Origin of the sequence: Allomuricauda sp. MMSF_3307 (genome assembly GCF_030733585.1) — a bacterium.
Classification (GTDB): Bacteria; Bacteroidota; Bacteroidia; order Flavobacteriales; family Flavobacteriaceae; genus Flagellimonas.
Genome location: NZ_JASHIQ010000001.1, coordinates 1 through 115,343, shown reverse-complemented (window position 1 = coordinate 115,343; position 115,343 = coordinate 1). Strand labels below are relative to the sequence as shown.

Sequence of the window (115,343 nt, the reverse complement as noted above, 5' to 3'; positions counted from 1 at the left end):
GCGGGGTAAAAGAATGGAAAGTTGGAGGGAAGATTGTTAGCGCTTATTAACCTTTACTTATTTCCCGAATGGGATTTACGTTTACAAATTCGGCGGGAAACTGGGCTAGGCCGCGTTTTGGATAAACTCCTTGGGTGTGATCTTGGTTCGCTTTTTAAATGCCTTATAAAACGATACCCGATTGTTAAATCCACATTGGTAGGCGATATCGGAAATGGATTCGGAGGACTTTTTGAAATTGTTGCAAAGCTTGTTTTTGGCCTCTTCAATCCGGTAGGTATTGATGAAGTCGTAAAAACTCATATTAAAGTTTTCGTTGATTACTTGGGAGGCATGGTGTCTGGAAATATTGAGCATATTGGCGATATCGTCGAGGCGAAGTTCGTGGTTCAAATAAAGTTTTTGGGTGTCCATCAAATCCTCCAGTTTTTCCTTTAGTTCTTGTGAAAAGGCTTCGGACAATCCCGTTTTTTCATATTTGTCCTGTTTGGTGTGGGCAATTGTACGCTGACTTTTCGTTTTCAATAGGTGACGATATTTCAACAATAGGCAAGTGGCAATCACATAAAACGGAAGTGGCACTGCAAATAAGAGAAAGGAATCTTCAAAGTTGGTCCAACTGTAAAAGATTAAAAAGAGCGTGTACCCAAATAAAAATAGAAACAGCGAAATGAAACTTTTGGTAAAAAGGTCCACCTTGTTTTTCTGAAAGAAATGTGTGTAATCCCAGAGTGACATAAGCAATCATTTTTGTCTTCGGGATTCAAATTGCAAAAAAGTAAAGTTTTATCGGGGTACCAATTGACGGATGCCCCTTTTGATCTGACGGATGGCCCTTCCCAGTCAACGGATGCATTTTTGGAGCATCAAAAAATCATCCGAGAATAGGGGATAACGGTGGAGTATCCTTTGCCCTTAAAATAGGCAATGGTTTTTTCATCTCCCGTAGCCAAAACAAAATCACCGCCCCAAGCTCCTAAACTTTTGATCATACCAAAATAGTCTGGAAAAAGTCGTTGCTTTACAGGTTGTTCCTGTAACACATCGGAAAGAAGGTTTTCATGTTTTTCCATCAAGGATTCAAAGCCCGCTAGGGTTGGGACTTCAATCATTCTATGGGTTATGGATGAAATTTCTTGGATGAGTTTGTTCCTATCAAACTGTCGGTTTTTGTAATTGGCGATGGCTTCTTTGCTGCTTTGTTTTTGGTTAAGGTGCACAAAATACAAGGAGTCCTTAAAAATGGGGTCAAAATCAATGGTTTCGACCTTTGGTTCACCATCCAAACGTTGGTAGGTGATGGGAGAATTGTGTTGAGCACAGGCGATATCGTAACCGCTTCCGCCAAAAGCATTCCATAACAATTGATAGGCATCCACTCGGGCCCATTGTGCCAAATTGTTGATCAAAGTGGATGAGCTGCCCAATCCCCAAGATCGTGGAAAGGTCAGACGGGTTGTTACCTCGAATCCATCGCTATCGGTAAGCAATAAAGGGTTTTGCGCATTGGCCTCCAAAAGGAGGTGCGCCAAGGTTTGGGCCATGGCCTCATCCGAAGTGGAAACTATTTTTAAGTTGGCAAGGTCAAACGTTGCGGAGAACCAGCTATGGTCGTTTTCGTCCAAACTGGTCCACTCTAATACACCGGACGAAGTAGGGGTTACCTGTAGCGATTGCCCATAACTGGTGGGGATGGCCAGGCCAAGGGCCCCATCCAAAATAGCATATTCGCCGGAGAGCAATAGTTTACCGTTGCTGTAAAGCTCTTTCTTCATTCTTGGTTTTTGAGTGAAAGCAAAAGGAAATCACTGTTGTTGTCCTTTATAAATTCCTTGATGGTACTTTCTTGTTCCTTGAACAGCTGCGCCAAAAGTGAAGTGGTCATATTTCCCGTTTTAAGCCAAATAATCTTTGGAGGTCCACCATATAAGGTATTTAAGTCAAAGAAATCCGCATCGAAGGTAACTATGGTGAAGTCAATGTCCTTGGCATATCTCCAAATTTCAAGATCTGATGCGTTTGTTAGGTTCAAATCTTTTACCGAATACGACTGAGGAAAAATGTCGGCTATGGTTTTCAGCAGTCGAAAAGATATGTTTTGATCAAAAAGTAATTTCACGAAGCGATGTTCAATTTCTTTTCACGATCTGCAGCAAAAGCAAGGCAAGCATTGATGTGTTGCTCGGTCAATTCGGGGAAGTCTTCGATTATGGCAGACTTTTCCATACCATTCGCCATCCAATTAAGCACATCATAAATGGAAATTCGGGTTCCCTTTAAGATGGGTCTTCCAAACCTTTTGTCTGGATTGATTTCGATATATTTTTCCAAATGTTCCACCTTAGTTTATTTTTTTGGACTCTGTTAAAGATACAAAAACAAGACGGTTATTTTTTGATGTTCTCCAATGCCTCCTTTACCGATGCATTGGTAACAGTTTTGTCCTTAAAATACGTGACCAATTCCTGTTTTTCACTTTCGGTGGCGCCCAATTGGTTGAGCATATTGAGCAAATGCATTTTCATGTGTCCTTTTTGGATTCCCGTGGTGACCAAGCTACGCACAGCTGCAAAGTTCTGTGCCAGTCCGGCCACGGCCATAATCTGCATCAACTCCTTGGCGGTAGGGTTCTGTAAAATTTCCAAGGCCAACTTCACCAACGGGTGCAAAGAGGTAAGTCCGCCCACGGTACCCAAAGCCAAGGGAACCTCTATCCAAAATCTGAAAATACCATCTTCGACGGTGGCGTGCGTTAAACTTGAATATTGACCTTCCTTGGCAGCGAAGGCATGCACTCCTGCTTCAACAGCCCTAAAATCGTTGCCAGTAGCGAGCACCACGGCATCAATACCGTTCATAATGCCCTTGTTGTGGGTAACGGCTCGGTAGGGTTCTGCCTTGGCAATGTTGATGGCCTGCACAAATTTTTGTGCAAATTCATCCGCTGTCATATCGTCACTCCCCAACTCGGAAACAGGACAACTGACCTCCGCCCGAACCAAGCAATCCGGCACGTAGTTGGAGAGGATGCTCATCACCACCTCTATATTTTTTTCCTCTTCGGTAAAGGCTTTGTGATTTTGGGCCTCTTCTTTCAGGGTTTTGGCAAATTGTTCCAGACAGGAGTTGATAAAGTTGGCGCCCATGGCGTCCAAGGTCTCAAAAGTACAATGGAGCTGATGGTACCCTTCAATCTTATCCGTGAGATTTCGAAGCACAATATCGTTGATGCCACCGCCCCGTTTTTCCATGCTTTGCGTGATGGAAGCCACACTGGTAATCAGCTTAGGCCTTACACTGTTGAAAAAATCGGTGAGCTTGTTTTGATCACCTCGATACATAAAATGTACCTGCCCCACTTTCTCCGTTCCCAAGACTTCTGTTTTGAATCCGCCCCGTTCCAACCAGAATTTTGCCGCCTTGCTCGCAGCAGCTACTACGGAACTTTCTTCAATGGCCATAGGAATGGCGTAGAGCCTATCATTGATCAAGAAATTGGGTGCAACCGCAAAGGGCAGATAGTAATTGGAAATGGTGTTTTCAATAAACTCATCATGCAATTGCTGTACCCTCGGGTCCGAGTTCCAATACTGCTGCAATAGCATTTTGGTCTGTTTGGGGTCTTTGGTGCAATTTGTCGCTATCCAATCAATTTTTTGGGTTTTGGACAATTTGGAAAATCCTTCAACTGGAGTGTTCATAAAGTTGGCTTAACGCTTTCAAATATACGGATATTGACCATTTACAGTAGAAGGCATTGTTTTTAAATCCAAAGGTTAAAATTTGTTGCAAACGCAACATCAAAATTTATTTTTCGGATAAATATTAGTAAACTTGGAAGTTGTTAAATCAAGAATGTGAATTAGAACACCATCGAGACATTTTTGTTTGACCTTTTGACTGCAAACCAGTTGACTAAAACGTTTTTGGTTGTAAAACACATGTTTAATCAATTTATCACTTCATGAACAAACCGTCTTTTCTATTCCTTTTTCTTTTAGGATGCTTGACCTTTTCCACCGCACAAAAGAAAAAAATAACCCTCGAAGAGATTTGGGGAGGAGAATTTAGAACGGAATATATGGATGTCCTCCGCTCCATGAACAACGGTACCCAGTATACCATATTGAATACGGAACGTTCCCCAAGATCCAGTAGTTTGGACAAATACGACTATAAAACCTTGGAAAAAGTAGAGACCATTGTAGCTTCATCCGAAGCGGTACCCTATTTTTCTTCTTACACTTTTAGTGATGATGAATCCAAAGTGCTTTTGGCAACAGAGGTAGAGCCCATTTTTAGACGTTCCCGTTTAGGTATCTATTATGTTTATGATATTTCTTCCAAGGATCTGATAAAAATATCAGAGACCAAAATCCAAGAGCCCACACTTTCTCCGGACGGGAGCAAAGTGGCCTATGTGTTGGACAATAATCTCTATGTGATGGATTTGGCCAACCGCACCACCAAGCAGGTGACCACGGATGGGAACAAAGGAACCATTATTAATGGGGTAACGGATTGGGTGTACGAGGAAGAATTTGGTTTTGTGCGTGCCTTTGAATGGAACAGCAACGGAACCAAAATCGCTTTTCTTCGGTTTGATGAAACCGAGGTTCCTCATTTTTCGATGGATTTTTACGGTACCGATTTGTATCCGTATCAATATGAGTTTAAGTATCCCAAGGCCGGAGAGAAGAATTCCATCGTTACCTTGCACATGTATGATCTAGCATCTGCATCTATTTCTAACGTCGATTTGAATGACCCTTACTATATTCCTAGAATCAAATGGATGCACAATCCCAATCATTTGAGCGTCCAAACGTTGAATAGGCATCAGAACGTATTGCAACTACATGCCGTGGATGCCAAAGACAATTCCGTGACAATTTTACTGGAGGAAAGTGATAACGCCTACGTGGATATTGATGATGATCTTACCTTTTTGGACGACGATAGTTTTATTTGGACCAGTGAGGCAGATGGATACAATCACCTTTACCTTTATGGAAAGGACGGCAAATTGAAGAACCAAATTACCGACGGACCATGGGAAGTCACGAGCTATTACGGATATGATGAAAAGAACGACCGTATCTTCTATCAATCCGTGGAAAATGGTTCCATCAACCGTGGCGTTTACAGCATTTCCACCAAAGGAAAGCGCAAGAAAGCATTATCCACCGAAGCTGGGACGAATTCCGCAGCTTTCAGCAGTGATTTTACCTATTACATCAATACCTATTCCAGTGCAACAACACCTTACAGGTTCACCCTGCATGATGCAGCTACTGGGAAACTGGTCAAGGCAATCAAGGATAATTCAGCTTTGCTGAACAAATTGGAGGGATACGAGATTTCGCCCAAGGAGTTCTCCACCATCACTGTAAATGGAAACGACCTGAATATGTACATGATCAAACCTGCCAATTTTGATCCAAACAAGAAATATCCGCTTTTCATGTTCCAATACAGTGGCCCTGGTTCACAGCAGGTATCCAATTCGTGGATGGGAAGCAACGATTACTGGCACCAGCTATTGGCTTCCGAAGGCTATATTGTGGCCTGTGTAGATGGTCGTGGGACCGGGTTAAAAGGGCGCGACTTTAAAAAAGTGACCCAAAAGGAGTTGGGCAAATATGAGGTGGAAGACCAGATTGCGGCAGCCCAACAATTAAGTGGCCTACCTTATATCGATGAGGACAGAACTGGAATTTGGGGATGGAGCTATGGCGGATTTATGTCCACCAACTGTTTGCTCAAGGGCAACGATACCTTTGAAATGGCCATTGCCGTGGCACCGGTTACCTCATGGCGTTTTTACGATACCATTTATACGGAGCGCTATATGCAAACGCCCCAAGAAAATCCAACGGGCTATGACGATAACTCGCCATTCAATTATCCGGAGTTGCTAAAAGGGGATTATTTATTGGTTCACGGTTCTGGGGACGATAATGTCCATGTGCAGAACACCATGCGCATGATCGAGGCGTTGGTACAGGCCAACAAACAATTCGATTGGGCCATTTATCCCGATAAAAATCACGGTATTTATGGGGGCAACACGCGACTGCACCTCTACACCAAGATGACCAACTTCGTTAAGGAAAAACTTTAAAAATCTAACCAATACCAATTCGATATGTCAGAAGTATCCAAACCAGTAGAAGAACAACAAATGTTTGGACATCCCAAAGGGTTGTTCTACCTCTTTTTTGCCGAGCTATGGGAACGTTTCAGTTTTTATGGAATGCGGGCGTTGCTTACGCTTTATATGGTAGAGGTCATATTTGCGGCCTTGATGGAACGCGACTATGCCACCGCGGCGGTGTACTCTTCCTACGGTTCTTTGGTGTATGCTTCCACGGTAATCGGCGGACGCATTTCCGATAGCATATTGGGCATGCGCCGTTCCATATTTTTGGGCGGAATATTGATGTCCTTGGGGCACTTTGTCTTGGCCATTGAAAATAACATCACCTTTTTCCTTGCCCTTTCCCTAATTATTGCCGGGAATGGATTCTTCAAACCCAATATATCGACTTTCGTAGGTTCCCTCTACAAAGATGGTGACCCCAAAAAAGACTCCGGTTTTACCATTTTTTATATGGGAATCAATATCGGGGGATGGGTAGCACCTTTGCTTTGCGGATATTTGGCTGCTAAATATGGTTGGCATTACGGATTTGGCCTGGCAGGAATTGGAATGCTTACAGGTCTTATTGTTTTTTGGAGCGGAATCAAAAACAATGTGTTCGGCGATAAAGGTCTCCCTCCGGAGAACGGAAACATCGATAAAAAGGTATTTGGACTCAAACAAGGCGTCCTTGTTCCCGTATTGGCCTTTGCATCGGTGCCGGTAATTGCCTATTTATTGTCCGCTTATAAAGCTCTGGGTGCTGAAGGAACTTTTTTTGACGACCAAAACATTGTCAACGTAATCTTCAAATTGATTGGATTTTCTATTTTGGTGTACTTGGGCTACATCATGTACAAGGCTACTTTGGAAGAACGTAAAAAACTCTTCGTAGCGGTTTTGATTACCTTTTTTATGACCATTTTCTGGGGTTTTCATGAACTATCCGGTAGTGTGATTACCCTTTTTGCAGCACGAAATGTGGATTTGGAGGGCATCATGTCGGCCTCTCAGACCAACTCCTTAAATTCCATGTGGATTATTATTTTGGCCATTCCAATTTCGTTAATGTGGCAATGGTTGTCCAAAAAGAAACTCAATCCAAGGACGCCCTATAAGTTTGGAATGGGACTTTTGTTTGCCGGTATCAGTTTCTACGCCTTGGCGATAAGTGGCGCCAGTGCGAACGAAAATGGTTTCGTTCCGTTTACGTATCTACTGTTGATGTACTTCTTGTTATCCGTTGGGGAATTGTTCATGTCTCCCGTAGGATTGTCGAAAATCACTGATTTATCTCCCAAACGCATCGTTGCCTTTATGATGGGAGTTTGGTTCCTGTCCTCCGCATTTGCCTTTCAGGTGGTGGGCTTTATTGGAAAGCAATTGGCCATAGAAAGTACGGATGCCGATATCAGTGGGTTTAGTACCCTAAACATTTACACCGACGGATTTATGCTCATCGCTGAATATTCTATAGGAGCAGGACTTTTGGTCATCTTGGCTTCGCCATTGATCAAAAAGTTGATGGGCAACGTCCATTAAACTCTTTAAAACTTAAACGCATAAAATCCCTTTTCACCTGTGTAGTGAAAGGGGGTTTCTTTTTGGGCACAAGTGGATTTCCACTTTGCGACCAAGCTAGGGTAGTTGCTGCCATCCGCCAGCACGGTTTTGGGTTGTAGGGAATCCAGCAATCGCTCCAAATGCAGTTTTGGTGATTGCGTCAACAAGAGGTAATCGGGATGCTTTTCCAAAGGAAACAACGCTGTGCTATCCACAATCACCAATTTTTTTTCACCCAAAATGTAGCTGTTTTTGAGTTTGGATGTGTCCAAGGTTCGGATGCGTTCAGCCACAGCATAATCGTTGGCAATGTTTCCTATGTTTGTAGGATTTGAAGTGAGAATGGAAAGCGAATCTCCCAACTGATGCAATACCAACGAGTTTCGGGAGCGGTGGGCGAGTATGACCGTCTCCTTTCGCTGTACTTGAAGGTTGTTCCAGATGCCCCAACTTTGAAACAGGATAATTCCACCAAACAGAATTAAAGCTAATTTTTTGATGGGTTTGGACAGAAATACCACTGCCGAAATTATGATGACATATCCCAAAAGCAGCTGTACCGAATCAAAAGGGATGTCCTTAATAATAAAACCTTCTTGCTGCGCTACCCATTCTACAATAGCATTCATGATGTGGATTACCCAGTTAAAAGCATTGACCAAAAATTGGGGCAATGCGTTCAAGAGTGCCAAAGCAATAACCAGAATGCCAAAGCCCAAAATCAACCCCAAAAAAGGAATAATGAGCAGGTTGGAAATAAAAAATAAGGCCGGAAACTGATGAAAGTAGTACAAACTAATGGGCAAGACACCCAATTGGGCCGCAATGCTCACCGATAGCAATTGCCACGTTTTCCGGACAATAAGGTTTTCGGGAAACCAGAAGCGTTGCAGTTTCGGATAGATCCAAACGATGGCAAATACCGCAGCATAACTCATCTGAAACCCCACTTGAAACAAGAACAAGGGCTTTATCAACAAAATGAAGAGCATGGAGAGCGCAATAATATTGAAGGAACTCGTGGGACGGTTGAGGTAGAGGGCATAAGCTACGAACGAAAACATGGTTACGGCCCGGACGATGGAAGGAGAAAGTCCTGCCACAAAAGCATACGCCCAAAGCAATAGCACCACCAATACCAACTTCAAGGTTTTACCTTTAGGTAAACGCTCCAATGGAACCAATAAAAACTCCAAAATGAAAAGGATAATCCCCACATGAAGTCCGCTCACGGCCAATATATGGACTGCGCCTGCATTCTTATAATTATTGTAGGTATCCTCAGAAATATCATCGCGTTTGCCCAATAATAGGGCTTGAATGACTGCCATTTCGTCCGCCCCAAAGGCTTTCCTTTTGAGTTTGGAGATGATGTGTTCCCGAAAACGGGAGGCGTGTCCAAACAAGGTGCTCGAGTTTTTTTCCGTTTTAAGGATGGACGGATAGTTGGTTCTGATTTGATGCTGGATGCCCTGTTTTTGTAGATAACTTCGATAATCAAACTGGTAAGGGTTCAACGGTAGTCGAATATTTTCAAGCGATGCATGAACTAGCAATTCATCATCAATCTCTAGCGGATGCAAAAGGGAATCTGGTGTTAGACTCAATAGTAATTTTCCAGAGGCCCTTTTCTTGTCTGCAGAAATAACTTCGGCTACATAGCGATGGGAATAGGCATTGGGTTTTAAAGCTTCTTCCACTTTAAGGTGCCAAACCTTTGGGTGTTCCACATCTAACTGGCCATAAAAATTGGGCATACCCTTGTTGGTGGACATGCCCACGACAAAGACGCCCAACGCAACTGCGATAATGGCAACAAGTGACTCAACATACGGGAAGCCTGAGCTGGATTGTTTTTTGCTGGTCCAGTATAGCAGAGGCAGCAATACAACCGTCGCAATCAAAGGCAAAAGCGGAGTCACTTCCGCATAAAAGCCGATACTGATGCCCAAAATAACCCACACAGTGAGCTTTATGGACACAAAATTAAGCTGACGCACTTTACAAGATGCGCATGGCCTTTACAAAAGCGCTGTTCCAGTATCCTTCCCGTAATGAGGATACCAGCACGCCTCGTGAGGTTGTGGCGTGAATAAATTTAATGTCCCTGCCATCAACATCAACTACCAATCCAACATGGTTGATGCGTTTTCCGGTTTTGCTGGTCTTAAAAAAGAGCAAATCGCCCTTTTCAACATTGCCGACCCCAATTTTTTGTCCCTCCAGGGCCATCTGGTAGGAGGTGCGTGGGAACATAATGTCGTTTTCCTTTAAGGAAACATAGACCAAACCAGAGCAATCCATACCTCGTTTGGTGGTTCCCCCATACTTGTACCGGGTTCCAGAATAGGACATCGCCGTAGAAATAATGGCTTCTGCCTTTGCATTTTTTCGCCCCTCCTTTTTGCGTGTGCGTTCAGGGGAAGTGTCTCGTGTGGACCCCTCTACCGTTACGGTTCGGGTCTTGCTGTAGGTACGTCGTTTTTTGCCGGGACCACAGGCCATAAGGGCAAAAAACAATAGTAAGATTATGGTTTTACGTAACATCCAAGAATAGATTTACTTTCTTGGATGATAAAACTACACATTTTTCACAATTAATCGAGCAGCTAGTTCACTGGCCCCTTTTCCGCCCAGTTTTTCCTTGAGTTCGACGTAGTCGGATAGTATTCGCTCGCGCTCTGGACCATCCACAATCTTGGTAAGCTCTGCTTTGAGCTGTTTGGAGGTCAAATCATTTTGAATGAGTTCCTTCACCACTTCTCGTTTCATGATCAGGTTGACCAGCGAAATATAATCCAAGGTAATAATGCGCTTGGCAATTTGGTACGAAATCCAGTTGCCCTTGTAGCAGACCACTTGTGGTACTCCAAAAAGGGCGGTTTCCAAGGTTGCCGTTCCACTTGTGACCATGGCGGCGTGGGAGTGTTTGAGCAGGGTGTAGGTTTTGTTGGAAACGTATTCCACTTTGTCACCTTTCAAAAAAGGAGTGTAAAAATCATCTGGGAGACTTGGCGCGCCCGCAATCACAAACTGGTACTCCGGAAAGTCCTTTTTTACGGATAGCATGACCTCTAACATTTTTTGCACCTCCTGTTTTCTACTTCCTGGCAATAGGGCAATAATGGGCTTTTTAGGGTCTAAACCGTTCTCCTTTCTGAAGGTTTCGTTGTCTTGCAAGGGAGTGTTCTCGATGGCATCAATGAGGGGATGGCCCACAAACTGAACAGGATAGCCGTGTTTTTTTTCATAAAAATCTTTTTCAAAGGGAAGGATAACGTACATCTGGTCGATATCCCGTTTGATTTTGGAAATCCGTCCTTCTCGGGACGCCCAAATTTGGGGTGAGATGTAGTAATTGGTCTTAAACCCGTTGGCTTTTGCCCATTTGGCAATCCTAAGGTTGAACCCCGAGAAGTCGATAAAAATCACCACATCTGGATGGAACTTTTGGATATCCTCCTTACAATAGGCAATGTTCTTAAAAATTGTTGGGATGTTAAGGATGACCTCCAAGAATCCCATAAAGGCCATATCCTTGTAATGCTTGGCCAAATCGCCCCCGGCCTGCTGCATCAAATCACCGCCCCAACAACGGATTTCTGCAGCGCTATCCTCTTTTTTGAGTGCCTTGATCAAATTGGACCCGTGCAGGTCGCCCGATGCTTCGCCAGCGATGATGTAATATTTCATGGGTAAGTGTCCAAGTTCAAAATTCAACCATCAATTTCAAAACCAAAGGTTTAAGCCATTACTTTGTAGGCCAAAATAACCAGTGCAGTGACCAAGGTGGCCAGCATAACGCCTTTGGCGCGTTGGTCCCGTTTGATGCGCAAAAAACCAAAGAAGGCTACCAAATTCAAAATGGCGCCCAATGCCAGTAAACTGCCAATATGACCTTGCTCCACGGCAGCATTAAAGGTGGTGGTAATCCCCAAATCGGAAAAAAGGAGTATGTACAGCAAAGTACCAAAGGTATTGGCTATGATTCCTACAATAAATCCTATGATGATTTCTTTTCTATTGTTCATTTAAGTTCCAGTTGTTTATTTGTGGTATGGCGTGATGCGCGGTCAGGTCGAATTGGGTGGGTACTACGGAAATAAAACCGTTGGCCAAGGCCCATTCGTCAGTATCCTCTCCCTTGTCCAAAAGCTCAAATTCACCCGTGAGCCAGTAGTAATCCTTTCCGGACGGACTGGTGCGTTTGTCGAACTCCTCCTTCCAATTGCCTCTAGCCTGTCTGCAGATACGAATTCCCTTTGGTTCTTTTTCCGTTTTTGGAATGTTTACGTTCAATACGGTCCCTTTGGGAATACCATGGGTCAGTGCCTCCAACACAATTTTTTTGATAGCGCCCAGTGCAGGCTCAAAATTCGCGTCCCAAGAATAATCGCAGAGGGAGAAGCCGATGGCAGGAATCCCTTCGATACCCGCTTCGATGGCCGCACTCATAGTGCCCGAATAAATTACGTTAATGGATGAATTGGAACCATGGTTGATGCCGCTTACGCAAATATCAGGCTTTCGGTCCAAAATCACGCGAAGCGCCAATTTTACACAATCGGCTGGAGTTCCACTGCAACTATATTCGCTTGGGGCACCTTCCTTATGGTCCACGACCACCTTTTTGGAGAAGAGGGTGCTGTCCACCGTAATGGCGTGTCCCATGCCGCTTTGTGGACTGTCCGGAGCCACCACCACCACTTCACCGATCTCTTTCATGGTGCGTATGAGCGCCCTTAGGCCGGGAGCTGTAATTCCATCATCATTGGTGACCAAAATAAGCGGTTTTTCCATCTCGGATAATTTAAGCTATAAAAATACGTTTTTCATAAGGATATGAAGGCCTGGGCGTTTAACAAAAAATTAAATCCGCCTGAAAGGACTGGCACGGTTTTTTCTGTATCTTAGGGAATTCATACAAGTAGAAACGAAGGAAGATACAATGAAGATTTGACAGTATGAGGTCAGATTGTTTCGTTCCGGAAAAATCAGATTATGAAAAAGAACTTTATTTTGGCACTTTTGGTTATTCTTGTCGCAGTCGCCTCCTGCAGCTTTACCAACAAGTCTTTTGATAACGATGACAAGGATAAATTTTTATTGGAATTGATTTCCTACGTATTGGAAAGGGGCCATTATGAGCCCAAAGAGGTGAACGACACCTTTAGTTCCAATGTTTTTGATGACTTTATAGAGGTCATCGACCCCACCAAGCGCTATTTCTTGGAAAGCGATATCAGGGAATTTGAAAAATACCGTTTCATGATCGATGACGAGATCAGGAATACGGATATCGAGTTTTTCAACGCCGTCTATCAGCGGTTGATGGTCCGTATGGATGAGGCCAAGGAAATCTATAAAGAAGTCCTCGCCCAACCATTCGATTACAGTATCGATGAAACCATCGAGATCGATTACGATAAGCAAGAGTTTGCAACGAGCAAAAAAGAACTCAAAGAACGTTGGAGGAAACAATTGAAATACAATACCCTCAACGTATTTGATGATAAAATCGATAACCGAATTGCCGATGCCAACGCCGATGGCAGTCTTAATGCCGATGCAGTGATGGCTTTTAACGAGATTCCCAGTTCCATAGATAAGGCTGCAATTGAGGAGGAGGCTAGGGAGGTCACCAAAAATACCTTGGATGAATTTTTCGACTTTGTGGACGATTTGGAACGAAAAGATTGGTTCGTGCAATACTTGAATACCATTGTAGAGGAATTTGACCCACATACTTTTTATTTTGCGCCTGAGGAAAAGGAGCGTTTTGATATTGGAATGTCCGGAAAATTTGAAGGAATCGGGGCACGATTGCAAAAGAAACCCGAAGGGGCCAAAATCGTTGAAATTATTTCTGGCGGTCCCGTTTGGAGAGACCAATCCTTGGAGGTTGGAGATCAAATCCTAAAAGTGGGACAAGATGGCGAAGAGCCTATCAATATTGTGGGAATGCGTTTGGAAGATGCCATTAAATTGATCAAGGGCCCAGAAGGTACCGTGGTTGATCTTACCGTTAGGAAAGTGGACGGGACGATTGAAACCGTTTCCATTACCCGCGATGTAGTGGAATTGGAGGAATCTTATGCAAAATCCGCGACCATTGACGCCGGCAACGAAAAATTTGGATTGATCAATCTCCCAAAATTCTATGTTGATTTTGAGGATTATTCCGAAAGAAATGCAGCGACCGATGTGGCGAAGGAATTGGAACGACTCAAAGAGGCCGGTGCCGAAGGAATCATTCTCGATCTTCGTGACAATGGAGGAGGATCTCTGAAGACTGTGGTAGAAATGGCAGGATTGTTCATTAAGGATGGCCCTATCGTTCAAGTACGTTCTTCGGGTCAGCGAAAAGAAGTCCATGAAGACAAGGATGAGCGTATCCAGTGGGATGGTCCCTTGGTCATCTTGGTGAACGAATTGTCTGCCTCTGCCTCCGAGATATTGGCAGCTGCCATGCAAGATTATAAACGAGCGGTCATCATAGGGAGCAAACAAACCTTTGGTAAGGGAACCGTTCAAAACGTGATTCCTTTGGATGGTATTGTTCGAGGAAACGAACACGGTGATTTGGGAGCCATCAAACTGACGACCCAGAAGTTTTACCGAATCAATGGAGGCTCCACACAGTTGGAAGGTGTAAAAAGTGATATTGTAGTTCCAGACAGATATAGCTATATCGATTTGGGCGAGCGCGATCAGCAAAATCCGTTGGGTTGGGATAAAATCACACCAGCCGACTATGAGGTTTGGGACGGTTACATTGATTTTGACGATGCTGTAAAAAAGAGCAAGGACCGTATGGCCACCAACGAACAAATTAAGCTTATCGAAGAAAATGCCAGATGGGTGAAAGAGCAACAGGATGAAAACCTGATTTCCTTGAGATACGACGATTACATCTCAAAGGAGCAAGAAGCCAAAAAACGGGCAGAAAAGTTTAAGAGCCTGAGGGATTACGATTCCAAGTTATCGTTCAGTTCCTTGCAGTACGAAAAGGAATTGTTCACACAAGATTCAGTGCTTCGTGAGAAAAGGAACAGATGGCACCAAGATTTGGCTCGGGATATTTATGTGGAAGAGGCAGTGAATGTGCTTAGGGATCTTCATCAAAACAATATCAAAAAGAAGGAGAGCGAACTGGCCAGTGTCAATAAAGGATAAACTGAACACATCATACGAATGTAAGCCAACTCATTTTGAGTTGGCTTTTTTATTTATTTTCGCCCCAACTCAAGGGATTTAGGCATCAAATGAGAAAAAGAACGATTTATACCCTGCTCATGTTGGTTTGTATTGTGGGTTTTTGGCTATTCGAAAACTTTTATACTCCGGCTACGTATTCGGATCCAAGCACATCCAAGGCGAATGTGGCTGCTTCCGGGTTTTTACCGAGTTCCACAACGGGTGAAATCGTAGAGCATTCGTATTATACATTGTCCTATAGTGAACCGCACGAACAAGCCGAATGGGTGGCTTATACCCTCAAACAAGAGCATTTGACCTACGACGATAGGGAACGTCCTTATTTTATAGAAGACCCCAAAGTAAGTACAAAGTCGGCCGACTGGCGCAATTATCGAGGTTCTGGATATGATCGTGGACATTTGTGTCCCGCAGGAGATCGCCGCTTTTCGGAACAGGCCTACAATGAAACTTTTTATACCAGTAACATAAGCCCGCAGGACAGGGATTTTAATGCAGGTATTTGGAACCGATTGGAACAGAAGGTTCGCTATTGGTGCAAGAAATATGGTGATTTGATGGTGATTACGGGGGGAGTGCTGGAAAATGACCTTCTGGAGATAGGCGATGAAGATGTGGATGTGCCCAAATCCTATTACAAAATTGTGATGCGCGGTAAAGCCAAAGATGCCAGAGCTTTGGGTTTTTTGATGCCGGCCAAGGAAAGTCAGCAACCCTTGGAGCAGTTTTTGGTACCTATCGATGAGATCGAAAAAAGAACGGGCATCGATTTTTTTGAAAAGCAGTCGCAGGACTGGCAGTCCAACATAGAGTCCGAAGTGAAGGTTAGGGGTTGGAAGTTCTAGATACCGTCCTTCAATCGGTTGGAGTCCAGTTTTAGGAAAACGAACAACAACATCGTAAAGAAAATGAGTCCAGAACCGCCATAGCTAAAAAATGGCAAAGGCACGCCAATGGTAGGCAATAATCCAATGACCATTCCAATGTTGATAAAATAGTGGAACACCAAAATGGAAATCACTCCATAGCCATACATGCGGCTAAAATCACTTTTTTGCCGCTCCGCAATATAAATCAACCGTAAAAAGAACAACGAGAACAATAGGATAACGGTTGAGGTGCCCAGAAAACCCCATTCTTCTCCTACGGAGCTGAAAATATAGTCGGTGTGCTGCTCGGGTACAAAATCGCCCTTGGTTCGGGTACCTTCCAAAAATCCTTTTCCGGTAAAGCCGCCAGATTCAATGGCTTTTTCGGATTGATAGGTATTGTAGCCGATTGTTTTTCGGATTTCATCCAGTTTTTCCTCATCCTTTTCCAAACTCAACCAAAGGGCGAAGCGGTCGCGGTGACGCTGTTCAAACACATTTTCAAATACGAAATTTACAGATAGCGAAAAGAGGATAGCAACTACAATGACTCCCAAGACTGGCAATATGGGAATCTTTACGGAAGCCTTTTTGAAGGTGTAGACAAGCAGTGTCAAAATCACCAGTCCAATGGCGACCCAAACAGTACCAAACATTAGGGTGGTTGCAAATAAAACTACGGCGAAAATGAGGATACCCAAATAATAAATGGGGAATCCTTCCCTAAAAAGGACAAAAAACAGGGAAAAATAGATGAGGGAACTCCCCGGGTCGGGCTGGGGAAGTATCAGCACAGCTGGCAATAGAATAATGACCAAAGCATATATCTGGTGTCTTCCGGTGCGGATGTCAGTTTGGATGTCGCTCAAAAATTTGGCCAGTGCCAGCGACGTTCCAACTTTGGCCAACTCGGAGGGTTGGAGATTGAAAAAACCCAAATCATACCAAGAAGTTGCCCCTGCAATGGTTTTACCAAAGACGAAGAGACCCAGCAACAACACGATGGACACAATGTAAAAAATGGATGCAAATCGTTCAAAGAATTGTGACTCCACAAAAAGGACAAATAAAATACCCAAGGCTGCCAGTCCGATAAAAAAGAGCTGTTTTCCATAGAGGGTGGAAAAATTGAAAAGAGAGGTGTCCGCTTCCCCTACGGAAGTAGAGTAGATATTGAGCCACCCGATAAATACCAAGAGGGCGTAGAGTATGACGGAAACCCAATCCAACCTTCCGAAAGGTCCTCTACCAGACATATTCGTTGATTTCAAAGGGTTCGCCGCTGTAAGGCTTGGCATACTCGTGCTCCAAGGTTTTTTCCAGCATTCGTTTTTCCAGATCTTTTCTGGTGATTTCCCCTTTGATATACTTTTCAATCAATAGGGAAGCGATATGTCCAGCATAACGTGCACCATAATATCCATTTTCAATGTAAACCGCTAAAGCAATCTGTGGGTTCTCCACCGGGGCAAAGGCTACGAAAACGGAGTGGTCCGTTAGCTGCATACGTTCACCATCCACGCGTATGTAATTCTCAACCGTACCCGTCTTTCCGGCAATATCGATCCCTGGAATTTTGAGCCATCTGGCAGTACCGTAATTGTAAACGTTGGCCATGCCCTCGATTACAGGGTCAAAATGTTTTCGGTCGATGGTTGTGTAGCGGGGTTCGGTATATTCTGGGTTAATGTCACCTTTATTACCTATACTTTTGATAACATGTGGTGTGTAGAAATAACCACGGTTGGCAATGGCAGCCGTCATATTGGCCAATTGTAAGGGTGTGGCAGCGATTTCGCCTTGGCCAATGGAATTGGAAATAATAGTGGAAGCAGCCCATCGGCCATTCCCATACCATTTATCATAATAGGCCACATCAGGAATTCTACCAGGGGCTCCGGTGGGAAGGTCGGTGCCCAAGAAATCGCCCAAACCAAAGCTTTTCATATGCTTTTCCCAAACGGACATTCCTTCGTCCGTGGTATTATATTTGTCAAAAATCTTCCTAAAAACCCCGGCAAAATAGGCATTACAGGATTGGTAGATGCCAGAATTCAAGTCGCGGACACCACCTCCGCAATGACAGCCTCGAAGTGTGTTGCCCACATAAAACCCATGATAACATCTAAAATTCGTATCCTCGTCAATGACGCCTTCTTGTAGGCCGATAAGTGCATTCAAGGTCTTAAAAGGAGAGCCAGGCGAGGGCTGGGCCAAAATGGAACGGTCCCAAGTGGGTTTGGCAATGGTATCGTAATGGAGCTTGCTATAATTTTTGGAGCGTTCCCTGCCCACCAAAAGTGCGGGGTCGTAGGTTGGACCTGAAATCATGGCCAAGATTTCTCCGGATTTGGGCTCAATGGCCACAATACCGCCGCGTTTACCGTGCATGAGCTTCTCCCCATATTCCTGCAAGGTCTTGTCCAAGGTGATATGGATTTCCTTGCCTTGTTGCGGCAGTGTATCCAATTTCCCATCTTTATAAGGTCCAATATCCCGATTAAAGCGGTCTTTTTGGATGTGTTTCACACCTTTTTGTCCCCTAAGGATTTCCTCGTATTGTTGTTCAATACCTGTTCGCCCTTTTAACTCTCCCGCAACATAGTAAGGGTTGTTCTTAAGGTCCCACTCGTTAACCTCACTGATATACCCCAAAACATTGGCGGCACTTTTGGTGTTGTAATAGCGCAACGACCTTTTTTGGATATAAAAACCGGTAAAATGGCGCATTTTTTCCTGAAGCTTGGCGTAATCCTCCTTGGAAAGTTGGGGTACCAAAACCGATGGGAGCCGAGGTGAGTACCTCCTAGCTTTTTCCATTTTGGAAAGAAACTCAGGTTTGTCAATGCCCAGCAGACTACAGAATTCAAGTGTGTCCAATGGTTTTACCTCCCGTGGGATGACCATCACATCATAAGCCGGTTGATTGCCCACCAAAAGTTTGCCGTTCCTATCGTAAATGTAGCCGCGTTCGGGATAGTCATATACTTTTTTGATGGCCGGATCGTCCAGTATTTGGTCCGGCGAAAAACGGAACAATTGCAAATAGGAAAGCCTACCGATAAAGGTAAATCCTATGAGCACAATAATGGAGGATAGCAATAATTTTTTCATGACCAATCTAAATTCTTGGGCGTCAATATATACCCAACGATAAAAACTACGTTTTTATTCGCTCTTTGGACTAAAAAGTGAACTGAATAATACACAAAGTATTAAAGTTACCATGCCCGTGGCAAGAACTTTTTTCAAAATTAATAGGATATGGGCGATACTTAAAATTTCAAACGAAAAGAATATCAAATGATGCAGTATCACCAATAACGCCAAAAAGGTGACCCGTTGTACCTTGGTCGTATTTTTAAAACTGAAACTCTGGAAATCATAGTTTACTCCAAAACAAAAGCGCATGATCGAAGGTCGGGCATAGGCAATGGTTACGGAAGCCAGTGCATTTAGCGCCAAGGTATCCGAAAAAATATCGATGACTAGCCCCAACAAAAAAGCACTCAGCATAAAAATGGCCCTATTTCCTTTGATGGGATACCAATAAAAGAAGATTACGTACACAAAGGGATTGATGAACCCTAAAAAGTTCAGGTTGTTAAAAATGAGCACCTGTGTGATGACCAGCAGCACAAAACGTAAGATATTTATGATTAGGGTGCTGCTCATTCTATAGTCCTTGATTCCAGTTCTTCGATTTCTTCCCTATCCTTATTCTCGATGAGATATACATTTTTGATGTTGGCCATATCGGAAAACAGTTCAACATCGATGTTATAAAAGCTTTGGGAAGCGTTCAAGTCGTATTTTTTGATGGTTCCAATGGGTACATTTTCCGGAAAAATGCTGGACATTCCCCCTGTAACAATGGTGTCGCCTACGACCACCGGAACCAATCGGGGAATATCGATAAGTTGGACCACCCTGTAATTTTTCGCATCCCAAATTAAGGAACCGAAGTATTCTGTACCCTTAATTTTTGCGTTGATATTGGATTTGGTGTTGAGCACGCTTTGCACGGTGGCAAAGTTGGTCGAAACGTTTTCCACGATACCTAAAATACCATCTGTGGTGATTACCCCCATATCCTGATGAACGCCGTCTTTTTCTCCTTTGTCAATGGTCACATAATTACGAGGGGATGTAAAACTGTTCTTGATGAGCTTGGCGTTGAGCACTTGGTATACGGCCAAAGTGGAATCCAAGGGAGCTACACTGTCATCTTGGGCATTGAACAGCATTTTTCGCAGGCGTTGGTTTTCCTCAACCAATCTTTTGTTTTCCTTTTTTAAATTGAAATAGGAAGAAACATCGGCCCCGGCGCCATAAATACTTCCGGACACCCATCGGGAAGAATTAAAGAACTTGGATTGATGGTAGGAGTGCGATCGGATGGTCATCACCAAGGCGATAAACGCAAAAAATACATATAGGAATGTATTTCGGTAGCGTAAAACAAAATTGATGATGCGTTGCATGCAATCGTATCGTTAAGAAGGTTTTTCAACTCCTTGAAGGTAATAGAACCGTAAGGAATACGGCACTATTTTATCAAAATACTTTTATAGCGTTCCAAGTTTTTGAGCGCAATCCCTGTACCGCGAACAACAGCTCTCAATGGATCTTCGGCAATGTAAACAGGTAGGTCGGTTTTTTGTGAAAGCCTTCTGTCCAATCCGCGGAGCATAGAACCACCACCTGCCAGATAGATACCTGTATTGTAGATGTCGGCCGCAAGTTCGGGCGGGGTTTGGGAAAGCGTTTCCATAACCGCGTCTTCCACACGCAAAATACTTTTATCCAGGGCCTTGGCAATTTCCCGATACGAAACCTGAACCTGTTTGGGTTTTCCTGTCAAAAGATCGCGACCTTGAATGGACTTGTCCTCTGGTGGGGATTTTAAATCTTCCGTGGCGGAACCAATTTCTATTTTGATGGCCTCGGCCGTACTTTCGCCCACATACAGGTTATGCTGCGTACGCATGTAGTAAATGATATCGTTGGTGAAAACGTCACCCGCAATTTTTACGGATTTGTCACAAACGATACCCCCAAGCGCAATCACCGCAATTTCGGTAGTACCACCACCTATGTCCACGATCATGTTCCCTTTGGGCTGCATAATGTCCAGACCGATACCAATGGCCGCTGCCATGGGCTCGTGGATCAAATAGACTTCTTTACCGTTAACGCGCTCAGCAGACTCACGTACCGCTCGCATTTCCACCTCCGTAATGCCGGAAGGAATACAAATGACCATTCGCAGAGCGGGAGGGAACCATTTTTTCTTGAGTGCCGGAATGTTCTTGATGAACATACTGATCATTTTTTCCGAGGCATCAAAGTCAGCGATTACCCCATCCTTCAACGGTCGTATGGTCTTGATGTTTTCATGGGTCTTCCCCTGCATCATATTAGCTTCGCGGCCTACCGCGATTATTTTACCTGATACGCGGTCCCTTGCCACAATGGAGGGACTGTCAACCACCACCTTGTCCAAGTGGATGATCAGGGTATTTGCAGTACCAAGGTCAATGGCTATTTCCTCGGTCATGAAATCAAAAAATCCCATACAAATCGTCTGTTTTTCGGATTAACGGTAAAAATTATCGGCTAAAGTACTAAAATTAATGTTTAAAATGCCTAGTACCAGTCATCACCATGGATAATCCGTTTTCATTGCAATAATCAATGCTCAACTGGTCCTTGATGGAACCTCCGGGTTGGATGACACTTTTGATGCCTGCCTTGTCCGCAATTTCCACACAATCGGGGAACGGAAAGAAGGCATCACTGGCCATAACGGCACCTTCCAAATCAAAATCGAAGGACTTTGCTTTATGAATGGCCTGGTTCAAGGCATCCACACGTGAAGTCTGTCCGGTTCCACTGGCACAAAGCTGTTTGTTCTTTGCCAAAACAATGGTGTTGCTTTTGGTGTGCTTGCATAGTTTGGAAGCAAAAATCAAATCTTCTATCTCCTCAGAGGTCGGTTTTTTGTCCGTAACTGGATTCAAATCTTCTTTGGAGTCGGTTTTGGAATCTTTATCCTGAACCAATACACCGTTCAAACAGGTTCTTACCAATGTTTCGGGCAATTCAATATCATTTTGAATCAAAATAATCCTGTTCTTCTTGCCTTTCAAGATTTCTAAGGCCTCATCAGTATAACTTGGAGCGATGACCACTTCGCAGAACAGATTATGAATTTCTTCGGCAGTTGCTTTGTCGATTTCCACATTGGAAATCAGAATACCGCCAAAGGCAGAAACCGGGTCACCGGCCAAAGCATCCACATAGGCTTGTTTGATGGTGCTTCGAGTGGCCAATCCGCAAGCGTTGTTGTGTTTGAGGATGGCAAAAGTGGGGTCGTCGTTCTTGAATTCGCCCATCAAATTGACGGCAGCATCCACATCCAACAGGTTGTTGTAGGATAGCTCCTTTCCGTGCAGTTTGGTGAACATGGCATCAAAATCGCCAAAGAAGAACCCTTTTTGGTGCGGGTTTTCTCCGTAGCGCAACACCTTACCTTTGGTCTCACTAATTTTCAACACGGTTTCTTCTTTCTCTTTGTTGAAATAATTGAAGATGGCCGTATCGTAATGGGATGAAATATTGAAGGCCTTGGTGGCAAAACGTTTTCGGTCTTCCAAGGTCGTGCTACCGTTTCCTTCCGAAATTACGTTCAAAAAGTCTTCGTAATCTTCCATGGACGATACGCAGAGTACATCTTTGAAGTTTTTGGCAGCAGCTCTGATCAGGGAAATACCACCGATATCGATTTTTTCGATAATGTCCTGTTCCGAAGCGCCGCTGGCTACCGTTTTTTCAAAAGGATACAAATCGACAATCACAATGTCCAATTGTGGAATATCGAATTCCTTCATTTGGGACACGTCACTTTCATTGTCCTGCCTATTCAAAATGCCTCCAAAAACCTTAGGGTGCAATGTTTTTACACGCCCACCCAAAATGGAAGGGTAACTGGTCACGTCTTCTACGGGTACCACATCGATACCGAGGTCACGGATAAATTTTTCGGTACCCCCTGTGGAATAAAGGGTTACACCGAGTTCGTCCAGCTTTTTTACAATAGGTTCCAGTCCGTCTTTGTGGAAAACGGAAATCAACGCAGCGGAGGCTTTTTTGGCAGTACTCATTTCTATCTTAAAAATCAATTTCTTAAGCGTACAAAAGTACTTGTTTTAGTCCTAAAAAGCAGTACGGGTTATCAACAAATTCGGAGAAGTTTTACAGCATCTCCGCCACGTGTCGGTTGATGAATTCCAAAAAACGTTCATCCTCCTCCGTAAACGGATCAGGTGTATTGGAATCGATGTCGATTTGGCCCACATTCTCCCCGTTTACAAATAGCGGGACCACAATCTCCGCTTTTACGGTAATACTGCAAGCGATATAGTTGTCCTGGGCGGCCACATCCGGTACCACGAAGTTCTGGTTGCTCACAGCTACTTGACCGCAAATACCTTTTCCAAAGGGGATAATGGTATGGTCGGTAGGGGTTCCAGCGTAGGGCCCTAGCTTCAACTCTTCCTTGTCACCATTTTTAAAATAAAACCCTACCCAATCATAATGGTCAACGTTGTTACGCAAAAGTTCACAGATGTCGCCCAAACGGGTGTCCACGGCTTTGCTTTCGTCTTTAACGATATCAAGTATTTTGGGTTCCAATGATTTTAGCATGAAGTATTTTTTTGCAAATGTATTGAATCGTGGATTTGTACGACAAAATAAAGTAAGCTTACAGCTTTGAAACAGATAAAGTTCTGTTAAGCAAAACAATAAATGTTAATATTTTGTAGTTTTGTAATCGAATGAGACAGTTTTTCCATCAAATAGCATCCTTGCTCATGGCCCTTTTGCTGATGGCCTCCACAGTTTCGTGGACGGTGGACAAGCATATCTGTATGGGGCGAGTGATGGATATTTCCTTTTTTGCCCATGCCGATGACTGTGGAATGGACATGGATTTGGAAACATCCTGCTGCGATGATGAATCATTCACCATTCAAGGTCAAGATGACCTAAAGATATCTTTTGAGAACTTCGATTTGGACCAACAAGTTTTTTTAATAAGCTTCGTCCAAACCTATTTTCAACGTTTCGAAGTTGAGTTGGAAGAACCCAATTCGTTCATAGCGTACAACCCACCTCCATTACTACGGGATGTACAGGTTCTTGACCAGACTTTCCTTATTTGATTTAACATAGATTGAATTTTCCCGACCCTATTGGTTGGGCTGTTGCGTTTATACGCTTTTTTGTGTCGATCTAATGTTTAAATCAAAGCTTTATGCTGAACAAAAGCATCAAATTTTTAATAGAAAACAAATTGGTAGCCGTGTTGCTCCTGCTGGTTTTTATGGCTTGGGGTATCGTAAGCACTCCCTTTAACTGGGATACCGGGGGCATTTTACCCACCAATCCCGTGGCTGTGGATGCCATTCCCGATATTGGCGAGAACCAACAGATTGTATTTACCAAATGGCCCGGTCGCTCTCCTCAGGATATCGAGGATCAGATTACGTATCCGTTGACCACTTCCTTGTTGGGAATTCCAGGGGTTAAGACCATCCGTAGTTCTTCCATGTTCGGGTTTTCCAGCATCTATATCATTTTTGAAGAAGATGTAGAATTTTATTGGAGCCGTAGCCGTATTTTGGAAAAGCTCAATTCACTTCCCAATAACGTATTGCCCGATGGGGTAAATCCCGCCTTGGGACCAGATGCCACTGCATTGGGCCAGATTTTCTGGTATACTTTGGAAGGGCGCGATAAAGATGGCAATGTGACAGGAGGATGGGATTTGCAAGAACTCCGAAGCGTACAGGATTACTATGTAAAATATGCTCTTTCTTCTGCGTCAGGGGTATCTGAAGTGGCCTCTATTGGGGGATTTGTACAGGAATACCAAGTAGATGTAGATCCCGAACTGATGAAGCAGTACAATGTTGGTTTGGATCAGGTGGTCAAAGCTGTGAAGCAAAGCAACCGGGACATTGGTGCTCAGACCTTGGAAATCAATAAAGCAGAATATTTGGTGCGCGGACTGGGTTACATCAAATCGTTGGACGATATCAAAAATGCGGTTGTAACCGCTACGGACTACACCTCCATTCGTGTTCAAGATGTGGCCCGTGTGTCCTTAGGGCCAGCCGTGCGCCGTGGAATTTTGGACAAGGAAGGGGCCGAGGTAGTTGGTGGTGTTGTTGTGGCACGATACGGCGCCAACCCGTTGGAGGTCATCAATAACGTTAAGGAGCAAATAAATGAATTGAGTGCAGGTCTGCCATCCAAAGTATTAAAGGATGGAACCACCTCACAGTTGACCATAGTTCCTTTTTATGATAGGACCGAACTCATCCAAGAAACATTGGGAACCTTAAATGAAGCACTCACCCTAGAAATTCTGATTACCATTTTGGTGATTGTGGTCATGGTGTTCAATCTTAGGGCCTCTATCCTGATTTCCGGTCTGTTGCCCGTGGCCGTATTGATGGTGTTCATCTCCATGAAGCTATTTGGCGTAGATGCCAATATCGTAGCACTTTCTGGTATTGCCATTGCCATAGGGACCATGGTGGATGTTGGGGTGATTCTCTCCGAAAATATAATTCGGCACATGGATGAGAACGACAACAATTTATCTACAAACGAAGTAGTGTACAACGCCACCTCCGAGGTCTCCGGTGCCATTTTAACGGCGGTACTTACGACCATTATTAGTTTTATCCCCGTGTTTACCATGGTGGGGGCCGAAGGAAAATTGTTTCGTCCGTTGGCCTTTACGAAAACCATGGCCTTGACAGCATCCATAATCGTTGCCTTGTTTTTGATTCCACCTTTTGCCGCCATGATTTTTAGAAAGAAAAGCGCCAATCAGCTCTTCAAATACATCTGGAATGGAGTGTTGGTGGCCTTGGGAGTAGCAGCCATTGCTTTTGGTTATTGGGTAGGCTTGGCTTTAATGGCATTTGGGGTTGTAGGCATCCTCAAATTGAAAGCCATCTTTGATGAAAAACATGGAGGAATGCTTAATGTGGGTATTTGTGTTGCAACGATTATTTTCTTGTTGGCCGCATATTGGAGACCGTTGGGCTTTGATCGTAGCATTGGGATAAACCTACTTTTTGTGGGGTTGGTCTGTGGTGTGTTGCTCGGGGTGTTTTACCTATTTAGGCAATATTACAGTCGAATTTTGACATGGGCTTTGGAGCACAAACTATTGTTCCTTTCAATTCCTACCACCATTGTGGTATTCGGATTTTTGATCATGCGAAATACGGGCGAAGAATTTATGCCTTCCTTAAATGAAGGATCTTTCCTTTTGATGCCCACTTCGTTGCCCCATGCCGGAGTGGAAGAAAACAAGAGGGTGTTGCAGCAATTGGATATGGCCGTGGCTACCATTCCAGAAATTCAAACCGTGGTGGGAAAAGCAGGTAGAACGGAATCCGCTTTGGACCCCGCGCCGCTTTCCATGTACGAGAACATTATTCAATACAGGTCGGAGTATCAAAAAAATGAGGCGGGCAGTCCACAGCGTTTCAAGGTCAATTCCGATGGCTATTTTGAATTGAGCAACGGAAAAGTACTGGCCAATCCGAATTTGGAAGTAAGCAATGAGCAGAACTATGCCGAGAACCATGTAAGCGAGCCCCTACGAATTGATAGGAGTCTATTGATTCCAGATGATGATGGGGAGTATTTTCGAAATTGGCGTCCCGATATTGAGAAACCTGACGATATCTGGAACGAGATTGTAAAAGTGACCAAGTTGCCCGGGGTTACCTCGGCACCCAAGTTGCAGCCCATCGAAACACGGTTGGTCATGCTTCAAACTGGGATGCGTGCGCCTATGGGAATTAAAGTAAAAGGTCAGGATCTAAAGGAGATTGAAAACTTTGGACTTCAACTGGAACCTATTCTAAAAGAAGCTACTGGGGTTAAGGATGAAGCCGTTTTTGCTGACCGAATCGTGGGTAAACCCTATCTGCTCATTGATATTGATCGTGAAAAACTGGTCCGTTACGGTTTGGTTATCGAAGATGTCCAACAAATTTTAGAAGTAGCGCTCGGCGGGATGAGCTTGACCCAAACCGTGGAAGGGAGGGAACGTTACGGAGTTCGTGTACGCTACCCAAGGGAGCTTCGTGAAAACCCTACCGATATTGAGAACATTTATGTTCCTGTGCAAAAAGGAAGTCCTGTTCCCTTGAGTGAGTTGGTCACCATCCGCTACGAAAAAGGCCCTCAAGCCATTAAAAGTGAGGATACCTTTTTGGTGGGTTACGTGCTGTTTGATAAACTCGATGGTTATGCTGAGGTGGACGTGGTGGAAAACGCACAAGCCAAGATTCTTGAAAAGATAGAAAGCGGGGATTTGGTAGTGCCCAAGGGCATTAGCTATCAGTTCACCGGAACCTATGAAAACCAGTTACGGGCCGAAAAAACCTTATCCGTAGTGGTTCCATTGGCCCTCTTGATCATTTTCTTGATTCTGTATTTCCAGTTTAGGTCAGTGGCCACATCCTTGATGGTCTTTTCGGGGATAATGGTGGCTTTTGCAGGAGGTTTTTTAATGATTTGGTTCTACGGTCAGGATTGGTTTCTCAACTTTAGTTTTATGGGAGAAAACCTCAGGGACCTGTTCCAAATGCATACCATCAACCTCAGTGTGGCCGTCTGGGTTGGATTTATCGCCCTTTTTGGAATTGCTACGGATGATGGGGTGGTAATGGCTACTTATTTGACCCAAACTTTCGAAAAAAATCAACCTGAAAGCTTGAAAGGTATTCGAGCCTCTGTATTGGAAGCAGGCGAAAAAAGAATCAGACCCTGTTTGATGACCACTGCAACGACCATTTTGGCATTGTTACCGGTCTTGACCAGTACCGGAAGGGGAAGCGACATTATGATACCCATGGCCATTCCCAGTTTTGGAGGTATGCTGATTGCGCTGATCACGTTGTTTGTGGTGCCAGTGCTGTTCAGCTGGAAAAGGGAATGGCAACTTAAAATGCAAAACCGATGAGAAGAACAGTCATTTATATAGTATTTGCTTTAGCAACGATCGGCTTAAAAGGGCAGTCCTTGGAGGATTACCTTCAAGAAGCAGAGTTGAACAGTCTCATGATTCAGGCTTTGGAATTACGCTACAACATTGCCAAGGAAAAGGTGAATGAAGTCAACACCTTGCCCAACACAACCATTGGTGCCGGGTATTTTGTTAGCGAACCAGAGACTAGGACAGGCGCACAGCGAGCCAGATTTTCAGTTTCCCAGATGCTGCCCTGGTTCGGTACGATCACGGCCCGTGAAAACTATGCCAGTTCCATGGCGGATGCCGAGTATGCCGAAATTGTAATTGCCAAACGGAAGTTGTCCCTAGCTGTAGCACAATCTTACTATAAATTGTTTGGTATCAAAGCCAAACAAAAGGTGCTGGAGGAAAACATAAAATTGCTTAAAACCTACGAAACGTTGGCTCTTACCTCTGTGGAAGTGGGAAAGGCCTTGGCCGTGGATGTGTTGAAACTTCAAATACGCCAAAACGAATTGCAGCAACAGAAAGAAGTATTTGAACAATCCTATATCGCAGAGCAAGCCGTTTTTAATAATTTGTTGAACCGAGACGAAAGTATTGCTGTTGAGGTGGTGGATGAAATGGATATTCCGGAGGATGACCCAATCCTTGACAAGCAGGACTTGAGCTTAAATCCAGAATTGTTGAAATATGATCAGCTGTATGAATCAGTTGCACAATCCGAATTGCTCAACCAAAAGGAAAATGCCCCAAGTTTTGGAATCGGACTGGATTATATTCCCGTTTCGGAAAGGGAGAACATGGTTTTTAGCGATAACGGAAAGGATATTGTGATGCCGATGGTCACTTTCTCCATTCCCATTTTCAACAACAAATTCAGGTCCGTTACCAAGCAAAACGAGTTGCGTCAAAAGGAAATTGAACTTCAAAAAAAGGAGCGCTTGAATGTTTTGGAAAACACCTTCGCCAATGCCATTTCGCAGAGGAATCAGGCGCGTATCGCCCATCAAACCCAAGAAAAGAACCTAAAACAGGCCAAGGATGCCGAAGAAATCCTGATCAAGAACTATGAAACGGGAACCATCAACTTTAACGATGTGCTCGACATTCAGGAATTACAGCTAAAATTTCAAACCAATCAAATACAATCTGTGCAGTTATATTACCTGCAATCTGCCATCATCAATTATTTAATTAACAAGTAAATTTAATTTATCAAAAATGAGAACAAACATTAGAACAATTATCGGAATCACATTCGCTTCAGTATTGGTACTAACGGTATCATGCAAAGGAAAAACAGAGGAAGCAAAAGAAACTTCCACCGAAGCGACCATGGAACACGAAGGGCATGACATGGAAAAAATGAATCATGATATGGATAGCATGAACCATGAAGGACATGATATGGAAGGTATGGAAACTGCCAAAATGGAAGGCAAGGAATATACCTCCAAATATGTTTGCCCAATGCACTGTGAGGGAAGCGGTAGTGACGAAGAGGGTAAATGCCCAGTTTGTGGAATGACCTACGTGCTGAACGAAGAGCACACGGCTAACGGACATACTCACAATTAAACGGGTTTCCATCCTGCCACGAGATGCGTATCAAAGTAAAAAATATGGTTTGCGATAGATGCAAAGCGGTCCTAAAACAAGAGTTTGGGAAGGCTGAAATCGAAGTGGTGCAAATGGACCTGGGCGTAATTCAGTTCGCTGAAAATGCCCAAATACAAATGGAACGTATTCGGGGGATTTTGGTCAATAATGGTTTCGAGTTGATCGAGGATGTAAATGATAGCCATATAGCTGACATTAAAAAACACTTGATCAATGCTTTGAAAAACGATATGCACCAAAATCTCTCGAAATACCTTTCAGAAAAAATGAACAAGGATTATTCGGCTCTTAGTAAAATGTTCAGTGCCAAAGAAGGCCTTACCATTGAAAAATATTTCATCCTTTTAAAAATTGAAAGGGTAAAGGAAGAAATTCAAATGGAGAACAAAACATTTTCGGAAATCGCTTACGACTTGAATTATAAAAGCAGTAGCCATTTGGCCAAACAGTTTAAATCGGTAACCGGAATGTCGATGAGCGACTATCGAAAAGTGCAAGATTGGAATAGGAAGCCCTTGGATGAAATTGTATAAAAGACATCCAGAATTATAAAAAGCTTCCAACTGGTGTTCAGCTAGTTTTGAATAAAATATAAACAAGATGAAACATACCTATCACATACACGGAATGAGCTGTAATGGCTGTAGAAAGCATGTTGAGGAAACCCTGTCCAAAGTGGATGGAGTGAATGCGGTTGAGGTGAATTTGGAAAAAGCTGAGGCCGTGATTGAGATGGAGAAACACATTCCCATCAAAAGGTTCGAAAAAGCATTGGAGGATGATGGTGGCAGTTATTCAATACATACCAACGGTCACCATCATCAACCAAAGAAGAAAGAGGCGAAAAGAACAGTTTCCAATGGGAACGGTACCTTTTATTGCCCTATGCATTGCGAAGGTGATAAAACCTATGACAAGCCCGGTGATTGCCCTGTTTGTGGGATGGACTTGGTAGAGGAACAAAATACATCCACCAGTTCCAAACAGCAATGGACTTGTCCCATGCACCCCGAAGTAGTGGAGGATGGGCCTGGGTCGTGTCCAAAGTGTGGAATGGACTTGGTACCCAAGGAACCCGAAGCCAGCGCAGAGGAAAAGACCTATAAAAAACTGCTCAAAAAGTTTTGGGTAGCCCTTGCTTTTACCTTGCCCATTTTCCTGATTGCCATGAGCGATATGCTGACCAACAATCCGCTGCATGATGTCATGGAAACTCAATACTGGAACTGGGTTCAATTTGCATTATCACTTCCTGTGGTTTTTTACGCCACTTGGATGTTTTTTGAGAGAGCCTACCGAAGCATCAAAACATGGAATTTGAACATGTTTACGTTAATTGGGATTGGTGCAGGGGTAGCTTTTGTGTTCAGTGTACTTGGTTTATTGTTCCCGGGATTTTTCCCTGATCAGTTCAAAGGGGAAACAGGTGCGGTCCATGTTTATTTTGAAGCAGCAACCGTAATCCTCACCTTGGTGCTTTTGGGTCAATTGTTGGAAGCGCGGGCACATAGCAAAACCAATAATGCCGTAAAGGAATTATTGAAATTGGCACCGAACAAAGCCATTAAAGTTGTGGATGGAGAAGAAGTCGAAGTAAGTATTGACGCTATTGAACTTGGCGATATTTTACGGGTGAAACCCGGAGAAAAAATTCCAGTGGATGGCATTATTACAGAAGGGGAGACTTCAGTTGACGAATCTATGATTACAGGTGAGCCCATTCCTGTTGAAAAAGGAGTTGAAGATAAAGTAAGCAGTGGGACCATCAATGGGAATCAATCCTTTTTGATGAAAGCTGAAAAAGTGGGTAGTGATACCTTGCTTTCACAGATCATCAGCATGGTGAACGAAGCCAGTAGAAGCCGTGCGCCCATTCAAAATTTAGCTGATAAGGTATCCGCTTATTTTGTTCCCACGGTGGTGATTATTTCCATTTTAACCTTTGGGGTCTGGGCCATCTGGGGACCACAACCCACCTATGTTTACGCGTTAATTAATGCCATTGCAGTTTTGATCATTGCTTGCCCTTGTGCGCTTGGGTTGGCAACTCCAATGTCGGTAATGGTGGGAGTGGGAAAAGGTGCCCAAAATGGTGTGCTGATCAAAAATGCCGAAGCGCTGGAGAAAATGGTCGACGTGGATACCTTGATTATTGATAAAACGGGTACCATCACCGAAGGTAAACCCACCTTCGATCATTTGGAAACTTTTTCGGATGATTATTCACAAGAAGACCTACTTCAATATTTAGTATCCGTCAATGCCAATAGTGAACACCCCTTGGCTCAAGCGACCGTGAAATATGGCAGGGAGAAAAACATCAAAATTCTGAAAACAAAATACTTCAATGCTGTTACGGGTATGGGAGTAGAAGGCAAGATCAAAGACTTGGAAATTCGTCTGGGGAACATCAAATTGATGGAAAAGGCGAATGTTAAAATCTCGGATGAGATGAAGGAGAAGGTCAAAAAGGAACAAGAAAAAGGGAAAACGGTTTCCTATCTAGCCATTGATGGCAATTGCCATGCTTTTGTGAGTATTGGGGATAAGATCAAAGAGACTAGCGCCAAGGCCATCAAAGCCATCCAAGATAAAGGGATTTCGGTAATCATGCTTACTGGAGACAATACCACAACTGCCAAAGCTGTTGCCAGCGAATTGCATTTGGATGATTTTAAAGCGGAAACCCTACCTGAGGATAAGATGAATGAAGTGGAGCGCTTGCAGAATGAAGGCAAGGTGGTGGCCATGGCAGGCGACGGTATCAACGATGCTCCTGCATTGGCCAAAAGTGACTTGGGTATTGCCATGGGAACCGGAACCGATGTGGCCATAGAAAGTGCCATGATTACTTTGGTAAAGGGTGACCTGCATGGGATCGTAAAAGCACGAAACCTTAGTGAGGCCACCATGAGAAACATTAAGCAGAACCTATTTTTTGCATTGATATACAACACCATTGGTGTTCCGGTGGCAGCAGGTGTGCTCTATCCCTTTTTCGGGATTTTGCTTTCACCCATGATCGCCGCCCTGGCCATGAGCTTTAGCTCGGTATCGGTTATAGCCAATGCACTGAGATTACGAACTAAATCAATCGACTAGAACAAAAATGGTAAAACGGACAACAGCGGTTAAAATTAGAAAGGCCCATAGGTATTTGGGTATATTTTTGGGTGTACAATTCATCATGTGGACAGTAAGTGGTCTCTACTTTAGCTGGACGGATATTGATGAGATACACGGAGATCATTTTAGAAATATGGACTACGAACCCGCTGCTTTTGATGGACTTATTGGATTTTCAGAAATTAACTTCCCAGCCAAGATCAGTTCATTGGGTTTAAAGGAGATTGCGGGGAAACCTTATTATTGGATCAACAATGAGTTTTTGGTGGATGCGAGAACAGGTGACCCTAAAGAAGGGATTTCGGAAGAAGAAGCCTTGGCCGTTGCAGAGCGTCAAATGTCTTCCGATTTAAAAGTAAAAGGAGTTGAGGTTATCGATGAGACCGATAAGCACCATGAATACCGTGAAAAGAAGTTGCCCGCTTATGTGATCAGTTACGATTCTCCTGAAAACATCAAAGCCTATGTTTCTGTGGCCGATGGGTCATTTCAAACGGTACGACATCGGAACTGGCGATGGTTTGATTTTTTATGGATGACCCACACCATGGATTATGAAAGTAGGGACGATTTTAATACTACTTTACTCAGAGCCTTCTCCCTTTTGGGGTTGATCACCGTTTTGAGTGGATTTTTACTTTGGTTTACCTCGTCACCAACGATGAGGAAGTTGGTTAAAAGAAAAAAATAATACGATGAAAAAGCAAAACATCATTTATATCGGAATAGCTGTAGTGGTCGGCCTAATGGTGGGATACTTCATATTTGGAAGCAATACTGAAACTACTTCAGTGGATGAACATGACCACAGTACTGAAATGGCTTCGGGCGAAATGTGGACCTGTTCCATGCACCCACAGATTATGCAACAAGAACCGGGATCTTGTCCTATTTGTGGGATGGATTTAATTCCTGCGGATAATGGGGGAGAGGGATTGGCTATCAATCAAATTAAGATGACGGAAAACGCGATGGTTCTGGCTGGCGTGGAAACCATTAGGGTTGGTACAGGGGCCGATTCAGAAGAACATGTGAAAATATCTGGAAAAGTTGCTGTCAACCAGGAATCGGATGCGGTGCAATCGGCCTATTTTGACGGAAGAATAGAAAATATCCATGTCAATTTTGAAGGAGAACAAGTCCGTAAAGGTCAAAAGTTGGCCACAATTTATGCCCCGGCCTTGGTTTCGGCCCAACAAGAATTATTGACAGCCGCGAAATTAAAGGAATCGCAACCGCAACTGTACAAGGCGGTTCGGAACAAGTTAAAGTTGTGGAAGTTGTCCGATACACAAATCGACCAAATCGAAAGCTCTGGACAAGTGCTTGAAAATTTTCCAGTATATGCCAATGTGAGTGGAGTGGTTTCCGAGATCATGGTGGAGGAAGGGGATTACATCAAAACGGGCTCACCTCTGCTGAAAGTGGCCAATTTAAATTCAGTTTGGGCCATTTTTGATGCCTATGAAAACCAATTGAGCTTGTTTAAAGAAGGTCAAACCTTGGATGTAAGCACCAATTCCTATCCGAATGAAACCTTTACGGCTAAAGTTTCCTTTGTGGCTCCAAAATTGAACAAGCAAACCAGAACTTTGGAAGTTCGTGCAGAGCTGGACAACAAAAAAGGGATGTTGAAGCCGGGCATGTTCGTACAAGCAGAGGTTGAGGTGGGCAATAAAAAGGATGGAGAAGAAGTGTTGACCATTCCCGAAAGTGCCGTGTTGTGGACAGGAAAGCGTTCCTTGGTGTATGTACAACCTGATCCAAATAGTTCCACTTTTGAAATGCGGGAAGTGGAGCTCGGAAATTTGATGAACGGCAGTTACGTAGTCAATTCAGGATTGAACTCTGGTGATTGGGTGGTTGCCAAAGGTACTTTTACAGTGGATGCCGCGGCACAATTGCAGGGCAAAAAATCCATGATGAACCAAGATGCCCAGCCGATGCCCACGGGACACGAAGGCCATTCCAAAATGGGCTCTACAATGAAAATGGAATTTTCGCAAGAAGCGGAAACAAAGTTTGGCGACCTTTTAAAGGTGTATCTGAATTTAAAGGATGCCTTGGTGGCTTCTGACCAAGAACAAACGCAAACATTGGCGAAGAAGGGAGCGGGAATCGCTTCTGAACTAAGCGGAATGCAAATGGATGATATGGGGAAGAATCATATCACACAACTAGCGAGTCAACTTAAAGAGATAGGTTCAAAAAGTGACTTGGAAGGTCAACGCGAGGTGTTTGTTTCGCTTTCCCAAAATATGATTCAAATTGGTCAACAAATAAGCGGGCTGGATGGTAAACTTTATGTGCAGCACTGTCCCATGGCCAATAATGATAGGGGTGCCAATTGGCTCAGTTTGGAAGAAGAAATCCGAAATCCTTATTACGGTGATGCGATGTTGACCTGTGGCAGTGTCGTAGGTACTATCGATTAGTGCAACGGGCAATTAAAGACAAAAGAAAACGCCCCGATGCAAATCGGGGCGTTCCTGTTTTTATTCGGATAATGATGTTTTTACATCATACCTGGCATTCCACCGCCGCCCATTGGAGGCATGGCTGGGGCATCTTCCTTAATATTGGTCAATGCACACTCTGTGGTCAAGATCATTCCAGCTACGGATGCTGCATTTTCCAAAGCAATACGGGTTACTTTCTTGGGATCGATGATTCCTGTTTTAAGCATGTCCACATATTGATCGGATTTGGCATCGTAACCGAAGTCTTTTTTGCCTTCCAAAACCTTGGCAATCACTACAGAGCCTTCACCACCAGCATTCTCTACGATGGTACGCAATGGAGATTCGATGGCTTTGGCCACGATTTGTACACCTGTGGTCTCATCCAATGATTCGGTTGCCAATTTTTCAAGTACCTTTTTGGCTCGTACCAAGGCAACACCACCACCGGCAACAATACCTTCCTCTACGGCAGCACGGGTAGCGTGCAAGGCATCGTCCACACGGTCTTTCTTCTCTTTCATTTCAACTTCGGAGGCTGCGCCTACATAAAGTACGGCAACACCACCAGCCAATTTGGCCAAACGCTCCTGAAGTTTTTCCTTGTCGTAATCAGAGGTAGTGGTCTCAATCTGAGCTTTGATTTGGTTTACCCTAGCTTTGATGTCAGAGGCATTCCCGCTACCGTTCACGATTGTAGTATTGTCTTTGTCAATGGTCACGGTCTCAGCAGTACCCAACATATCCAAAGAAGCATTTTCCAAAGAGAAACCTCTTTCTTCGGAAATTACGGTACCACCTGTCAAGATGGCGATGTCTTCCAACATGGCCTTTCTTCTGTCACCAAAACCAGGTGCTTTTACTGCGGCAATCTTAAGTCCACCTCTCAATTTGTTTACCACCAAAGTTGCAAGGGCTTGGCCTTCCACGTCTTCAGCAATGATCAAAAGGGGTCTTCCGGATTGTGCTACGGGCTCAAGGATTGGAAGGATTTCCTGTAGATTGGAGATTTTCTTGTCGAAAAGAAGAATGTATGGGTTCTCCAAATCTGCAATCATCTTGTCGGTGTCGGTTACAAAGTAAGGAGATAGGTAACCTCTGTCAAATTGCATACCTTCAACAACGTCAACATAAGTATCGGTACCTTTGGCTTCCTCTACGGTGATTACCCCTTCTTTTCCAACTTTTGCGAATGCTTTGGCGATCAAGTCACCGATAGCATCGTCGTTATTGGCTGAAATGGAGGCAACCTGCTTGATCTTATCAGAGTCGTTACCAACTTTTTTGGCTTGTTTTTCCAAATCGGCCACCAAAGCTTCAACAGCCTTGTCTATTCCGCGTTTCAGGTCCATTGGGTTGGCACCTGCAGCCACGTTTTTAAGACCTTCTTTTACAATAGCTTGTGCTAAAACAGTAGCGGTAGTGGTACCGTCACCGGCTTGGTCGTTGGTTTTGGAAGCAACTTCCTTCACCATTTGTGCACCCATATCTTCCAGGGCGTCTTCCAATTCAATTTCTTTTGCAACGGAAACACCATCTTTGGTTACTTGTGGTGCTCCAAAGGACTTGCTGATGATTACGTTTCTACCTTTTGGTCCCAAGGTCACCTTTACGGCCTCGGCCAACTTGTCAACGCCTCGTTTCAGTCCGTCACGTGCATCAATGTCAAACTTAATATCTTTTGCCATCTCTATCTAGTTGATTTTTTAGTTATACAATTGCCAAAATATCGCTTTCGCGCATCATCAAATAGTCGGTTCCATCGAACTTCAGTTCGGTACCGGCATATTTTCCATATAGAACGGTATCACCTACCTTAACGGTCACTTTTTCGTCCTTGGTTCCAGGTCCAACGGCCACAACGGTTCCTTTTTGAGGTTTCTCTTTAGCGTTGTCCGGGATAATGATACCGGAGGCAGTTTTGGTCTCGGCCTGTAGAGGCTCGATCAAAACCCTATCTGCCAATGGTTTGATATTTACTTTAGCCATATTTTAAATGATTTAGATGTTTGTTTTAAAATTTCTTGAATCAAAATGACAGAAATTGTGCCAATGCCCGAAAACTGACATTCTGGAAAACAAAAATGCCAGCTTGTCATTTCAAGCTGGCATTTTTCTATGCTTTGTCACTGGAAACTATCCAATGGTGTCCACTGGACTAGTCGTGTTGGCCGGTGGAAGTTGTTCAGGAACTTCCTCTGGAACCGTTTCTGGTATTTCGGTATCGTCGCCTTGAAGTAGTTTGGAGTCTGCTTGGCTGTAGTTTCCTTTTAGGGATACATTGGAAAGCAGTATCAAAACAATCAATAAGGTGGCCAAAGTCCAAGTACTCTTGTCCAAAAAGTCCCCTGTCTTTTTAACACCACCAACAACTTGGTTGCCGCCTCCTCCAAAAGATGAGGACAAACCACCTCCTTTTGGGTTCTGGACCATAATGACCAAGACCAACAAAAGGCACACGATAATGATCAATACCAAAAAAATTGTAAACGTGCTCATTTCTTATCTTTTTCTTGCTGCAGCTTCTTCACCGCCTGAATTTGATCTGCAAAGAAACCACTTTTTTCTGGATATTTCAAACTCAATATTTTGAACGCTTGAATGGCTTTTTTATACTTTTTTTGCTCCAAGTACACCTTGGCCAAGGTCTCTGTCATCAACTCGTTTTGGTTGATTTTTGTGGACTCCTTAATATTGACTTTGGGGTTGTTTTCCTTTGGAACTATCTTGGGATTGTTGGCAATGAACTTGTCCAAAAGCTCGAATTTCTTTTTGCGCTCCAATTCTTCCATCACGTCTTCCTGACTATTTTCGGGTTCTTCGCCCTTGGAAGTCAATTGAAGCCATTCGGTAAAGGAATGTTTTTCCTTTTTGGTGAAGGGTAGAGGCTTGCCCAGCTGCAGGTCGGTTTCCTTTGTTTCTTCACCTGCTTTTTCTGGAACTTCTTCTGGTTTTCTGGATTCAAACAGCTCAGGATTCAGGATTTGTTCGGCATCACCCAAGTTTTGTGGTAAAGCTGCTTCTTCAGTCTCCGTAAGCATACTCGCGGCATTGGGATTCGGTTGAATCTCCTCCGAAACGGCCTCTTGGTCTTCCAGTTTGGCGCCTCTACCAGCAATGGTATCGGCAATATTGTTCTGTATGAATTCCTTGGAGGTGATGTAATCAAAAAGTACATCCCTGTCCGCAGTATGGGCGGCGGTGACCTTTAAGGCGTTGTTATATTTGTAACTGTCCAGATTTTTGAGTCCCTTCAAATGCAGTGCACGCGCGGCCTGAAAATAAGGGTATTCCTCAATAATATCCTCCAATTCCCTCGTCTGACTTGGCGAGAGTATGGTGTTCGCATTCTGAAGGATATGTATAAAATCTGCAACGTTCATAACTAATTACCAATTGCCCAAGGACGCATTGAAAATATCCTGGGTAAGTCGTTCAAAAATTTCTTCGTGTGCGGCTGCCTGCACAGAAGGGAGCGGGGCGGCGGCATCAAAATCATAAAAGAAAGAAAACCGCTTTTCAAAATCCGCATCTTCCTTGGTTGTATTAAAAAACCGAACATTCACGCTCATGGTGAGGCGGTTCTGTGCGGTCCGCTGGTCGGCTGTGGCCGTCATGGGAACCACTTTGTATTCCACAATTTCGCCTTCGTAAAGGAGGTCGCCATTGCTTCCGGTAAGGGACAAACTGGTAAGGTCGTTGATCAAATCCTGAAGCGCCAGGGTAAAATCGCGGTCCAGTCCGGGTACAATAATGGATCCTGGGGTCTGGTCGGCGTAATTTTGAAAAAAGTTGACCTGAAAGCTTTGTGCAGTCCCGATATCAGCCCCGGAAAAATTGTAAGCCCCACAGCTCTGCAGGAAGAAAGCCAATCCCAACAGTACCGATTTTAGTATATTTTTTCTGATTGTATTCATTTGTAATCTTGACTTCAAATTAAAGGTCGTACTGTTTTATTTTTCGATAGAGCGTTCTTTCCGAGATGCCCAGTTCGGCAGCAGCAGCCTTTCGTTTTCCTTTGTTGCGCTCCAACGATTTTTTGATCAATTCGATTTCCTTTTCCTGTAAAGATAGGGTTTCTTCTTCTTCAATTTCTTCGGCAAAATGGTATCTGTCCTCCGGTGGCTGCTGCGTGGAGTGAGGGGGTGCCGCCTCCACTACAGGCTCTGGAAGGTGTAGCAGTTCGGTAGCCGTACTTTCTTCATGATCAATGTCTTCCTCTTCTTGGTTGCCGTAAATTTTTCTGATCAAACCTTCGTTTTCCCGTTGCACCTTATTGGAGTCGTTGTCCTTCAAAAGTTCCAAAGTCAGCTTTTTAAGGTCGTTAAGGTCACTTTTCATATCAAAAAGTACCTTGTACAAAATCTCGCGCTCGTTGCTGAAATCACTTTCTTTTTTAGCCTGGCCAATGACTGCCGGTAAATTGGAACCGCTGGAATTGGGCAGATAACTGTTCAGTGTGGCTGCTGTGATGTTACGGTTTTCTTCTAGTACAGAGATTTGCTCGGCAATGTTCCTCAGCTGACGAATGTTACCGGGCCAGCGATATTTAAGTAATAGTTCCACGGCATCATCTTCCAATCGGATGGTGGGCATTTTATACTTTTGACCAAAATCGGAGGCGAATTTTCGGAACAGCAAATGGATATCATCACGACGATCACGTAGTGGTGGTAGATTGATTTCCACTGTGCTCAATCGATAATACAAATCTTCCCGGAACTTTTCTTTTTCAATTGCCTCGAACATATTGATGTTTGTGGCGGCCACAATGCGCACATTGGTTTTTTGAACCTGGGAGGAACCCACTTTCAAAAATTCGCCATTTTCCAATACCCGTAACAATCGCACTTGGGTGGTCAGTGGCAATTCTCCCACCTCGTCCAAAAAGATGGTTCCCCCATCGGCCACTTCAAAATAACCGCTACGGGTTTGCGTAGCCCCGGTAAACGCACCTTTTTCGTGCCCAAAGAGTTCACTGTCAATGGTTCCTTCGGGAATGGCACCACAGTTTACCGCAATATACTTTGCATGTTTGCGATGGCTTAAGGAATGGATGATCTTGGGAATGGATTCCTTTCCCACACCACTTTCACCGGTTACCAATACCGAGATGTCGGTAGGGGCAACCTGTATGGCCTTTTCAATGGCGCGATTGAGCTTCACATCGTTCCCGATGAGCTCGAACCGTTGTTTTATGGATTGTACACTTTCCATATATTTTTGTTCCTACGTGGCAGGAATCTTTTTTAGTTCAGCATTGTGATTTGGCCACATACCCGCCCATAGGGCAAGAGTTGGTCATCCGTGCACAATGCAAATGGTTATCAATTGTTTTTTGAATATCCCACCGCTTCCCCGATAAGGGTGGCAGAGGTGCAATCGTTGATTTTGACGTTCACAAAGTCCCCAACCTTATAATGTTTCTTCGGAAAAACTGCAACCGTATTTTGGGAGTTACGTCCCATCCAATGGGCATCCGATTTTTTGGAGGTTCCCTCAATCAAGATTTCCTCTATTTTTCCAACATGCTGCTGGGTGCGATAATGGCTGTGCTTTTGCTGCAGTTCGATGATTTCCGTCAACCTTCTTTTCTTTGTGGCTTCAGGTACATCGTCCTCCATTTTCCGTTCGGCAAGGGTTCCCGGACGCTCGGAATAGGCAAACATAAATCCAAAATCATATTTCACATACTCCATCAGACTCAAGGTATCTTGATGGTCCTCCTCCGTTTCGGTGGGGAAGCCGGTAATCATATCCTGACTGATGGCACAATCCGGAATGATTCTTTTGATGTTATCGATCAATTCAAAATACTCTTCACGGGTGTGCAAACGGTTCATCGCTTTTAGGATGCGATTGCTTCCACTTTGTACGGGAAGATGGATGTACTTACAGATATTTTCGTATTTCGCCATGGCCTCGATAACGTCCAAGGTCATGTCTTGAGGATTGGAGGTGGAAAAGCGAATACGTATTTTGGGTTGGGCCTGGGCTACAAGCTCCAAAAGCCCTGCAAAGTTCACCGAAGTGGCCTTTTGTATTTCGGAAGCTTTGTCAAAATCCTTTTTCAACCCGCCCCCATACCAAAGGTAACTGTCCACATTTTGCCCCAAAAGGGTAATTTCCTTGAATCCTTTTTCCCAAAGATCGTTCACCTCCTCCAAAATGGATTGTGGATCTCGGCTACGCTCCCTACCTCGTGTGAAGGGAACTACGCAAAAGGTACACATATTGTCGCATCCACGGGTGATGGACACAAAGGCGGATACCCCATTGGTGTTCAGTCGAACCGGAGCCACATCGCCATAGGTTTCGTCCTTGGAAAGGATGACGTTTACCGCATTTCTACCTTCGTCGATTTCTTGGATCAGGTTGGGTAGGTCTTTGTAGGCATCTGGCCCCACGACCATGTCCACAATTTTTTCCTCTTCCAAAAACTTGCTCTTCAAACGCTCGGCCATACAGCCCAAGACCCCGACTTTCATATGGGGTTTGGTACGTTTTACGGCGTTGAACTTCTCCAGACGTTTGCGTACGGTTTGTTCTGCTTTTTCGCGAATGGAACAGGTATTCACCAAAACCAAATCGGCATCGTCCAAGTTTTGGGTGGTATTGAAACCTTCCTTTGCCAAAATGGACGCTACGATTTCGCTATCGGAAAAGTTCATTTGGCAGCCGTAGCTTTCTATGTAGAGCTTTCGGCCGTTACTTTGATTGCTATCCAGCGATAGGGCAGTTCCTTGTTGGCTTTCGTCTATTATTTTTTCCACGTTGTTTTCCTCGATCATAAATAGTGCAATGGGGTGCAAAGATAATGGTTATTACAGTTTAGTGACAATTTGGCAGTAATTTTTAAGATTATATTGTAGAATCCGCTGTTAGTCTTACCTTCAGGCGTAAATCATAACCAATACTACAATGAATTTCACCAATCTTTCCGAAAGAATCAAGCAAAGTCCACCGGTGGATTTTGGTGCTGTTTTCAATAATTCCGTCACACTGTTCCAGAAAGTTTGGTTGCAAGGGTTTGTTACCTTAGTGTTGACCTTTGTGAGCATTCTTCCTTTTTATTTGGTCATTTATGCCCCAATGATTGCCTTTGGAATTACCGATCCCGAAACCCTCCGACATAACCAAATGCCTCCAGTATTTTCCCTTTTTATGATTGTTTTTATGCCCATTATCATGTTGGCCGTAATGACCATTTCACTGTGTTTGAATGCGGCTTTTTTGCGTATGTGTCGCAAGTACGACCTCGGTGAAATTGGGAAGGACGATTATTTTTGCTATTTCAAAAAGGAGTATCTGAAAAAGTCATTTATGGTATCCTTGGTCATGCTCGGGTTATCCTTTCTAGGTGTCCTTGCCTGTGGTTTGGGAATTATTTATTTAGTGGTTCCCATGTCGCTTTTCCCTGCTTTTTTTGCGTTCGACAAGGAGCTTTCTGCCATGGAGGTCGTGAAGGCTTCATTTGTTCTTGGCAATAAAAATTGGCTCATGATATTCTTGTTGGTGATAGTGGCAGGACTAGTTTCCCAGCTTGGAGTCATTTTATGTTTCGTTGGGGTCCTCTTTACAGCTATGTTCGCCAAAATCCCCATTTATTTTATTTATAAGGATGCAGTGGGCATTTCCATGGATGTGTAGTGACATTTAATAAAAAAAGCGCCCTTGGATTGAGGGCGCTTTCTTTTAAGCTATCTAGCATTTCTATGGAGTGGAAATCATCTTAATTTGATTTTCATCGACTTTTTGATTGATCAGAGTGGCTTGTTTTTGCACCAGGGCATTCAAGTCATTGATTTCCTTGTCCAACTCTTTGGTCACCTCCACAAAGAATTCTTGGGCCTGTTCGGTGGGCCTTTGGTCCCCTCGCTGGGAATCGACCATTAAAAAGGCCAATCTGTTGTTGATGCGGATACCATAGTTTAATGGATCTTGTCTACTTTGGTTCTTGGTCATGTGGATGTTGTTTTCAATAACCGAGAGGGCCGTTTCAAAATCCTTTGCCATATTCTGAATCTCAGGATTGTCCTTGGTCTTTTCTTTGAGATACTCCAAATCCTTTTTGATGTTCCGAATATTGATGATGGCCTTGTTGGCTCGACTTACTTGTTCGCGAACCTGCATGACAAAATCAAACTGTTCTTGGAAATCGTTTTGGCTCAAGACTATTCTTGGGTCTTTGACAATGTTGAAGGTCTGCTCCATGGAATTCCCATTTACAGTGAGCCTGGCCTTATAGTTGCCGGGAACGGCCTTCGGCCCTATATTTGGAGAGGAATAAAATACCATCCCCTTGAACTCTTGGTAGCCGGGGTATCTCATATTCCAAATAAATCGGTTACCGCCCTCGGATACCTCCAGTTTTTGCGTTGAGGTGGGGTCCAATCTATCAGGTTTCGCATGGTTGGAAAAACGTTGGATCACACTACCGTCCATTTCCAAGATTTCCATGGTCACCGTATCGGTTTCCTTTAAGCTCTTTAAGTAGTAATTGATGATGGCCCCATCCGGATGGTTTTCACCCACCAATTTGGTGTCGGGTTCTCCCCAAGCTCTGTCTTGGTGCATTCGGTAGGCCATATCGGGTTTGTACAGATAAAAATCGCTTTTGGCCACCGCATCGGACAGTTGATGGAGTGGTGTGAGGTCATCTATCATCCAAAAACTTCTTCCGTGAGTCGCGGCAATCAAATCGTTGTCCCTTACATGGAGATCTCGAATGGAGGTGATGGGCAAATTCAGTTGGAACGGGGTCCAATTTTTTCCATCATCAAACGAAATATACATCCCCCATTCGGTCCCTGCGTACAACAAGCCTTCGCGAACCTTGTCGGAACGGATGGCCCGGGTGTAATAGTTGTCCTTGATGCCATTGGTGATCAAGGTCCAAGTTTTTCCGTAATCATCCGTTTTGTAGAGGTAAGGGGTGTAATCGCCAAATTTATAAGAAGTGGCTGCCACATAAACGGTACCCGGGTCAAACGGGCTTGCGTCGATGCAGTTGATCATATTCAATTTGGGCGACATGGACTCCGGAGGGGTCACATTTTCCCAAGTTGTACCATTATCGCGGGTAACGTGGATCAAGCCATCGTCACTTCCGGTCCAAATCACTCCTTTTTCCAATACGGATTCTGTAATTACAAAAACGTTGGAATAAAACTCAGCCCCCGTATTATCTTGTGTGATGGGCCCTCCCGAGGACATAATGGTTTCCGGAATGCCCCTTGCCAATTCTGGGGAAATGGTTTTCCAGGATTGTCCGCCGTCCGTAGTGGCGTGCAAATAATTGGAACCTGCATACAGCACGTTTGAATCGTGGCGGCTAAATGTTAGGGGATAGTTCCAATTAAAGCGGTATTTCATGACTTCCGCGCCAGAACCTGCGGGATTGTCGGGCCAAATATTGGTAGATATGGTCTGTCCGGTGGTATGGTCCAAACGGTTCATATACCCTTTGTAGGTGCCGCCGTACACCAATTGATTGTTTTTTGGGTCCGGTGCCAAATGGGCACTCTCACCACCTGCGGTGGGTTCCCAGTCGGCCTCGGTAATGGCCGAACCCGAAGAACGGTGGAAGATACGCAAAGCGGTATTGTCCTGCTGCGCCCCATAAATGCGATAAGGAAAAATGCTGTCCGTGGTCACCCGATAAAACTGCATGGTGGGCTGGTTGAAATAGGTGGTCCAGTTATTTCCGCCGTCGTTGGAGATTTGGGCACCGCCATCATCGGCAATGATCATCCTTTGGTTGTTGTTGGGATCGATCCAAAGATCATGGTGGTCCCCATGGGGAGCATTTTTAAGGGTAAAGGTATTACCGCCATCGGTGGATACGCCATAGCTCACGTTCATTACCCAAACCTTATCCACGTTTTGGGTGTCGGCATAAATACGGCTGTAGTACCAAGCGCGCTGCCTGAGGCCTCGGTTTTCGTTTACTTTTTTCCAAGTGACCCCAGCATCATCGGAACGAAAAACCCCGCCGTCCTCAGCTTCAATAATGGCAAAAACCCTATCCGAATCCAAAGGCGAAACGGCAATCCCAACAATTCCCCAAGGAAAACCGGGCAACCCCGAATGTTCGGAAATATCAGTCCAAGTATCGCCTCCGTCAGTGCTTTTAAACATCCTGCTATCCGGACCGCCACTGTCCATTCGGTATCCGTTACGTTTCATCTCCCAAGTTGCCGCATACAGGATCCTGCTGTTGTTGGGGTCCATAATGAGGTCGCCTGCACCTGCTTTATCACTGATGTAGAGTATTTTTTCCCAATTCTTGCCTCCATCGGTTGAACGAAAAACACCTCGGGTCTCATTGGGTTTCCAAAGGTTTCCGATGGCCGCCACGTAAACAAGGTCTGGATTTGTGGGATGGATGCGGATTCGGGCAATATGTTCGGAGTCTTTCAAACCGATAAATTCCCAGGTCTCACCAGCATCCATACTTTTCCAAAGGCCCTTTCCGGATGAAACGTTTCCACGAAGGGTCTGCTCGCCCTCGCCTACGTATATAATGTTAGGGTCCGATTCGGAAACGGCTACTGCTCCAATGGAACCGCCAAAATACCCGTCGGAAATACATTCCCACGAATTACCGGCATCGGTCGTCTTCCAAACACCGCCTCCAGCGGTACCCATGTAATACAGATTGGGGTCGTTGATAACTCCGGTAACGGTACCTGCGCGTCCGCCTCGGTGCGGTCCCACCATCCTCCATTCCATTCCGTCGTAGAGGGTTTCTTTAAACTGTGGGGCGTTGGTTTTGTTCTTTTTTCGTTGTGCGTTTGAGAGGTTAAAACATAGTAATGCAAGTACTATGGTCAAATAACGGTTGGTCATTGTTATGTGGTTATTGAGTTAGTCTTCCTAAAAATAACAATTATTTTAACCGCCCTCATCAAAGCCAGTAGAATTAATATAGTTATGGTAAAAAGTCTCCTTGTTTTTTATCGATTTTAAGGTCAAAAGAAATATGGGAAATGCGGATGTATAAATTTTAATATACTTTTGTTGAGACAAAAACCAGTGCATGCCAAAGAATTTAGTTATTGTAGAGTCCCCCGCCAAAGCAAAGACCATCGAAAGATTTCTAGGAAAGGAATTTCAAGTGGAGTCGAGTTTTGGACATATTGCCGATCTTCCTTCCAAGGAGTTGGGCGTTGATGTAGAGAATGATTTTAAGCCAAAATATACCGTTGACAAGGAGAAAAAGGCACTTGTAAAAAAACTCAAGGACTTGGCCCAAAAAGCGGAAACGATTTGGTTGGCGAGTGATGAGGACCGTGAGGGGGAGGCCATTTCTTGGCATTTGGCCGAAGAACTGGGACTGGACAAAAAGAAGACCAAGCGAATTGTTTTCAATTCCATTACCAAATCGGCGATCCAAAAGGCCATTGAAAATCCAAGGGACATCAACTACAATTTGGTCAATGCGCAGCAGGCCAGAAGGGTGTTGGACCGTTTGGTGGGGTATGAGCTTTCGCCTGTACTTTGGAAAAAAATAAAACCGGGACTTTCTGCCGGCCGTGTACAATCGGTAGCGGTTAGGTTGATCGTGGAGCGTGAGCGTGAAATCGAAGCATTTACGCCAGAAGCCTCGTTCCGCATCAAGGCCGAGTTCAAAACCGATGGTGGCAGCACCTTTGGGGCTAAGCTGAACACCACGTTCCCAACCAAAGAAGCCGCAGAACAGTTTTTGAAAGAAAATATCGGAGCGGACTTTTCAGTTTCCGATTTGGCCAAAAAGCCAGCAAAAAAATCTCCGGCAGCGCCATTTACCACCTCCACTTTGCAACAGGAAGCGTCGAGAAAACTGTATTTCTCGGTAAGCCGCACCATGCAGGTAGCGCAGCGTTTGTACGAAGCAGGTTTGATCACCTATATGAGAACGGATAGCGTCAATTTGTCCAATGAGGCTTTGGCAGCGGCAAAAGAGGCCATCTTGGAAAATTATGGCCAAAAATACAGTCAAACCAGAAACTTTACGGGTAAGACCAAGGGGGCTCAGGAGGCACACGAAGCCATCCGGCCCACCGATATGAAATTACAGTCCCCCCAATTGGAACGAGATCAGGCCAAATTATATGAATTGATTTGGAAACGGACGCTTGCTTCGCAAATGAGCGATGCCCAATTGGAACGCACCAACGTTAAAATAAAGGCAAGTACCCATAGCGAAGAATTCTCTGCCAATGGTGAGGTAGTCAAATTTGATGGTTTCCTCAAGGTGTATTTGGAAGGGACCGATGATGAAGATAGCGAAGAACAGGATGGAATGCTGCCTGCTATGAAAGTGGGAGAGCCGCTTCAAAATGTATTTATTTCCGCGACCGAACGATTCACCCGCCCACCCTACCGCTATTCCGAGGCCTCCTTGGTGAAAAAGTTGGAGGAACTGGGTATCGGTAGACCATCCACATACGCGCCTACCATATCCACCATTCAAAATAGGGGATATGTGGAAAAAGGCACCGTAGAAGGTACCGAGCGAAAATATGCGGAACTGGTATTGGAAAGCGAAAAGATAAAAACCAGTACACTTACCGAAATGGTAGGTTCCGAAAAAGGGAAAATTGTACCTACCGATATAGGTATGATCGTGAACGATTTCTTGGTGACCCACTTCACCCAGATTCTCGACTATAATTTTACGGCTCAGGTGGAGGAGGATTTCGATGAAATTGCATCGGGCGAAGAGGATTGGCAGGAGATGATGAAGAATTTCTACAACGATTTTCATCCCAATGTGCTAGAGGTAGAAGAAAATGCAGAACGCGCAAGTGGTGAACGTGTCTTGGGAACCGACCCCAAATCGGGCCGACAGGTATCCGTGAGATTGGGCCGTTTTGGTCCCATGGTGCAAATCGGAACTGTTGATGACGAGGAAAAACCGGAATTTGCCAGTTTGTTGCCCGATCAATCGATAGGCACCATTACGTTTGAAGAAGCCATGACCCTTTTTGATTTGCCACGTAAACTGGGCGTCTACGAAGGTGAGGAAGTGGAGGCCAATGTGGGACGCTACGGACCTTATGTGCGTTTTGGAAAAAAATTCATTTCACTGGCACAGGGAGAAAGTGCTTTTGATGTGGACATGGAACGCGCCATAGAACTGATCAAGGAAAAACAAAAGGCAGATGCGCCCATTGCCAGCTATGAAGGCAAAGAGGTTACCAAAGGTAAAGGTAGGTTCGGACCGTTTATCAAATGGGACGGTATGTTTATTAATGTGAACAAGAAGTATGATTTCGACAATTTGTCCAATGATGACATTGTTGAACTCATTGAAGCCAAAAAAAAGAAAGAAGCTGAAAAGGTCGTTCAGGAATGGCCAGAAGAAAAGATCAGGATTGAAAAAGCCCGATGGGGGCGTCACAATATTATAAAAGGTAGGGTAAAGGTGGAACTTTCCAAGGATGTGGATGCCACAAAAATAACCTTGGAAGAAGCACAGGCCCTATTGGATAAAAAAGCACCAAAGAAAAAAGCCAAGGCAAAAGCGAAGAAATAAGTATGGCGTTCGATTTTCTGGTTCCGGTCAAGGACAAGGTATTGGCACATTGTGAATTGCTGCCAGAACAAGCAGTGGGCAAGAACGTTCACATGCACACCGAAAAGGATGGGCTCCCGGTATTTGCCCATGCCGATGTAGCCATTTTTGGCGTTTTGGAATCGAGAAATGCCTTTGAGAAAAAACCGGAAAAACTGGATCTGGACGAAGTGCGTATCCAATTGTACCGCCTAATGATGGGCAACTGGAACTCCACAATTATCGATATTGGCGATGTGGAGGAGGGCGATACCGTAGAGGATACCTATTTTGTGGTGAAGGAAATCGTGGCCGGGTTGTTGGAAGAGAATATCATACCTATAGTATTAGGACTCACCCAGGACATTACTTTTCCTACTTACCGCGCTTTCGATAACATAAAAAAGATGGTCAACCTGGTTTCCATTGATAGCCGTTTTGACTTTGGTGAGGATGATGAGCTCATTTCTTCACATTCCTATATGAGCAAGATCATCACCGATAAGCCCAACAATCTTTTTAATTTTTCCAATATTGGCTATCAGAGCTATTTTAATGCCCAAGAAGAAAAGGATTTGATGGAGCGTCTGTTTTTTGATGCCTATCGTTTGGGTGAAATAGCGGCCAATATCGAATTGGCAGAACCCGTATTGCGCAGTAGTGATATCGTAAGCTTGGACCTACGGGCCATTCGGGCCAGCGAAATGGGTATGACGCGTAACTTTTCCCCCAACGGGTTTACGGGGCGGGAGATTTGCGCCATTGCACGTTATGCAGGAATTAGCGATAAGGTTTCCCTATTTGGTATATACGAAGGGGAAAATTCGCATCAGGCATTCCAGATGATCGCCCAGATCATTTGGTATTTTATAGAGGGGCTCAGTTTCCGGATAAAGGAATACCCCAGCTCAAAGAGCGAAGACTTCACAAAGTTTACCGTACCCACGGACACGGAGGAATTGATCTTCTTCAAAAGCCATGTCACAGAAAGATGGTGGGTAGAGGTACCAACAATTTTAGCAGAGCATACTAAAACAAATTCGGTGGCGTTATTACCATGCACCGAAGAGGACTATTTGGATGCTTGCAACCAGAACATCCCCGAAAGGTGGTTCAAAGCCTACAGAAAAGGCTTGAACTAAATAAATTAATTTTTTGATCATTAATTGTTTTTACACAATAATTCATTCAAAAATCAGTTTTGAGAATAATGAATCTGTGTAGCACAGTTATTAAAATCTTGAATCGAACAATTTAACCTAAAGTATGAGAAAGCTATTCTTTTCATCTATAGCACTTGTTTTTTTGCTTACCAGTTGCGGCTCTAAATCAAGGTCCAAAGGTGAACTAGTTGGGGTCAGTGGTAAAAAATGGCACCCGGAAAAACCTTATGGAATGGAATTGATTCCCAGGGGCGCCTTTGTGATGGGTAAAGCCGAGGAGGATCAGGCCAAAGTATTGAATGCTCCTACAAGAACGGTAACCGTTCGTTCCTTTTATATGGACGATACGGAAATCACCAACAGTGAGTACCGTCAGTTTGTGGAGTGGGTCAAGGATTCCATCGTAAGAACAAGATTGGCCATTTTGGCCGATGAGTTGGGCATTGGACCTGAGGACGAAGGCATCGGAGAGTATGCTTTTAAGGATACCGATACCACCGAACTTTCGGTTTACGACAAGTACATGTTGGACAACTACGCCGGTCTTGGGGCAACTGGATACGAAGGCAGGGCGTTGAACAAGGATGTGGACCTAGTTTGGGATACTTCGGAATATCCCGATGAGTACTACGCTGAGGTTATGGATTCCATGTATCTTCCCGAAGAGGAAAGCTACAACGGATTGCGAAGCATCGACGTTACCAAAATCAAATACAAGTATAGCTGGATGGACATAGAGGCTGCTGCCAGGGCAAGATCTGGAAGCCGCAAGGACTTCATCAAGCAAGAAGAGTTGGAAATCTATCCAGATACCACCGTGTGGATCCGTGATTTCGAATACAGTTACAATGAGCCCATGCACAACGATTACTTCTGGCACGACGCTTATAGTGACTATCCTGTAGTAGGAGTAAACTGGATGCAGGCCAAAGCGTTCTGTAACTGGAGGACCAAATTCAAGAACGACGATCAAAAAAGTCGTGGTAAGCAATTTGTCAACCAATTCAGGTTACCTACCGAAGCAGAGTGGGAATATGCCGCCAGAGGTGGTATTGAAGGAGGAACTTACCCATGGGGTGGTCCTTATGTGATCAGCGATACAGGTTGTTTTATGGCCAACTTTAAACCACAACGGGGAGATTATGCCGCCGATGCCGCACTGTATACCGTAGAGGCCAAATCATTTGAACCAAACGATTACAACTTGTACAATATGGCCGGTAACGTTTCCGAATGGACGAACTCCAGCTTTGACCCAGGAGCGTACGAATACCTTTCCACCATGAACCCAAATATAGGTTCACAGGACAACAAACGTAAAGTGATCCGTGGAGGTTCTTGGAAAGACGTTGCCTACTTCCTACAGGTAAGCACAAGGGATTACGAATACCAAGATTCTGCAAGAAGCTACATTGGTTTCCGAACCGTTCAGGATTATATGGGCGAGGAAGATTCCACCAACGGAAGCAGAAGCGGACTTTAATACAATAACAACGAGGAGAACATTATATAAATAACAAGTAACAGTAGTAACCAAATACTTATTTATATAACACTTAATTAAAACTAGAATTATGGCACAGTCAAAATCAACAAAAAAGCTGTTTAACATGGCCTACGGGCTTGGAGCGTCAGTGGTAATCATTGGTGCATTGTTCAAGATCCTTCACTGGGAGTTTGGACCACTAACCGGTGGACTTCTTCTTGCTGTCGGACTTATTACGGAAGCATTGATCTTCGCTATCTCTGCATTTGAACCGGTAGATGACGAATACGATTGGTCTTTGGTATATCCAGAATTGTCCGGAGGTCAAGCGGATGCCAAAAGAAAGCAAGAGGCAAAAGATGCCCAAGAAGCAGAAGGATTGCTTTCCAAGAAATTGGACAACTTGCTTAAAGAAGCTAAAATCGATTCCGAGCTATTTGCCAATTTGGGAGAAAGTATCAAGAGTTTTGAAGGTGCCGCCAAGAATATCACTCCTACTACAGATGCAATTCAGCACACTAAGAAATACTCTGAGGAATTGTCCCACGCTGCAGCCCAAATGGAATCTTTGAACAGCTTGTACAAAGTACAATTGGAAAGCGCTAGCAGACAAGCTTCCATTAACGAAGAAGTAGTACAGAACGCAGGAGCGTTGAAAGAGCAAATGCAATCTTTGGCCACCAACCTTTCTTCATTGAACGGTGTGTACGGTGGTATGCTAACCGCCATGGGAGGCAGAAACTAATTAGAGGTTTTTGATCAACAAAAAACAAACCAAATCAAATTAATTATTAAATCTAATTAGAAAAACATGGCAGGAGGAAAACAAACACCACGTCAGAAGATGATCAACCTTATGTACTTGATCTTCATCGCGATGTTGGCATTGAATATGAGCAAGGAAGTACTTGCGGCTTTCGGACTTATGAACGAAAAGCTGGAAACTTCCAACACCAACATGGACGCCAATAACTCCACTTTCTTTGCAAGCTTGGAAACCAAAGCTTCTGAAAACGCAGAGGAGTATGGCGAACTGTACGAAGATGCTCAGCAGATCAAACAACTTTCCGATAACTACTACAGTTATTTGGAAGGATTGAAGAAAGAAATGACCGCAGATTTGGAAGATGACAAAGATTATGTGGTTATGGACAAGTCTGACTACTTGGACCAAAAGTTCTTTCAGGGCGACAACTTGGGCCCAGAAGGGAAAAAGTTCATGGAGCAGATTGAAACCTATCGTGAAGGTGTAATCAATGCTTTGCCCGCAGAAGGTTTTGAATCTTTGAAATCAGCTGTAAAAACCCGTTTTGCCACTGGAGGTGAAGACGGTAAGGTTGAGAAAAGAGATGGTACACGCCAAGATTGGATTAACTATCATTTTGAAGGCTTTCCATTGGTAGCTTCTTTGACAAAGATGACCCAATTGCAGGCCGATATCAAAACTACCGAGCAAGAGGTGTTGAAGACCCTTTTGGAAGGTGAGTTGACCGAAGCGGTTTCCTTGACCAATTTTGCCAGTACATTGGCTGCCCCTAAAACGGCATACTACGCTGGTGAAAAATACGATGGTAAAATCATTGTGAGCAAAACGGACAAGACTTCCACTCCCGTAAAAGCAGAATTGACTTTGGACGGAAGACCATTGACCCAAGGTAAGGACTACGAATTGGAAGCTGGTGGAATCAAAATGTTGATCAGTGCCGGTACTCCAGGTGACCACACCATCAAAGGAACGATGTATTACATGCAGGATGGCGAAGAGGTGCCAGTGGAAGTGAACAACACTTTCGCTACGATCTCCATGCCTAATGCAGCGGTAATCTCCGCAGATAAAATGAACGTGGTGTATCGTGGTGTTGCCAACCCAATGACCATTTCCATTCCTGGTATTCCAGATAACAAAGTGAACGCATCAGCCCCTGGTTTGACCAGAAGAAGCGGTAGCCAGTATATCATGAACCCAGGTACAGGAAGGTCTGTGACCATCACTGCCTCTGGTACATTGCCTGATGGTAAGGGAATCAGCACCAAGTCTGAATTCCGTATCAAGGATATTCCAAGGCCAAGTGGTACTGTTCGAGGAGAGTCCGGAAGCATCAAAATGCCAAGGAACAACCTGGAAATCGCCACTGTTAGCGCTATGTTGGAAGACTTCGATTTTGATTTGAACCTTGCGGTAAGCGAGTTTAAGTTCAAAGTGCCAGGTCAACCTACCGTAGTGGTACAAGGCAACAAATTGGACAGCAGAGCCAAATCTGTACTTAGAAGAGCCGATAGAGGCGAGTCTGTCCAGATATTCGATATCCAAGCTTACATCACAAACAACAAGAGCTACAAGTTGAAAAAAGTATCTCCTGTGTTTATTGAGCTTACAAACTAAGAAGTATAAAAAGTATACAAGTGATCATGAATTGGAAAAACGCATTGTTAATTGGATTGTTGGGCATATTGCCAGTATCAATCATGGCGCAGGCAAACATTTTGAATGCCAAGCTGCCCGAAGATATCGGTAAAAAAACCCAAGCTCAAATAGAGCAAGATGCCGATGAGCCATTGGAATACGGATATGTGGATGATAGGGATATCCTTTGGTCCAAGACCGTATGGGAAATCATCGATCTTGACGAGCGAGTCAACTTTCCACTCTATTACCCAACCGATACCATAGGTATTGGGGCGGATAGAAGGTCGCTGTACCATGTGCTGATGAAGAACATCAGAAATGGAAACCTTACGGAGGTTTATGCAGACTCCTACTTTACGGAAAAACGTAAACTGGCAGACCTTGCCGCTACCTTGAGCAAAGTGGATACCACAGACCTTGGTTACGAGCAGGTAAACGCTGGCGAGCAGGTTTCCCCAGAGTTTATCAACAAAAGGGATATTACCGCTGCCGATATCGAGGAGTACCGCATAAAAGGTATCTGGTATTTCGATAAACGCCAGGGAGAGCTTAAGTATCGCTTATTGGGAATTGCACCCGTTGCTCCGGACGTGAACTTCATCGACGATGAATCCATCGATCCTGGAGAAAACAAAGTGGAATTGTTCTGGGTATGGTATCCAGCGGCACGTAAAATTTTGCACGATGCCAAAGTATACAACCAGCGCAATTCGGCAAGACCCATTTCCTTTGATATGCTGTTGAACGCACGTCGATTCAACGGAGTGATCTACAAAGAGGAAAACGTTCACGAAGACCGTGAAATAAGCGATTACATTTTTGATAATGCATTGTTCCAACTCTTGGAGGCCCAACGAATCAAGGAGGGCATACGAGACAGGGAACAAGATATGTGGGCATATTAATGAAGCTCGGTTTTTTCGACCTTTGGTCGCAGGAAACCAATAGCTGAATTAATCCCGAAGAATTTCGGGATACCACAAACAACATATTTCCAATTCAATACAGCAAAACGCCGCACTCAGTGCGGCGTTTTTTTTGCATTAAACTCAAAACAACGGGCAGAATAAATCAAACAGATGCCTAATTTTGCGGTATGTTGGATTATATCGTAGTAGGTCTGGGTTTGGCAGGAATTTCGTTCTGCGAAGTATTGGAAAGTGAAGGCAAAAGCTTTACCGTAATTGCCGACGATTCCCAAAGAGCCTCTCTTGTGGCAGGAGGATTGTACAATCCCGTTATTTTAAAAAGGTTCACCCTAGCTTGGAAGGCCAAACAACAATTGGAACTGGTCAAACCGTTTTATCAAAATTTAGAGGAGAAACTTAGGGTGAAAGTAGATAATGACCTTCCGGTGTGGCGCAAGTTTGCCTCGGTGGAAGAACAAAACCTTTGGTTTGAGGCCGCCGACCGTCCCGGTCTGGATTACTTTTTGTCCACCAACATACATCCGAACACCAATCCCGCCATTGATGCTTCGCACGGTTTTGGCGAAGTAAAACATACCGGCAGAGTAGATACCCACACCATGGTAAGTGCCTACAAAACCTACTTGGAGCAAGCAGGGAAATGTATAAAGGAATCTTTTGATTATGATGCCTTTTCTATTGAAGAAGATAGTGTCACCTATAAAGGAACCGTCGCCAAAAAAATAGTTTTTGCCTGTGGATATGGCTTGAAACAAGACCCTTATTTTGGATACTTGCCCTTGAACGGAACCAAAGGGGAGTTGCTGGTCATCCATGCTCCGGATTACCAAGAGCAGCATGTCATCAAATCCTCAGTGTTTACCATTCCCATGGAGAACCACCGCTATTTGGTGGGTGCTACTTACAAATGGAAGGACAAAACCAACGAACCCACCGAAGCCTCCAAGAACGAACTCTTGGAGAAGCTACGGACGTTTTTGCAATGCGATTTTGAGGTTGTAGACCATGTTGCAGGAATTCGTCCTACGGTGGTGGACCGCCGGCCTTTGGTGGGGAGGCATCCAGAGCATCAAAATCTTTATGTACTAAATGGATTTGGTTCCCGAGGTGTTCTTATTGGGCCCTATGCTTCGCGCCAACTTTTCGATTATATTGAAAATGACAGGGAATTAGATCCCGAAATGGACATCCAACGATTCACCAAAAAATACTATCCCGTTTAGCTTTTGGCGACGGCTTCGTGCTTTTTAACGGAAGAAGGGTCGTACTTTACAAAAAAGTTGATCCAAATATTTCGGGAAAGTCGGATAATGACGGGCATAAAAACCACCAATGTACCTACAATAGCAATAAAGGCTGTCGGTAGTGATGCACCCAAGAACAAAAAGGAAATCACAAAAGCGGCCACTGCAAAGGCAATCCCCACCCCATAGCTCACGTACATGGCGCCGTAGAAAAAAGAAGGCTCTATTTTGTACTTCAAACCGCAATGCGAGCATCTCTCGTTCATCTTAAAAATCTTGGACAACGCATACGGGTTGGAATTCTCATACATGCTCTCCTCATGGCATCTTGGACAGTTTCCTGTTAAAATGCTGTACATTTTGGTTCCTTTTTTTAACATTTGCACGGCTTTTGTACAAAAGTATACATTCGCCAATTAAAGTTTTGTAATCAAGGTCACATAAAAATGCTAAATGTTCACAATCTTTCCGTAGCCTTTGGGGGCGAATACCTGTTCGAGGAAATATCCTTTCGTCTTAATGGGGGCGACCGCGTAGGCCTTATCGGGAAGAACGGTGCGGGTAAATCTACCATGCTCAAATTGCTGGCCAAGGAAATGCCCTTGGATGAAGGAGCTATTGCCACCGAAAAGAACATCAGGATTGGCTTTCTGAAGCAGGATATCGATTTTGAAGAGGGCCGGACCGTACTGGAAGAATCCTATCAAGCGTTCTCTGAGATCAAGGAGATGGAACTGAAATTGGACGAGATCAATACCGCCTTGGCAGAGCGCACCGATTATGAAAGTGACGGGTACCATCAACTCATGGTAGACCTGAACGATGTGACCCATCGTTATGAAATTTTAGGCGGCTACAACTATCAAGGTGATACCGAAAAAGTGCTTCTGGGTCTAGGATTCAAAAGGGAGGATTTCAATAAGCTCACCGATACATTTTCGGGAGGATGGCGCATGCGGATAGAGCTGGCCAAACTGCTATTGCAAAACAATGATGTATTGCTGCTGGATGAGCCTACCAACCACTTGGATATTGAGTCCATCATTTGGTTGGAGCAATTCCTTCGCAATTTTACGGGAGCGGTGGTAATCGTTTCCCACGATAAAATGTTCTTGGACAATGTCACCAACCGTACCATCGAAATTTCATTGGGTAGGATTTACGATTACAATAAACCCTACTCCCAATTTTTGGTGCACCGCCAAGAAATCAAGGAGCAACAGCTGAGCGCGCAGAAAAACCAAGAAAAACAGATACAGCAGACCGAACGGCTGATTGAAAAGTTTCGGGCCAAATCTAGTAAGGCTTCCATGGCGCAGTCCTTGATCAAAAAACTGGACAAAATGGACCGCATCGAGGTGGATGAGGAGGACAATAGCGTGATGAATGTGCGCTTCCCCGTATCGGTCACTCCAGGTAAGGTGGTTGCGGAACTTAATGGCATCTCCAAAAGTTATGGCCCCAAAAAAGTACTGGAAGATATCGACCTTATGGTGGATAGAGGCAGCAAGACGGCCTTTGTGGGTCAGAACGGACAAGGAAAAACCACCTTGGCCAAAATTATGGTGGGCGAACTGGATTATCAGGGCAATCTAAAAATGGGACATAATGTGCAATTGGGCTATTTTGCCCAGAACCAAGCCGAGTATCTGGAAGGCAATAAGACCATTTTGGATACCATGATCGATGCGGCCAACGAGACCAATCGAAGTAGGGTAAGAGATATTCTCGGTTCTTTTCTTTTTAGGGGCGATGAGGTGGATAAGTACGTAAAGGTACTGTCAGGTGGGGAACGAAACCGCTTGGCACTGGCCAAAATGTTGTTGCAGCCCTTCAATGTGCTCGTAATGGACGAACCTACCAACCATTTGGACATCAAATCCAAAAATGTATTGAAGCAAGCACTCCAAAATTTCGAGGGAACCTTGATCTTAGTCTCCCACGACCGTGATTTTCTCCAAGGATTAACCGATAGGGTATATGAATTTAAGGATGGAGGCATCAAGGAATATTTGGGCGATATTGACTTTTATCTGGAGCAACGGAAAATGGAAGACTTCCGAAGTGTGGAAAAGGGCGATGCAAAAAAAGAGGCAACCAAGTCCGAAGAAAAACCGAAGGAGAACGAGTATCACGTCCAAAAGAAGCAAAAATCCCTAAAGAATAAGTTGAGCGGGGTAGAGAAGAGAATATCCCAGCTCGAAAAACAGATTGCTGATATTGACCATGATTTGCTGATGGATTACGATGCCACCATTGCAAAGCCCAACTTTTTTGATAACTACGAAGGCAAAAAGAAGGAATTGGAATCTCTAATGGAAGATTGGGAGAGTCTATCCCATGAGCTGGAAGCATTGAATTAATCAATGCTCCAACCTTTTCACCACATATTTTATAGGATTCACAACATTAGGGTGTAAGTTCATCGATTAAAGTTGTAGGATGTTTCTCATTTTTATTACTTTGTAAGTAAATTCCTTACAACTAAACAGGAAAGATGAAAAAAGTAACCCCATTTTTCTTTTGCTTGCTGTTTTCCATCGGTATATCTTTTGCCAGTGGACAGGTTTCCCCCGAAGAAAAAGCTGCTTTGGTGGACCTATACAATAGCACCAATGGCCCTGAATGGAATACTTCTTGGGATTTGGAAGCCCCTGCCAATACTTGGAAGGGGATAGAGGTCCAAGATGGCCACGTGACCGGGATAACATTGTTTATGAATAATTTAAGCGGTGTGCTTCCGGAAAGCATCGGAAATTTAAGGCATTTGACCACGCTCAATCTTGCATTCAACCAAATTACGGGCGTACTTCCAAAGGATATTGTCAAATTGGAAAAACTAAAAGTGCTCCGTCTGGAAATGAACCGAATCAAAGGAGCCATTCCCACGGAAGTTGGCAATTGCAAGGAATTGGAAATCTTTTCCATGTTCAATAATTTTTTGAGCGGTCCCATACCAGAAAGCTTTGGAGAGCTCAAAAATCTAAAAGAACTCAACCTTTCGAGCAACAATCTAAAGGGAATTATCCCAAGTTCTATCGGGAACCTATCCAAACTGGAAGCGCTTGGACTTTTTGAAAATATGTTGGAGGGCCAAATACCATCGGAAATTGGAAACTTGGTACAACTCAAGGAATTGGTATTGTCCAACAATCGTTTGGGCGGTGAGATTCCGGCAGAATTTGGTCAATTGGCAAGCTTGCAAATTTTACAACTTCAAAATAACCGTTTTGATTCGTTCAATGCCCTGCAAGGGATGGATTCGAAACAGTTCCTTGTTTTTGACACCGATGATAAGTCATTGAGTCCTAAATTCAAGGAAATCAATATAGATCGGACTCGAATGGCAGATACCAAATTCGAGGACGAGAACGAAAACGAGTAGTTAGTTATTACTTTAGTTTGTTTGGTTGGGGATGCCGTTTGGGGTCCCCTTTTTGTATTTGACCGGGTTCATAACGTATTTTAGGAAATATTTAACCATTGTAAAAATCGAAGGGAATAGATTTGCACAGATTAAACCAACTTACGCATGCGAAAGCTCATCATATCGGCAGTTGTTGGAGGCATTATCATTTTCGCCTCCCTGTATTTCGCTGGACTTATTGCAGACAGCAAGGATAACAGAAGACCGCCATCACAAAAAATTGTAAAGACTGTTTTTGTAGACACCGTTAAAAACACCACCGTACCCATTCGGGTTCCGGCCAATGGTAACCTGCAGGCCAAAAAAAGGTTGGAGCTTTTCTCTGAGGTACAGGGTGTGTTTAGACCTGGCAGCAAATTGTTCCGTACTGGACAAGCATACAGCGCAGGACAAACGCTTATCCGAATCGATGCCAGCGAATACTACGCAACCGTACAATCCGCTAAAAGTAATCTGTACAATTTGTTGACCTCCATTATGCCCGACTTGAGGTTGGACTACCCGGAAATCTACCCCAAATGGCAACAATACCTCAATAGTTTTGATTTGGACAAGACCACTCCGGAATTACCTTCCATGGATTCGGAAAAGGAGAAATTCTTTATTACGGGGAGGGAAATCATTACGACCTACTACAATGTGAAAAATTTGGAGCAGCGTCTCACCAAATATACCATTACAGCGCCTTTTAGCGGTGTGTTGACCGAAGCATTGGTTACCGAGGGAACATTGATTCGTTCGGGGCAGAAGCTTGGCGAGTTCATCGATACAGGCCTGTACGAACTGGAAGTATCCGTAAGTAAAACCTATGGAGACTTTTTACGCGTAGGGAAAAAGGTGGAGCTGACAAATTTGGAAAAGACCCAAACCTACATGGGAGAGGTTACCCGAGTGAACAGTAGGGTAGACCAGAACTCCCAGACTATTATGGTCTACATCGAAGTTAGTGGTGACGACTTGAAAGAAGGTCAATATTTGGAAGCCAATCTTGAGGCTAAGGAAGAAACCGATGCCATTGAGATCAACCGATCGCTTTTATTGGAAAACAACCAGATTTTTGTGGTTCGGGATTCTATTCTGGACCTTATGGATGTTCAACCAGTTTTCTTCACCGATAAGACTGTAGTGCTCAAGAACGTTCCCGATGGCGAAGTCATCGTGGCAAAACCCATGACAGGTGCATACGCCGGTATGTTGGTGCGCACCTTTGACGAAAGTAAATCCTAATATCGTAAGCTATGAGAAAGCTCATCTCGTATTTTATTAAATACCACATGGCAGTAAATGTCTTTATCTTGGCATTTTTTGTCTTTGGTATTGTTGGGATTCTTTCCTTAAAATCGTCCTTCTTTCCGCTGAACGAGGCCCGTAACATTACCATTTCCATTACCTATCCCGGGGCATCCCCCCAAGAAATCGAAGAAGGTATTGTTCTCAAGATAGAGGACAACCTTAAAGGTTTGGAAGGGGTAGAACGTGTTACCTCTACCTCTAGGGAAAATAGCGGTACCATCAATGTGGAAATCGAAAAGGAGCGAAATGTTGATTTTATGCTGTTGGAGGTCAAAAATGCGGTGGATCGGGTGCCCACCTTCCCAACAGGGATGGAACCTTTGATTGTGGCCAAACAGGAACCGGTTAGGCCAACAATTAGTTTTGCTGTAAGTGGTAAGGACATTCCGTTGGTCACTTTAAAGCAAATAGCCCGTCAAATCGAAAACGACCTTAGGGCCATTGATGGAATTTCCCAGATTCAAATTGATGGGTATCCCGACGAAGAAATTGAAATCGCAGTTGATGAAAACAGTCTTTTGGCTTACAACCTATCCTTTGCCGATGTGGCGCAGGCCGTTTCCAATGCCAATATCTTGGTCACTGGAGGTAATATCAAGACTGTAACCGAGGAATATCTGATCAGGGCCAACAACCGCTCCTACTATGGGGACGAACTTTCCAACATCATCGTTAGGGGAGATGCTGCCGGCCGTGCCGTTCGATTAAAGGATGTTGCCGTCATCAGGGACCGTTTTTCGGAAACTCCCAACGCTTCTTATTTTAATGGGGAGCTTGCCGTGAATATCACCATCACCAGTACCAACACCGAAGACTTAATGGGCTCCGCCGAAAATGTGAGGCAATATATCGAGGAGTTCAACGAAAAATATACCAATGTACGATTGGATGTCATCGACGACCGCTCCACGACATTGACCCAACGAACCCAATTATTGACGGAGAACGCCATTGTAGGGATGATCCTGGTTTTGGTGTTCCTATCCCTTTTCTTGAATACGAGGTTGGCATTTTGGGTGGCCTTTGGACTTCCGATTGCCTTTTTGGGAATGTTCGTTTTTGCACCCATGTTCAACGTTACCATCAATGTACTTTCCCTCTTCGGGATGATCATTGTTATCGGTATTTTGGTGGATGATGGTATTGTGATTGCAGAAAATATCTATCAACATTACGAAGATGGGAAATCACCCGTGCAAGCTGCGTTGGATGGTACCATGGAAGTGATACCGCCCATTATTTCCGCTATCATCACCACCATATTGGCCTTTTCCATATTCTTGTTCTTGGATAGCCGTATCGGGGAATTCTTCGGGGAGGTCTCGGTAATCGTGATTCTGACGCTGGTGGTATCGTTGGTAGAAGCATTGATCATACTTCCGGCACACTTGGCGCATTCCAAAGCGCTCCGTCCCCAAACGGATAAACCAAAGACAGGCATAGGAAAAGTATTTGCCAAACTGCGTGTGATTAATAAAGTTGGGGACAGAATCATGAACTATATGAGGGATAACTGGTATAGTCCAGCCCTGCGGTTTATGTTGAACTACAAATTCCTCACTTTCGCCCTGTTCTTCATGGCGTTGGCCCTCACCTTGGGTTCCATAAGTGGAGGGATTATCAGAACGGCCTTTTTCCCAAGGATTGCCAGTGATCAGGTATCCATCAACTTAACGATGCCCAATGGTACCAATGAGAAAGTGACCGACTCCATTATCAGTCTCATTCAAGATAAGGCACATATTGTAAATCAAGAACTTACGGACGAATATCTGCAGGGCATGGACAAAATGCTATTCGTCAACATGATCAAAAATTTAGGTCCGGGTGCATCCAATGCCACTCTGGAAATCAATCTATTGCCAGGTGAGGAACGCCCCGATGGTATCCGCGCCGATATGGTGACCACACGACTGCGCGAGTTGGTAGGCCCGGTCATCGGAGTGGAAAGCTTGATCTATGGTTCCGGAGGGAACTTTGGGGGAAGTCCGGTTTCGGTCTCCCTTTTGGGCAACAATATTGCCGAATTGAAGGCGGCCAAAACCGAGCTGAAACAAGCCATGGAAGCCAACGCCAATTTAAAGGATGTTACCGATAACGACCCTGCGGGAATCAAGGAAATACGATTACAGCTCAAAGAGAACGCTTACTTGCTGGGGCTCGACCTCAGAACGGTCATGAACCAAGTTCGGGGTGGATTCTTTGGCGCTCAGGCGCAACGCTTCCAAAGGGGACAGGATGAAATACGGGTTTGGGTGCGCTATGATCGTGAAAATAGATCATCCATTTCCGACTTGGATGAAATGCGGATTTTGGCTCCCAGCGGTGACCGAATTCCTTTAAAGGAAATTGCAACCTACACCATAGAAAGGGGAGATGTAGCCATTAACCACTTGGAAGGAAGAAGGGAAATACAGGTTTCTTCGGATTTGACCGACCCAGAAACCACCAGTGGAACCGATGCCATGTTATGGATACGTAATGAAGTGTTGCCCGATATTTTGGCTAAATACCCATCCATCACCCCTTCGTATGAGGGGCAGAACCGGGAAGCCAATAAATTGATAGGATCCCTAGGGTTTGTGGGTCCAATCGTTTTATTCCTGATTTTTATTGTCATATCCTTCACTTTTAGAAGTATCAGTCAACCATTACTGCTGATTTTTATGGTGCCCTTTAGTTTAACGGCAGTGGCATGGGGACACTACATACACGGATTCCCCATCAATGTACTTTCTATGTTGGGAATCATTGCCTTGATCGGTATTATGGTGAATGATGGATTGGTGCTAATCGGTAAATTCAATATCAATCTGCGCAATGGGATGAAGTTTGACGAAGCCATATACGAAGCAGGAAAGTCCCGTTTTAGGGCTATCTTTTTGACATCGGTAACCACTATTGCCGGTTTGGCACCCTTACTATTGGAAAAAAGTCGTCAGGCCCAGTTCCTGAAACCTATGGCCATTTCCATTGCCTATGGAATCGGTTTTGCCACAGTGCTGACCCTTCTCATGCTGCCATTGCTACTTTCCTTTGGAAACAACGTAAAAGTATTGGCAAAACGACTGTGGACCGGGGAAGAGGTTACGCCAGAGGAAGTGGAACGCGCCATTCGGGAACAGCACGAAGAAGAAGAGATGCAATCTGGCATGGTTCACTTAAACGGAACTGAGAGCTCAAATGTGTCAAAAAACAGAGAAGAAACCTCAAAAGTTGTAGAAGAGACCACATAATGAGAAGCTTTTTTTATAGACTACCCTTGATTTTATTGTTTTTTGGTTCATTGGCCTACGCCCAAGAAGATGTGTTGACCAAGGAGGAGGCCATTGATTTGGTATTGGAAAACAACTTGGACATTCAGGTGGCCCGAAATACCAAAACCATCGATGAGAACAATGCGGGTATCCTCAATTCAGGTTATCTGCCCACAGTTTCCGGCAATGCCAGCGGAAGTATCGACAAGCAGAACTCCGAAGGTATCTTGGCCAACGGTGATGTAAGGAGTGCAGAAGGGGCCGAGACGCGCAGGTACAGCGCCGCGGTGAACGTGAACTACACCTTATTTGATGGCCTTGGAAGATACTACAACTACAAGAGTTTTCAAGAACGCTCGGAGCAATCCGAGTTGGAGGTTAGGCAAACAATCGAGACCACCATTCTCCAATTGTTTACCGTGTACTACGAGGCGGCACGCCTCACCGAAAACACGAATACCTTGGAACAGGCCTTGGAGATTTCAAAGGATAGGCTCAAAAGGGCCCAATATCAATTTGAGTTTGGACAAAATACCGGGTTGGACGTACTGAATGCCGAAGTGGACATCAATACGGATAGCATCAATCTATTGAATTCCAGACAGCAGCTCCGAAATACGATGCGGGACCTGAATTTGATCTTGAACCGTGACCTTTCCGCCCAATTTGAAGCCGATACTACGGTTACCTTTGTTCCGGGACTTCAAATGGAAAATATGTACAACGAGGCCCAGATGAACAATGTTAGGCTCCAGATTGCGGAAAAGAACATCAATATGGGGCGATATGATATCAGGGTAGCGCGTAGTGGGTTTTTACCTACCATTGGCCTGACAGGAACCTACGGTTGGAACGAAAGCAACAACAATAGCCCATTGGCGTTCGTACTACAGAATACATCAACTGGGGTCACTGGAGCCATAAACCTTACTTGGAACCTGTTTGACGGTGGTACGACCATTACGGGGATAAAAAACGCCAAGATAGCCTACCAAAATCAGGAGATAGCCAAAAAACAAATCCAATTGGAGGTGGAACGCGATATACGAAACGCATGGGACAGTTATACCAATGCCCTATATGTGTTGGAAGTTCAAGAAAAAAACCTGCAGACCAACCAGAACAACTTTAAACGTACTGACGAGCGTTATAAATTGGGGCAGGTGACCTCCATTGAATTTAGGCAGGCCCAGTTGAACCTTTTGAACGCTGAATTGGCCAAGAGTCAGGCCAAATACAATGCGAAATTGGCCGAGCTTCAAATGCTTCAAGTGAGTGGTCAATTGCTGAATGTAGAATTTTAGATATGTTCGAGCATTTTTTCCAATGTCCGTACTGTTGGGAAGAAATATCTTTTTTGCTCGATACTTCCATTCCCGAACAGACCTACGTAGAAGATTGCGAAGTATGCTGCAATCCCATAGAGGCTACAGCACAATGTAGACAACAGGAACTGGTTTTCTTCGAGGCGCGGGAATTAGGCCAGTAAAAGACACCACTTTTTACTTATTCAATCCGAGAGGTGATGAATGTATGCCGATTGGTTACTGATAGATTCTCACATAATCGATTTCAAGGGTACCTTCGGTAAAATCCGCTGGAACTTTACCTCCAAGATTACCGCCCATGGCAATGTTCAGAATTAAATAGTGCGGATGGTTGAACGGTTTGTCATTGGAATTGGGCAATTCGTATACCAACGTATCGTCCACATAAGTTTTGATACTCTCACTGCTCCATTCCATGGCATACACATGGAATTCGGAAGAAGCATTCGCTACTTTTGTTTCTCCTCCAATTTCTTTGTAGACCTTTGTGTTCAAGTCGCCCCAATGAAAATGGGAAATAGTACTGTCTTTGTCCCAACCGGTTTGCTCCATAATATCGATTTCTCCAGAAAGTGGCCATCCCACACTGCCATACTGGTCATCGAAGTAATTTCCGGTTTCGTCCACATTGGCGCCCAGCGTCCAAATGGCTGGCCAAGTCCCGGCCGAGCTGGGTAATTTGGCCCGTACCTCCACACGTCCATACGTAAAGGCAAATTTTGCGTTCATCCGGGCCGAAGTATATTTCTTTTGACTTCCTTGGTATGCATAAGCTTCCTTAAGCGCCTTTATTTTGAGGGTGCCTTTGCTGACAATGGAGTTTTCTTCCCTGTTGGTATAATGTTGTAGTTCATCATTGTGCCAACTGCCATTATTCGGGGGGATCACTTGATGGTGCCATTTGCTAGGGTCGGGCCTTCCATCCCCCTCGAATTCGTCAACAAACACCAAGTTATCAAAATTGTTTTGGTGCGTGCTTTTTTCGATGGTTGGAACATCTTGACCAAGAAGGCCAAGGCTTAGTAAAAGAAAAATGAAACTTCTCAAAATAATTTAGGTTTGATAGTCGTAAAACTACTAAACAAAAGCGGGATAGTGGTGGTGCATGCTGTCTAAGCTTTTCTTTTTTGTGTGTAGAGTATCGAGATTCCAATACAGGCCCCTATAAACGCCAAACAACCTCCTACCACACTGGAGTAATTCACCCCTAAGCCAAAAACCATGGGCAACCCTCCAAAATAGGCTCCGGAAGCATTGCCCATATTAAAGGCACTTTGGTTCATCGAGGAACCCAGTTTTTCGGCACCTTTGGCCGCCCGGATAATGGCAATTTGAATGGGTGCGGTTATCGAAAAGGTAATCACGCCAACTAAAAAGCTCAGCACAAATACCGCAAAGGTATATTCTGCCAGAATGGAATTCAGTATCAGTACGGTCGTCATGGAAAGCATACTGATGACCACCGACCTGACCGGATTAAAGATTTCTACCATGCGTGCGCCCAAAAAATTGCCCAAGAACATACCACAGCCCGCTACAATCATGACATACCCTACGTAGGATTCGGGCAATATGGTCGTCGAAATAACCAGCGGGGCAATGTAACTGTACCAGGCAAAGAAACCTCCCGACCCTATGGTGGTCAATGCGATAAGTGCCCATAATTTTTTGTTTTTCAACCCGGGAGAGGGATTTGCGCCTTCAGGATCATCAATGCCTTCCAGATTCTCTTTGGGCATCCAAAAATAAAGACTGGATAAGGTGGCGATTCCAGCAAATCCTACCAATATAAAGGAGTAGCTCCAATGAATCTCTTGGCCGATATAGGTGCCCAATGGCACACCTAAAATGTTGGCAACGGTCAGCCCCGAGAACATTACTGCCATTGCTTGGGCCGCCTTTCCGGGCCTTGCCAAATAGCCCGACACCACGGCACCAATACCAAAAAACGCCCCATGGGGCATGCCCGATAAAAATCGGAACAGCATCATTACCCAATAGTTGCCTGAGAAGGCCGATAAGGTATTGAACACGGTGAACCATAGCATCAAGAACAACAATGTCTTTTTCGGATTTAAGTGGGTGGTGATGCGTGCCATGAACGGTCCCCCAATCACGACTCCAAGGGCATAGATAGCGATAAAATGACCTGCTTTGGGGATGGATATGTCCAAGGAATCGGCAATATTGGGTAGAATCCCCATAATAACGAACTCGGTAAGGCCTATGCCAAAGCCGCCGATAGCAAGTGATAGCAGGGCTTTTTTGTTGGTGGGTTGCGTAGTGTTCTTCAAGCGTGTTTTCTTAAGGGGCAAAGGTAATGGCTAGGAATGAAACTGGTTAGGGAAAGTCATTCGAAATCGAAGTGGGAATCGGTTGTGTGCAAAACAAAAAAAAGCTCCTTGAAATTTCAAGGAGCTTCCTAGTAGCGGGGACTGGACTCGAACCAGCGACCTTCGGGTTATGAGCTTCATAAAACACCAACCAATAAACGCCTAAATATTTGAAAATAAATTGATTACATTTTCTTAAATGTTAAATAAAACCAAATGAATCTATTTAAAATCAACTTATTCTGTACCTATTCTGTACCCCTTTTTTTGTTTAAAGTTGTACTTTTATTAAGGATTAAAATGGAGAATTATGGCCAGCATTAAGATTGTTCGACGGAAAAATAAGGAAAGAAAGGATGGTTCAGCACCACTTGCATTGCGGATAAGTGATAATTATAGAACAAGCTACCGATTTTTGGGCCAGTACATTCTTGAAAAAGATTGGGATAAGACATTTAGCAGGGTCAAAAGATCACACCCCAATCATAAAAAGTTGAATAACTTTTTGATGAAAAAATTGATTGAGGCCAACGATATTTATTTTGATTTGAAAGAAGAAAGCCTAACTCCAAAACAGGCTAAGCAAAAGTTGAAGGGAGTAGAGGGGGTAAAACCATTTTTTGCGCTAGCGGCTGAACGTATAAAGGATAAATATGATAGGGGAACCATATCTGTTGCCAAGGCCGAGATGTCAATTCTTTTTAATATTGATGAATTTTTACACCTTAAACGTTCGTTGAATAAGGATGAGATCAAAGAGGGCATAAAAAGCCGAAGGAAGAAACGTATCAGTGCTGGACGCAAATCGAAAACCGACTTTTATGATTCGGTGAATTATTTCAAAAACAGGTCATCACTTAGATTTATAGACATTAATGAGCGTTTTATTGAAAAGTTCAAGGATTTTTGCGCTATTTATCTGGAACATAAAGAACGAACCATAACCAATCAACTTATCTTTATCCGTACGTTGTTCAATGTGGCTATCAAAGACGGGATTGTTCCATCCAAATATTACCCCTTTGCAGGTGATAAGGAAAAAATAAGGATTGGTTCAGGGCATAAAATCGGTCTTACAATCGAAGAAGTTCAAAGCATTGAGCAATTAGAGTTGGACTATGGAACTTCTATTTGGCATACCCGGAACTTATGGTTAACGGCTTTCTATTTTGCTGGCATACGTATTTCGGATATTGTACAGATAAAGTGGAGCGATTTCAAAGACAATCGTCTCTTCTATGTAATGAACAAAAACTCTAAACCGGTGAGCTTAAAAATCCCTGATAAAGCACAGGTCATTTTGGATTTATATGCGAATGACAAAGAGCTAAATAATGGCTATATTTTTCCCTTTCTAAAGGATGTAAATCCCAAGGACATGAAAGATGTTTTTGTAAAAACAAGAAACGCTACAAAACTATGTAATAAATATCTCAGACGAATCGCTGAGCTCTGTAATATAGATAAACCTCTTTCCAATCATATTGCACGGCATAGTTTTGGGAATATTGCGGGTGACAAGATTCATCCCTTAATGCTACAAAAACTCTATCGCCATAGCGATTTAAAAACTACTTTGAACTATCAAGCAAATTTTATCCATATGGAGGCGGACGAAGCTTTGGACAGTGTGATTAATTTTTAGTATTCATGCTAAAGTTGGGAGCCTGATTCTCTACCACTTTTTGCCGTTGGGAGAAAATGGGCTTTTTACATAGTGCGATTAGATTGATGATGAACTACAGGAAAAAACAAAATCACAGGCCTAAAATTTAATGATTTGATGACAGATTGATCTTAGCCCAGTTTTTATAAGAGATTAAGCTGTCATCACTTTGTCATCATTCTGTCATCAAATCATCAAAAATTCGTTGGAAACGGAACGCAGAGCGAAAGAAAAAAATAAATCAAACGATAAAGCACCCCAAGCGACAGGTGTACGGCTATTTGTCCCGACCGCTCTTTGGGGGAAGCCTATGGGAAATGGAATTAACGAAGAAAGAAGAATAATACCTACCTAGTTACCCAAAACAGGATAAAGCCAATGGTCATGGGGCAAAACCTTAGGTAGGATATATAATTTCCATCTTACCTAATGGTTACCTAACCTACCTAAAGGGTAAGATAGGTAAGTTGAAAAAGCATTTAACCTAGCTTGAAAACCCTTGTCATCATTAGGTTAGGTAAGAAGGTAGGAGAAATAACAAAACTTGAGACATATACCATGGACTGTGAAAAAGCCGGCAATTTTTGCATCATTTTTTTTGACTTTAGTAATAAAATTAAAACAGGTTTAGAAAAACACACACACGAGTTATTCCAAAGTTCTCTTATAAATAATCTCCCTGATCAAATATCCCACCAGTGATTATTTCATCAATTACTTTTGCCTTCCAAACAGTTCCTAATTGAGCCTCAAACTCCGTTTCTCCTTTAATTCTACCGGAATATATTCCCACAAAACCTTGTATCCTACCAATAATAGTGCTGTTCATCACCTGTCCACCAATTGCTCCATGAATACCAGTCCTTCTATAAATTACCGGTGAGCCTGACATTCCTTCTCTAGTGGCAGTATCAATTAAAAACTTAGGTAAACTATCTAAATCGAAATCTGGTTCGGAGGCAACACTTCCTCTCTTCCAAATTGGAAAGTAGCCACCTCCATTAAGGTAATTAGGAAACCCTAAAACAAAAATATCGTCCGCAACCTCTACCTTATATTTATCAAAGCTAACGTTATTTATGTGTGAAAAACGTCCAGAAAAGTCATTATTTATATCCAATTCGAAAGCGACAACATCAACTTTTTCTTTATACACAGGATGAATGAGCCAATCAGGCTTACCGTTCTTGTACAAATCCATTTTAACTCCAAGCCATTCAAGAATTGGAAGCTTCATATTATTCAATAGGACAATTCCCATTTGATCGGGTCTTCCGCCATGATTTCCAATCTGCTTACTCGTATTAGGGTTAATACCTGTAACGTTATGCCAGTTTGTGATCAAGTACATCTTATTATTCAGCTCGTAAACAAAGGCTGTTGCTTTTCCTAAACTTTGATTCGTTTCTTTAAAAAAATAGTTGTATCGGAATCGACGTATAAGATAGCGGGTCTTCTTTTATTTTTACTACACGCTTATTATTTGACATTTTAAAATATTGATGACAATTCTATTATTGAATACTTCATCTTTTTTTGAACTTTGCCCTCAATAATTATATCAAAACATCGATTTGATTGAGAATAGGGTTGTAGAGGTCAACATCGTTTCTTGGTGATTCCATTGATAATATTAGACTATATCGCACGTCATTATTATAACGCATCAATTTTTTTCGTGTGCGCCACCATCCGTTTACTGGAAAAATTGCGATGACATTTCTCGTGGCAAGGTCGGCAGCAGTACCAATCCAAATATCTTTATGAATAGAGCCTTTATCTCGTACCCTATTCCCAATTATCCAGTTTTCACCAGAATAAGTGCCATTTTCATCTTCGCTACGTGCTTCCCTATTGACCCTTTCACGGAAATGTTCAATACTTTCACCCGAATCAATCATTTTTAGCCTGAGACCGTGTGATTGGTAATAGTAGGATTTACTATATTGTTTGTTGCCAGGATTAGGTTCAATAAAATAGCACAAGGTTGCGGTAAGCGTTACTTCACTATCAAACATAGCTGTTAAAACCTCGGTTGGCCACGGAAGATTATGCAAGTGCATATCATTTGTTTTTACCGTACTTCCATCAAGAAGAAAAGGTCTTAATGACTGTTGTGAAATTAGAGTTAGCGAATTATTGGCGCTGCGAATTGCCTTTTCAAAATTTGGAACGCCATATCCAAAGGTCCTCAGCAGATTACGTTGCTCTACATTATTGAGGTCTTGGATATTTCTGTTGTCTAGCATTTCTGATGTCCAATCTGCAGAATGCACTAGCAGTCCTTTAATTGTTTCAGGCCAAAGGGTAGGGTATTGCGAAGTCAATATTGCAGCATATCGTGATGCTAGAGCCGTTGCACCACTTGTGTCGCCAAAACTATGAAGCGGTTCGGTTCTGAAATTTTTTCCAATTGAAAGTAAACGCAGAGAATCTGGGTCTATAATACCACCATTATGAATACCATAATTACCACCTTCCATAACCAATTCAGGTTTTAGAGGCCATCCATTATCCCACATTACGGAAGTACTATTGCTTGGGGACATTCCTCCAGCTTGCACTAAAGGCGTCGCACCTCTAAATTGTGCCTGGTCAATAATTGTTTTTTGTGTATACGAACCAACCGATAGAGCATTGAATGCCTGAGCGGGATCGTGAATGGATTCTTCAAAATTTAGTGTGGGATATTCTGAGGGATAATGTATTTCAGTATTGCCGCCAGATACACAGAAAAGCATCTTGTCGTTAGAAGTTCCTTGTTCACCAAAAGCTATTTTGTCCACAGAACTAGACCACGATGAAGGCTTACCTTTATCACGTCCATCCGTAGCTGTTACCGCCATTGTAATCACCCGTTTGTTTGTTGGGTTTAAAATTGTGGCTCTTGCAACAGCTTCTTCTGTAACAGCACCATATAAATCCGGATGATGTGGATTATTTGGATGAATCAATTTTACAGATTCCAGACGGTGGAATATTTCAATATTGGAAGTTCCCTGTAGTAAATCTGTTAAGTCGCCATATAAAGCTGTGCCCGCCATTGGTGTTCCGTGACCGTGTCTATCATTATCGGCATTACCCCATTCCGGTTTCACCGTATCCATATTTTCTTCGGGAAGAAAATCTTGCAGTAATGGATGTCCGCGATTCACACCCGTATCCAGCAAGCAGACGACAACGGAATCATCGGTTGTTCTATTAATTGTACGACCTCTAAGGTCTTCTACCCAATCGTTTGCGTCATCGCCATCCAGACCTGTGAAGTAATCTGCAATTTCTTTGGGCTTCCTTAATTCGGCAAGTTTGTCTGAATATAAAATTGTTGTAGATAATTCTTTTGCTGTGCATCTAACCAATCTCACAATATGTTCAGGGAACAGTAATCTTCGTTCTGCAATTTCGATATCATTGTCTACTAGCATATTGATCACATCTTGGTCTTCAATGGAGTCGCTCTCAACATCGTCTCGTCGAAGCCAAACTTCCCACCAAACATTCTCATCTTGGTCTGGAAACTCAACGTCATCTTCTTGCCAAAAGCTTTTTAGGGTAGCTCTTTGAATTTCGGCAATGTTATTGAGCAGTTTTGTGTTCCTGGGATTACCAGAATCGCTATCTTTCTCAGGGTCAAGGTAAGATTCAATTTTCCTAAGAAATTTTGAAATACCATTCGTGTTTAAATAAACACAGGCCCTATATCTCTCGTGCTCTACACCATCAACAGTATATTTTTCCAACTTAGAAGAAACGAATCTGTGGTCGCCTCTTCTACCATCTTCAAAGCTATCGAAGGCAAGTAAACAATCCTCTTCAGAAATAAATTCTAAATAAACCAAATCAGCATCACTTCCTTGTCTAAAAGATGCTATAGCAGTGCTTAGTTGATTTCGTAAAGCGTTTCCGTGGATATTTCTATTGCGACCAGTTGGGACAACTCGGTCTCGACCTGTATTAGGACTAGTATAAGACTCGGTAGTTACATACCCAGAAAGAATTATGTGTTCTAAATTTCTAGGCATTTAATTATTAAAACTGTGTCTTTTTGTTTTTAATGAATTTGAAAAGTGTAGCTGATGAGACTTTATTGGAATTTTGCACAATCATTTCTTTAATTGCATCCTTGCAAGCATTAGAAATATCGGCAAAGCTCAGGCCGACGGCTTCCTTCGCAATGGAATTAGTGGTCTTGCCCTTAGATAGCTCGTATTCTTTTAGCTGAACTTGTAGAAGTTTAGCAATTTCTTTTTCCTTGGGAAGTGGGTATTGTATAATGTCATCAAAACGTCTAAACAATGCTTTATCCAAGGATTCCGGGATATTAGTTGCAGCTATTAATAAACTATTTGATTCATCTTTTTCAATATTCATCAAAAAGCTATTCAGCACCCTTTTTATTTCCCCAACATCATTACCGTAACTTCTATTAGAACCAATGGAATCAAACTCATCAAATAGGTAAACTGCGCGATGTTGATACATAGAATCAAATATCAATTTCAATTTGGCAATTGATTCACCCATATAACGGCTAATTAATCCATCCAATCGAATAATGAATAATGGAATTTCTAAATCGCCAGCAATGGCTTTGGCCGTCATAGTTTTTCCGCAACCAGGTGGGCCTACCAGCATTAACTTTCTTCGAGGCTCAAGATTGTGCTGTAAAAGTTGGTCAAATTTTTTCTGTTCAGATAATATTCTTTCAATCGCTTCTGCAACTAGTGGTGTCAAAACCATATCCTTGGTTTTGATATGAGGCCGATAAACTTCAAGTAAATCCTTTAGTTCTTTTTGGGCTTCATTTACGGGAAGTATTCTTGTTTTTGAGACTGAATCTACACTTCGTTTAGTCTTAATTTTTTCAATTAGGACCTTCAGTTCTTCAGCAAGTTTGGTATGCCCTTTTTTTGCTTCGGCTGCGGCAATTTGCATTGCAGTGGTGTAAAAACGAGCATCGTCTTTGTCACCATAACTTTGTAATAATGCTTTTATTTTTTCTGCTGCTGCCAAATTATTTTTAACAAAAATAGTAAATCGGAACTGATTTTTTTGGAAAAACAACATCTAAGTTGCCATATCTGTCCAAATATTTGGATGCTGGCTAGCTTGATGTTATAGTTCAAATTTAAACAGATTTTCCTGATAGGTTATTCCTTTTGAGATATTAGTTTTAATTCAACATTCAATGGTTTATTTGAACTTTAGTTGCCGTCCCGTATATGAGCAGTAGCGGATTTAAACCACTAATCTGTCATTTTGCAATATACCTGATTAAACGCGAAAACGGTTCAAATATGCACTTAAACCGCTATTGCTTATAGCATCTATGTAAAAGCAGTCTGTCGAGTATCTTTAAGATTCACCAAAATCAAAAGATATGAAAACACAACAAACTGCCCCACCCAAGTTATTCATTGGCATCGACATACACAAGCGCAGTTGGAAGGTGCACTGTGCAACGGACCTGTCCTGTGGCAGGACCTTTTCCATGTCCCCTGACCCGGAAGGTCTAAGGGAGTATGTGGAGCGGCATTTTTCGGGCCATGAAGTCTCCACGGCCTACGAAGCGGGCTGCTGCGGTTACAGTGCGCACCGCAGTTTTGAGTCCTATGGCTGGCGGAGCTTGGTGGTGAACCCTGCGGATATATTCAGGAGGGGCAGGGAACGCCACACGAAGACCGACCGCATAGACGCCCAGTTGATAGCCAGGGAACTGAAGGACGGCAGGTTGGAAGGCATCTGCGTGCCCGATAAATGCAGGGAGCAGTTGCGGAGCCTGTTCCGCAGAAGGAACGACCTTGTCAAGGACCTGCGCCAGATCAAGAGCTACATCAAGATGCAGCTGTTGTATTACGGGGTGGTTGTTCCCGAGGAGTTCGACAATGACCATTGGAGCCATGGGTTCCGCAATTGGCTTGACGATCTTTCGTTCGAATATGAATCGGGAAATGAGGTGTTGGAGAGTCGAATGCGCAGTTTTCGTTTCATCGACCAGGAGTTCAGGGACGTGTCCACCTTGCTCAGGCGGCACACCAAGGCACACTATAAAAAGGATTACATGCTATTGCGCAGCATACCGGGGATAGGTCCCATCGTGGCCAGTGGTATCCTGAGCGAGCTTGGGGACCTTCGCAGGTTCAACAACATCAAGCAACTGGCGGGCTATGTGGGGCTTGCCCCGGGCATTTACCAAAGTGGCGACACCATAAGACACACGGGGGTAAGTATGCGTGCCCACCGATTGATACGCAGTTATTTTATAGAGGCCTCCTGGCAGGCGATAAGGACGGACCCGGTGATGCAGGGATACTATCGCAACCATCAGGGCAAGAACGTGAAATCGGTGATCGTCAAAGTGGCCCGTAAACTTTTGAGCCGTACGTTGGCGGTCATAAAAACAGGAATCCCCTATGAGATAGGGGTTATAGCATAATAATACCATAACAAAGCTCACAATGGAAGTAGAGAAGTTTGGATTACAGAACAATGTAGGTGACCTTGCCCATGGCAGGGATCACATCGGTTAGCAAGTGACCAAACTTATTATAGCTTATGATCATACAGATGCTGGTGAACACAAAAATAAGTGTATCACATATAGGATGCCGAGCAAGTTATATTAAAAGAAAAAAGGTGGTTTAAGGCAAAAAGAAAATATTGTTTAACTTTAGAGAACTGGACTATGGCTTTTCATAGGATACAATGTTGTGCCTAGTGTTTTTATTTATTGCCTTAAGTGCAAAAGATAATGGTTTTTGTATTTTTGCTTTGCAATGAAACTTTAGTAGACATATCTGACCAAGGATATTTTTCCTTTAAATATCGATTACCAATCGAGCTGGATTTCTTTTGAGCTCAAGTCTTGGTCGCTATTCATATTCATTTAATGTTTTAATCTGCAGAACTCAATTGAAAAATGTGACCTGCACAATTTCAAATAATTATGTCTATTAAAGATTTAATAAAGCAGACTGATAAGCCCAGTCTCTATAAAAAAGGCAATGTATTCATGTGGGATGACCCACATATTTCAAAACAATTATTAGATGTTCACTTGAACAAGGATATTGACCTTGCAAGTCGTAAAGAGACTACTATAAATTCGACAGTAAATTGGATAATACAACAATGCCCAAAACGGGGCTTGACTATACTTGACCTTGGTTGTGGTCCAGGATTATATTGTAATATTCTTCACGATAATGGTCATTCAGTGACAGGTATTGATATATCAGGTAGCTCAATTGATTATGCGAAGAAAAAGTCAAATGAAAGTTCAAAGGCTATTGAGTATATAAATGCTGACTACTTGAATGTTGACTTAGAGCAGAAAAAATACGACTTAGTAATTATGATATATACCGACTTTGGAGTATTGTCGCCTGATGAACAAAAGAGTCTTTTGATTAAGGTGTACAATTCATTAAAACCAGGTGGAAAATTTATTTTTGATGTTCTAAATGATACGGACCTTGAATCCAAACTGACTCCTACAAATTGGGAGGTAGCTGAAAGTGGCTTTTGGTCTAATAAACCATACTTGGTTTTATCAAAAAGCTTTTTGTATAAAGAACAAAAGACGATTCTTTATCAGCATAATGTCATAAAAGAAGGTGATAAGTTAAATACATATCGTTTTTGGACTCAGCATTTTTCTGAAGATGATATTATCTGCCTTTTGGATGGTACTGGTTTCAAGTTGCTTAACACTGAAAGAAATATTTTGCCTGAATCTGATTTCTGGGGTGGAAAGTATGTTGACTTTTATACTCTAATGAAATAGATTTAAAACAATGAAGATAGCTCGGATTCGTCACTTAGATGGATTCGAGCTTTTTTTGAATTTATTTCTAAGTTTGATATGACATTAAGCACAACGTGGAAATATAGATCATATTATCTATATTCCATTAATGTTTGGGACTAAGTTAAGATAAATTTCAAGTGCAATAAGCGGCGGATACTTGGAATGAAATCGTTAAAATTAGTCAAACAATAACCAACAGGTCAATTTTCCAGACCACAATAGTATCACCGTCGCTAACTTATTTAAATGTTTGCTCATACCCTTTCTTTCTTCCTTAGCACTTGATACTTTGCCCCAAGGTACTGATCCGCGCATACCCAAAAACCATAACCTAAAAGTTTAAATCAACGGTAGAATGTAAACTATTTGTTTAATATGGGGGAAATGAACTATTACAAACCAGTGGACTCGTTTTACTCTAAAAGTTCAATAAAACGGTACCTTAAAAATACTGGTCTTGAAATGGAAATCTGAATAAGGGCGAATGGAACGAAGTGAAGTGCTGCAAGCCCCAAATCTTACAAAAACTAATACTACTGAGCGAGGAAGAATACCTCTATTTGTCCAGAAGCTTTTCCAAATAAGCAACCTTCTCTTTTTCTGCTTGAAGAAGACGCTCATAAAGTTTTTTGTTTTCTTCATAGGCTTCAACAAGTTTGTCAATTGCATTGAAAGTAGGCATATAATTAAAAAAGGCTGCATTGTCATTATTGGTCACTGTATTGCCAATAATATTGAAAACAGCTTCTTCTGAGAAATTCTCAATACCTTCTTTAGTTACTCCCAGGGCCTTTGCAACCTGCTCCAACTTGGCATCATCTACCTTCTCACTGTTCTCAATATTGGAAACAGCCTGTTGGCTAATGCCCAATTCTTCGGCCAGGGTCTCCTGCTTCATTCCACGAAGTTCCCTAATCCTACTGATCTTTCTGCCTATATGATTGTTCTTGGTCTTTGTCTCCATATCTCAAATATAGGGTGTTTCCCACAATTATCCGATTGTAAAATACAAAACAGTTTGAATAAAATACAAGTGTCTATGGTGGGCTACATGGAAATGTGGCCTTAATATGGTCAATGATTCTCGAACCCTTAAAATCACATTCTCATGACACATAGTACAAACATACCGGAAAACTTTGAAAAAGCGGAAGAGCTGTCCGAACTGCTCGACAGCACCCTGAACATCATAACCATTGACAGGGCCTTTCTATCGAAGAAGCAAATTGAGGGAAACATCGAATACTATTTCCTTACCCTTTTTGTGGATGTCAACAATGACCCACTTCCCAATGAGATCCGTTCACTAGTTGCAAAGAAAGGAAAGAAGCATCCTGAGTTCAGGATAAGGGTCTACACGGAGAACCAATCCGAAATAGGCCTTGAAAGGGGTTCGCTCTATTTCTTGGAACATTGCTGCCTCGGTAAAACCGTCTTCGCCCATCCGGAGGGGGAGAACATCATGGACTATTCAACAATGGCATACGAGACCCTCATGAAGAGGGCTACTCGGTATCATAAATCGGAATTGGCAAAAGTAAATGCCTTTGCCAATTCTGCGAACATCTTGATCAAGGAAGGGGACTACGCCATTGCCACTTTCAACATACACCAGGCCTTTGAACTTTCGTTTCGGTTCATCGAACAGATGTGCATAGGAAGGAGCATGGTGACCCACAGTATCATCAGCCATATCAACTATTGCAAACAGTTCTTTCCCACTCTGCAACCCTTTATCGAGTCCTCTGAGTTAAAAAGTAATGAACTGTTGCTCATGTTGGAGCATGCCTATAGCGTTGCCCGATATGGCAATGAGTTTGAGATCACAAAGGTGCAGACCAAGACCATACAATCAAAGATGAAGGAATTCATCCAAGAGGTTGAATCCATTTTCTATAGGCACCTAGACCAGTGTAAAGGGCATATCGAAAGAATCGAAAAGGATTTTGAGAAAGCATCCACAAAAGAAAACAAGAGTGTTACAAACAATGATGAATCATCCCTATTAGGACAATTAAAAGAATTGGAAAAAGAGCATTTCTTTTCCCTTAAGCCCTATATTCCTGAAAAGGGGCTGTACAGTATCGATCTGATAACCGAGGGATATGGAGAAACTTCATTTATAATCTCCGACCTTATTAAGGTCTGTATCACTGCCTTGGAAAACGAAAATTTCTCGACACGTTCCGTTCCCCAACCTCACAGCAATATTAGCGGGGTTCTCGGATATATACTTGATCTGATACCCCATGATGAAATGGCTTTCTTGGACAAAGTCAGAAAACTGCTTTCCGAACAAAAGACAACCACAACCCCATAAATCCATTCACATGAAATCAAAGAAACAAAGGTTAAAGACCTTGGAAGAGATACAACAACTCAGGAACAACCTATCTGGACTATTGGGAAACAAAAAGGCCATCGACCCCAAGGGAAACTATGCTACTTTCGAGGTCAGGGACAACAACCATCTTTTGACACAGATCATCAGTCTTTTAGAGGTTTGTGTGTTTGCGCTTGATGGGGAGGGAATGATGTTGTTTCCCGCCAACCAAAATACATCAAAAGAGGATAGTGTGATCCAAGTATTGGAACTGGTATTGAGCATCCTTCCGGGCAGCCAATTGTACTTCATGGATAAGCTGGACGAAAAGCTATCGAAACTTGAAAACAAAAGATAAATCCATGAACCAAATGAAGAAAAGCTCCAAAAGGATTTAAGATTCCACGCTAACGACCATTCCCCTACCTTGGTTCCCCATCCATGGTTCAAGGGCAAGTTCCAACCCAGATTCTTTTACCTTGACGGTCACGCCGATCTATTGTTGGCCGTTCGCGCATTGATATACCTTTCCATGAGGGCAATTAATCCAGAGTTAGGCTCGGACGATGTCATGGAAAGGAACGAAGAGGAATTCATTCATCAGGCCATGACCATAGCCAACCGATTGATGCCGGTTGGGGAAGAAGCTTTGATGGACCATTTGAACCTATTTTATCGAGAAGAAAAAAAGGCCAAAGAAAGGGGTTGACACGAGAATTACAAAAGCAATAATATCTCCAACTAAGCAGCTCGATTTCAGTTTTTTCCGTTAAAAATTTCTTGATTTTACTGGGCTGAGCGTGTTTTTCCGTTAAAAAAAGTTAGAATCCAAAAATATCAAAAGGACGAAGGAAAAATTAGAAATCCACACCCATCCCTCATATCAACCTTCCATTTTTTCACCAAAAAATCGTTGATTTTATTGGGCTGAGAGCATTTTTTCACCAAAAACGGGAGATTGAGTATTAAAATAAATTACACCTAAAAATAGGTCTATTACACACTTACACTAGACTCCAAAAAACCATTTTTTAGTCAAAAATCCATTGATTTTACTGGGCTGGAAGCCTTTTTTAGTCAAAAATGATGTAAACGCCAAGAACCAATACTTTAAAAAAACATGCTAAAACTGGGTTTTTCCGAAGAAAAATGAATCAATAGCATCGCGCCAGCGTGCTATCCTCTTGCTTTACAATTTTTGACCCGCTCGCGAGACAAAATGAAAGCCTCTATTTAACAAAGAATAAATGCCTTTTTCAGCATAAATATTGAATTAGCGGTAATATAAGCAGCAATTATTGTTCCTTCACAAGATTAATATTTCAATACTGTTCATTGTATTTGAATGTTTAAGTTTCATGAAAAAAAATAAAGATGAACATGTCAATTGATTTTATAATCCTCATAAAGCTCTTGAAGCCTTTGGATTTTGAAATCGAAACCTGGAATTGTAGATGCTAAAAAGTCATCTGAATTATCCAATTATTGCATTGACGGTTATAATGTATTGGGAGATTTTAGAAGCTAAATCTTTCAGTACAATACTCTACGAATATTAGGAGAAAATAAAAACTCTCGAGTAAATTTGTGCCTTTAATGTCTTCTTGTGAGCCAAAAAAATGAGAAATGATTGCTATAAGTACTCGGTCTGTTAAATGACAATTGTTGTAAAGTTGTGTCTTCTAGCAAATAATCTAGAACACAGATTATAAATTCTTGTTGCTTGGAATATAAACATTATTAGCCATCCTATATTGATTTTCGATATGCGGATGGGGTGGTTTTTTCAAACTTTTTGAATGCAGCATTAAATGAAGACAAACTACTAAAGCCAGAATCGTATGCAATTGAAGCAATAGTATACTTTTTAGCTGTGTCATCATCAAGAATACTTTTAGCCTTTTGTATTCTGTATTGATTTATGTAGTTGTTAAAGTTCATTTTAGCATATTGATTTATGCTTAATGAAATAGTATGATTTGAATAGCCAGTTAAGTCGCTTAATTTTTGGAGGGATACATTTGATGCTAGGTATAGTTCACAATCGGTAATAAGCTTTTCTACCTGTTTATAGACTTTTAAATTGTCTTCAATTTGTTCAAATTTCTTCGAGTCGATATCACTGATTTTTAGTGCGAAGCCTATATAGGTTAAAACATAAATGCACACAGAATATATTATTGGGCCCAGAATGTAAGGTACTTTATCATCAAAAATGTTTAGTACATATGAAAACCAAATTAAGGCGGTACCGAGAATCACCCATTTTAACCATTTAGAAATCTTTTCTTGGGATTTTGTTTTGCCCTTGCTGTAAATGGATCTATTAAAAACATATAATAGTCTTGATGACCCTAAAATATAAAAGGCCAAGTGCAAATAAACACCAACTAAGATTAGGAAAAATAATAGCTTACCATTAGTAATTAACCATTCTTTTGAAATGGTTATACTTATAGCTATCACTGCTAGAAATGGAACTAAATGTAGATAAAAACGTTTTGTTAACTTATAATTTACGTGAATTAAAGAGTTTGTATACCAGTAAAGTAATGGTCCGATTACTGATAATACAGATAAACCCATGAGTATAAACAATAGCTCAAGATTGGCATTGAATTGAAGTATTATTGACTTACCCACTCTGAATGCCATTAAACTGAGTAAAATAGCTAGAAAAACATCTGACTTTGTTCTCTTAGATTTTACAAAGCCAAAATAAACTCCTAATGATAGTCCATGAATTAGCCCAGCACCACAAATAATGATTAGAAATATATCAATCGTATTCATGTACAATTTTTGATTGTATGAATACAACGAATCTACAAGAAAGTTGTTACACTATGGTTAGGTAACTTCTTATTTTTTCATCGCTTCGCATTTCTTGGTATAGGAAGCTAATTTCGAAATCTCATAGAATTTCCAAATATTAAATTGCATGGCCTCTAAAGCTCCATGTTTCGCAATTAATAATCTGCTTAGAGGTTTATTTTCGTTTAAAAGCATTTTTTTGATTAATTCTTTAGCCTTCTGGCTGCCATGCAAGTGGTAGGCCGTTAAAACTTTTACGGCATTTTCTTCATCCGTTGGCTCTCTGTACTTTGGGTTGTGACCTAATTGCTTTATCATACTTTCAGCTAAAGTCCATGTTGACCAAGGATTTTGACCTGTGATTAAATTACGATCATGACTAACTTGCTCCAAATACATTATGCCCTCATCAAATGAGGCTCCTTGTGCCGCAATTTTATCTTCTAAAAGAAACGGGAATATTGTTTTTGCATCTGGTATGAGAAGTAGTTCCTCCTTATTGGTAAAACCAGTAACCATTTTATTTTCTAAAAGCGGACGACCGTTGTCTAAAATTACATTAACCAATGCAGCTGGGCCATGGCAGACCGCGCCAATTACTTTATCGGATTGATAATAATTACGCACAATAGTTTGTATGGTATTATTCTCTGGAAAATCAAACATTGCTCCTTTACCTCCAGCAAAAAACACTGCCTGATATGCTTCAGCATCAACATCTTCTAACTTAATTGTATTTTTTGTTTTTACTTGTGCGACGGGATCGTTTAAAAAAGCATAATCAAATGGTCCCATATCTTCATCATCTAACACTACAGGAGCATTACCCCCAAGAGGACTGGCAATATCGACTTGATAGCCATTTGCTATGAAAACATAATAGGCTCGCGCTAATTCAGAGAGTTCATATCCTGTGCTTTTCTCACTGCTTCCCATTTTATTTGCACTTGTTACAATGGCTAAAATTTTACCCCTAAATGGAACTATATCTTCCGATAGGTAAGGCAGGTCAGCTACAGTAGTTTTTGTAATATCTATCCCCTTTTCAGGTAATAAATTAATGAACCAGGCTCCGATTACTACTAAAATAAGAATTAAACTGAATAATGAAACGAGTGACCATTTCAAAATGCGGTATTTTTTGAACATCGTTTGAATTTTGAAAATTATAGCGGCAAAACAACAGGAATATACCCATAAGACATGAAGATATTATGTTTTCGTCAGAGTGAATCATGATTAGAATACCTAAACTTTTAGTAAAGCCATTAATTTGACCACTTGAAAATTTTCAATTCAAAATGCGACATAGGTTAATTAATCACAAAGATTATTATGCGGGAGTTTAAGCAGCGCTGTGGATTCATTATTTCACCAAAAAGTAACCTTAAAACTTATCCCTAGATTCACGTTGCTGGTACGTGGACTCAATACATTTTCTCCTTATCAGTCGAAACGCACGACCTGAGATAGTGGTTTTGTGTCTGAAGTTAATAGTCCGGGTTTGTTGGGTCACTTATTTTAAAGACTTCAACTTTTCCTGAACCAAAATTTTGAATGTAGTACTAATAGGCACTACTTTATCTTCAATCCACAGATGTTTACTCTTTCTTTTATTTACTCTACATAAATTGGCGATGTAGGATTTGTGTGTGCGCTGAAAATAGTCTGGTAGTTTGTTGGTCATGTTCGTAAGGGTTTCAGTTATAAGGTACATCCTTTCATCCGTGAATACTTTGAGGTAATTACCAAAACTTTGGATATACAGAATCGATGTAAAAGCAATTGTAATCGGCATGCCGTCTTGCTTTAGCTGCAATGCTTTATGGGTGTCCACAGTTTTAGTGGAAGCTGTTAATGTATGCGAAACCTTATGAATGGCTTTTAAAAAACGTGATAACTTTATGGGTTTTAATAAATAATCCACAACGTCATAATTGTAGCTTTCCACGGCGTATTCTGAATAGGCAGTCGTTAAAATGACTTTAGGTGAATTTACCATAGATCTCAAGATTTCCATGCCACTGAGTTCCGGCATTTCGATGTCTAAAAAAATGAGATCTAATTCATTTTGCTGCAAAAAATTGATGAACTCAATGGGGTTCCCTGTACTGATAACAAGTTTCAAATTATCAATCTTAGCACAGTAATCTTCGATGATATTTCGTGCCAATATTTCATCGTCAACAATGCCTACTTTTATCACAAGGGACTCGATTTTATCCTATTAGACAACTGAATGGAAAGGTGTATCATATAGTGTTCTTCTTTCTCCAAAATTTCCAGAACATGTACATTAGCATATAGCAATTTTAAGCGCTTTTTTACATTATCTAGGCCTATGCCCTTTCTGTTGTCTTCTTTTATAGTTTTGGGTTTTGTATTGGAAACAGAAAAATCAAATCTATTGCCGTTCACATCAGCACGAACCTCTATTTTACTATTTTCATTTGTAGCTTGTGCCCCATGTTTTACGGCGTTTTCTACAAATGGAATAAGTAACATTGGAGCAATGTATAGTTCTCTTTCAATCTCGGAAATATAAAGTTCAATGTTACAGCGTTCACTTAATCTTTTTTCTTCTAGCAACAAGTAATTTTCAATAAATTCTAATTCTTCACGTAAAGAAACTTTGTCTTTTTTAGCACTTTCTAACTGATAACGCATCAATTCCGATAGTTGCATAACCAAATCTGGAGCTTCAAGGGACCGAGATTTAGCCAAGGCATAAATACTATTCAATGAATTAAATAAAAAATGCGGGTTGACTTGTTCTCTTAAATAATTTAATTCCATTTCTTTTTGGAGCTTGTTTTTTTGGGCATTTTCTTTTTCAAAGACAATCGATCGCTTTAAAAGGAAAAATGCTAAGCCCGTTCCCGTAATATAGGTGAAGATTAAAAACACTTTGATACTATATCCGAAATCTTTTCCATAAGATTTCAATTGTATTCCTAAATAAATAGTAACCAATAGTAGTATCGAATAAAAAACATACCTCTTATTGTCTAATAGATAGGGGATCAGGAAAAAATGATTGATTCCAACGACTAAAATAACCATAGAGGCGTAAGCGAATTGCCAAATAAAATAATCGTAAATGTTTCCGTAATTCGAAAAGGTCGACCAGCTAATTAGGAGTTCTAGCAGAAATACAGCTAAAAAAACTATGAGATGAAATCGAATGTTATTTATTCTAGGACTTGACATAAAACGACTATGACATTTTAAAAATATCAAGTTAAGCCCAATACACTGACAAAAAACGGATGAAATCGACTTATCAATGATGAAATACCTTCATCATTTAATCAAAGCCGTTGTACTTCTTTTTTCAATTTACATTTTTCACCCAATACTTTTGCTGACCTCTTAATGGCATAAACATTGAGGTTATACTAAACCTAATAAATGACAAACACAATCTGGGTAACGTTGTTTTTTCTTTTGATGACTAATCAAATCGCTTTTTCACAAGAAAAACAAACCTCCTTAATGTTAAATCGTACTTCAGCTAAAAATCCTAAATCACTAAAATCACCTATTCCTATTGAAACCATGTTTGGTCATGAAAAGATCAATTACCTCTCCATTTTTAATTTTCGCCTCGGAGAGAAAAGTCGATTAGGTTATTTTGGTGTGTTGACCATATCGAGCCCTTATCATAGTAATAATGGGTCTAATGAATTTGTTTTTTCTAATGCGATAACTTATAAACTAAAAAATAATATCTATGCAACTAGCGGATTGCAATACCATTTTTTAAAGGGAATTGTACCTTATACTGGCCTTCAAATTTTATCTGCAAACCCCAAATGGTTATTGGTGATGAGTCCAAGTATTGCCTTTTTACCAAAAGCTAGTTTCCAAAGTGTGGGTATACTAGAGTATAAGCCTAAACTATCAAAAAAGCTAAGAATTTATACAAGATTTCAAGGTATTTACAATTTTAATCTGGAAAATGGTCTTCATGAACGCAGTCTAATATATCTGAGAACAGGATTAACTTTTAAAAAAATGAGTTTGGGACTTGGCTTCAACTTAGATTTCTATGGCCCTAATAAAACTCAACATCAGAATCTAGGCATCTTTATCCATCGTTTATTCTAAATCAATTTTATAAATCATTAGTAATGTTTAAAATTATTGTAATCCTATTCATTTCAATTCTTTTTTTAAGTTGTAGCGCCAATAAGTCGGTTTCTTATTTTGATCAAAAACCTCCTTCAACAATTCCAAAATTATTTGCGCCATCCATCGTGAATACAGATAGCATTGAACTCAACGTGGTTTTTAATCATAGCCATACAGAGCTATTCTTTTCCAGAATTGTAAATAATAGTTTTGTGATTCATCATTCTGAAAGAATTGAAGGGAAATGGTCTCCCATAAAACCGATAAAAATGTATCCTGATGATGTTTTGGTTTCTGTAGCATGTGACCCAACAATAACTAAGGATGGAAATACAATGTATTTTTTGGGTGTAGATCCAAATTTATATAACAATGATATTACTAAAGAAGCCTTATATAGAATACCTCCAGATATTTACAGCAGTAAAAAAGTAAACGGTAAATGGCAATTAGCTCAAAAAGTTGATTTTACCGTTTCAACTGAATTTTTTGAAACCTACCCTGTAGTCACCGCTGATGGAAGCTTGTATTTTCGATCCAACAGACCTAGTGAAAAAGAAGGATTGAACACCTTTCGTGCACAATATATTGGGAATAATAAATTTGAAGCTCCTAAAATGATTCCGCCTGTAACAGAAAACGGTGAACTTATTGTGTACGTCTCTCCTGATGAATCTTATGCCGTTACAAACGCAAAAGGCCGCTTTCAAATCACTTTTAATGAGAATGATAAATGGTCGAAACCAAAAGAAATTCCTTTAGAATATGAAGAAGATTGGAAGTATTATTGCCCTTATATGTCTTCGGACGGAAAGTATTTTATGTATTCCAGACGAAAGAGTTACCCTCAAAAAAAAGGATGGGCAGGAGTAGAAAAAGGTGAAGTGTTCTGGATAAGTGCTAAAAAATTATTCGATTTGAAATAAGATCATCTTAAAGCGAAAAAACCTTCTAATAAAAATTGCTTTAATAGGATAATAGAGATTTTAAGAATACTCACACAAAACATGATGAAATCATGATTCCATCAGAGTAAATCATGATTAAAGCAACTACAATTTCAAATAGCCCATTAATTTGATTCCTTGATAATTTTTAATTTATAATGCGATATAGGTTCATTAATCCCAAAAATTACTATACGGAGTTTAAGCAACTCTATGCGTTCATTATTAAGCCAAAAAGCAACTTTGAAACGCATCTTAATTTAGTTGAAAAACTTGAGGGAACATGGAAAATGTTTGTAGTAAAATTTTTATTAACACTGATAATTGGTGTTGGAATAGGTTTGTTTTATGAACCTGAAAACTTAACGAAAAGTGGCATGATGGATCGATTTACGAATCCATTACTTTTATTTTTGGTTGTATTTGTATTGTCATTAATGGAAGAATTGGCATTTAGGTTATCCTTAAAATTCAACCCCATTTATTTAGCCTTCTCCACTGGAGTTCTTGCGTATTACGTTTTAAGTAAGGGCATCTACCAAACCAAACTTAGTGACGTTGAAAACCACTTTACAATAAGGCTTATTATTGTTATTTCCGTTATAATTGTCAGCTACTATATTTTTAGGGTCCCTAGAATTAAGAAAAAATTAGAAAAATTTTGGAAAAGTAACTTTCGATACATTCTTTATTTCTTCTGTTTTGGTTTTGCTTGGCCACACATTCTTAATTATGAATTAAGCTTATTAAATCTATTGTTATTTCCAATCTTAACATTTGACAAGTTAGTTAGTGCATTTTGCTATGGGTATGTTAGGATGCGTTATGGTTTTATCTATTCGTTTGGGACTCATATCGTTTGGAATAGCATAGGATTTACTGTGAGTTTAATTTCTACAGCCAATTAAAGCAACTACATCAAATGAACCAAATTCATTCTTATTTAATAGAAAATAATCATGATTAAAAATCTATTAACAGCCATCATGTTTGTACTGGTATTATTTGGTTGCCAAACAAACACAAAAGAGACTGTAGAAAAGAAAAAAGAAGTAAATAAATTAAGTATTGCTACAAAACAAATAATCAACTCAGCAGTGCTAAACGAGGAGCGAACGATTATTATTTCTCTGCCAAAAGATTATGATACATCTAACTCACAATATCCAGTTCTGTACTTGACCGATGGAATGCAAAATATATGGCATGTAGTTGGAACATTAGAAGTACTGACAAGAACAGGTAGTGTGCCACCAATGATTGTGGTTGGTATTGAAAGTACAAATAGAATGCGAGATTTTACTTTAACAAGAAGTGAAAAAAATCCAAAAAGTGGAGAAGGTAAAAAATTCTTAGCATTCATTGAAAAAGAGTTAATACCCCATATTGATTCAAATTATAGGACAAATGATTATCGAGCTTTAGAAGGACATTCTTTAGGAGGCTTGTTTACCTTGTCAAGTTTTATGAAAAAACCCAACTTGTTTGATAGTTATATAGTGATGAGCCCATCATTATGGTGGAATGATGAAGAACTTACGCAAGAGGCAGGACAATTTTTCAAAACCCATTCTGACTTAAGTAACTCACTGTTTTTTGGTATTGGCACCTACGAATCTGGTGCAGAATATGGGATGCGAAAAGAACTTAAAAATTATGTGGATGTGATTATAGAAAATAAGTTAGAGAAATTGAGGTTTAAACGAAAAGAACTTGATAATGAAGGACACATGTCTTCTGTATTATTATCTAATTATTATGGTTTAAAATTTATTTTTTCAGATATGACTTTCCCAAAAGATTTATATGAAAATTATACGGATGAAAAATTTTTGGAACATGAAAACCACATAATGAATAAATATGGTAATTCTGCTAAACAATCAGCAGAATCTTATGTGAATTTAGCATCCATATTATTGGGTCAAGAAAGATATTCAGAAGCAGTTACTATAATAAAAAGGAGTGTATCAGCCTACCCCTATGATGTAGGTTTAATGAATTTTTTGGCTAATACATATGAGAAGAATGATGATGTTGATTCAGCTATAGCAACTTATAAGAAGGCCGTACTTACATCAAAAAAGAATAATTACAATCGAGAAGAAGAGTTTGAAAACCAAATTAAACGGCTCACAGAAAAATAATGGGCTTTAATACGAGATATAAAAGGTAGCTATTGAGTGCCTTCACAAATCAACTTGTAGTAATTAAGGCATATTTTAATCTTAAAAACCGGAAGCTCTTATCTCAAGTTAAGAATAAAAATAAATACTATGAAAATTAAATTTTTGAAATTATTAGAAAAATTACTCGCACTATTTTTTTTGGTTAGTGTTACTGCATGCAGTCAAGAAAGTAAGAAATCGAACCTATCAATACTTAGTAACCAAATTCCCGTTGATACTGCATTGGTTTTTGGACCTGGGATTATTTCTACAAAGGAATCTCATGAATCTGCTATTGCTTTTAATCAAGACATGACCGAATTGTATTTGAATCGCAGAAAGCCTAATGGAACGTACAAAATATATGTAATGAACTTTGTGGATGGCCAATGGTCAAAAGCAGCATTAGCATCGTTTTATACGGACAAGGATAAAAATTATGCGGATTACCGTCCTCGCCTTAATCCACAAGGGGATATTCTATATTTTAGTAGTGATAGACCATTAATAGGAGAAACAAAATCAACAGGAGGGCACCAATGGTATGTAAAAAAGTCTGAAAATGGATGGGGACAGCCTATGCCCTTTGATATACCAGCAGCAGACGGCGTAATTGTGGATGTAGCGTCTTCAAGAAATGGGAATCTCTATTTTAGTTTGAACAAAAAGGATGGAAAACCTGAAGATGAAAACGTATATTATTCTGTCAATAAAAATGGTGAAAACAGCGTAGCTGAGGAAATGGGTGACGATATAAATTCGCCAGGTGTATGGTCTTGTTGTCCTTTTATCGCGCCAGATGAAAGTTATATGATTTATGATAGTCCACGAGAATCGGGATATGGGTGGGTAGATTTATATATTAGTTTCAAGAAAAATGGTAGATGGACGAAATCTTATAACCTAGGTCCTACAGTCAATACAAATTATGGCGAAGGTTTAGCAACGGTATCACCCGATGGAAAGTTTTTGTTCTTTTATAGAGATCTAGATGGCACTGGCGATATCTTCTGGACTGATTTTGAGAAATTAAAAAAAGAAATCCAAGAGAGGATTGCTGAAGAATAATAGCATTTTTAAGCTATATCCCTACCCATGAATCTAAAAGAGCAATTCAATCAAATCAAAGATTATTTTTCCCCTAAGATAATTGGAGAAGTAAATGATGTGTTTGTAAAATTAGTTAAGATTAAAGGAAATGATATTCCTTGGCACGCCCACAAAAATGAAGATGAATTGTTTTACATTATTGAAGGCAGTTTACAATTTGAAATAAAAGGGCAGCCAAGTTTTACTATGAATGAAGGAGACCTTTTTATTGTAAAAAAGAATGTGGAGCACAGGGTGTCTTCTGTTGAGGAGTGTAAAATTATGCTTATTGAGAATAAAACCACTTTGCATACAGGAGATGTCCAATCTTTGATTACAAAAACAATTGAATGTCAAAAGAAAATGCGTTAAAAACGCACTAATAATTCAAGAATTAAAATAAACTTAAGAAGATAAACAACTATGAAATTAAAATTTATTGTCTCTGTCTTAATATTAATTTTTTTCGTCCCTAATATGATAGGGCAACAAAGCATAAATCATGGCGCTTTAACTGACTTGCTTAAAAAGTCTAAAGACTCACATACTGATGGACTAGCAATTATTTATAATGAGGAAATGATTATCGAATCTTATTCTGATGAGTCAGATAAGCTGATACCTGTTTATTCCATAAAAAAGTCATTAATAAATTTATGTATTGGTAAATTGGTTACTGACGGAAAAATAAAAACAATAGATACCCCTGTAATGAACTATTTTCCGGAATGGAACCGACCTTTGAAAGAAAAAATAACCATTAGACATTTATTGAGTCATACTTCAGGTTTAGAGGAAACAAGCAATGAAAGTGCCTATTGGAATAGTCCAGACGTCCTTGAATATTCACTTTCTTCGAATGCGAAAGAAATACCAGGCCGAATATACCAGTATAGCACAAAAAACATGTTTATACTCCAAGGTTTAATTGAAAAAGTATCAGGTGAAAGTTTTGAATCCTATATGGTTAAAGAGATTTTTAAGCCACTTGGTATTGAAAATTTTCGTTGGACTTATGATGCGGTAAAAAATCCAAAAGTACTATCCATTGCTGCAGGAGATTTGATTAAGGTAGGACAGTTAATAATGAATAGAGGAATGTGGATTGAAAATCGTCTAATTTCTGAAAACTGGATTACCGAATCATTGAAATCGGCACAATCTCAAGAACCTGAAAGCGGAATGCTTTGGTGGATAATACCAGAGGATAAGAAATATGTGGTTAATAACTTGGTATTAGAAGCACTGGAAAAATCTGGAGTAAATAATGAATTGGTTACAAAAATTAGTTCCGTTAAAGGGGTATATGCAGATTATAGAAGTTTGTCTATGGAATTGTCAAAAGTTTTCGGAGCTGATTGGAAAGAGTTATTTAAAGAGAAGATTTATCCATTTACAAATCAGATTTATATGAAAGAATTAAGCGAAAATATTCTTGGATATAAAGCGATTGGATGGAAAGGACAATACCTTATAATTTATCCTCAAAAAGGCTTGGTGGCAGTAAGGATGATTGAAAATAAAGACTCATATAATTATGATACAGATGAGTGGTATGATTTTGAAGAAGATGTTTTTGAACTGATAAAAAGATAAGAAGTTATAAAAGCAATTTCTAATAAAAGCGGGCGAAGTAAAAACTTTTTAACCGCTTTTGTTTTTTTATGGAAGAAGTTATTAATAGGTATTAGCACATTTTTTGTAAAAAATAAAAAAATTAGGATTCTGTACCTATTCTGTACCCATGGCAAAAAAGAAAGGCCCCCGATTACTCGGAGGCCTTGCCTGCTCTAGTAGCGGGGACTGGACTCGAACCAGCGACCTTCGGGTTATGAGCCCGACGAGCTACCTACTGCTCTACCCCGCGATATATGTTTTTAAGTTTCTCTTGGAAACCTATTCTTTCAATAAAAAACTCAGTCGGTGTAGGTACCTTGCCCTGAGCTACGTCGAAGGGTACTGCTCTACCCCGCGATGTGGACGGCAAATATACAACGCTTTTCCTGTCATTTCCAAACTTAAATTTAATATTCCATTTTCCTTAACATCTATCCCGTCCAAAATCCATAAATTCGACGTTTTTACCTTATGGACGCAATCAACGAGTTTATATCCTCCCTCTTGCCCTATACGGAGTGGCCCATGTTTATCTTGCTAATAGGTGGAGGGCTGTTTTTGGCATTCTATTCCAAATTCGCACCCTTCCGTTATTTTGGACATGCCATTGCCGTGGTTTCTGGAAAGTATGATGACAAAAATGCCAAAGGGGATGTCAGTTCGTTTCAGGCATTGTCCGCTGCTGTTGCTGCTACCGTAGGCTTGGGCAATATCTCAGGAGTGGCCATTGCCATTCATGATGGCGGTCCGGGAGTAGTCTTTTGGATTTGGATGACCGCACTTTTGGGTATGGGCATCAAATTTTACTCGGGCAGTTTGGCCATCATGTACCGCGGTACCGACTCCGAAGGTCGCATGCAGGGAGGCCCTATGTTTTATATCACCCAAGGGATGGGAAAATGGGCAAAGCCCATGGCTATCTTTTTTAGTATCTGCGGACTTTTTGGCTTTTTGGGCGTTTTTACCGCCAATCAATTTACGGAAGCCTTTATGGGCGTGGTGCAACCTCATGAAACACTTTTGGCGACCAGTGAGTTCAACTGGAAGCTAGGCATCGGATTTTTCTTGGCCATCATCACATCGATTGTGATTTTTGGTGGTCTCACCAAAATTGCCAAAGTAGCCTCGGCCATTGTTCCTTTTATGGTAGGGGTATATTTGTTGGCGGTCATATTTGTGATGGCAAGTCACGCAGGGGAGGTTTTCCCGGCCCTCAAAATGATTCTGGTAGAAGCATGGAACTTCGATACAGCGGTCACTGGCGGATTCTGGGGCTTGGTCATTGTTGGGGTTCGCAGGGCCATGTTCTCCAATGAGGCCGGACTGGGTAGTGCACCCATGTACCACGGGCAATCCCGGAACGATGAACCTGCCAAGGAAGGATTGGTGGCCATGTTGGGCCCATTCATCGATACCATATTGGTATGTACCTTCACCGCGGTGGTGATTATTTTGAGTGGAGCCTATTTGGAAGACGGTAGTGGTATTGTGATGACCATGTCCGCTTTCGAAACCACACTGTATGGTATGGGAGATGTACTTTTGATGGTGATTGTCGCTGCGTTTGCATTGTCAACCTTGTTTACCTATTCCTACTACGGTGTGAAGAGTTTATCATTTTTGACCAACGCCAAAATCGGAAAATGGTACAATGTGTTCTTTGTAGTGATGATCGTTTTTGCTGCAGTGGCTTCCTTAAAATTGGTCAAAAACTTGATTGATCTCTCTTATGCATTGATGGTAATTCCCAATATGATTGCAGTGTTGTATCTTTCACCCAAGGTGAACACAGCATCCAAACAATATTTTGAAAAAAGAAGAAACGGTGGCGCATAAATCAGGATTTGTAAATATTATCGGCAACCCCAACGTAGGGAAATCCACGTTGATGAATGCTTTTGTGGGCGAAAAACTGTCCATTATCACCTCCAAGGCGCAGACCACCCGTCACCGTATCTTGGGAATCGTGAATGGGAAAGATTTTCAGGTGATTTTGTCCGATACCCCCGGGATTATAAAACCAGCCTACGAATTACAAACCTCCATGATGGACTTTGTAAAATCCGCCTTTGAGGATGCCGATGTGCTCCTCTATATGGTGGAAATCGGGGAAAAGGCGCTCAAGGACGAATCCTTCTTCAAAAAACTACAGAACAGCAAGATTCCTGTACTGTTATTGCTCAACAAGATAGATACCTCCGACCAGCAAAAATTGGAGGAACAAATGCAGTATTGGCAGGAACAGCTGCCCAATGCCGAAATTCATCCCATCTCCGCTTTGGAAAACTTCAATGTTACCGAAGTCTTCAACCGCATTTTGGAACTATTGCCCGAAGCACCGCCCTATTACCCCAAGGATCAAATAACCGACAAGCCCGAACGCTTTTTTGTGAACGAGACCATCCGTGAAAAAATCCTGCTCCATTACAAAAAGGAAATCCCGTATGCCGTTGAGGTGGAAACCGAGGAGTTTTTGGAAGATGAGGATATCATCCGGATTCGTTCGGTGATCATGGTGGAGCGCGATACCCAAAAAGGAATCATTATTGGCCACAAAGGTAGTGCCCTAAAAAGAGTGGGCGTGGAATCTAGAAAGGATTTGGAGAAGTTTTTTGCCAAGCAGGTGCACATCGAACTTTATGTAAAAGTGAACAAAAACTGGCGTAGCAACTCCCAGCAGCTCAGGCGTTTTGGGTACAATGGCTAGGATTCGTCCCCAATGCGCTCAAAAGGAGCAATAGTCTCCCGAACAAATTGCTTCAGTTGTTCCATTTGCCCCTTTCCCTTCGATTTTCCCAAGCGACCGAATGCATAAAGGGCAAACCACAACACCACCAAAAGGAACATGCCTACCAAAAAGAGCGTAATATCCTTGCCCAAGGAATAATTGGAATAGGCAAATATGCCCAAAATGATAAAAACCGTGCCCACACCAAAATGCAGGAACATAAAAAAGGTCCAAAGGGTTGGATTGGGACCAAAAACCCCTCGGATATTGCTAATGTGCTCCTCAAAAGAGGATAGTTCCAAATGAAGTTGGGGCGTCCAAAAGGTCGTTTCCGCCTTTTTGAACTTTACAAAAATATGTTCATCCAGTCGTTTGATCAAAAACGGATGGGCCGAAGCGGTATCGAAAGTTGCCTCCAAATCCTTTAAATCCGCCTTTACGGACACGCGAAAACGGGGCCTTAAAACTAGCTCATTGGTCAGGTCGCTCATAATCATTTGGAAATGATGAAAAAAGGTATCATTTTTTCTTCATAATAAATGGTATTTTTGCCAAAAATTAAACCTGATGGGAGCTATCGTAGCCATTGTAGGGAGACCCAATGTTGGGAAATCCACTTTTTTTAACCGACTCATTCAACGCCGTGAGGCGATTGTCGATGCCGTAAGCGGTGTCACGCGCGACCGTCATTACGGGAAAAGTGACTGGAATGGCAAGGAGTTTTCGTTGATCGATACCGGAGGTTATGTGTTGGGGAGCGACGATGTTTTTGAAAAGGAAATCGACAAACAGGTAGAATTGGCCATTGATGAGGCCGATGCCATCATTTTTATGGTGGATGTGGAGTCTGGAGTGACCGGCATGGATGAAGATGTGGCCAAATTGCTTCGCCGGGTGGATAAACCGACCTTCTTGGCGGTCAACAAAGTGGATAATACCCAACGGATGGCCGATGCCGTGGAGTTTTATGCCTTGGGATTGGGCGATTATTATACCATTTCCAGTATCAACGGGAGCGGAACGGGCGAACTGTTGGACGCCCTTGTGGAAGTACTCCCCGACGAGAAGGAAGAGGAAAGTGAATTGCCGCGCTTTGCCGTGGTGGGACGCCCCAATGCCGGGAAATCATCATTTATCAATGCCTTGATAGGTGAGGATAGGTATATTGTGACCGATATTGCGGGGACGACCCGGGATAGTATCGATACCAAATACAACCGTTTTGGATTTGAATTCAATTTGGTGGATACTGCCGGTATCCGAAGAAAATCCAAGGTAAAGGAAGATTTGGAGTTTTATTCGGTGATGCGTTCCGTAAGGGCCATTGAATATTGCGACGTCTGTATTTTGATGATGGATGCCACCCGAGGTTTTGATGGACAGGTACAGAATATTTTTTGGTTGGCGCAGCGCAACAATAAGGGTATTGTAATCTTGGTGAACAAATGGGATTTGGTGGAAAAAGAGACCAACTCCGTAAAGGAATATACCAAGGCGATACATGAGGTGATTTCTCCTTTTGAAGATGTACCGATCCTGTTTATTTCCGTGCTGAACAAACAGCGTATCTACAAAGCCATCGAAACTGCCGTAGAAGTGTATAAAAACCGTTCCAAAAAAATACCGACCCGTAAGTTGAACGATATTATGCTTCCCATTATTGAAAAAACACCACCTCCGGCCACCAAAGGGAAGTATGTGAAAATCAAGTTCTGTACGCAGTTACCGACCCCTTACCCGCAATTTGCGTTTTTCTGTAATTTGCCGCAGTACGTAAAGGATCCCTACAAACGTTTTTTGGAGAACAAGATCAGGCAGCAATTTGATTTTACCGGAGTTCCGATCACTATTTTTATGCGGAAGAAGTAAGGTTTAGCTCACCTTGATTATTTGATGAAAATATTTTCGTAGTGATATTCTAAAAATTCTTTTGAAGGTAAAAATCTATCTGGTAAACTGATTTTTTGGTTTTTGTGTCTTTTGAAAAAATCATTCGCTGCTTTATCATTTGAATAGTCCTCAAAAAGATTTGAAAGAATAATTCTGTAATCTGGTGTAATACCTATAAAACCTTTATCAAAAGCTTTGTCATGAATAGAATTTAAACAAAGTCCATTATGTGGGTTAATTCTGTTTTCCTTGTCTTCTGCCCAAGGTTTAATATGACTCGCAACTAAAAAATCAGGAATAGAAAGACCGGTTATACAGCATTTTATATTGTAGGATGAAAGTATTGTGCTTCTGAAAAAGTTTTGGTTAACTCTGGTTTTTACAATTGTTCTCCGCTCTTTTCCCTCTGGCAAATTATCTAGACTTATCTCTTCATTTTCCTCAATTGTTTTATTTTGAAATTTTGCAATTAATTCTTCACTTTCAAAAGCAAGTTTTTCCCAGTCCCCGTTAAATTCGTTCCAAACATCTTCTTCAAGTTTGCTGCCATTCACCAAACCTGTAATTCCTTTTTTCTTTAATTCTGGGTCAAGTCTTCCAAAGTTTCCAACTTTCATATTTAACGCTGAGGGAGACCTGCCGATAATATTTGCGTATTTGATGATGGTTGGATTGGTTTTGCTACTACTTTTAAATGGTACTTTACAATACACATTAAATGCAATAATAGTCTCTTCTTTTGACCAATTATTTTTTGCCATTTTATAAAGCTAATTAAATGTAGTTTGATCTAAACCAAACGTTTATTGTATTTTTTTGATTCAAAAATAAAACTGCCTTCTTAAAATTACTTCAATTCTCAGAAGCATACCGCACTTCCACCTCTTGCTGTATCCGGTTTCCTTGACTATCTACGGCGGTTAGGGTATAGGTGCCCGGTTCTATCTCCAAAATGAGTTCATGGAAATTTTCCGTTTTGCCCAAAAACCTCTCATCCAAATACCAATAAATGGTAGTGTTGGATTGCTGGTGGGCCAGTTTTAGAATGATTTCCCTGTTTGTTTTGCCCAAATCCTTTGGGATCAACACAGCTTCGTTGTTCTTGGGATAAATGAATTCCATCAAATTGTTTTCCAAAGCAGAACAACCCTCCAAATAAGGGGGCAAAGGTTTATAGTTCGGGTTGGAAGACGCATAATAATATTCCAAAATAGGAGGGAGCACCAACCAATTTTTGGCCACCATGTCTTCCAAAGGATAGCATTCCGAGTTTACCCTAAACCGTTCCGAAGCATCCAAAAACACCTGCTGATGATAGGGGCAGGGACCACTTCGTGTTCCATGGGTGGGAACCCACTCTTTTTTGATGTCATTACAATAAACTGAGGCCCGAAACCCACTCTGCTCACATACATCCAGCTCCACAAGGTCGTCAAAAGGCTCTTGGAACCAACCGCTCTGTGGCAATGCATCCAACACATCAAACAGGAGCGGGGCGGCTGCGGTAATGCCCGTGAGTCCCGGTCGGCCCTCCCCATCGGCATTGCCCGCCCAAACCCCAATGGCGTACTTTGGCGTAACCCCAACGGCCCAGGCATCCTTAAAACCAAAACTGGTCCCGGTTTTCCAAGCGATGGGTTGGGAGGAATCAAAAAACTGCCAATTTTCATCACCTTCGGGCCGGTTGACCTCGTACATGGACTGAAACGTACTATAAATAGATCCTGCACCAAAAACCACTGGGTCAAATTGCTCCTTTCCAAAATCGTTCGTCTCATCTTGAACATAGGTAGCCTCGGTAAACTCCCGATTTCTATAGGTGCTGGAATGGGTCGAAAAGTAGTTCAGACTGGAAGCTAGGGAAGCATAGGTGGAGGTCACTTCCCAAAGGGAACTTTCTGCTCCACCAAGAATCAGGGATAGTCCATAATGGGAGGAAGGCTTATCCAGCGATTCCATGTTCATTTTGTGAAGTTTGTTATAGAATTTCTCTAGGCCATATTCCCGCAGCAAACGAACGGCAGGAACGTTCAGCGAACGGGAAAGTGCCTTGCTGGCCGGTACCGCTCCTGTATAAGTCAGGTTGAAGTTTTGTGGATTGTACCCATTGATCACGGTAGGCACATCTTCCACCAAGGTGTGGGGCAATAATTGTCCTTCATCCAAAAGGGAAGCGAACAAAAAGGGTTTTAAGGTACTTCCTGTACTTCTTTTTTTGGTAACGATGTCCACATAATTGGCGTGTGTTTCGTCCGAAGGGGAGTTTCCCACATAGCCGAGTACTTTTCGGGTCTCCACATCCAGCACCAAGATGGCCAAGTTGTGTATCTCGTTGCTTTTGAGTTGTTGGTAATGCCGTTCCGCCAAAAGATTCAGACGTTGCTGCAAGGATCTTTGAATCGAAGTGGTCACGCGCTCGCCGGGATGTTCATTTCGGATACGTTCGGTGAGATGGGGCGCCACATTGGGCAAGGGCATGGGCTTTTGGGGCAATGGTTCGGCAATGGCCAAATCATAGGTGGTTTCGTCAATGACCTCCTTATCCCATAATTTTTTTAATAGACGGTTACGCTTGTCTAGAAAGGACTGTTCGTTTCTTCCTGGAAAAATGAGGGCGGGTGCATTGGGCAAAACCGCCAAGGCTGCCGATTGGCCCCAACTCAATTCGTGGGCTGGAATCCCAAAATAGCGCCAAGCCGCGGTTTCCAATCCTACTACATTACCGCCGTAGGGCGTGTGGGAGGCGTACAGTTTTAAAATGTCTTCTTTGGAGTGACGAAGCTCCAAGCGAGTGGCCATAAACACCTCAATGAGTTTTTCCCAGTACGTCCGGCCTTGGTTTTTTCGGCTCAGACGAATCACTTGCTGGGTGATGGTACTGCCGCCCCTTCGGGTTTCTTTGGTGAGATTATGGCCAACGGCCTTGAGGATGGAAATAGGGTTGAATCCGGGATGTTGGTAAAAATACTCGTCCTCAAATAAAAGGATGCTCTTTTCGAAGCGTTCCGGAACCGAGTCCATTGGGGGAAACCGCCACTGGCCATCGGCTGCGATTCGCGCTCCGATGAGGGCGCCGTCCGAACTGTTCACCACAGTCGAGGTTGGGTCTTTGAACAGATTTTTGGGCAGGCAAAACAACCATAAGACCAAAATGATGAAAAATACACCAATTTTGATCTTATGGTCGATGAACAGTTTTTTTACTGGCGATAAAAACTCACTCATTCAACCTTACTGAACTATGTTCACCCATTGCCCTTTGTTGCGGGCCTGGTAGTTGTCGTCGTACATGGCTTCGGCCTGCGCACCCGGCAAGTAATAGGTACCCAAGAAGGATGCGTTCAATTGTATGGTAAAGGTTTTTGATTTTTTAGCATCCAAACCAAAATACAAATGGGTTCTGTCGTCCCGAGTATCCACATAATCCGCTTTGGATGCATTTTCGTTGTCCCCGCTTACAAAAGAGGTATCTACGATTTCCCATCCGCTGGGCACGATATGGGTCAGGGCCACATTATCGATATAATTATCCGAACTGTTGAAAATGGTCACTTTGGCCTCAAACTCCGTTCCCTGTCTCAACTCATCCACATTTAGGGAATTACCGAGTGGGTCCACGTAATTCACGGATAGCTTCAGGTTTTGCTCTTGTGCCAATTCCTCACCAACGGGAAGCTTTCCTTTCTGGGTAAGGGTGGCATATACCGTATTGCCCTGATTGTTGTTAATCTGGATATCTTCCTTGAACGAGGTGATAGCAATATTTCGCTGGGCTATGGCTCTATCCGTTTTCACCTTGATTTCTTTGCCGTTATTGGTAAAACTGAGGTCGATGGATTTTCCACCGTTTTCCATCACCATTTTGGACAGGGCCAATAGCGCAAAGGCTGTTTCTTGGGTGCTGTACCATTGCTGTGATGACAGGTTTTTAGCCAAGGAAACCGCCAAATCCCGTTGTTGCGGGTCGCCCAAAATAACCATGGTTTCCAAGGCCATGGCCCGGTTTCGGAATACGGAACCATAGGTTCTGTAATTGTAATTGTTGGGTTTAAAATCAATATTGGATTTCTGCGCAATGGCTTGGGCCACTTCTTTTTTTCCGACCAAGGCATAGGCTGCGGCCAATCGCCATTTGGCCTCGTTGCTGAGGTTTGCGGTTTCCCGTAAACGGTTCATGGCGGCCAACTCGGGCTGTTGTGCCAAGGCCAAGGTATACAATCGGTATGCTTGTGACACATCGTCGTTGTAATAGGTACTTTGGTTACTCCATTGACGTGCGGCGGATTTTTGGTACCGCAACCAATTGCTCAAAAAGGTCAGAGGGAGCTGGTAGCCCACTTTTTTGGCTTCCAACATAAAATGACCAGCATAGGAAGTGCCCCAATCATCGGCATTCCCATACCCGGGCCAATAGCTCAATCCGCCATTTGGCATCTGGAAATCACCCAAACGGTCAATAGCCGCTTTTATGTTTTTCTCCACTTCTTTCTTTTTGTCAAAAGTGATGTCCAATACATCGCCCAAAAACAATTGTGGGAAGGCTGCGGAGGTAGTCTGTTCCACACATCCGTGGGGATAACGGAGCAGATAATCCATCCGTTTGGAAAAATCCATGGGTGGAAGCGTTGAGAATTCGATGAACGCTTCATTGGTACCCGACGTGCCAAAGGTCTCCATGGAAATCAGCTGTGAACCATTGGGCTCCAACGTGTACAGTTCACTTTTGGTAGTGACGGGGTTCGGGTTTTCCACATCGATTTCGGTCTCGTTGGTTGCGCGTTCCCCGGCTCCCGTAGCGGTAACTTTTATAGTTTGGAAGGATGAAGCGGGTCTGACTTTGAAATCAAAATTGATGATTTGCTCTCCCACCGCATTGAAAGTGATGTTCTTTGAAGTTCCGTTGATGGCTTCCAATGCTTTTCCTGCATCGATACTGACCGTTACGTTTTTGACTTTGGGCTCCATGGCAAAAACGGTGACGGGGATGGTCACGGTTTCGCCCGGGGACAATTTTCTTGGAATTGAGGTCAATACCATCAAAGGTTTACGCACGGGCACGGTTTTTTCCGCATTTCCGTAAGCGCTTTGTGCATTTCCAGCGACTACCATGGTTCGTACCGACCCCACGTAGTTCGGCATTTCGATGGTATGCGAGGCTTTTTCTCCAGCTTTTAGGCTAAAGGGGCCTAGGTAGGTGACCACAGGCTTAAAACGCTGTGCCTTTCTGTTTTTGGCTCCGGCACCGATACCGCCCCCGCCAATGGCGTAAATGTTGTCCACACTAACAGAGTAGGCTCCCATCACATCATCAAAAATATCGAAGGTTTTCACCCCTAAGGCTTGTCGGGCATAGAACGAACTATGAATATCGGGAGTGGTAAAGCGGGTCAGGTCCAAAAGACCTTCATCCACTACGGCCAATGAGTAGGTCATCCCCTTTTTGTTGGCTTCGGAAACCGTGACTTTGTAGGATGACTCAGGTTCCAGTACTTCGGGCATACTGATTTCGGGTTCCAAAATGGTCGCCGGGTTTTCCACCAATAGCGGAACTACCCCGTAGAGGCGTATAGGCAAATCGTTTTTGGCCTGACTGTGCGGCTGCAACAGGGAAATGTTCACATAGGCATTGGGCGCCATTTCTGCCGTGATGGGAATGGACGCCTTGGTTTCTTTGGCCGATGTCTCTATCCATTGCTGGGAAAGGACCTCGGTTCCGTTTTCGATGCTGAGCAAGGCACGCCCTCCCTTATCTGATGGGAAAGTTACCGTAGCTTCTTCTCCCAAGCTGTATTTTTCCTTATCGGTAGCGAATATCAGAATTTTTGAACTCTCGGCATCGGCAGATGCAGGTCTGCTCCACCAGTTGCGATAAAAATAGGCGGTGCGTCCCGTTGCATGTCCAGAGGCTTCATCAATGACCCGAATCAAGAAACGACCTCCCTGCCCATCCGGTACATTAATGTTGAAGTTGGCCTTTCCGTTGCTTCCCGTAGTAATGTTCATTTCCTTAAAGGGACGATGGACGGTCGCATTTTCATATCGGGATAAGTTGTCGTAACCACGGTTCCACCACCAGCGCCATTCAATTTTGAAAACCTGTACTTTCAACCTTCGATTGGCTGCTGGATTTCCTTGGGCATCCACCGAAACCACATCAAAAGTATTGTTGTCGTCGGTTAAAAAGGAGCCGTACTGTTTGGCTTTTGGAGAACGCAGGCCAACAAAATGGGAAAATGGGGCGAGGTTCTTGGAAAATACGTCGATGGAAAAATCGCCGCCGCCTTCAAAAACCTTAGTGGTAAAAGTGGCTTGCAGCATTCCGGGCGCATTCCCGTTGATATCGATTTTTTTGTTGATGTCCAACTCACCATTGGCATCCAAAGTGGAGGAAATCCACTGCAGTTCCGTTTCGTAAAAGTTCCTGGCAGGGTCTTGGAACTCATAATCCCTAAACTTTGGAAACGCAGTTGTAGTTTGTTTAATGGTAGCGTTAATGTCAATTTTAAGGTTACGGGCAGGTGCACCGTGCAGCCATTTGACGCTTGCTTTTCCACGATTGAAGGCATTGGCCTCCAAAACTTCGTCCGCAAAGGAGAAATCAACCTTTAATCGATTGGGCTTTACGGTGGCCACCTTCAGGGTCTTACTGAATTGTGCACCGCCCACAATCACTTTGGCCGACCAGTTTCCGGTGGGTGCCGTTGCCTCTGTTGCAATGGGGAAGTAGTAGAAATTCTTTTCCTTTTTGGCAAATAAGCCATCATCAACAGCAATACTTCCTTCTTTGAGTACATTGCGCTGCACGAGTTTGCCCCGCGCGTCCGTGACCTCTAAAGTTACTGGATGCCCTTTGGGCAGTGGATTGGCATTATCGTCCAAAACGAAGGTCAAATGGATAACATCACCGGGCCGATGCACTCCTCGTTCGGTGTACAGATAACCTTGCAAGCCTTTTTGTAGTTGTTCCCCGGCCACGTCAAATTTACTTAGGGATAGGGCATTACCGTCCGAAAGTTTGGCGTATGCGAAATTGTTGTTCTTTTCGGCCACCGCAAAGGCAATGCTTTTATCGCTATCGTAAACAGAAAGTCCGGAAGCATCCGTGGTGGTTTCACCAACCAATTGTTGTTGGTAATTGTACAGTTTTATGTTGGCATCGGCAACGGGTTGGGTGGTGAGCAAGTTGGTCACCGCAAAATGATGGGAACGGTTGTTGCCCTTTTTTACGATGAGGCCCAAATCACTTCCCAACAGATTGGTGCCCACTACACGGTCATAATTATAGTAGGCGGAATGGCAGGGATTATCCCTTTCCTCCCAGTTGTAATCGTAGTTCCGGTAGGTGTAGATTTGATTGTTCCAATACAGTTCCTCCAAATCGGCTTCCTCGGCACTTTGTTCCAAGGAATAGTCGGCAACCGATTCTTCCATGTCAGACGATGCTCCACAATCGTAGGTAGTATGTTCCTTTTTAAAACTGAATTCCACCCGGTACAACGACCCTGGGTGAATCTGTATCAATTCGGACAAATCCAATCCGTGGGCCTGCCAGTAGCTTGAATTTTCGGCGCCCTCCTCGGTCAATGGAATAACCTTATAGGCGACCCTTCGGCCCACTGGCCTAAAATCGGGATTGTAATTTTCGGTAAGATTATAGGTTTGAAGGTATTGGAGCATATTGTTCTCGTAGACCTGTATCACACGTACCTCGACGGCAGATAGATTGACGGTTTCAAAATAAATGGGTATTGAGGCTGCATTGGGCAAAATGGTTCCTTTGGAAATCAATCGAACGGCTGGTTTCAACTGTTCAAAAGAGACCAACTCGGAAAAATCGTTCTTTAAGGTAAACCCGTATTCGCTTTTGATACCCTGAAAAACATTGACGCGAACCTCGCCCAAAATCCTATTGGATGGGTATACGTTCAATACGTTTCCGTTGATTTCGTAGCGCAGGCTTTGCGCATTTTCCACGGTGACCAAACCGTTCAGGTTCTGGTTCTGTTGCAAGGGCTCTGAAAAATTCAGGGTCAATACCGCATTGGGGGCGGAGGTGGTTTTGGCATCAATGATCACAAATTTGTTCTTTCCCGGAATGGGATAGGTTTCCGAGCCTTCGTTATCAATATCAAAGGCTTTTCCGTTCCAGCTGATGTTGAGTTCGCTATCTTCCGTTTTTCGAGAGATACTGTCAATTTTGAAGCTAAAATATTGGGCGTTTTCCGTGCTGTTGTCCCAATTTACGGGCAAGGTTTTGTCACCTTGTTTTACCGTGAGCACCGAGCTTATTTTGGAAGCATCCAGCATATCCGAAGCGTCCAAGGTTCCGGTAAGGTACTGCCAATCCTTGCTGTAGGATTGTAGATTCCCCAAATTGATTCTAAAGTTCGGAGCAATGGTTTTAAAACTGAAGGTATAGGTTTTGAAGGCACTTCCGATATTTTCAAACAGCTTGTGCAACTTAAGCTCGACCGTGTATTCCGTATTTGGTTTTAGGTATTCCGCAGGTTGGAAAATAAGTTCCCGCCCGTTTTCGATCACTAGATGTCCATCCACCTTTGGTGAAATGGCCAGATATTCCTTGGGAAGCTCTTGGGTAAGTTCAAACTGTTCCAAGGGTTGAGCCAGAGCAATCCGGATAGGAGTGGCTATACTCTGATTACCATTGGTGTGGTAGCTGATGTAATCCTTGAATTTGAAGAGATTATCGGTATCTGACGGACCGTTCTTTTTTTTACAGGCTGCGGCAAAAACGAGCAGCACAAGAAGTAGCGATTTACAGGATTTGGACATGATCAAATGGAATAGTGTTTACTAAAAAAAATATAACTGAAAGCAAGATAGTTAAAATTGAGTTTTGGACGTCGGTGAATTGACGAATGCCCTGTTTGAATTGACGGATGAGGTTTTTTAGGGTAAAAATTGGAAATCAAGCCAAAATTTCCGAAAAAAGTTGAAATAGAACCTACCAACCCCCAGAGGCACCACCACCTCCGAAGCCTCCGCCTCCGAAGCCACCACCAAAACCGCCACTTCCAAATCCACCTCCGCTGCCAAAACCACCGGAAGAACCTGAACTGCGGCCCATATTGCTGAGAATGATCATGTCCCAAATATCAAGTCCACCGCCCCTGCGACCACCTGGAACTCTACCACCCTTGTTTTTGCGACTCCAAAAAATAATGATGATGATAATGAAAATGATGAAGGGAAACAGGGCATCAATCGGAAATTTTTTGCCCCCACCAAAGGTGCGGTCTTCGGTAAACTCCCCGGTAAGCACCTTAAAAATCGCATCGGAGCCTTTGTCGAGCCCCGCATAATAATCCCCTCGTTTGAATTCAGGAATAATAACGGATTCTATGATGCGTCGGGACATCAGGTCGGTAAGGCTACCCTCCACACCATAACCGGTGTTAATGGCAATTCTTCGGTCGTCTTTGGCCAAGAGTACCAGAACGCCATTGTCCTTGTCAGCCTGACCAATGCCCCATTTTTGACCCCATTGCGCTCCCAAAAAGGTGATGTCCTCCCCCTCGGTGGAACTAATGATGGCGACCACGATTTGAGTGGAAGTGCTATCGGAATAGCGGACCAGCTTTTGCTCCAAGGCATTGCTCTGCGAAGGTGACAAGAGGTCCACATAATCGTAAACGCTGGTCTGCTTTTGTGGTTTTTCAGGTATGGTAAATTGCCCCCAAGCTAGAGAGGCACATAAAAAAAAGTATAAAAAACTAACCTTTGGATATTGCATCGTTCAGTTCGTTGGTATCATTTTGTTGCCATGGAAAATGCGCCTGCAACTCTTTGCCGGCCATTAGAATGCCTTCAATGATACCTTGTTTAAAATTTCCTTTTGCAAAGTGGGAGGCAATCACATCCTTGGTGGTATCCCAAAAACCTTTGGGGACGGCACGGTCGATGCCTTCACCTCCATAGATGACGAATTTTCGATCGTCCACCGCCACATATAAAAGCACACCGTTTCCTTCTTTGGTGTTGTCCATCTTCAGGAAATGGAACACCTGCTGTGCCCTACTGAAATGGTCTATTTTGGAAGACGCCTCGATATGCACCCGAATTTCACCGGAAGTGTTCTTTTCGGCTTCAACGATGGCATTTACGATCTCACTTTCCTCCGCTGCGGTCAAAAACTCCTCTACGTGCGACATGGTCTAGTTGAATTCAAAGTTCACATCGGGAGCTTTTTCGGAACCGGCATCGGATGCAAAGAGCGGCATGGATTCAAAATTTGCGATGCTCGCCACGATGTTGGTCGGGATTTGCTGAATACGGATGTTGTACTCCCCGGCCAAATCATTAAAACGGTTACGCTCCACATTGATCCGGTTTTCGGTTCCTTCCAATTGGGATTGAAGCTCCAAAAAGTTTTGGCTTGCTTTGAGGTCGGGGTACCGCTCCACAGTGACCAGCAATCTGGATAGGGCGGAAGACAAACCTGTTTGGGCTTGTTGAAATTCGGCTAACTGCTCTTGGGTAAGGTTGTTGGCGTCAATATTGGTAGAAGTGGCCTTCGACCTTGCTTCGATCACATCCGATAAGGTTTCGCGTTCAAAATCGGCGGCACCTTGAACGGTTTTGACCAAGTTTCCGATGAGGTCGCTCCTACGTTGATAGGAACTTTCCACATTGGCCCACTGTTTGGTGGCCTGTCCTTTCATGTCAATAAGGTTATTGTTGGTCCGTACGTACCAACCCACAATAATTACGCCCAAAAGTCCGAGGACAATAACGGCAATGATACCTTTTTTCATTTTTTATTGGTTAAAGTGTTTATAGTTGTTCTTTGATCTTCAGTAGTTCTGCCTTTACCTTTTGCAGTTTTTGAATGACCTCAAAATTGGAAAGGGCCTTCTGTTTTTCTTCTTTCAGATGGATTTTGGCTCCCTCCAAAGTAAACCCACGTTCCTTCACCAAATGATAGATCAATTGAAGGTTTTGGATATCCTGAGGGGTGAATTTACGATTGCCCTTGGCATTTTTTTTGGGCTGGAGTACGTCAAACTCCTTTTCCCAAAAGCGAATGAGCGAGGTGTTCACCCCAAAGGCCTTGGCCACTTCGCCAATGCCATAATAGCGTTTTTCGGGCAGATCTACGTGCATTAATCCAGTGATTGGTTCTCTTGGTTGGCCAATCTGAGCATATTCTCGAACTCTTCGGCCGTTAAACTTCCGTAGTAGAAGTTAATCGGGTTGATGCGCTCTCCGTCCTTAAACACTTCGTAGTGAACGTGTGGTGCCTGGGAACGTCCGGTACTCCCCACAAAGCCGATAAGGTCACCTCTTTTGACCTTTTGACCTACGGTGACATTGTATTTGCTCATGTGGGCATACAGCGAAATATAACCATATCCATGGTCTATGCGCACGTGTTTTCCGTATCCCGAAGATCGGTTGTCGGCACGTACCACTTTCCCATCGCCAGTAGCGTAAATTGGACTGCCCCGAGGCGCGGTAAAGTCCATTCCCCAATGCATTTTACGTGCCTTGGTAAAAGGGTCCGATCGCCAGCCGTAACCCGATGCCATTCGAGTCAAATCTTCGTTGCTCACGGGTTGGATGGCTGGTATGGAGGCCAGTAGTTTTTCCTTTTCTTCGGCCAATTTGGCAATCTCGTCCAAGGATTTGGATTGGATCACCATTTCTTTTTGGATGATGTCCAGCCGCTTGGTGGCATCAATAATAATTTCGGAGTTGTTGAAACCTTCCAGGTCCCTGTATCGGTTAACGCCCCCGAAGCCCGCTTTTCGTTGCTCTTCGGGTATGGGGTTGGCCTCAAAATACAATCGGTAGATATTGTTGTCGCGCTCCTCGATGTTGGCCAACACCTGCTCCATTTGGTCCATCTTTCGGTTCAGGATCTCAAATTGCAGTTCGTAGTTGCGCACTTCCCGCTCCAGTGAAAGTTCTTTGGGCGTATTTACCCATCGGGTGTTCAGCAAAATGATCAATCCAAGGAAACCGAATAGGGCAGATCCCAACAAAAACAGGAAAATATTCCTGTACTTTCTGGATTTTTTCGGCTCGATCTTTCGGTACGAAAGCGTATCCGGGTCGTAATAGTACTTAACTTTAGACATGAATGGATTTTATCCTATTTTTGCTCACTCATTTTAATCAGAACAAACAAATATAAAAATTGTTTTGCTTAAACTGTTAAATTTAAGAAAACCCTAGGAATTCAATGACATCCCAAGAAGTTAGAAACCAGTTTTTAAACTTTTTCAAAGAAAAAAACCACAAGATAGTGCCATCGGCGCCCATGGTGATGAAGGACGACCCCACGCTGATGTTCACCAATGCGGGCATGAACCAATTTAAGGAGTACTTTTTGGGGAATTCCGTTGCCAAGCACAAACGCCTTACCGATACCCAAAAATGCTTGAGGGTGAGCGGTAAACACAACGATCTCGAAGAGGTGGGAAAGGATACCTATCACCACACCATGTTCGAGATGTTGGGGAACTGGAGTATTGGGGATTATTTTAAAAAAGAAGCTATCTCGTGGGCATGGGAGTTGCTCACGGAAGTCTATAAAATCGATAAGGACAGCCTCTACGTTTCTGTGTTTGAAGGCAGCGAAGAGGATGGGTTGCCCTTGGATCAAGAGGCCTATGATTTGTGGAAGGCTATTGTGCCCGAAAATCGAATCATCAAAGGAAACAAAAAGGACAACTTTTGGGAAATGGGGGACCAAGGACCTTGCGGGCCCTGCTCCGAAATCCATGTGGATATTCGCTCCAAAGAAGAAAAAGCCAAAGTGGACGGAGCTTCTTTGGTGAACCAGGACCATCCTCAGGTGGTGGAGATCTGGAACTTGGTTTTTATGCAGTTCAACCGAAAGGCGAACGGTAGTTTGGAACCGCTTCCTGAAAAGCATATCGATACGGGAATGGGCTTTGAGCGGCTATGCATGGTGCTCCAGGGCAAGCAATCCAATTACGATACCGATGTATTTACCCCCCTGATCCGTGAAGTGGAGATCATCACAGGGAAAAAGTATGGTAAGGATGAGGAAACCGATATTGCCATTCGTGTAATTTCCGATCACGTGCGCGCGGTGGCCTTTTCCATTGCCGACGGACAATTGCCGAGCAATACGGGTGCTGGTTACGTCATCCGAAGGATTCTGCGCCGTGCCATTCGTTATGGATTCACTTTTTTGGATACCAACAAGCCTTTTATTTATCGTTTGGTGAAAGTGCTGAGCGAACAGATGGGCAAGGCCTTTCCAGAATTGAAGGAACAACATCAATTGATAGAGAACGTCATCAAGGAGGAAGAAAGTTCCTTCTTGAGTACCTTGGAACAAGGTTTGGTATTGTTGGATTCCGTTATCAAATCATCAAAAGATAAAACCATTGCTGGCGACAAGGCCTTCGAACTTTATGATACGTTCGGATTCCCGATAGATCTGACGGCCTTGATTTTAGAGGAAAAAGGATATCAATTGGATGTGGAAGGTTTTGAAAAGGCTCTGAAAGCACAAAAGGACCGTTCCAGAGCCGCATCCGAAGTGTCTAAAGACGATTGGAACGTTTTACAGACCGATACCGAACAGGAATTTATCGGATACGATAGCTTGGAAGCACAGGTAAAGGTGGTGAAATACCGAAAAGTGACCAGTAAAAAAGAAGGGGACCAATATCAACTGGTCTTCAACCTGACCCCGTTTTATGCCGAAGGCGGTGGCCAAGTAGGAGACAAGGGCTATTTGGAAGCGCCCAATGGCGATGTCACCTATATTGTGGATACCAAACGCGAAAACAACGAGATCGTGCATTTTGCCAAATCCTTGCCGAAAGAGATTTCGGGAACCTTTAAGGCGGTGGTGGACAAAAAGCAGCGTTATAGAACGGCAAGTAACCATACCGCCACGCATTTGTTGCACCAAGCATTGCGCGAGGTATTGGGGAGCCATGTGGAACAGAAAGGTTCGGCAGTACATTCCAAATACCTGCGGTTCGATTTCTCCCACTTTTCCAAACTTACGGTGGAAGAACTCCGTGAAGTGGAAAACTTTGTGAATGCCCGTATTGATGGGCAACTTCCTTTGGAAGAAAACCGAAATGTACCCATGAAACAGGCGATGGAAGAAGGGGCCATGGCCCTTTTTGGCGAAAAATATGGGGATACCGTTCGTACCATCCGCTTTGGTCAATCCATTGAACTTTGTGGGGGTACCCATGTTGACAATACGGCCGACATTTGGCATTTTAAGATTGTCTCCGAAGGAGCTGTTGCCGCTGGAATTCGAAGGATTGAGGCAATCACTTCGGATGCGGTCAAGGAATTCTATTTCAATAATAACCGAATGCTCTTCGAGATCAAGGATATGTTGAAAAACTCCCAAGACCCGGTAAAATCGGTGGCCAGTCTGCAAGAAGAGAATGCTGCCCTTAAAAAGCAAGTGGAGCAATTGTTGAAAGATAAGGCGAAGGGACTGAAAAACGAATTGATTGCTGAACTGGAGGAGGTGAACGGAATCCAATTCCTGGCCAAAAAAGTGGACTTGGATGCAGGCGGTATTAAGGACTTGGCCTTCGAAATGGGCGGTCAAGTGGATAGGTTATTCCTATTGCTGGCTTCTGAAAATGACGGAAAAGCGGTGCTGTCCTGCTATATTTCCAAAAATGTGGTGTCCGAAACGGATTTGAATGCCGGAACCATTGTCCGTGAGCTTGGAAAGTACATCCAAGGGGGAGGTGGTGGGCAACCGTTCTTTGCCACTGCAGGAGGGAAAAACCCTGCAGGGATTCCTGAGGCGCTAGATAAGGTGAAGGGATATATTAAATAACTTTTTTGGTTTAAAAGTTGGATATGCCAGAGGCAGTCAATTCGAGTGAAATTCCAAAGGAATTTTGTATCGAGAATTGGTGGTAGACTTGAAATTATGGTTCTCGAACTGACTGCCACAGGCAGGTAAGATTTTCGATGATTTCGACTCTGCTCAACCACCGAAAAATCGAACACACATTTTTTGCAAATCAAATGGAACTACAAACCCAAATACCTTTACTACCCAGTGATAATCCCATCGATTATCAGAGCAAGGTGGTGCTGTTGGGGTCTTGTTTTGTGGAAAACATGGGGGAGAAGCTGGATTATTTCAAGTTTCCGTTATTCCTGAATCCCTTTGGGATATTGTTCCATCCCTTGGCCATTGCCAATTTGGTGGAAAGGGCCTTAGAAGAAAAATTCTATCAGCAAGAGGAGATTTTTGAACAGGACGGTATTTGGCGTTGCTTCGATGCCCATTCCGATTTGCGTTCAGCATCTTCAGAGGAACTATTGCAATTGCTCAACCAAAGGTTGAAAGAAACCAAGACCAATCTAGAAGCATCTTCCCATATCATCATCACCTTGGGAACGGCTTGGGTATACGAGCATACATCAACGGGTAAAACGGTGGCCAATTGCCATAAGGTGCCGCAGAAGCAATTCACCAAAAAACTATTGAGCGTTGCCGAAATCGGAGCTAGCCTTCAACATATAATCGCATTGGTTCAAGAGGTGAATCCCAAGACGGAAATCATCTTTACCATTTCCCCGGTCCGTCATCTAAAGGATGGCTTTGTGGAAAACCAACGGAGCAAAGCGCATTTGATTACTGCGATACATTCCGTTTTGTCGTCTCGAGCGAAGTCGAGAGAACTGTCCTACTTCCCAGCTTATGAAATTATGATGGACGAACTCCGTGACTACCGTTTTTATGGAACCGATATGGTGCACCCCAATCCACTGGCGGTGGATTACATCTGGGAAAAATTTAAATCCATTTGGATTTTAGACAGTGTATATCCTGTGATGGATGAGGTGGAGGCAATTCAAAAGGGATTGCTGCACCGACCTTTCAACCCGGATTCCGAGGCGCATCAAAAGTTCAAAACATCGCTCCGCACAAAAATTACGTATCTTCAAGAAAGGTATCCGTTCATGAAATTTGACTAAATGAAGAAAATATTGATGGGTGCGGTCATCGCGTTGGCTTCGGTTTTGATTTACAAATCGTGCACCGACGACCGTGAACAAAAAAGTATCCTCGAAGAAAACTCCATGCTCATTCAGCAAGAGTTGCGCAATGTGTCCAAATTGGTAGTCACGGAAGGTCATTTTGCAGAGGTGTACAATTACAAAGATTCCAAGGAGTTGTTTGGCCCGCTGATCACTGCCCATAAAAAAGCATTGGTGGTGGTGAATGCTGATGTGTCCATTGCCTACGATATGTCACAAATTGAATATGAGGTAGATGAAGAGCAAAGATTACTTCGTATCGTTCGTATTCCCGATCCAGAAATCAAGATAAGCCCCGATTTTGAGTATTATGACGTCACTGCCGATTACCTAAATCCGTTCAATGCCGGGGATTACAATGCTATCAAACGTAATGTGAATGCCTCCTTGATGAAAAAAATCGAAGCATCTTCGTTACGGTCCAACGCAGAAAACCGATTGGTAAGCGAACTCTCCCGGATTTTGGTGTTGACACGTACCATGGGTTGGACCTTGGTGTACGACAACAAGCCCGTGGAAGACACGGAGCAATTCAAACTGTTTCTGGATTAATCGCCCAAAATCAACGACCTCTTAACTCACTAGGGCCGTATCCACCAGCTGCAGACCATCGTCAATCAAATGGCCCACCTTGGGATTATCGCGTTTGATGTGCTCCAAGTGCTCCAGAATTTCCTGCTGGAATTCCTGGTTGTTGTCCTGCTTGGCAAGTTCGTAGAGTTCTACGGGCAATAACCAATCCTTGGGGTGGTCTTTTTTTAGGGCCTGAAAGACCTTGTTTCGCGATACCGTGGTGTTCTTTCCTTCCCTAAAATGTCTGATTTGTTCGTAGAATCGCTCCAGTTCCTTTCTTTTCTCATCCTTTTTGGATTTGATGGTGCTTTCGGTAATCTGGTGCGTGATGAGGTCAAAACTGTTTAAATCGGCAGGGCCGTTGTAGGCTGAAACGATATGTTGCCCGACTGCCATGTGGTACAAGCCCCATTCAGGTTGGAACAATACCTTGTCGTTGTGCGCAACGGTACAGTTTTCAAAAGTGATCAGAATGATTTTCCCCATGAGGTTTCGGGTGCCGGTTACAATGGTTCCTTCTACTTTGATGCCGCCTTCGAACTCCAAGGCGATGGCTTCGCCCTCATAAATTTTATAGGCTTTAAGGTCACGTGGCCCCATGTCCTCAATGGCAATGTTGATGCCTTTCAATTTTCCGATAGGAGAACCAAAACCGTCTTTGTGGTGAGCGATACTGTGACCCACCAATTCTTTTTCGCGATAGGCCAAGGCCGTACCACCTGTGGTTTGGATGTAAATGGGTTTTCCGTCGTTCTCGATTACATTTTCAAAAATCCCCGAAATCTGAAGTCCAGTGCTCAGTTCGATGGTGCCCAAAGCCTGGGAGCCTATCAATTTTTTAACACCGGAAAGTCCGCCCGTGCGGACCGCCATGGTATTGGCAAAATCTTCCAAAACCTGACTCAAAAAGGCGAAATCTGGGGTTACGAAGAGTTGCGGTTGTGGTTTGGTGATATCGAATTCGGTGTGGGCCGCCTCAATGGAGTAGGGCAGTTTTTTCACCTTGTCCGTCATGCACCACGTACTTTCACCAATAGAGGAAAGTAATCCGGCACCATATATTTTTGGGTTGTCCACGGTGCCGATAAGTCCGTATTCCACGGTCCACCAATGCAGGTTTCGGATAAGGGCCATTTCACTGGGTTCGCCCATATTGTTCTGTAGGTGTTCGATATGCTTTTCCGCTTCTTCAATTTCATCGAGTGGCGTACCGTTGGCCTCCTTGATAATGGAAAGATGTCGCACGGCATTGTACAGTTCGTAATCCTTGGCGCTGGAGATGGCCTTGCAGCCAATTTCCCCAAATCGGCGGAGGTATTCCGCATATTCTGGGTTGGCGATAATGGGTGCGTGCCCGGCGCCTTCATGAATAATGTCGGGTGCAGGAGTGTATTCAATATTTTCAAGCTGACGGATATCGGATGCGATGACAAGCACATTGTACGCCTGGAACTCCATAAAGGCCGAGGGCGGTATAAAACCATCGACGGCCACGGCAGCCCAACCAATTTCCTTCAAAATACGGTTCATCCCGTACATATTGGGGATATGGTCAATGGAGATTCCCGTCTTTTTCAATCCATCCACATACGATTTATGGGCCACTCTGCTGAGGTAATCCACATTTTTGCGCATCACGTAGCGCCAGACCGCTTGGTCAATAGCGGTGTACTCTTCATAATTCTGCGGTTTTATGAATTGCTTTAGGTGCTTGGGCAATTTGTCCAGAATGGGATTGGATTCGTAGCTCATAAATTAATTTTTTGTGCGTTTTAAAGATACGAAATAGGAAGGGTATTTTTTCTTAAGGAACGTTAAGGGCAATAAAAAAACCGCCCATTGGGCGGTCTGTATGTTAGTTGGAGGCTACCGACATTTGGGGCGGATACTCCTCTAAAATTTGGGCAACAAATTCCTTGATGCGCTGTTCTTTCTTTTCAATGTTTTTGATATTGTTCAAGGTGCCTACGCCTCGTCCTTGCCATACAAGCTCCTTTCTATTGGCATCGATAACATCAATGTAGAGTGAACCTTCGGTGCGGGTGCTGACGTTATTGCCACCCCAGCCCCAA

General features: G+C 42.8%; 92 protein-coding genes and 1 tRNA gene. 45 read left to right on the top strand and 48 right to left on the bottom strand.

From position 1 onward, the window contains the following. Positions 1-105: 105 nt before the first annotated feature. The 5 genes from RBB12_RS00465 to RBB12_RS00445 all read right to left on the bottom strand — a co-directional run bounded on the left by RBB12_RS00465 (position 106) and on the right by RBB12_RS00445 (position 3,701). Positions 106-738, bottom strand: a complete 633-nt coding sequence (locus RBB12_RS00465; protein WP_306012360.1) for an AraC family transcriptional regulator — start codon at positions 736-738, stop codon at positions 106-108. Between the two features lie 128 nt (positions 739-866). Further along, positions 867-1,775, bottom strand: coding sequence for a GYDIA family GHMP kinase (locus RBB12_RS00460; RefSeq protein WP_306012359.1), 909 nt, complete (start codon positions 1,773-1,775; stop codon positions 867-869). Then, positions 1,772-2,119, bottom strand: coding sequence for a DUF5615 family PIN-like protein (locus RBB12_RS00455; protein ID WP_306012358.1), 348 nt, complete (start codon positions 2,117-2,119; stop codon positions 1,772-1,774). Before RBB12_RS00455 ends, RBB12_RS00460 begins: the two co-directional genes overlap by 4 nt. Further along, positions 2,116-2,340 (bottom strand): DUF433 domain-containing protein, encoded by a 225-nt coding sequence (locus RBB12_RS00450; RefSeq protein ID WP_179385720.1) that lies wholly within the window; start codon positions 2,338-2,340, stop codon positions 2,116-2,118. The genes RBB12_RS00455 and RBB12_RS00450 overlap by 4 nt, the downstream gene beginning before the upstream one ends. 47 nt (positions 2,341-2,387) lie before the next feature. Next, positions 2,388-3,701, bottom strand: coding sequence for a hydroxymethylglutaryl-CoA reductase, degradative (locus RBB12_RS00445; protein ID WP_306012357.1), 1,314 nt, complete (start codon positions 3,699-3,701; stop codon positions 2,388-2,390). A 263-nt stretch (positions 3,702-3,964) separates the two neighbouring features. On the opposite strand from RBB12_RS00445, the gene RBB12_RS00440 reads away from it, so the two are divergent. Both RBB12_RS00440 and RBB12_RS00435 read left to right on the top strand, forming a co-directional pair. After that, entirely contained in the window at positions 3,965-6,124 is a 2,160-nt protein-coding gene (locus tag RBB12_RS00440; RefSeq protein ID WP_306012356.1) for a S9 family peptidase, read from the top strand. 24 nt (positions 6,125-6,148) lie between these two features. Continuing rightward, positions 6,149-7,684, top strand: coding sequence for a peptide MFS transporter (locus RBB12_RS00435; RefSeq protein WP_306012355.1), 1,536 nt, complete (start codon positions 6,149-6,151; stop codon positions 7,682-7,684). A gap of 5 nt (positions 7,685-7,689) precedes the next feature. On the opposite strand, the gene RBB12_RS00430 is transcribed toward RBB12_RS00435, so the two are convergent. The 5 genes from RBB12_RS00430 to surE are packed head-to-tail and all read right to left on the bottom strand — an operon-like array spanning position 7,690 to position 12,505. Next, positions 7,690-9,687 (bottom strand): ComEC/Rec2 family competence protein, encoded by a 1,998-nt coding sequence (locus tag RBB12_RS00430; RefSeq protein WP_306012354.1) that lies wholly within the window; start codon positions 9,685-9,687, stop codon positions 7,690-7,692. Positions 9,688-9,706: 19 nt separating this feature from the next. Then, entirely contained in the window at positions 9,707-10,252 is a 546-nt protein-coding gene (locus RBB12_RS00425; protein WP_179385715.1) for a C40 family peptidase, read from the bottom strand. A 33-nt stretch (positions 10,253-10,285) separates the two neighbouring features. Then, positions 10,286-11,398, bottom strand: a complete 1,113-nt coding sequence (gene lpxB, locus RBB12_RS00420; RefSeq protein ID WP_306012353.1) for a lipid-A-disaccharide synthase — start codon at positions 11,396-11,398, stop codon at positions 10,286-10,288. A 50-nt stretch (positions 11,399-11,448) separates the two neighbouring features. Next, positions 11,449-11,736 carry a hypothetical protein gene (locus RBB12_RS00415; RefSeq protein ID WP_293288902.1) on the bottom strand — a complete coding sequence of 96 codons (288 nt, stop codon included), beginning with the start codon at positions 11,734-11,736 and terminating at the stop codon, positions 11,449-11,451. Then, on the bottom strand, positions 11,726-12,505 hold the full coding sequence (surE, locus tag RBB12_RS00410) for a 5'/3'-nucleotidase SurE (RefSeq protein WP_306012352.1): 780 nt from the start codon (positions 12,503-12,505) through the stop codon (positions 11,726-11,728). Before surE ends, RBB12_RS00415 begins: the two co-directional genes overlap by 11 nt. A 201-nt stretch (positions 12,506-12,706) precedes the next feature. Here surE and RBB12_RS00405 point away from each other — a divergent pair, with 201 nt between their 5' ends. Continuing rightward, positions 12,707-14,881: a carboxy terminal-processing peptidase gene (locus RBB12_RS00405; protein WP_293280383.1), complete on the top strand. Its 2,175-nt coding sequence runs from the start codon at positions 12,707-12,709 to the stop codon at positions 14,879-14,881. Positions 14,882-14,970: 89 nt separating this feature from the next. Further along, complete coding sequence (locus tag RBB12_RS00400; RefSeq protein ID WP_306012351.1) at positions 14,971-15,768, top strand: DNA/RNA non-specific endonuclease; 798 nt, start codon at positions 14,971-14,973, stop codon at positions 15,766-15,768. Here RBB12_RS00400 and rodA read toward each other — a convergent pair. The 7 genes from rodA to RBB12_RS00365 form a co-directional block, all read right to left on the bottom strand. Further along, positions 15,765-17,048 (bottom strand): rod shape-determining protein RodA, encoded by a 1,284-nt coding sequence (rodA, locus tag RBB12_RS00395; protein WP_306012350.1) that lies wholly within the window; start codon positions 17,046-17,048, stop codon positions 15,765-15,767. The two genes, RBB12_RS00400 and rodA, sit on opposite strands and share 4 nt — an antisense overlap. Further along, entirely contained in the window at positions 17,038-18,906 is a 1,869-nt protein-coding gene (locus RBB12_RS00390; protein ID WP_306012349.1) for a peptidoglycan D,D-transpeptidase FtsI family protein, read from the bottom strand. The genes rodA and RBB12_RS00390 overlap by 11 nt, the downstream gene beginning before the upstream one ends. 54 nt (positions 18,907-18,960) lie before the next feature. Then, positions 18,961-19,467: a rod shape-determining protein MreD gene (locus tag RBB12_RS00385; protein ID WP_293280376.1), complete on the bottom strand. Its 507-nt coding sequence runs from the start codon at positions 19,465-19,467 to the stop codon at positions 18,961-18,963. Then, the gene (gene mreC, locus RBB12_RS00380; protein WP_306012348.1) at positions 19,464-20,276 is read right to left on the bottom strand and encodes a rod shape-determining protein MreC; all 813 of its coding nucleotides are present in this window, start codon (positions 20,274-20,276) and stop codon (positions 19,464-19,466) included. Before mreC ends, RBB12_RS00385 begins: the two co-directional genes overlap by 4 nt. A gap of 65 nt (positions 20,277-20,341) precedes the next feature. Next, a complete protein-coding gene (locus RBB12_RS00375; protein ID WP_127138234.1) occupies positions 20,342-21,370 on the bottom strand; it encodes a rod shape-determining protein in 1,029 nt (342 codons plus the stop codon). A 55-nt stretch (positions 21,371-21,425) separates the two neighbouring features. Next, positions 21,426-22,958 (bottom strand): bifunctional phosphoribosylaminoimidazolecarboxamide formyltransferase/IMP cyclohydrolase, encoded by a 1,533-nt coding sequence (purH, locus tag RBB12_RS00370; RefSeq protein ID WP_306012347.1) that lies wholly within the window; start codon positions 22,956-22,958, stop codon positions 21,426-21,428. A gap of 91 nt (positions 22,959-23,049) precedes the next feature. Further along, positions 23,050-23,502, bottom strand: coding sequence for a GAF domain-containing protein (locus RBB12_RS00365; RefSeq protein WP_306012346.1), 453 nt, complete (start codon positions 23,500-23,502; stop codon positions 23,050-23,052). Between the two features lie 131 nt (positions 23,503-23,633). On the opposite strand from RBB12_RS00365, the gene RBB12_RS00360 reads away from it, so the two are divergent. From RBB12_RS00360 to RBB12_RS00325, 8 genes are all read left to right on the top strand, one after another. Further along, the gene (locus tag RBB12_RS00360) at positions 23,634-24,020 is read left to right on the top strand and encodes an HYC_CC_PP family protein (protein WP_306012345.1); all 387 of its coding nucleotides are present in this window, start codon (positions 23,634-23,636) and stop codon (positions 24,018-24,020) included. A 92-nt stretch (positions 24,021-24,112) separates the two neighbouring features. Then, the gene (locus tag RBB12_RS00355; RefSeq protein ID WP_306012344.1) at positions 24,113-27,853 is read left to right on the top strand and encodes an efflux RND transporter permease subunit; all 3,741 of its coding nucleotides are present in this window, start codon (positions 24,113-24,115) and stop codon (positions 27,851-27,853) included. Further along, on the top strand, positions 27,850-29,070 hold the full coding sequence (locus RBB12_RS00350) for a TolC family protein (protein WP_306012343.1): 1,221 nt from the start codon (positions 27,850-27,852) through the stop codon (positions 29,068-29,070). Before RBB12_RS00355 ends, RBB12_RS00350 begins: the two co-directional genes overlap by 4 nt. 16 nt (positions 29,071-29,086) lie before the next feature. Beyond that, positions 29,087-29,443 carry a heavy metal-binding domain-containing protein gene (locus RBB12_RS00345; protein WP_306012342.1) on the top strand — a complete coding sequence of 119 codons (357 nt, stop codon included), beginning with the start codon at positions 29,087-29,089 and terminating at the stop codon, positions 29,441-29,443. 23 nt (positions 29,444-29,466) lie between these two features. Then, on the top strand, positions 29,467-30,018 hold the full coding sequence (locus RBB12_RS00340; protein ID WP_306026668.1) for an AraC family transcriptional regulator: 552 nt from the start codon (positions 29,467-29,469) through the stop codon (positions 30,016-30,018). Between the two features lie 67 nt (positions 30,019-30,085). Then, positions 30,086-32,587: a heavy metal translocating P-type ATPase gene (locus RBB12_RS00335; RefSeq protein WP_306012340.1), complete on the top strand. Its 2,502-nt coding sequence runs from the start codon at positions 30,086-30,088 to the stop codon at positions 32,585-32,587. A gap of 7 nt (positions 32,588-32,594) precedes the next feature. Beyond that, positions 32,595-33,302, top strand: coding sequence for a hypothetical protein (locus RBB12_RS00330; protein WP_306012339.1), 708 nt, complete (start codon positions 32,595-32,597; stop codon positions 33,300-33,302). Between the two features lie 4 nt (positions 33,303-33,306). After that, on the top strand, positions 33,307-35,046 hold the full coding sequence (locus RBB12_RS00325) for an efflux RND transporter periplasmic adaptor subunit (protein ID WP_306012338.1): 1,740 nt from the start codon (positions 33,307-33,309) through the stop codon (positions 35,044-35,046). Positions 35,047-35,126: 80 nt separating this feature from the next. Here RBB12_RS00325 and groL read toward each other — a convergent pair whose 3' ends face one another. The 7 genes from groL to miaB form a co-directional block, all read right to left on the bottom strand. Beyond that, positions 35,127-36,758, bottom strand: coding sequence for a chaperonin GroEL (gene groL, locus RBB12_RS00320; protein WP_306012337.1), 1,632 nt, complete (start codon positions 36,756-36,758; stop codon positions 35,127-35,129). Between the two features lie 22 nt (positions 36,759-36,780). Continuing rightward, positions 36,781-37,059, bottom strand: coding sequence for a co-chaperone GroES (gene groES, locus RBB12_RS00315; RefSeq protein WP_014032184.1), 279 nt, complete (start codon positions 37,057-37,059; stop codon positions 36,781-36,783). A 147-nt stretch (positions 37,060-37,206) separates the two neighbouring features. Then, entirely contained in the window at positions 37,207-37,569 is a 363-nt protein-coding gene (gene secG / locus RBB12_RS00310; protein ID WP_179385699.1) for a preprotein translocase subunit SecG, read from the bottom strand. Then, the gene (locus RBB12_RS00305; protein ID WP_306012336.1) at positions 37,566-38,453 is read right to left on the bottom strand and encodes a hypothetical protein; all 888 of its coding nucleotides are present in this window, start codon (positions 38,451-38,453) and stop codon (positions 37,566-37,568) included. The genes secG and RBB12_RS00305 overlap by 4 nt, the downstream gene beginning before the upstream one ends. A 6-nt stretch (positions 38,454-38,459) precedes the next feature. Continuing rightward, positions 38,460-38,987 carry an LptE family protein gene (locus RBB12_RS00300; protein ID WP_306012335.1) on the bottom strand — a complete coding sequence of 176 codons (528 nt, stop codon included), beginning with the start codon at positions 38,985-38,987 and terminating at the stop codon, positions 38,460-38,462. A 19-nt stretch (positions 38,988-39,006) separates the two neighbouring features. Beyond that, positions 39,007-40,287 carry a sigma-54-dependent Fis family transcriptional regulator gene (locus tag RBB12_RS00295; protein WP_306012334.1) on the bottom strand — a complete coding sequence of 427 codons (1,281 nt, stop codon included), beginning with the start codon at positions 40,285-40,287 and terminating at the stop codon, positions 39,007-39,009. A 110-nt stretch (positions 40,288-40,397) separates the two neighbouring features. Continuing rightward, on the bottom strand, positions 40,398-41,843 hold the full coding sequence (gene miaB / locus RBB12_RS00290) for a tRNA (N6-isopentenyl adenosine(37)-C2)-methylthiotransferase MiaB (protein WP_306012926.1): 1,446 nt from the start codon (positions 41,841-41,843) through the stop codon (positions 40,398-40,400). A gap of 148 nt (positions 41,844-41,991) precedes the next feature. On the opposite strand from miaB, the gene RBB12_RS00285 reads away from it, so the two are divergent. Next, complete coding sequence (locus tag RBB12_RS00285; RefSeq protein ID WP_306012333.1) at positions 41,992-42,720, top strand: hypothetical protein; 729 nt, start codon at positions 41,992-41,994, stop codon at positions 42,718-42,720. A gap of 63 nt (positions 42,721-42,783) precedes the next feature. Here RBB12_RS00285 and RBB12_RS00280 read toward each other — a convergent pair whose 3' ends face one another. After that, on the bottom strand, positions 42,784-45,921 hold the full coding sequence (locus tag RBB12_RS00280; RefSeq protein WP_306012332.1) for a VPS10 domain-containing protein: 3,138 nt from the start codon (positions 45,919-45,921) through the stop codon (positions 42,784-42,786). 190 nt (positions 45,922-46,111) lie between these two features. Here RBB12_RS00280 and topA point away from each other — a divergent pair, with 190 nt between their 5' ends. The 7 genes from topA to RBB12_RS00245 all read left to right on the top strand — a co-directional run bounded on the left by topA (position 46,112) and on the right by RBB12_RS00245 (position 55,818). Continuing rightward, complete coding sequence (gene topA / locus RBB12_RS00275; RefSeq protein ID WP_306012331.1) at positions 46,112-48,592, top strand: type I DNA topoisomerase; 2,481 nt, start codon at positions 46,112-46,114, stop codon at positions 48,590-48,592. Positions 48,593-48,594: 2 nt separating this feature from the next. Further along, on the top strand, positions 48,595-49,752 hold the full coding sequence (locus RBB12_RS00270; RefSeq protein WP_179385692.1) for a formimidoylglutamase: 1,158 nt from the start codon (positions 48,595-48,597) through the stop codon (positions 49,750-49,752). A gap of 124 nt (positions 49,753-49,876) precedes the next feature. Next, entirely contained in the window at positions 49,877-51,256 is a 1,380-nt protein-coding gene (gene gldK / locus RBB12_RS00265) for a gliding motility lipoprotein GldK (RefSeq protein ID WP_179385691.1), read from the top strand. A gap of 91 nt (positions 51,257-51,347) precedes the next feature. Beyond that, positions 51,348-52,004 (top strand): gliding motility protein GldL, encoded by a 657-nt coding sequence (gldL, locus tag RBB12_RS00260; RefSeq protein ID WP_179385690.1) that lies wholly within the window; start codon positions 51,348-51,350, stop codon positions 52,002-52,004. Positions 52,005-52,070: 66 nt separating this feature from the next. Then, positions 52,071-53,642, top strand: a complete 1,572-nt coding sequence (gene gldM, locus RBB12_RS00255) for a gliding motility protein GldM (protein WP_306012330.1) — start codon at positions 52,071-52,073, stop codon at positions 53,640-53,642. Between the two features lie 26 nt (positions 53,643-53,668). After that, on the top strand, positions 53,669-54,571 hold the full coding sequence (gldN, locus tag RBB12_RS00250; RefSeq protein WP_306012329.1) for a gliding motility protein GldN: 903 nt from the start codon (positions 53,669-53,671) through the stop codon (positions 54,569-54,571). Between the two features lie 191 nt (positions 54,572-54,762). After that, positions 54,763-55,818 (top strand): NAD(P)/FAD-dependent oxidoreductase, encoded by a 1,056-nt coding sequence (locus RBB12_RS00245; RefSeq protein WP_306012328.1) that lies wholly within the window; start codon positions 54,763-54,765, stop codon positions 55,816-55,818. Here RBB12_RS00245 and RBB12_RS00240 read toward each other — a convergent pair. Beyond that, entirely contained in the window at positions 55,815-56,219 is a 405-nt protein-coding gene (locus tag RBB12_RS00240; protein ID WP_293286988.1) for a DUF983 domain-containing protein, read from the bottom strand. The two genes, RBB12_RS00245 and RBB12_RS00240, sit on opposite strands and share 4 nt — an antisense overlap. A 66-nt stretch (positions 56,220-56,285) precedes the next feature. On the opposite strand from RBB12_RS00240, the gene RBB12_RS00235 reads away from it, so the two are divergent. From RBB12_RS00235 to RBB12_RS00210, 6 genes are all read left to right on the top strand, one after another. Then, positions 56,286-58,202 carry an ABC-F family ATP-binding cassette domain-containing protein gene (locus tag RBB12_RS00235; protein WP_306012327.1) on the top strand — a complete coding sequence of 639 codons (1,917 nt, stop codon included), beginning with the start codon at positions 56,286-56,288 and terminating at the stop codon, positions 58,200-58,202. Between the two features lie 134 nt (positions 58,203-58,336). Beyond that, positions 58,337-59,224 carry a leucine-rich repeat domain-containing protein gene (locus RBB12_RS00230; protein WP_306012326.1) on the top strand — a complete coding sequence of 296 codons (888 nt, stop codon included), beginning with the start codon at positions 58,337-58,339 and terminating at the stop codon, positions 59,222-59,224. Between the two features lie 147 nt (positions 59,225-59,371). Then, positions 59,372-60,493 (top strand): efflux RND transporter periplasmic adaptor subunit, encoded by a 1,122-nt coding sequence (locus RBB12_RS00225; protein ID WP_293280325.1) that lies wholly within the window; start codon positions 59,372-59,374, stop codon positions 60,491-60,493. 11 nt (positions 60,494-60,504) lie between these two features. After that, positions 60,505-63,795 carry an efflux RND transporter permease subunit gene (locus RBB12_RS00220; protein WP_306012325.1) on the top strand — a complete coding sequence of 1,097 codons (3,291 nt, stop codon included), beginning with the start codon at positions 60,505-60,507 and terminating at the stop codon, positions 63,793-63,795. Further along, the gene (locus tag RBB12_RS00215) at positions 63,795-65,120 is read left to right on the top strand and encodes a TolC family protein (protein WP_306012324.1); all 1,326 of its coding nucleotides are present in this window, start codon (positions 63,795-63,797) and stop codon (positions 65,118-65,120) included. The genes RBB12_RS00220 and RBB12_RS00215 overlap by 1 nt, the downstream gene beginning before the upstream one ends. Before the next feature lie 2 nt (positions 65,121-65,122). Beyond that, entirely contained in the window at positions 65,123-65,305 is a 183-nt protein-coding gene (locus RBB12_RS00210; protein WP_179385680.1) for a CPXCG motif-containing cysteine-rich protein, read from the top strand. Between the two features lie 55 nt (positions 65,306-65,360). On the opposite strand, the gene RBB12_RS00205 is transcribed toward RBB12_RS00210, so the two are convergent. Together RBB12_RS00205 and RBB12_RS00200 are read right to left on the bottom strand one after the other, a co-directional pair. Beyond that, positions 65,361-66,191 (bottom strand): glycoside hydrolase family 16 protein, encoded by an 831-nt coding sequence (locus RBB12_RS00205; RefSeq protein ID WP_306012323.1) that lies wholly within the window; start codon positions 66,189-66,191, stop codon positions 65,361-65,363. A 65-nt stretch (positions 66,192-66,256) separates the two neighbouring features. Next, positions 66,257-67,438, bottom strand: coding sequence for an MFS transporter (locus RBB12_RS00200; protein ID WP_306012322.1), 1,182 nt, complete (start codon positions 67,436-67,438; stop codon positions 66,257-66,259). Positions 67,439-67,787: 349 nt separating this feature from the next. Here RBB12_RS00200 and RBB12_RS00195 point away from each other — a divergent pair, with 349 nt between their 5' ends. After that, positions 67,788-69,122 carry a tyrosine-type recombinase/integrase gene (locus RBB12_RS00195; protein ID WP_306012321.1) on the top strand — a complete coding sequence of 445 codons (1,335 nt, stop codon included), beginning with the start codon at positions 67,788-67,790 and terminating at the stop codon, positions 69,120-69,122. A gap of 685 nt (positions 69,123-69,807) precedes the next feature. Here RBB12_RS00195 and RBB12_RS00190 read toward each other — a convergent pair. The 3 genes from RBB12_RS00190 to RBB12_RS00180 all read right to left on the bottom strand — a co-directional run bounded on the left by RBB12_RS00190 (position 69,808) and on the right by RBB12_RS00180 (position 74,156). Next, complete coding sequence (locus RBB12_RS00190) at positions 69,808-70,488, bottom strand: hypothetical protein (protein WP_306012320.1); 681 nt, start codon at positions 70,486-70,488, stop codon at positions 69,808-69,810. A gap of 211 nt (positions 70,489-70,699) precedes the next feature. Next, positions 70,700-73,165 carry a S8 family peptidase gene (locus tag RBB12_RS00185; RefSeq protein WP_306012319.1) on the bottom strand — a complete coding sequence of 822 codons (2,466 nt, stop codon included), beginning with the start codon at positions 73,163-73,165 and terminating at the stop codon, positions 70,700-70,702. 7 nt (positions 73,166-73,172) lie between these two features. After that, the gene (locus RBB12_RS00180) at positions 73,173-74,156 is read right to left on the bottom strand and encodes an AAA family ATPase (RefSeq protein WP_306012318.1); all 984 of its coding nucleotides are present in this window, start codon (positions 74,154-74,156) and stop codon (positions 73,173-73,175) included. A 367-nt stretch (positions 74,157-74,523) separates the two neighbouring features. On the opposite strand from RBB12_RS00180, the gene RBB12_RS00175 reads away from it, so the two are divergent. After that, positions 74,524-75,579: an IS110 family transposase gene (locus RBB12_RS00175; protein ID WP_306012317.1), complete on the top strand. Its 1,056-nt coding sequence runs from the start codon at positions 74,524-74,526 to the stop codon at positions 75,577-75,579. A 510-nt stretch (positions 75,580-76,089) separates the two neighbouring features. Next, positions 76,090-76,929: a bifunctional 2-polyprenyl-6-hydroxyphenol methylase/3-demethylubiquinol 3-O-methyltransferase UbiG gene (locus RBB12_RS00170; protein WP_306012316.1), complete on the top strand. Its 840-nt coding sequence runs from the start codon at positions 76,090-76,092 to the stop codon at positions 76,927-76,929. Between the two features lie 580 nt (positions 76,930-77,509). Here the strand turns inward: RBB12_RS00170 and RBB12_RS00165 are convergent. Further along, positions 77,510-77,917, bottom strand: coding sequence for a helix-turn-helix domain-containing protein (locus RBB12_RS00165; RefSeq protein ID WP_306012315.1), 408 nt, complete (start codon positions 77,915-77,917; stop codon positions 77,510-77,512). A gap of 144 nt (positions 77,918-78,061) precedes the next feature. Here RBB12_RS00165 and RBB12_RS00160 point away from each other — a divergent pair, with 144 nt between their 5' ends. The 3 genes from RBB12_RS00160 to RBB12_RS00150 all read left to right on the top strand — a co-directional run bounded on the left by RBB12_RS00160 (position 78,062) and on the right by RBB12_RS00150 (position 79,985). Then, positions 78,062-79,273, top strand: a complete 1,212-nt coding sequence (locus RBB12_RS00160) for a HEPN domain-containing protein (RefSeq protein WP_306012314.1) — start codon at positions 78,062-78,064, stop codon at positions 79,271-79,273. A gap of 10 nt (positions 79,274-79,283) precedes the next feature. Next, complete coding sequence (locus tag RBB12_RS00155; RefSeq protein WP_306012313.1) at positions 79,284-79,634, top strand: hypothetical protein; 351 nt, start codon at positions 79,284-79,286, stop codon at positions 79,632-79,634. 69 nt (positions 79,635-79,703) lie between these two features. Continuing rightward, entirely contained in the window at positions 79,704-79,985 is a 282-nt protein-coding gene (locus RBB12_RS00150; RefSeq protein WP_306012312.1) for a hypothetical protein, read from the top strand. Between the two features lie 1,040 nt (positions 79,986-81,025). On the opposite strand, the gene RBB12_RS00145 is transcribed toward RBB12_RS00150, so the two are convergent. From RBB12_RS00145 to RBB12_RS00130, 4 genes are all read right to left on the bottom strand, one after another. Then, positions 81,026-82,069 carry a helix-turn-helix domain-containing protein gene (locus RBB12_RS00145; RefSeq protein WP_306012311.1) on the bottom strand — a complete coding sequence of 348 codons (1,044 nt, stop codon included), beginning with the start codon at positions 82,067-82,069 and terminating at the stop codon, positions 81,026-81,028. Between the two features lie 69 nt (positions 82,070-82,138). Next, a complete protein-coding gene (locus RBB12_RS00140; protein ID WP_306012310.1) occupies positions 82,139-83,239 on the bottom strand; it encodes a type 1 glutamine amidotransferase domain-containing protein in 1,101 nt (366 codons plus the stop codon). A gap of 367 nt (positions 83,240-83,606) precedes the next feature. Beyond that, positions 83,607-84,296, bottom strand: a complete 690-nt coding sequence (locus RBB12_RS00135; protein ID WP_306012309.1) for a LytTR family DNA-binding domain-containing protein — start codon at positions 84,294-84,296, stop codon at positions 83,607-83,609. Continuing rightward, positions 84,293-85,153, bottom strand: coding sequence for a sensor histidine kinase (locus RBB12_RS00130; protein ID WP_306012308.1), 861 nt, complete (start codon positions 85,151-85,153; stop codon positions 84,293-84,295). Before RBB12_RS00130 ends, RBB12_RS00135 begins: the two co-directional genes overlap by 4 nt. 348 nt (positions 85,154-85,501) lie before the next feature. On the opposite strand from RBB12_RS00130, the gene RBB12_RS00125 reads away from it, so the two are divergent. The 7 genes from RBB12_RS00125 (at position 85,502) to RBB12_RS00095 (ending at position 92,024) form a co-directional block, all read left to right on the top strand. Then, positions 85,502-86,200 carry a hypothetical protein gene (locus tag RBB12_RS00125; RefSeq protein ID WP_306012307.1) on the top strand — a complete coding sequence of 233 codons (699 nt, stop codon included), beginning with the start codon at positions 85,502-85,504 and terminating at the stop codon, positions 86,198-86,200. Positions 86,201-86,223: 23 nt separating this feature from the next. Further along, positions 86,224-87,150, top strand: coding sequence for a hypothetical protein (locus RBB12_RS00120; RefSeq protein ID WP_306012306.1), 927 nt, complete (start codon positions 86,224-86,226; stop codon positions 87,148-87,150). Between the two features lie 179 nt (positions 87,151-87,329). Continuing rightward, the gene (locus RBB12_RS00115) at positions 87,330-88,079 is read left to right on the top strand and encodes a hypothetical protein (RefSeq protein ID WP_306012305.1); all 750 of its coding nucleotides are present in this window, start codon (positions 87,330-87,332) and stop codon (positions 88,077-88,079) included. A 51-nt stretch (positions 88,080-88,130) separates the two neighbouring features. Then, entirely contained in the window at positions 88,131-89,318 is a 1,188-nt protein-coding gene (locus RBB12_RS00110) for an alpha/beta hydrolase-fold protein (protein ID WP_306012304.1), read from the top strand. Positions 89,319-89,447: 129 nt separating this feature from the next. Next, positions 89,448-90,407, top strand: a complete 960-nt coding sequence (locus RBB12_RS00105; RefSeq protein ID WP_306012303.1) for a hypothetical protein — start codon at positions 89,448-89,450, stop codon at positions 90,405-90,407. A gap of 27 nt (positions 90,408-90,434) precedes the next feature. Further along, on the top strand, positions 90,435-90,800 hold the full coding sequence (locus tag RBB12_RS00100; protein WP_306012302.1) for a cupin domain-containing protein: 366 nt from the start codon (positions 90,435-90,437) through the stop codon (positions 90,798-90,800). Between the two features lie 51 nt (positions 90,801-90,851). Continuing rightward, positions 90,852-92,024, top strand: coding sequence for a serine hydrolase domain-containing protein (locus RBB12_RS00095; protein WP_306012301.1), 1,173 nt, complete (start codon positions 90,852-90,854; stop codon positions 92,022-92,024). Between the two features lie 198 nt (positions 92,025-92,222). Here RBB12_RS00095 and RBB12_RS00090 read toward each other — a convergent pair. Continuing rightward, a tRNA-Met gene (locus tag RBB12_RS00090) sits at positions 92,223-92,295 on the bottom strand. A 221-nt stretch (positions 92,296-92,516) separates the two neighbouring features. Here RBB12_RS00090 and RBB12_RS00085 point away from each other — a divergent pair. Continuing rightward, on the top strand, positions 92,517-93,881 hold the full coding sequence (locus tag RBB12_RS00085) for an alanine/glycine:cation symporter family protein (protein WP_306012300.1): 1,365 nt from the start codon (positions 92,517-92,519) through the stop codon (positions 93,879-93,881). After that, positions 93,871-94,752 (top strand): GTPase Era, encoded by an 882-nt coding sequence (era, locus tag RBB12_RS00080; protein ID WP_306012925.1) that lies wholly within the window; start codon positions 93,871-93,873, stop codon positions 94,750-94,752. The genes RBB12_RS00085 and era overlap by 11 nt, the downstream gene beginning before the upstream one ends. Here era and RBB12_RS00075 read toward each other — a convergent pair. Beyond that, entirely contained in the window at positions 94,749-95,264 is a 516-nt protein-coding gene (locus tag RBB12_RS00075; protein WP_306012299.1) for a GTP-binding protein, read from the bottom strand. The two genes, era and RBB12_RS00075, sit on opposite strands and share 4 nt — an antisense overlap. A 76-nt stretch (positions 95,265-95,340) precedes the next feature. Between RBB12_RS00075 and der the strand changes: the two genes are divergently transcribed. After that, positions 95,341-96,642: a ribosome biogenesis GTPase Der gene (gene der, locus RBB12_RS00070; RefSeq protein WP_179385676.1), complete on the top strand. Its 1,302-nt coding sequence runs from the start codon at positions 95,341-95,343 to the stop codon at positions 96,640-96,642. Positions 96,643-96,659: 17 nt separating this feature from the next. On the opposite strand, the gene RBB12_RS00065 is transcribed toward der, so the two are convergent. The 8 genes from RBB12_RS00065 to RBB12_RS00030 form a co-directional block, all read right to left on the bottom strand. Beyond that, the gene (locus RBB12_RS00065) at positions 96,660-97,424 is read right to left on the bottom strand and encodes an HNH endonuclease (RefSeq protein WP_306012298.1); all 765 of its coding nucleotides are present in this window, start codon (positions 97,422-97,424) and stop codon (positions 96,660-96,662) included. Between the two features lie 91 nt (positions 97,425-97,515). Continuing rightward, a complete protein-coding gene (gene pbpC, locus RBB12_RS00060; RefSeq protein ID WP_306012297.1) occupies positions 97,516-99,888 on the bottom strand; it encodes a penicillin-binding protein 1C in 2,373 nt (790 codons plus the stop codon). Between the two features lie 6 nt (positions 99,889-99,894). Then, positions 99,895-105,456 carry an alpha-2-macroglobulin family protein gene (locus tag RBB12_RS00055; RefSeq protein ID WP_306012296.1) on the bottom strand — a complete coding sequence of 1,854 codons (5,562 nt, stop codon included), beginning with the start codon at positions 105,454-105,456 and terminating at the stop codon, positions 99,895-99,897. 172 nt (positions 105,457-105,628) lie between these two features. Next, positions 105,629-106,417, bottom strand: a complete 789-nt coding sequence (locus RBB12_RS00050) for a TPM domain-containing protein (protein WP_306012295.1) — start codon at positions 106,415-106,417, stop codon at positions 105,629-105,631. After that, positions 106,398-106,835: a TPM domain-containing protein gene (locus RBB12_RS00045; RefSeq protein WP_293287016.1), complete on the bottom strand. Its 438-nt coding sequence runs from the start codon at positions 106,833-106,835 to the stop codon at positions 106,398-106,400. Before RBB12_RS00045 ends, RBB12_RS00050 begins: the two co-directional genes overlap by 20 nt. A 3-nt stretch (positions 106,836-106,838) precedes the next feature. Beyond that, positions 106,839-107,438, bottom strand: coding sequence for a LemA family protein (locus tag RBB12_RS00040; protein WP_293280284.1), 600 nt, complete (start codon positions 107,436-107,438; stop codon positions 106,839-106,841). A 19-nt stretch (positions 107,439-107,457) separates the two neighbouring features. Beyond that, complete coding sequence (locus tag RBB12_RS00035; protein ID WP_127137505.1) at positions 107,458-107,787, bottom strand: MerR family transcriptional regulator; 330 nt, start codon at positions 107,785-107,787, stop codon at positions 107,458-107,460. Next, the gene (locus RBB12_RS00030) at positions 107,787-108,764 is read right to left on the bottom strand and encodes a M23 family metallopeptidase (RefSeq protein WP_179385669.1); all 978 of its coding nucleotides are present in this window, start codon (positions 108,762-108,764) and stop codon (positions 107,787-107,789) included. The genes RBB12_RS00035 and RBB12_RS00030 overlap by 1 nt, the downstream gene beginning before the upstream one ends. Positions 108,765-108,868: 104 nt before the next feature. On the opposite strand from RBB12_RS00030, the gene alaS reads away from it, so the two are divergent. From alaS to RBB12_RS00015, 3 genes are all read left to right on the top strand, one after another. Beyond that, positions 108,869-111,481: an alanine--tRNA ligase gene (gene alaS / locus RBB12_RS00025; RefSeq protein ID WP_306012294.1), complete on the top strand. Its 2,613-nt coding sequence runs from the start codon at positions 108,869-108,871 to the stop codon at positions 111,479-111,481. 194 nt (positions 111,482-111,675) lie between these two features. After that, entirely contained in the window at positions 111,676-112,635 is a 960-nt protein-coding gene (locus RBB12_RS00020; RefSeq protein ID WP_306012293.1) for a GSCFA domain-containing protein, read from the top strand. Next, on the top strand, positions 112,636-113,250 hold the full coding sequence (locus RBB12_RS00015; protein WP_306012292.1) for a DUF4230 domain-containing protein: 615 nt from the start codon (positions 112,636-112,638) through the stop codon (positions 113,248-113,250). It begins immediately after the preceding gene. 21 nt (positions 113,251-113,271) lie between these two features. Here the strand turns inward: RBB12_RS00015 and RBB12_RS00010 are convergent, their stop codons facing one another. Then, complete coding sequence (locus RBB12_RS00010) at positions 113,272-115,023, bottom strand: aromatic amino acid hydroxylase (RefSeq protein ID WP_306012291.1); 1,752 nt, start codon at positions 115,021-115,023, stop codon at positions 113,272-113,274. A gap of 103 nt (positions 115,024-115,126) precedes the next feature. Further along, a partial coding sequence (locus RBB12_RS00005; protein ID WP_306012290.1) for a DUF4136 domain-containing protein occupies positions 115,127-115,343 on the bottom strand: 217 nt, incomplete at its 5' end.

What these genes read in the sequence shown, in the direction of transcription:
- RBB12_RS00305 (WP_306012336.1), bottom strand. Translation starts at nt 38,453, where the DNA reads ATGAACGTTGCAGATTTTATACATATCCTTCAGAATGCGAACACCATA.
- RBB12_RS00240 (WP_293286988.1), bottom strand. Translation starts at nt 56,219, where the DNA reads ATGTTAAAAAAAGGAACCAAAATGTACAGCATTTTAACAGGAAACTGT.
- pbpC (WP_306012297.1), bottom strand. Translation starts at nt 99,888, where the DNA reads ATGAGTGAGTTTTTATCGCCAGTAAAAAAACTGTTCATCGACCATAAG.
- RBB12_RS00130 (WP_306012308.1), bottom strand. Translation starts at nt 85,153, where the DNA reads ATGGTTATTTTAGTCGTTGGAATCAATCATTTTTTCCTGATCCCCTAT.
- gldK (WP_179385691.1), top strand. Translation starts at nt 49,877, where the DNA reads ATGAGAAAGCTATTCTTTTCATCTATAGCACTTGTTTTTTTGCTTACC.
- RBB12_RS00195 (WP_306012321.1), top strand. Translation starts at nt 67,788, where the DNA reads ATGGCCAGCATTAAGATTGTTCGACGGAAAAATAAGGAAAGAAAGGAT.
- RBB12_RS00415 (WP_293288902.1), bottom strand. Translation starts at nt 11,736, where the DNA reads ATGAACAATAGAAAAGAAATCATCATAGGATTTATTGTAGGAATCATA.
- RBB12_RS00105 (WP_306012303.1), top strand. Translation starts at nt 89,448, where the DNA reads ATGAAAATTAAATTTTTGAAATTATTAGAAAAATTACTCGCACTATTT.
- rodA (WP_306012350.1), bottom strand. Translation starts at nt 17,048, where the DNA reads ATGTCTGGTAGAGGACCTTTCGGAAGGTTGGATTGGGTTTCCGTCATA.
- RBB12_RS00350 (WP_306012343.1), top strand. Translation starts at nt 27,850, where the DNA reads ATGAGAAGAACAGTCATTTATATAGTATTTGCTTTAGCAACGATCGGC.
- RBB12_RS00335 (WP_306012340.1), top strand. Translation starts at nt 30,086, where the DNA reads ATGAAACATACCTATCACATACACGGAATGAGCTGTAATGGCTGTAGA.
- RBB12_RS00110 (WP_306012304.1), top strand. Translation starts at nt 88,131, where the DNA reads ATGATTAAAAATCTATTAACAGCCATCATGTTTGTACTGGTATTATTT.
- RBB12_RS00055 (WP_306012296.1), bottom strand. Translation starts at nt 105,456, where the DNA reads ATGTCCAAATCCTGTAAATCGCTACTTCTTGTGCTGCTCGTTTTTGCC.
- mreC (WP_306012348.1), bottom strand. Translation starts at nt 20,276, where the DNA reads ATGCAACGCATCATCAATTTTGTTTTACGCTACCGAAATACATTCCTA.
- RBB12_RS00035 (WP_127137505.1), bottom strand. Translation starts at nt 107,787, where the DNA reads ATGCACGTAGATCTGCCCGAAAAACGCTATTATGGCATTGGCGAAGTG.
- RBB12_RS00280 (WP_306012332.1), bottom strand. Translation starts at nt 45,921, where the DNA reads ATGACCAACCGTTATTTGACCATAGTACTTGCATTACTATGTTTTAAC.
- RBB12_RS00390 (WP_306012349.1), bottom strand. Translation starts at nt 18,906, where the DNA reads ATGAAAAAATTATTGCTATCCTCCATTATTGTGCTCATAGGATTTACC.
- RBB12_RS00300 (WP_306012335.1), bottom strand. Translation starts at nt 38,987, where the DNA reads ATGAATACAATCAGAAAAAATATACTAAAATCGGTACTGTTGGGATTG.
- RBB12_RS00185 (WP_306012319.1), bottom strand. Translation starts at nt 73,165, where the DNA reads ATGCCTAGAAATTTAGAACACATAATTCTTTCTGGGTATGTAACTACC.
- RBB12_RS00210 (WP_179385680.1), top strand. Translation starts at nt 65,123, where the DNA reads ATGTTCGAGCATTTTTTCCAATGTCCGTACTGTTGGGAAGAAATATCT.
- RBB12_RS00220 (WP_306012325.1), top strand. Translation starts at nt 60,505, where the DNA reads ATGAGAAAGCTCATCTCGTATTTTATTAAATACCACATGGCAGTAAAT.
- alaS (WP_306012294.1), top strand. Translation starts at nt 108,869, where the DNA reads ATGACATCCCAAGAAGTTAGAAACCAGTTTTTAAACTTTTTCAAAGAA.
- RBB12_RS00285 (WP_306012333.1), top strand. Translation starts at nt 41,992, where the DNA reads ATGAATTTCACCAATCTTTCCGAAAGAATCAAGCAAAGTCCACCGGTG.
- RBB12_RS00235 (WP_306012327.1), top strand. Translation starts at nt 56,286, where the DNA reads ATGCTAAATGTTCACAATCTTTCCGTAGCCTTTGGGGGCGAATACCTG.
- RBB12_RS00020 (WP_306012293.1), top strand. Translation starts at nt 111,676, where the DNA reads ATGGAACTACAAACCCAAATACCTTTACTACCCAGTGATAATCCCATC.
- RBB12_RS00125 (WP_306012307.1), top strand. Translation starts at nt 85,502, where the DNA reads ATGACAAACACAATCTGGGTAACGTTGTTTTTTCTTTTGATGACTAAT.
- RBB12_RS00015 (WP_306012292.1), top strand. Translation starts at nt 112,636, where the DNA reads ATGAAGAAAATATTGATGGGTGCGGTCATCGCGTTGGCTTCGGTTTTG.
- RBB12_RS00160 (WP_306012314.1), top strand. Translation starts at nt 78,062, where the DNA reads ATGACACATAGTACAAACATACCGGAAAACTTTGAAAAAGCGGAAGAG.
- RBB12_RS00385 (WP_293280376.1), bottom strand. Translation starts at nt 19,467, where the DNA reads ATGAGCAGCACCCTAATCATAAATATCTTACGTTTTGTGCTGCTGGTC.
- RBB12_RS00225 (WP_293280325.1), top strand. Translation starts at nt 59,372, where the DNA reads ATGCGAAAGCTCATCATATCGGCAGTTGTTGGAGGCATTATCATTTTC.
- RBB12_RS00325 (WP_306012338.1), top strand. Translation starts at nt 33,307, where the DNA reads ATGAAAAAGCAAAACATCATTTATATCGGAATAGCTGTAGTGGTCGGC.
- RBB12_RS00445 (WP_306012357.1), bottom strand. Translation starts at nt 3,701, where the DNA reads ATGAACACTCCAGTTGAAGGATTTTCCAAATTGTCCAAAACCCAAAAA.
- RBB12_RS00065 (WP_306012298.1), bottom strand. Translation starts at nt 97,424, where the DNA reads ATGGCAAAAAATAATTGGTCAAAAGAAGAGACTATTATTGCATTTAAT.
- RBB12_RS00375 (WP_127138234.1), bottom strand. Translation starts at nt 21,370, where the DNA reads ATGGGATTTTTTGATTTCATGACCGAGGAAATAGCCATTGACCTTGGT.
- RBB12_RS00330 (WP_306012339.1), top strand. Translation starts at nt 32,595, where the DNA reads ATGGTAAAACGGACAACAGCGGTTAAAATTAGAAAGGCCCATAGGTAT.
- RBB12_RS00120 (WP_306012306.1), top strand. Translation starts at nt 86,224, where the DNA reads ATGTTTAAAATTATTGTAATCCTATTCATTTCAATTCTTTTTTTAAGT.
- RBB12_RS00145 (WP_306012311.1), bottom strand. Translation starts at nt 82,069, where the DNA reads ATGAATACGATTGATATATTTCTAATCATTATTTGTGGTGCTGGGCTA.
- RBB12_RS00085 (WP_306012300.1), top strand. Translation starts at nt 92,517, where the DNA reads ATGGACGCAATCAACGAGTTTATATCCTCCCTCTTGCCCTATACGGAG.
- RBB12_RS00400 (WP_306012351.1), top strand. Translation starts at nt 14,971, where the DNA reads ATGAGAAAAAGAACGATTTATACCCTGCTCATGTTGGTTTGTATTGTG.
- RBB12_RS00165 (WP_306012315.1), bottom strand. Translation starts at nt 77,917, where the DNA reads ATGGAGACAAAGACCAAGAACAATCATATAGGCAGAAAGATCAGTAGG.
- RBB12_RS00460 (WP_306012359.1), bottom strand. Translation starts at nt 1,775, where the DNA reads ATGAAGAAAGAGCTTTACAGCAACGGTAAACTATTGCTCTCCGGCGAA.
- RBB12_RS00295 (WP_306012334.1), bottom strand. Translation starts at nt 40,287, where the DNA reads ATGGAAAGTGTACAATCCATAAAACAACGGTTCGAGCTCATCGGGAAC.
- RBB12_RS00245 (WP_306012328.1), top strand. Translation starts at nt 54,763, where the DNA reads ATGTTGGATTATATCGTAGTAGGTCTGGGTTTGGCAGGAATTTCGTTC.
- groL (WP_306012337.1), bottom strand. Translation starts at nt 36,758, where the DNA reads ATGGCAAAAGATATTAAGTTTGACATTGATGCACGTGACGGACTGAAA.
- RBB12_RS00040 (WP_293280284.1), bottom strand. Translation starts at nt 107,438, where the DNA reads ATGAAAAAAGGTATCATTGCCGTTATTGTCCTCGGACTTTTGGGCGTA.
- RBB12_RS00355 (WP_306012344.1), top strand. Translation starts at nt 24,113, where the DNA reads ATGCTGAACAAAAGCATCAAATTTTTAATAGAAAACAAATTGGTAGCC.
- RBB12_RS00440 (WP_306012356.1), top strand. Translation starts at nt 3,965, where the DNA reads ATGAACAAACCGTCTTTTCTATTCCTTTTTCTTTTAGGATGCTTGACC.
- secG (WP_179385699.1), bottom strand. Translation starts at nt 37,569, where the DNA reads ATGAGCACGTTTACAATTTTTTTGGTATTGATCATTATCGTGTGCCTT.
- RBB12_RS00230 (WP_306012326.1), top strand. Translation starts at nt 58,337, where the DNA reads ATGAAAAAAGTAACCCCATTTTTCTTTTGCTTGCTGTTTTCCATCGGT.
- RBB12_RS00345 (WP_306012342.1), top strand. Translation starts at nt 29,087, where the DNA reads ATGAGAACAAACATTAGAACAATTATCGGAATCACATTCGCTTCAGTA.
- RBB12_RS00365 (WP_306012346.1), bottom strand. Translation starts at nt 23,502, where the DNA reads ATGCTAAAATCATTGGAACCCAAAATACTTGATATCGTTAAAGACGAA.
- topA (WP_306012331.1), top strand. Translation starts at nt 46,112, where the DNA reads ATGCCAAAGAATTTAGTTATTGTAGAGTCCCCCGCCAAAGCAAAGACC.
- RBB12_RS00115 (WP_306012305.1), top strand. Translation starts at nt 87,330, where the DNA reads ATGCGATATAGGTTCATTAATCCCAAAAATTACTATACGGAGTTTAAG.
- RBB12_RS00435 (WP_306012355.1), top strand. Translation starts at nt 6,149, where the DNA reads ATGTCAGAAGTATCCAAACCAGTAGAAGAACAACAAATGTTTGGACAT.
- RBB12_RS00050 (WP_306012295.1), bottom strand. Translation starts at nt 106,417, where the DNA reads ATGCAATATCCAAAGGTTAGTTTTTTATACTTTTTTTTATGTGCCTCT.
- RBB12_RS00095 (WP_306012301.1), top strand. Translation starts at nt 90,852, where the DNA reads ATGAAATTAAAATTTATTGTCTCTGTCTTAATATTAATTTTTTTCGTC.
- RBB12_RS00170 (WP_306012316.1), top strand. Translation starts at nt 76,090, where the DNA reads ATGTCTATTAAAGATTTAATAAAGCAGACTGATAAGCCCAGTCTCTAT.
- groES (WP_014032184.1), bottom strand. Translation starts at nt 37,059, where the DNA reads ATGGCTAAAGTAAATATCAAACCATTGGCAGATAGGGTTTTGATCGAG.
- lpxB (WP_306012353.1), bottom strand. Translation starts at nt 11,398, where the DNA reads ATGAAATATTACATCATCGCTGGCGAAGCATCGGGCGACCTGCACGGG.
- RBB12_RS00340 (WP_306026668.1), top strand. Translation starts at nt 29,467, where the DNA reads ATGCGTATCAAAGTAAAAAATATGGTTTGCGATAGATGCAAAGCGGTC.
- RBB12_RS00465 (WP_306012360.1), bottom strand. Translation starts at nt 738, where the DNA reads ATGTCACTCTGGGATTACACACATTTCTTTCAGAAAAACAAGGTGGAC.
- RBB12_RS00045 (WP_293287016.1), bottom strand. Translation starts at nt 106,835, where the DNA reads ATGTCGCACGTAGAGGAGTTTTTGACCGCAGCGGAGGAAAGTGAGATC.
- RBB12_RS00405 (WP_293280383.1), top strand. Translation starts at nt 12,707, where the DNA reads ATGAAAAAGAACTTTATTTTGGCACTTTTGGTTATTCTTGTCGCAGTC.
- RBB12_RS00155 (WP_306012313.1), top strand. Translation starts at nt 79,284, where the DNA reads ATGAAATCAAAGAAACAAAGGTTAAAGACCTTGGAAGAGATACAACAA.
- RBB12_RS00030 (WP_179385669.1), bottom strand. Translation starts at nt 108,764, where the DNA reads ATGTCTAAAGTTAAGTACTATTACGACCCGGATACGCTTTCGTACCGA.
- RBB12_RS00100 (WP_306012302.1), top strand. Translation starts at nt 90,435, where the DNA reads ATGAATCTAAAAGAGCAATTCAATCAAATCAAAGATTATTTTTCCCCT.
- RBB12_RS00270 (WP_179385692.1), top strand. Translation starts at nt 48,595, where the DNA reads ATGGCGTTCGATTTTCTGGTTCCGGTCAAGGACAAGGTATTGGCACAT.
- gldM (WP_306012330.1), top strand. Translation starts at nt 52,071, where the DNA reads ATGGCAGGAGGAAAACAAACACCACGTCAGAAGATGATCAACCTTATG.
- der (WP_179385676.1), top strand. Translation starts at nt 95,341, where the DNA reads ATGGGAGCTATCGTAGCCATTGTAGGGAGACCCAATGTTGGGAAATCC.
- gldN (WP_306012329.1), top strand. Translation starts at nt 53,669, where the DNA reads ATGAATTGGAAAAACGCATTGTTAATTGGATTGTTGGGCATATTGCCA.
- RBB12_RS00140 (WP_306012310.1), bottom strand. Translation starts at nt 83,239, where the DNA reads ATGTTCAAAAAATACCGCATTTTGAAATGGTCACTCGTTTCATTATTC.
- surE (WP_306012352.1), bottom strand. Translation starts at nt 12,505, where the DNA reads ATGGAAAAACCGCTTATTTTGGTCACCAATGATGATGGAATTACAGCT.
- RBB12_RS00175 (WP_306012317.1), top strand. Translation starts at nt 74,524, where the DNA reads ATGAAAACACAACAAACTGCCCCACCCAAGTTATTCATTGGCATCGAC.
- RBB12_RS00425 (WP_179385715.1), bottom strand. Translation starts at nt 10,252, where the DNA reads ATGTTACGTAAAACCATAATCTTACTATTGTTTTTTGCCCTTATGGCC.
- RBB12_RS00010 (WP_306012291.1), bottom strand. Translation starts at nt 115,023, where the DNA reads ATGAGCTACGAATCCAATCCCATTCTGGACAAATTGCCCAAGCACCTA.
- RBB12_RS00215 (WP_306012324.1), top strand. Translation starts at nt 63,795, where the DNA reads ATGAGAAGCTTTTTTTATAGACTACCCTTGATTTTATTGTTTTTTGGT.
- RBB12_RS00360 (WP_306012345.1), top strand. Translation starts at nt 23,634, where the DNA reads ATGAGACAGTTTTTCCATCAAATAGCATCCTTGCTCATGGCCCTTTTG.
- RBB12_RS00075 (WP_306012299.1), bottom strand. Translation starts at nt 95,264, where the DNA reads ATGAGCGACCTGACCAATGAGCTAGTTTTAAGGCCCCGTTTTCGCGTG.
- gldL (WP_179385690.1), top strand. Translation starts at nt 51,348, where the DNA reads ATGGCACAGTCAAAATCAACAAAAAAGCTGTTTAACATGGCCTACGGG.
- purH (WP_306012347.1), bottom strand. Translation starts at nt 22,958, where the DNA reads ATGAGTACTGCCAAAAAAGCCTCCGCTGCGTTGATTTCCGTTTTCCAC.